Origin of the sequence: Borrelia turcica IST7 (assembly GCF_003606285.1) — a bacterium.
Taxonomy (GTDB): domain Bacteria; phylum Spirochaetota; class Spirochaetia; order Borreliales; family Borreliaceae; genus Borrelia; species Borrelia turcica.
The window spans coordinates 576714-692056 of the sequence record NZ_CP028884.1 but is presented as its reverse complement, the minus strand read 5'-3'; the positions used below and the strand labels follow the sequence as shown (position 1 = coordinate 692056).

The window sequence follows — 115343 nt, the reverse complement described above, 5'->3', positions numbered from 1 at the left end:
AATGCAACAAATACAATAGACCAAAAACATATAATACTAAACTTTAAAGCACACCTCGAATCTCCCGACAGAAACTTCTTAAATTCAATCAAAAGTAGATATAAAATAATCCTAATAGATGAGTCACAGGATCTAGACCTTATGCAAATAGAAATATTTGAAATTTTAAACTCCTGTGGCATAAAGTTAGTCTTTATAGCCGACCCTAAACAAATAATTTATGCATTCAGAAATGCTGATGTCTCATTTTACAACCAAGGAATAAAGCATAAAATAAAGGATGATGCAAAAATAACTTTGGGAATCAATTACAGATCAAATAAAAAGTTAGTAGAACCTTTAAATATTATGTTTAGTAATATCTACAATAAAAAATGGATATCAAAAATTGAACAAATCGAATTTAGCAACTCAAAAACAGACCCCAAAAATGACAACAATAACATTTTTATAAATGACATAGAAATAGAAGGAATAAACATAATAGAGACTGAAAAAGATGAGGATATTATACAAAAGACAGCCCTTACAATTAAATATTTGCTAACAAATGGAAAAATATACGATAATGACACACTTAGGAGAATTAAAGAATCCGATATTACAGTACTCTGTCGAACATCAAAAGAAATCAATTTAATAGATAAAGCACTTCAAAGCCAAGATATAAAAACAAATAAAACTGAAAAATCATTCTTTAAAACAAAAGAATTTAATGAAATATTTTATTTAATAAAATGTCTAGATAGGAAACAAGAATTTAAAACTTTAAGCTATGTATTAACAAGTAAGATAATAAATCTTCCATGGGAATTGTATCTAAGTTTTATTGAAAGAGATGAAATCCACTACATAGAAGAATTTATCAGTGACATAATATATTTACTTGAAAATAAAGAAATAACACTAACAAAGGCAATAGACACAATTATATCAAACAAAGATTTTTGGATAAAACTGGCAAAAAATTTCAATAGTCCTACATTTACCGAATTTGCAATCACAAAAAAAAGCTATAGAGAAATATTAATAAATGAGGAAAAATTTGAGGAACTTAATAACTATGAGACAAGCCTAGATTTTATTTCCAAAGTTTACTATCAAGAGAAAGACGTAGAATCATTAATATCTACTCTAGAAACCCTCATAATCAATAAAGATTTTGAAGAAGATGAAGATAACAGAGATATTAAAGACAGTAAATCCATAGAAATACTCACAATTCATAAATCAAAAGGACTAAGTCTTAACATTGTATTCTTAATAGGTGATCTTCAAGACAGCAAAAATAAATCCTTACTCAAATCATCTGAACCATTTTATAAGTTTTGTTCAGAAGACAAAATAGAATATGATTTTTTTAAATTAAAAGAAAATCAAGAATTTGCCCTACTTAAATTCTTAAATGAAGAGAAAAATCTTTTTTACGTAGGAACAACTAGGGCTCGATTTGCTCTCTTTATTATCAATAAAGGCAAAGTGACAAGCATAATGCTAACGCTAGCAGAAACAAAAATAATTGCAGGCATAAATTTAGACTTCAATGTATATAATCTACTTCAAACTCATCAATTTAATAAATTAGATACAAGTTGTAATGCAGATATAAAATTAATTCCTCCACCACCAATAAATAAGAATTTATTTAGAAAAGAATATACACACAGCTACACAAGCCTTGCATCAATGAATAAGTCTATACACTATACAAATAAAGAAATAAAAGATGATGCTGATTATGATAATGATGATTCTTCTATTAAAGAAACACTTCCAAAGGGTAAAGATATCGGCAATATTTTGCATGCTATTATGGAAGAAATAAATTTTAGAGATGCAAAAAGTACTTTTGCATCTTTTAAAGAAATGAACATTAGTCTCATACAAAAAAAAATAAGACATTTTAATTCAAATCTAAACACATCTGAGATACAAGAAGCACTCACTCAAATGATTTACAATATATTAAACACAAAAATTAAACTCATTAACGCAAGGCTATGCGATATCCAAGAATTACAAAAGGAAATGGAATTTTTAATCAGAATAGGCAACAAGACCAATGAACAAAAAAATCTCTTTATGAACTACAAAGAGCTTAACTTAAATTTAAACGACGGTTACATCAAAGGCATTATCGACCTTACATTTAAAATCAATAATAAAGTGTATATTCTAGACTATAAAACAAATTATCTTGGACAAAGCATAAAAGACTATAGTCCAGCAAACTTAAAGAAGATAATGAAACAAGAACAGTATGACTTACAATACAAAATTTATGCACTAGGTATAAAAAAAATACTCTTTAAGAATATGGAAAAGTATAATAAAAACTTCGGAGGAATAATATATCTTTTTACAAGAGCATTCAAGGAAAAGACAAAAAGCCAATCTAGCACTCAGTATGGAATCTATACAGCTCTACCTAAGTTTAAAGAATTAGATTTAGAACACATATTTACAACTTAAAGACTCAAAGGAAAATATGAGAAATTATTTAGTCTTAAAAGAATTCTTAAAAGATAATAAGAGAAATTATTTAAATCCCGAACTCAAAATTTATGAACAAATTGAAATATTAAATATAAATATAGAAAATTATTACAAATCACATCTACTTATAGGCAAAATCCAAGATGAAAGGCAGGAAGAGCTTACTATATTTTTAATATTTTTATTCAACTACCTCTCTAAAGGCCACCTGCGAGCTAATATCAATTTACTAATAGACAATATTAAAAACACAATAGAGAGTGCCTACTTTGAATTAGACGAAGATGACAAATTTTATAAAAAATCAATAAAAATACTAGAAGAACTTAAAGAATTTACAAGAATAACCAAAATCAACGAAATGATATTACATTTAAAACAAAAAAATATAATAAGAAATTTTAATCCATATGAAAAAATCACAACTCCCTTAATAATAGAAAATAATATTCATATCTACACTCAAAAAAATTTTAGAGAAGAAGAAGAATTAATTAAAAAAATAGATCTAAGACTTAAAAATAGCAAAAGTAAAATTAGCGAAGAGACAATACAAAATATCATGACCAATTTAAATACTAAAGGCTTAAGTGAAGAACAAGTAAGCTCAATTGAAAAATCTTTAAAAAGTAACTTTTTTATACTCAGTGGCGGTCCTGGTACAGGAAAAACAACAACTATCAATTATATTCTAAAAGCAATTGACATGAATTTAAACGCTAAGCAAAAAGTAGCTCTCATAGCACCAACAGGTAAAGCAAGTCAAAAGCTAAAATCAAGTTTAAAAGAAACATTTAAAAATCTTGAAACAGAATATGGTACGATACAAAAACTATTAAAAATTTCATTTATCAATAAAGATGACAAATACAACGAAGAAAATCCTCTAGAATTCGACATAATCATAATTGACGAAACATCTATGATAGATGCAAACATTTTTTTAAAATTACTAAAGGCAGTAAACATAAACACAAAACTTATAATAACAGGGGATCAAAATCAGCTTCCATCAATATCCGAAGGCAATGTATATGCGAGTCTTGTTAGAATAAAAGACATAAGTAATGAAAATGTAGAAATACTTAAAAAAAATTTCAGAAGCAATAATGAAATCAACTTACTAGCAGAAGCAATATACAAAGAAAATGAAGATTTGATTTTGAGTCAAATTAATAATAGTAAAAGCATAATTTTAAAGGAAATAAACAAAATAAACATAGAAAATGAATTACTCAATTACACAAAAAATCTATACAAAAATACCTTTAATTTTAATCTTAAATTACTAACAGATGAAAAAATAGAATCTACTCTTAATTTTCTACTTAGCAAAATCATTCTATGCTCAAGAAACTTTGGTAAAGTAGGATCAAAAAGAATAAATGAAAGCATAAAAATGCATTTAAAAAAAATTCAAGGTAATTTAATTGGACAAATCATTCTTATTACTCAAAATGACTATAAAAATGATCTATTTAATGGAGAGAGGGGTGTTCTTTTTAAAGAAAATTCCAAAATTTACGCTTTATTTAAAAGAGAAAACGAAAAATATAAAAAGATAAATTTTAATTTACTAAATAAATATGAACTTAGTTTTGCTACAACAATACATAAAAGCCAAGGCTCTGAATATGAAAATGTAATAATCATAATAGAAGACCATCCATTTTTAACAAAAGAACTACTCTACACCGCAATAACAAGAGCCAAGGAAAGTATAGAAATAATATCAAGCGAAGATATCATTAAAAATGTTAGTCGAAAAACAGTAGATAGAGATTCAAAAATAAGGGAATACATAAATGCATTAAAATAAATTGACAAAGAAAAGTAAAAACAATATACTTTTAAAGTATTGTGTTTGGGGGTGTAGTTCAGATGGTTAGAACGCCTGCCTGTCACGCAGGAGGTCGCGGGTTCGAGACCCGTCGCTCCCGATATTTGAAGAACATACTATTTGTTTTCTCTTAAATTAGAACTCTATGTAGATTTTCAGTAAAAAGAAATAGCAAAAGCATGATCACCAGATTACAACTTCTATAGTGTCCCTATTACACCAGAAATATTTAACTTAAGTCTAAAGAAATCTGTTCAAGTTTTACTCTATCAAGCATACCCTTAACATCATCAAGATTACAAAGTTGTCCCCTTAGTGCTGTTGCAGTACCTGATGCAACCCCAAATTTAAAAGAATCATGAAAAGAATTCCCATTGCAATAAGCATACACAAATCCAGCAACAACAGAATCTCCTGCCCCAATAGTGCTAAGTGAATCAATTTTTGGAACAGTAGCCACACAAGCGTCTCGTGTTCCTACAAAAACAGCTCCATCCCCTCCCATTGACACTATAATGTTTTGAACACCTTTGTCTATTAATTTATGTGCAACCCTAATTATATCCTCAACAGAACTTAACTTGATACCTAAAAGCTCCTCAAGTTCCTTAATATTTGGCTTTATTAAAAAAGGTTTAAGTTCTATAATTTCCTGCAAAGCCAAACCACTAGTATCAGCAATTAACTGAACCTTACCAGAAACATGCTTACCTAATTCGTTGTATGCCCGACCAAGTGAGCTTGGTATGCTACCAGACATTATTAATATATCATTTTCCAATTGCTTTAATTTTGTAATCAAAAGTTGAAAATCACTCTCAAGTATTACAGGCGAATTTCCATTAATCTCTGTCTCCTCGCCCCTAGACATCATTTTAATATTTATTCTAGTATGCTCTGCTATCCTCACAAAGTCATGCTTTATCTCTCTCAAATCAAGAGAATGTTCTATATAATCACCAGTAAAACCACCCACAAATCCAAAAGCTATGCTTTCTGTATCAAAATTCTTAAGCACACTGCTTACATTTATACCCTTCCCACCAGCAAAAAAGTTACTCATAAGAGCATGATTAAGACATCCTTTCTGAAATCCATCCACAACTATTTTATAATCAACAGCAGGATTAAGAGTTAGAGTATATATCAATCCAGCCTCCTCATAAATAAATAAAATTATTAAATAATTAGATAGTTCATATTTATGTATTATATACTATCTATGGTAAGGAGTCTTCTATGAAACATTTATTCTCTAAAAACCTAATATTATTGAACTACGAAGCTAAAAGCAAAGACGATGTAATTGAAAAAATGGCAACCATGCTTAATGAAAACGGATATCTAAAAGATAAAGAGACTTTTGTAAACAGTATAAAAATCAGAGAAGAAACAAATGGAACGGGACTTGAAGAACACATTGCAATGCCACATGCAAAGGGAAATTTCGTTAATAAACACGGAATAGCTATACTGAGAGTTACGGGCGATGGATTTGATTTTAATGCTTCTGATGCAAAACTCTCAAAATTATTCTTTATGATGGCTGTTCCCGAAGAGATTACAGGAAATACCCATATTAAAGTAATATCTTCCCTTAATAACATATTCAACAACGAAACCTTAAGAGAAGAAATTATGAACACAAATGATACAGATAGGTTTTTAGAAATTATTTTAAATAGTAACACAGATGAAATAACCAATAAATCTAATTCTACGAATTTTATCTTAGCCGTAACAGCTTGTCCTGTAGGAATTGCGCATACATACATGGCAGCCGATAGCCTAAGGCGCGCTGCTGCTGAACTAAATGTAGAGATAAAAGTAGAAACTAATGGCTCTAGTGGCATTGAGAATCTAATAACAGAAGATGAAATAAGAAGAGCAAAAGGTATAATCATTGCATCTGGAAAAACTGTCCAGAAGGAAAGGTTTAATGGAAAACCATTAATTGAAGTTGGTGTAAAAGATGGCATACACAAAGCAAAAGAGCTTATTCAAAATATTCTTGAAAACAAAGCACAAATTTACAAAAACAAAACTGTAAAGGTAGAAAACGAGCAGTCCACAAAAACAGGCGGAGCTTATAAACATTTAATGAACGGTGTCTCTTTTATGCTTCCATTTGTAGTCTCAGGAGGAATAATAATTGCAATATCATTCATGTTTGGAATTAAAGCATTTGATCCAAATGATCCAACCTACAATAAAATAGCAGACATTTTAATGCAAATTGGAGGTAATAATGCCTTCTTCTTAATGATTCCAATACTTGCTGGTTACATTTCATTCAGCATAGCAGAGCGTCCTGGACTTGCGCCCGGAATGATTACAGGACTCATGATGAGTAAAGGAAATGCTGGTTTCTTAGGTGGAATATTAGCAGGATTTATTGCAGGATACATAACTTTAGGTGTAAAATCAATAAGCCGTAAAACCATACCTCAAACTTTAAGTGGAATAAACCCTGTTTTAATTTACCCTTTTTTCTCAGTTCTCATATCAGGATTTTTAGTATATCTATTACTAGCACCAATTTCATTTATTAATATATCAATAACAAATATGCTAAACACACTTAGTGGCACAAATATGGCACTACTTGGTGCATTGCTAGGTGGAATGATGGCAGTAGACATGGGTGGACCTGTAAACAAAGCAGCATATGCATTTGGAATTGCAATGATAACCGCAAACAATTATATTCCCCATGCAAGCGTAATGGCAGGCGGAATGATACCTCCACTCGGAGTCGCACTTGCAACAAGCATTTTCAGTAATAAATTCTCAAAAGAAGAGAAAGAAACTGGTAAAGTTTGCTATTTCCTAGGTGCATGTTTTATTACAGAAGGAGTAATTCCCCTAGTAGCAGCAGACCCTTTAAAAGTAATACCTGCCTGTATACTGGGCTCTTCCATAGGAGGATTCTTATCTGCACTATTTGAAGTAAAACTTATGGCTCCACATGGCGGTATCTTTATTCTTCCAATAGTCACTAACCCCTTAATGTGGATTATATCAATCTTAATAGGAAGTGTAGTAACAGCCATAACCCTAGGATTTATAAAAAGAGATAGGAATTAATTCCTATCTCTTTTCTCAATATAAGTTAACATTAATAAACCAATCTCAATCTTATTGGATTCTCTAGGCTTAACCCCTTAATCATATCTAACTCAAATTCCAGAGTATTTAAATTAATTTGCTTAAATCCAAATTGTTCCTGAATTTTTCTTGAAGTCTTAATCTTAACTCTAATATTAGAATTATCAATAAGCTCACTTGCCTTACTAGTAAAATCTGATAAAAAATAAACTAAAACATCTTTATATTCTTTTCCAGTCATTGGAACCTCTTCTGAGGGTAACAGCGCTGCAAGAGCATCGTTTATAGATTCTTTATTCTCATTAACAATCTTTGTAACATTTTTTATATTAATATCAATATCAATAATATTTTTGCCATCTTTGTTCTCTACGCTTAACATTGGCATTTTTTCTTTTTCTAAATAATCTTTAAAAATTTCACCCAAATTATCAAATGCAATAACAAGTTTAAGAGAGTCCCCTTTTTCCTTAATCTCTAAAAGTTTTAGACCAGATTCTTGTCCTATTTCTTTAAAATATTTCCTTATCTCATCTACAGGGAAAAGAGGCATCTTAGCCACTTCTTCGCCTCCAAGAGTAGCTACAAGTTCTTTCCTTATTCTTTCAAATTCCGGTTTAACATTAAATATCACTGAAATTGTTCCGCTCATATTGTCCCTTAAATCAACTGTTGTACTTGCAGTACAAGCAATAAATATTAAAGACATGAACAACAATTTACAAAAATTCTTCATCTAATCTCCTTAATGATATATACACATATCAACTATTATAATAATATATAAGTTATAAAAACAATAAAACCAAAAACAATAGGAGAAAACTAATAATGAATGACCAAACCCTAGATATATCATATTTTCAGAACTTATTAGATAAAAGCTTAACTCCTTATCATTTAGTAAACTACATTGAGCAAAAATTAGTACATTACCTTAACGCTCGGGAATTAAGACTTGATGATAAATGGAAATTAGAAACAGGCTATTACTACATCAAAAAAGAAGGCACAACTCTTATTGCGTTTAGTATTAACACCGATAAAATACACGAACCATTCTTAATAGCAGGAGCACACTCTGATAGTCCTGGATTAAAACTTAAAATAGAATCTATAGAGAACAAAGGCAATGTATTTTCAAATCACATCGAAGTTTATGGAGGTCCTATTATTTCAACTTGGACTGACAGAGATTTAACCTTGGCAGGAATTGTATACTTTAATAAAGATGGACTGATTAATTCCGAACTTATAACAATCGAAAACATTGGGATTATTCCAAATGTTGCAATTCACTTAAACCGAAAAACTAATGAAGGATTTGCATATGACACCCATGAAAACATTGTAATTATTACAAGTCTTAAAAAAAGTATTAAAGAAATAATTCTGGACAAACTCAATATATTGGAAAAAGATTTCTTGTCTTGCGATTTAATCTTCACAGCATCTGAGGCTTCTAAAATCATAGGTAGCGAGGGTGAATTTTTAGCATCAAAAAATCTTGACAATAAATCTGGATGTCATGCTATCATGAATGCATTCGTTCATACACACAACAATCAAAATAAAGTAGCTGTGTTTTTCGATAATGAAGAGATTGGATCTTTAACTTCAAGAGGAGCTGATTCACAACTATTAACAGAAGTACTAGAAAGAATTGATTATGCTTTAAATTTGGGAAGAGAAGAACACTTGATTAAATTAAACAAATCATTCCACATTTCAATGGATGGTGCACATGGAATTCATCCAGGATATAAAGACAAACATGACCCAAAATATGCAGTAAGGTTAGGAAAAGGTGTAACTATTAAAAGCAATGCTAATTTTAAATATGCAACAACAGCAAATGGATGTGCAAAACTTAAATCATTAGCTATGAAAAATAATATTAAAGTTCAAGAAATAATATTAAAAGCAAATGTTAATGCTGGAACTACAATTGGCCCTATTGCAAACGCCCAAACAGGTATTGAAACCATAGATATTGGAACTCCAATGTGGGCAATGCACTCTTTAAGAGAAACAATTGCAATATCAGACCACATAGAGGCAATCAAATTAATCAGAGCATTTTTTGAAAATTGGAATTAAATTCTGAAAATAATAAAAGAAATAATTGTAGTTGAGGGAAAAGATGATGCTAAGAGAATAAAAGGACTATTTAAGTGTACTGTAGTTGAAACTGGTGGGCTCTATCTTAAATCAGATACTATCAACATGCTAAAGCGAGCAATAGAAACAAATGGAATAATTATTTTCACTGACAGCGATAAGGCTGGAGATTTAATTAGAAAACAAATACTTAAAAGAACAAAACATTTAAATAAAGACAATATTAAGCATGCACATCTTGAAAGTAAAAATAAAGAAGTTGAAGAATCCTCTATGCTTGAAATAACAAAAGTACTGACAAAGGTAGCTACTTTTTCTAATGAAACACTTAAAGAAGATTTAACCTTATATGATTTAATAGAACTTGGACTTACAGGAAGTCAATCTAGGAAAATAAGAGAAAAAATACAAAAACACTTTCAACTAGGAAATGGTAATAACAAAAAACTACTTGAAAGGATTAACTATTTTAAAATTAAACGCAAAGAAATAGAAGAAATAATCTATTCAATTAAAACTCCCCCAGAAGGATTTGAACCTCCGACCTAGTGGTTAACAGCCACCCGCTCTACCACTGAGCTATAGGGGAATAAACACTAGAAATATTATCCTAAATTGATTTTTTTTTGTCAATTAAATCTCAACTTTTTCTAGAAAATAATGAATTTATTTTAAGACAAGACCTTCAAAATAGCATCAGCAAGTATCCTGGAATCTTGATCTCTAAGCTTAGCAGACCTAATTGCCCAAGCTTCCTCATCAAATGCTAAATTCCTAACTTCAACCAAAAATCTAGTTTTAACAATATTATTTTTTAAGACATAAAGGTTTTGCCCCTTGATGTAAAAACTTCTCTTAAATCCCTGTGTTATTTTTTCAACAACAGTCTTAGAATGCGTATCTGTATTCTTCCCTTCTTCATGTTGATAATAAAAACCCATGCTCCGAGGTGCCCCAACACTATTATCGGCATGCAAGCTAATATAGAGGATATCTTTTTCCTGAATATCTTTATATTTATTTACAAATTTACGTACAACAGCTAGCCTTTTCTTTAAACCCTCTTGAGTTCCACTTATCCAAGAATCAACTGTATCATTCTTATTTAAATCATAATCATTATAAACTTCATTCTTAACATTAACAAATGTATTATTAGCAGACACACTATCTCTAATTAAATGATCGGGAGCTAAAATAGTAAGCTCAACATTAGCTCCATACTCTTTAAGATACACATAAAGCCTTAAGGCAATATCATAAACATATTCATCTTCAACAACAAAAATTTCATTACCAAGACCATCTTTAGCCTTAACAATAGCACCAGGGTCAAGTCCTCCATGACCAGGGTCAATAATTACTAGCTTTTTTTTAAGTTTATTATTCTTAACTGGTCTAGATTTTACAAGATTTTCAAAACTTTTAAAAAGCTGACTTGCTTTCTTATAAGCATTAAGAGGTGAGCGCCAATCCTCTGAATAAAATTCACTTGGTTGACTTATTTTTTTAGGTTTATACCAATAATAAAAATCTCCATTAACTTCAAATATAGGTATTTTAGGATCCAGAACAACTAAAGAGCTAATATCAAAAGAATCTCTCCTGCCCAAAACATTGGAAAAGTTTAAATCTAATTTTTTATTCTTAGCAGAAGGAATATTTGCAAGCGCTCTAACTTTACTCCCAGAATTACTATCTTTCTCCACAGATTCCCTTAAATCTTTACTAGCAATATTAGATTCTTTGCGATTGTCATAAATTTTAAGTTCTTGTTTGTGAGCAATTTTATTACCACTTAAATTATTCCATTCTTTAAGTTCTTCAAGCAAAACTCCATATTTACGGGCAATACTATACAATGTTTCTCCAACAGATACCTTATGTAACATACAATCTGCACTACCACTCTTTTCTATCTTTGGCCTCGCATCCTTAGCACCTAACAAACTTTCTTCAATAATCCTTGAAACCTCTAAAATTGAATCTGCCTTTAAATTTATTGCTTTCTCTCCATTAAGATTAACGAGATGCTTTGAGGTAACGCCATAAATATATGAAATCTTACCAAGAGTTTCACCCCTCTTTACATAATGAAAATTAACATCACCAGAAGCCTTCTTTAAATATAATTTCTGCCCTATTATTAAATTTTGATTCTCTAAGGAATTGAGTCTTATAATATTTTCAACACTAATATCAAAATCCAGAGCTAACTTGGAAAGCGAATCCCCCTTTTTAACCACATATGGCTTTAAAAAATCAGGTTCATCTACAATTAGTTTAGAGGCGACCTTAAGTTGTTTAAATCTCAAATTATTCCAAGCAAGTAATTCCTTTTCTTTAATTCCATATTTCTTTGCTATGCTCTCAATAGTATCATCTTCTTTAACAATATGAATTTTTGTACCAGAACTATTATTACTAACCTTATGTCTTTCAACTCGCTTCTCCTTAACAATTTTATGCTCATCGGAAGAACTTGGAATAATTAATACATGTCCCAATTTAATACTATCAGAACTAAGATTATTTATCCTTTTAAGGTCTTTTATTGGAATTTTATATTTAAGAGAAATAGAATATAAAGTATCCCCTTTAACCACTTCATGTTTAAAATTGGCATATAAACTTAAAGAACTTATTATCCAAAAAAAAATACTAAGTCCTTTAATTTCAAAAATTAAGTACTTAATATTTCTCCTTAATTCCAGTATTTTGAACGGCATAATCATAAATTATCCAATAATAATCATACTTTTTAAAGAAAAAGGTATAGCGTTTGGTTATATAGAAATGACCATCATCAAAATATAAATCAGAGATAACTTTTCCTGTAGAGTCTGTATAAGTTGTTTCAACAATAGAAAATTTACTAGGAATTTTCGAAATATCAGCACTATTTCCACTCCATAAATATTCCTTATACTCTTCTAACATATTACTAGAACCTGATTTTAATTCTCGCTCATAAAGATATGCTTTATTTTGATCATTTAAAATCAAACTCTCAATATCAATATATAAGAAAAATTTCTCTTTCTCTCCAAGACGCAATGCTTCAAATAAATATTCAACAATCTTATCAGGGGACAAATTTACTCTTTTTAAAACACCTTGTATCTCATGATTGGAAGCCAAATTAGAAAAATCCACCTTCTCAGCTACATCATCCATCTTAGGTTTTAAAAATAATGTAATAACATTAGATTCTATTCGTTTTTGCAAATCTGAAATATCTGGGAAAAATACACCTTTTACAAAATAAACTCCATCCTTATTAAATTGCACAAATTGATTTAAGCTCATTACTACAGAAAATTTCTCATTAGGTCTTAAAGTCAGAGTTCTAACAGGAATCGCAACATTCTTTGATCTATCCTTAACATACTCAATAGGTCTCTTAACTCTTATATTAGTAGTATCTGTAACATCAAAATCAAAACCAAAAGTATTAATGTCTCCCATCTCAAGAGTAATCAAATCATCAGATGCATTAGCAAGTGAAACCTCAACAGAAATATTACTATTAACACGATAAATAGACTGATTGAAAAACTTTACCTTAAAATCAAGACCCTTGTAATCTCTAGAAAAAAGAATAACAGGAACATACGCAAGAAACAAAAACAAAAATAACTTTCTAAATTCCATAAACTCCTCAAAACTTCTTACATTATATATAAAGAAACAGATAATAACTATAATATATAATATTATACTAAACTACAAAAACAAAAAGGTAAAAGATGAATATAGAAAAAGAATTAACTGCTAATCTAAAAGATAATAATGATTTTAAAAAAATAAAACAATTCATCGAACAAAAAATACCATTTACATTAATAGGGTATGAAGGATTTTTTAAGGCTTTCTTACTAAACAAAATAAAAGAATACAGCAAAAGCAAAAGTGCTATTCTAATAGTTAAAAATGAAAACATCTTAGACGAAATCAAAGCTGATTTAATGCAAATCACAGATAAAATATACGAACTAAACTACTTCAGTTCCCTTGTATACAAAGGGATCAGTTCACAAAGTAAAGTCTTTAGTGAACGAGTAAAATTCTTAATAAACTTTTATGAAAACAATCCTGGTATCTATGTTGTCTCAATAAAGTCTCTTCTTAGCAAAATTCCCAATAAAAAAAATTTACTTAAAAACATCTATAAACTTCAGAAAGAAAAGATAATAAACATAAAAACATTTGAAAAAAAACTTACAAAGCTAGGCTATGAACAAACAACAAGAGTTACACTACCTGGAGAATTTACAATAAAGGGAGAAGTAATAGATATATACTCATTTGACAAGACAGAACCAATAAGAATTTCTCTAAATTCTGACAAAATAGAAGAAATAAAAGCATTTAATCCTTTTACTCAACTAAAAGAAGGAAATGAACTTTCTGGATTTGAAATCATACCTAAGAAGGAAATTATATGGGACGATTTAAACATAAACAAATTAAGGCAACAAATAAAAGAAAATGAACATAAAGAATTATTTGAAGATATTAAAACAAAACATAATGCAAAGACAGAAGAAATTTTTTATTCATTAATAGGAGATACATACTTAAGTCAAGAAATAAAGAAAGATACTCCTATTATTAACTTCGAGCTCTCAAACTTTCAAGAAGAGATAAAAAAAATTCATAAAGAACATGAAAAGCTTTACAGTCAAGCAATAGAAGCGGGCAGGAAAACAATTGCACCAAAAGAAATTTTCATCAATCCAAAAGATTTAAAATTAGAAACCAATATTTTCTTCTCAAGCCCTGAAAATGTTCAAACAGAAGAATTCATAGAATTTCAAATTGAAAGCGAGCGTTGTTTTTTTTCAAACATTATACTTGCAAAAAACGAAATAAATAACTGGCTAAAAGACGGGTTTAGAGTAATCATTGCAGCAGAATCTAGGTCACAAAAAGAAAAACTAAAATATCTCTTCAAAGACCTTCCAAAAATAAAAATTGAGGTTCTAAAAATATCTAGTTCCCTTATAATTAACACAGAAAAAATAGCCATTATTCTTGAATCTGATATATTTAATAGAAAACAAAAAATAAATAAAGATTTTGAATCATCAAAAACAAAAATTATTGATTCATTTGTTGAAGTTGAAAAAAATAGTCATGTTGTACATATAAATCATGGAATTGGGATATTCAGGCAGGTAAAAAGAATAAAAACAAGTTTCCTTGAAAAAGACTACATTGAAATTGAATATGCCGATAATGAGAAATTATTTATCCCAATTGAACAAACACATCTTATTCAAAAATATATTGGAAATAATACTCAAAACATAAAATTAGATAAAATTAGTTCAAAAACATGGGAAAAGAAAAAAGCTTATACAAAAAAAAGAATTGATGAAATAGCAGATAAACTTGTCTCACTTTATTCCGAAAGAGAAAGCATTAAAGGATTTAAGTATCCTAAAGATAACGAATGGCAATTATTATTTGAGTCAGAATTTCCATATGATGAAACCCCAGATCAATTAACTGCAATAGAAGAAATCAAAAAAGACATGATGAGCTTTAAAGTAATGGATAGACTTTTATGCGGTGATGTTGGCTTTGGTAAAACTGAGGTAGCAATGAGAGCAGCATTTAAAGCTGTAATGAGTAAGAAACAAGTAGCAATACTTTCTCCAACAACAATTCTAACAGAACAACACTTTAATACATTTAAACGAAGATTTAAAAATTTTCCAATCAAAATTGCAATGATGAGCAGATTTATAAAAAAATCAAAAGAAAGAGAAATTATTAAGAAACTAGCTTTAGGAGAAATTGACATAATAATTGGAACACACAAAATACTATCTAAGAACTTAATATATAAAGACTTAGGACTCATCATAATTGATGAGGAGCAAAGATTTGGGGTTAGAGAAAAAGAAAAACTAAAAGAAATCAAGGTGTCTGTTGACTGCCTCTCGCTATCAGCAACTCCAATTCCAAGATCTCTTCATATGTCATTAATCAAACTAAGAGACATCTCTGTTTTAAAAATTCCACCCAAAAATAGAATTAAAATAGAAACTTATGTAGAAGAATTTAACGAAGCTTTAATTAAACATGCAATTGAAAATGAACTTTCCCGAGACGGGCAAGTCTTCTTTGTACATCATAATATTAAAGAACTAGACTCAATAAAAGTCATTTTAGAAAAAATAATCCCCTATGCAAGAATAGCAACCATTCATGCAAAGCTTACTGGTGACCAAATTGAAAATATTATGCATGATTTTATAAACAAATCATACCAAATACTCCTAGCAACAACAATAATTGAGAATGGAATCGACATTGAAAATGCAAATACAATAATAATTAACAATGCTAATAGATTCGGTCTCTCTCAACTATACCAACTAAAGGGAAGAGTAGGAAGAAGCTCACAAAAAGCTTTTGCTTATCTTTTATATAAAGAAAACTCAAGTTTAAATGAAAATGCTATTGAAAGATTACGGTCAATATCTGAATTTTCAGATCTAGGAGCCGGATTTAAAATCGCAATGAAAGACATGGAAATAAGAGGTGTTGGGAATTTACTTGGAAGAGAACAACATGGAGAAATTGAATCTATTGGACTAGATTATTATTCAACAATGCTAAACAAAGCAATTGAACAGAGAATGGGCAAGAGTTCTCAGGAAAACGAAATCACTATTGAAATTAACTATAATGGATTCATTCCCGATAGCTATGTAGATAACGAGCAAGATAAGATATTAATTTATAAAAAAATCTCAGGAATTCAGAGTGAGGAAGAAAATAAAAAAATAAGAGCTGAAATTTATGACCGATTTGGGTCCATTCCTAAAGAATTAAATACCCTACTTACACTAGCAGAAATAAAAACACTTGCAAAAAAGTTTAATATCTTAAGTCTTAAAGAAAGAAATGAATTACTAGAAATTGAATATTCAAACACAGAAAGCATTCCTATCAAAAAAGTGATGGAAATCATAAAAGACAATCCTACCACACTCAAAATAAATCCAAAATATCAAAACTCAATTTTTCTAAATCTTAATAATAATAAAGAATCAGATAAAATTAACTACATATACAAGAATCTAAACTTATTATTATAATAAGAGACAAAACATGAAAATATTAACACTTAACACAGGAAGTTCCTCATTAAAATTTACACTTTACGAGTATGAAAGCAAACAAATATTAGTATCTGGAACAATTGAAAAAATAAAAGAAAGAGAATCAATAACTAAAATTAAGACTAAAGACGGATTATCAGAAAAAACAGATACTGGGATTAAATCACATAGAGAAGCATTAAAACAATTGGTTAAGATTTTAACAAACAAGGAATTAAAAATTCTAGACAATTTAGATGAAATTCAAGCAATAGGACACAGAATTGTACACGGAGGTCCAAATTTTAAAAAATCAGCGATACTTAATGAAAATATCTTAGCAGAATTAAAAAAAATATCTGAACTTGCACCTCTTCACAATCCAACCGCAATCAAAGTAATAGAAGCAACACTTAAAATATTTCCAAGTGCAAAGCAGGCTCTATGTTTTGATACATCATGGCATCAAACTATGCATACAAGTGCATTTTTATATGCTATTCCGTATTCCTGGTATAAAGATTACAACATTAGAAAATACGGATTTCACGGATTATCATATTCATATATAACAAAAAGAGTTTCTACAATACTCAAAAAACCCGCTAGAGATTTAAATTTAATAATACTGCATTTAGGCAATGGATCAAGCATCAATGCCGTTAAAGGTGGCTTATCATATGATACAAGTATGGGACTTACTCCACTTGAAGGTCTTGTAATGGGAACAAGAAGTGGCGACATAGACCCTTCAATTATTCCTTTAATGAGTAAGCTACTAAACAGAACAACAAAAGAGATAGAAAAAGTTCTTAATAATGAAAGCGGCATGCTTGGAATATCCTGTAAGTCAAATGATTTAAGAGATATTTGGGAAGAAGTAGAAAATAATGATTACAATTCTAAACTTGCAGTTGAGACAATGGCATATAGAATAAAAAAATATATTGGCTCTTATCTAGCAATTCTGGACTTTAACATAGATGCAATAGTTTTTACAGCTGGTATTGGCGTCACAGACTATGGAATAAGAGAACTAGCATTAAAAGGATTTGAAAAAATAGGAATCGAAATAGACCCTAAAAAAAATAATCTAGCCAGAACAAAAAATGTAGAATCTGATATTTCAAGTGCAAAAAGTAAAACAAAAATACTCATAATCCCAACAAACGAAGAATTAACTATTCTTGAAGATACTTATAACTTAATCTTAAAAAACGAATAAATAATCAAAATTACATAACTTTCAATTTAAGAACAAATAAAACATATTGCAATAAATCTTAATCTACAGCAAGGCCTTCTGCCTAACATCCTCAACTACCCGATCTCCTTTAATAAGCTTAAGTAAAGCAAAAGCAAATTCAAAAGCCGTACCAACACCCTTAGAAGTAATGAAATTATTGCTAATAACAACATTCTCATCCACAAATTTACCATCTGTAACATGCTTTTCAAATCCTGGATAGCATGTAAATCTATTTACGCCCAAAAGCCCCTTTGCAGAAAGTACAACAGCCGGAGAAGCACAAATAGCTGCAATAAACTTACCCTTTAAATTCATATCTATTAAAATTTTATCTAAATCCTTAGACTCAAAAAGATTGCTAGAACCAGGCATTCCCCCAGGAAGTATGATTAAGTCAAAATCATCTGCACTACAATCCGATATTTTCTCATCTGTCCAAAAAGTAACTCCCCTAGACCCCACAACAACCCTATCATCATTTAAACTAATAAGCTTAACCCCAACGCCACCTCGCCTTAAAATATCAATAGGAACAACAGCTTCAATTTCCTCAAAACCATTTGCAAGTACAACAGCTACTCTCATAAACAAAAACTCCTTGATGCTGATGGAGGGACTTGAACCCACGACAACTCGGATATGAGCCGAGTGCTCTAACCAACTGAGCTACATCAGCTTGTAGCCCTTAAAGTTTATAAATTCAAATATATTTTGTCAATACAAAAATTATATACTTAAGGTGTAATTTTACTTTACCAAAAAGTTTAAAGCTAATAAATATAATAAGACTTAAATTATAAGAGTAAAAATGAAACTCATGTTAACTAAACTTAATCAAGTAAACATTTTTCATTTTTTAAAAATATAATAAAATTATAATTGATAATAAATTCAATATTTTAATGAAAATATATTGAGGCAATAAGTAAATAAAATTACAAACCCATTTTGTTTTATTCAAGTTGTTATTAAAGCAATAAAAAGCTTAGATGAAGCAACTTAAACAACATGATATACTTATGCATCAAAAATACAAATTATAAGATTAGTATGGTTTAGATGAAAAAAATTATTTATATCGCTATCTTTTTTATCAATAATAATTGCTTCTCGTATGATTTTTGGCATACAGAAGATAAAGAAAAATTAATAGACAAAATAGTTCATCAAATGAGTGATAAAGAACTACTCGGACAAATGTTTATGATAAGTTATCCAGGTGAGATAATAACAAACTTTGCTCTTGAATTTATCAGAGAGAAAAACTTGGGAGGAATAAAAATTTTTGGGTGGAATGCCAAAAGCTTAACCATGCTAATAGAGAGCATAAATAAAGCACAAGCAATGTCTCAAAAAAATAGATTTAAAATACCCCTATTCATTGCTACAGATCAGGAAGGCGGATGGACACAGCACATCAAACTAACAACATCAAAAACAATAGGAAACCTTGGCATCACGGCTACTCTCTCGCCAAACGATTCTTACCTTACAGGGTATTACATAGCAGATGAATTAAATCGCCTTGGAATCAATCTAAATTTCGCACCCATAGTAGATATCTACACTCATGAGGATAATTTCACAATAGGTCCAAGGGCATATTCCAATAATCCACAGATAGTTGCTTTATTTGCTCTTGCATTTTATAAGGGACAAAAACAAGCGGGGATAATTTCAACAGCAAAACACTTTCCAGGACATGGAAATACCGTTGTTGATTCTCACACAAAAATGCCAATTATAAATTCAAATTTAGGAGAGCTAAGAGAAAATGAACTATTGCCTTATAAAGTATTAATACAGGAAGACATCCCAGTAATTATGAGTGGTCACTTAGCATATCCAATGCTTACAAATGGCGAAGAAATACCCGCATCGTCTTCAATCAAAATTTTAAAAGGAATACTTAGAGAAAAATTAAAATATAACAATTTAATCATAACAGATGATTTATTAATGAGTGCCGTAAGGCATAAAAATGAAAGTATCTATGACACAATTGAAAGAATCATCAGAACAGAAACAGATATCTTATTAATATCATTAAACGAAAACATACAAAACAACGCTTATAATAAACTCTTAACTCTTATGCAAAAAGATAATGAGATAAAAGAAAATATTATTAAATCCAATAAAAGAATACTTAGAATCAAACTAGAATATCTAAAAGAGAGGAAAAATAAAGTAGAAATTTATCCAAACTATAAAAAGGCACAAGAAATACCAACTAAGGAAGCTACAAGATTTTTTGAGCAAAGCACATTAAGAGGAATAACAAAAATTAAGCTAGAAAAAAAAGTTTCAAGGCATAAAAAAACACTTTTAATATCACCTTACTATCAAATGATTTCAGAAGGAAGAAAATTATTTCAAAATAGCTCTGGATACTACTATGACTACTACCCTTTAAACAGCATTAATGCTAACAAACTTCAAGAAATTAAAAAATTAATTGAAAAGCATGAACAAGTTATTTTTAATCTTTCAACTCCCGGAAGTCTTAAATACATAAAAAATTTAAAAGAATATAAAGATAAAATAAGCATTATTGTATCTCTTACACCTCAACACATCAAAAATCTAGACTGGATAGAAAACATAGTAATAGTTTATGGAACAACAAAATTAGCATTTAAATCGGGATTCTTAACTCTAACAGAAGGATTTAATCCAAAAGGAACAGTTCCTTTAATAAACTTTAAGTCTTAATATATTCCTTTATATATGAGATTATTTGATTTTCTAAAAGGTTTAAAGAGCTCATTTTGATTTTAAATCCACTAGCATGCTTATGTCCACCTCCTCCAAATGCCTTAGCAAGCTTACCCACATCAAAATATTCCCTAGAGCGAAGACCTACTAAAATAGAGCCATCTTCCATTTCTTTCAAAATAACTAATATTTCATTATTTTCAACATTATTAAGAAGTGAATAAAAAAACTCATTAACGCCACTAATATTAGTGTCCTTCTTAGAATCAAAAGGCAAAACAGTCATCAACACTTTTCCATCAAAATAAGATTTAAGATTATTCAACATTAATCTAAGGATATCTATTGAAGCTAAGCTCTTAACAGCCTCAATATAGCCATAGACATCTTTAAGGCTTAAGCCCTTAGCAACAAGCCTAGCTATCATTTCAAAAGGTTCAGGGTCACTGTTTGATATAAATCTAAAAAATCCTGTATCTGTGCAAAATCCAACTAAAATATACCATGCTTCTTCCTTAGTAACATCATATCCAAACTTTCTAATTAATTTCTCAATCAAAAAAGTAGTTGAAGGAGCCAAAGGATCAATATAACTAGGTACATCTAACTTATCGCCAGATGAATGATGATCAATAACAAGCGTGGGCATTTCTTTTACATAAAAAACAAACTCATCTCCTATTCTATCAAAAATGGAACAATCTAAAATAATGACAGCATAATCTAAAGAGTTAATATCGGGCCATTCCGATAAAAATTTATCTTTAAAAGGAATTATTTCTCTTCTATTAAAGGGACCCTCATTAAGCATGATGGATTTCTTGCCTATTCTAGCCAAAAAAGAAGCTAAAGCTAATGATGAGCCAATACAATCAAAGTCAGGATCTTTATGTCCAATAATAATAAAATTATCATATTTTCTAATAAATTCAATAGCAACTATCATAAACAAATATTAACAAACTTTTGATATAATTGAAAATTTCACAGTATTTTGTTCAAAATCATAAGTAAATGTTATAATTAAATAACATCATATGCTAAGGATTTTATTTGGAAAATATTAATCAAATTTACATTAAACAAGCATTTCAAATGGCTGAAAATGCAAGGAACAATTCATATTCACCTTACTCAAACTTTAAAGTGGGAGCTTGCCTTAAAACTAAAGACAATTTATTTTTCCAAGGCTCAAATATTGAAAACGCAAGCTTTGGTGCTACTTGCTGTGCAGAGCGAGGTGCTATCATAAATATGATATCATCTGTTGGAATACAAAAAATAGATTTTATTCTACTTACAACAATTCCAGAAACTATTCCATGCGCAATATGCCTTCAGGTAATGTCAGAGTTCTTTGATGAGAATACTAAAATACTCATCACAAATCCTGTAACATTTAATCCTAATCAAACAATATCAAAAACTTATATACTTAAAGATTTACTTAAGATTCCATTTAATAAAGAAGAAATGTCAAGAATTTCTATTAAAGAATAAAAATATACACTTTAAGGTCATCTACACTAGAGACACTCAATTTAAAATACCAAGAGAAACAATGGCACTAGCAAGTTCATTTAATTTACTAGACTCTAAAGTTTCCGCAGAAGAATCAAAAACTTCCAATATAAGCTTTTTCTCCTGAAGATTAAATTCATAATCTAAACTCTCTAATGATAGGAAGCCAATAATTGGTAAAAATTTATCAATAAAAGCATATATTCCTTCATTAAAATCAAAAGTCTCATAATAATAACTAAATACATTCTCTAAAGATTTTTTATTAAAAATTTTAAAAAAATCATAAAAAACACTTTCAACTGCCTTTACATTATTGATTAAAATTTCATCTTGAGAAATAGCTCTTTTACATTTCTTAACAAAAAACTGAGCTTGTAACATAAATCTCCAAATTCAAAATACTAATAAATTCATTGAATATAAAAAAAAATATTGTTATACTCTCATATAAAATTATGCAATAAAAGCAAGGGAAGGTGCAAGTATGGTTAAGGTAATTAATAATAAAAATATTAACAAATATACAAATTTACATCTTAAAAGCTTAGAACAAGACGAGTTCTACATAGCTTATATAGAAAATAATTTTAAAGCAATTTCATATATTAAAGCAAAAATGAAAGGTAAGGAAATCGAAGTTAACGATTTTTATATCGATTCAAATTTTAAAGCAGAGGGAATAGAAAAAATAGTATTTAATAATTTAGTTTATTATGGTAAAAACAGCAAACTAGAAAAAATTTCATGCGAAATTCCTGAAGTAAAAGAAGAACTTATAAGTTTAGGATTTACAAATAACAATAATGTATATGAAAAAGACTTAACACCTGAAATCAGAAAAGATAAGTTCATAATGGGAATCGGACTTGTCTCCGTATTAGCAGAAGTGGTATCAATTGCATCTAAACTTACCGTGGGTATCCTTTTCAATTCATTTGCATTAATAGCAGATGCCTTCCACGTTCTGTCGGATTTTGTATTATCCGCAATTACCTACTTTAGCCTAAAAATTACAAATAAACCCGAAACAATTCATTATCCTTACGGATATAAAAAAATGGAAAATCTAATATCATTTATCATAGGAATAATCATAATAGGCGCAGGCTTTACAATATTTTTAAACTCAACAGGACTAAACAAAATAATTAGCCTTGGAGGCGAATCTGGATTCCACATTCATTACCATCCCAACCATACCCACGACAACCCTAACGATCACAGTCATGATCACGACCACTTTCATGACCATGACCACTTTCACGACCATGATCACGACCACTCTCATTCACACTCACACGATCATCACCAAGAGGATAAAAACAATATTCTTGAAATATTTTCAAATAAATCTTTCAAGAAAAGCATTTGGATACCATTAATACCATTTATATTTTTCATAGTAAAAATAGTTGAATATTTAGTAAAATTTCAAATTGGAAAAAGATACAACAACTACTTACTTCTAGCACTATCATCAGCTGATAAAAACTGTATTTTTTCCCATGGAGGTACTACACTAAGCTTATTACTTGCAAATTATGTATGGACAGGTTTTGACAAAATAATATCTATATTTATTAGTTTCATAATCATTAAAGAAGGGCTACATGTAATACTAAAAAACGCTAATAAACTTCTCTCAAAACAAGACATAGACTTAAAAAGAGAGATAAAAGATACACTAAAAAGTGTTAACATAAGCTTAAAAGAACTTAATTTATCTCACGAGGGAAATCATTTAAATCTTTATGCAAAATTAGATTTAAATCATGAAAGTGACTTAAAAAGTTTCATACAACAAATAGAAACAACAAAGGAAATCATCAAGAAACAACATAAAGAAATATCTGAAATGTATATTTTAATATAACAAAACAAAATCAATTGACACTCTCATTAAAGTTGTGTTAATATGCTTAACTGTAAGACGCAGGGTAGAGCAGTTGGTAGCTCGTCGGGCTCATAACCCGAAGGTCATAGGTTCGAGTCCTATCCCTGCTATGTTGTTTTAAGATATGGAGAATGAATGAATAGGAAAAATATAGCTAAAGGCAAAATGGTGAGAAGATTTGGTGTTAATATTTTTGAACAGCCAAAGTACGATAAACTACTCAAGAAGAAACCCCATCCACCTGGAATGCATGGAAGATCTAGGAAAGGTAAGGTCACAGAATATGGAAAGCAGCTAATAGAAAAACAAAAAGTAAAATTTACTTATGGTGTAAATGAAAGACAACTCACTAATATCTTCAAGGAAGCAAGAAGGCTTCATGGAGTTACTGGTCACAATCTTTTAGCTTTACTTGAGAGAAGAATTGATAATGTTGTTTATCGTGCTGGGTTTGCTATTTCAAGAGCTCATGCGCGTCAAATAGTTTCACACGGAATCATTATACTTAATGGAAGAAGAGTGACAATTCCATCTATTACTTTAAGAGCAAGTGACGAATTACAAGTCAAGGAAAAAGACAGCTTGAAAAAATTAGTTAGATCTAACATAGAAAAAACATCAACTCTTCGTAAACTTCCTACTTGGATAGAAGTAAATGCTGATGCTTTAAAAGTAAAGGTAAGTCGCCCTCCAGCTAGAGATGAAATACCTACTCTTGCTAATGAACAAATGATTGTTGAGTACTATTCCAAGAGAGCATAACGATAGTATGGTTTATATGTAAACCATACTTATTTTCCTTTCTTTTTTCCTTTAGCAAAATTCTTACCAAAATTACTCTTAGAAAAAGATGCAAAGTTACCCTTGGCTGAATTTTTAGCAAGACCTTGAGAATTAAAAGATGCTCTACTTCCTGAAGGTTTTCTGACTCCATCTTTCATACAAACCCCTCCTTAATAAATTTAATAATATCAACTTTTAAATAATATTCAAATAATCAAAAATTTCTTCCAAGTGAGAAACATACTTAACACACATATTATCTTTAATTTCCTCAGGAAGCCTACTGTAATCTTTCTTATTATCTTTTGGAATTATAACTTTAGTTATTCCATTTCTATAAGCTGCAAGCACTTTTTCCTTAATACCTCCTACAGGAAGAATGGATCCCTTAAGAGTAACCTCTCCTGTCATTGCAAGATCCAAAGGAACCTTTTTGTCAGATAATATAGAAGCTATAGCTGTTGCAATAGTAACCCCAGCAGAAGGTCCATCTTTTGGCGTAGCACCTTCTGGAAAATGTAAATGAATCTCAGGACTCTCATTTATATCAAAATTAAGCTTAGACGAATAAGTTTTTACCACAGAATATGCAAGCTGAGCACTCTCCTTCATAACAGCCCCAAGACTACCTGTTAAAATAACATCCCCCTTCTTTTCAAACTTAATAGCTTCAACAGGAAGAATAGTACCCCCATAATTTGTCCAAGCAAGGCCATAAACAAAACCAGAAGAATCAATCTTAATTAAATTAAAATTATACTCACAATCCATATAAGCATGAAAATTATTCATATTAATTATTTTATAAATGCCAGGGATATCGGGATCATGAGTAAAAATTGAATTATTTCCATGCATCAAGGAACTAGGAAAATAAAAATTACCCTCAATTATATCTTCTCTAGTATAAACATGAAGCAATTCCCTTACAATCATTCTAACCAAATTGGTTAAAACCCTTTTCAAATTTCTAACTCCAGATTCCATGGTGTATTTTTTGATTATATGTAAAATAACATCATCTTCTATTTTTATATAAACTTTACTCAAAAAACTTTCTCTAATTATACTAGGAATTAAAAAATTTTTTGCAATTTCTAATTTTTCAATATAAGAATACCCTTCTATTTTAATGATTTCCATTCTGTCAAGAAGAGGTTTAGAAATTCCATGCAGAGAATTAGCTGTTGCTATGAATAATACATTAGAAAGATCATAAGGAATTTCCAAATAATGATCAATAAATTTGGAATTCTGCTCGCTATCCAAAACTTCTAAAAGTGCTGACTCTGGGTTCCCTCTATAAGAATTATTAATCTTATCTATTTCATCAAGTAGAATTACAGGATTAGACTTGCCCGCCACTTTAATTGCATTAATAAAAACACCTGGAAGAGCCCCAACATAAGTTCTTCTATGTCCTCTAATTTCTGCTTCATCTCTAACTCCACCAAGAGAAATCTTTGCAAATTTCCTAGAAAGAGAAGTAGCAATAGACAAAGCAATAGAAGTCTTCCCAGTGCCAGGTGGACCTACAAGACATAAAACAGGAGCTTGAACTCTAGAATTAATGTGATATACAGCTAAAAAGTTCATTATCTTATCCTTAGCTTCATCCATCCCATAATGAGCATTTTTTAAAATCAATTCAATATCACCTAAAGAATTCTCCATAGCAGTATTTTCATTCCAAGGCAGTTCAAGTAATAATTCAACATAACTTCTAATAATATTAGCATCTGGCGAATTTGTGTTCATTAAAGACAATCTAGATATTTCCTTCTCAATTCTTGGTTTAATATCCTCAGGAATTTCCTTAGAATTTAATCTATCAAGATAATCGGACTCTTCTTTTCCTAATCTTTTCTGTATTTCTTTAATTTGCTCATTTAAAAAATATTCTCTTTGACCCTTATTGAGCTTATCCTTAACTTTAGATTTAATATCCTTCTTAAGACTTAAAAGATCAATCTCAATATTTAAATTTATAATTAATTTTTCTATTCTAATCTGAACATCCAATTCTTGTAGAAGCTCTAATTTTACTCCATATTCTAACTTAACATTAAATGTTATTACATCAACAAGCTTAGCAGGACTATCAAGAAAATTGATATTCTCATCATTATCCTCCAAGTCTTTGGCAGACAGATAGGATCTGTAAGTCTCATAAACTTCTCTTAAATATTTAGAATAAATAAAAAGCTTACTATTAAATTCATGCTCATCAGATATAAAATCAACCTTTGCCCTAAAATAAGTATTCTTCTTAAGAATACTTTTTATAATAACTCTATCCTGACATTCAACTAAAACTTTTATTAAACCTTTAGAAATCTTTAAAACCTGAACAACCTTTGTATAAGTACCAACAGAATACACATTTTTTAAACCAATTTTTCCAGAAGTATTAGACTTTGCATTATTAACATAAGCAAATAGAATCAACCTACTCTCTAGCATAGACTGATAAATAGCATCAATAGCAATACTATCATCAAAAGTAGTCCATAAAGTTACATTTGGGAAAAAAACATTTTGTCCTAAAAAAATAACAGGAATATCATCTTTTTTAACGTTAATTAGATTTAGAATTGATTTCATAAAGTTCTTTTGACCAAATCTTATCAACCTGTTTCCCCGTCAAAATTAAGGGTTCAACATTCTTATTTAAAACAGATTCTTTGGTAACAATAACCTTTTTTACTTGTTTAACTGAAGGTATTTCAAACATAGCATGTTTAAGCAACTCCTCTAATATAGAACGCAATCCTCTTGCACCCGTATTTTTAACCATTGCCTCTTCTGCAATTGCATCAATTGCATCCTTCTCAAACACTAACTCAACATTATCCATCTTAAACATATGATAATATTGCTTCAAAATAGAATTATCTGGTTCAATTAATATTTTAATTAAATCTTTCTTTTCTAGCTTCTCAAGATAAGAATGTACAGGTAGTCTACCCACGAATTCTGGAATGAGTCCAAATTTAATTAAATCTTCCATCTCCAAGTATTTTAAAAAATTATCCTCTCTCGTCTCTTTCCTATCATTAGATGAAAATCCAATAGAACTCTTGCTAATTCTTTTCTGAATAATCTTTTCAAGACCCACAAAAGCGCCACCACATATAAATAAAATATTTTGCGTATTAATTTCAATAGTGTCCTCATAAGGATGTTTCCTTCCTCCTCTTGGTGGCACATTAGCAACAGTACCCTCAATAATTTTCAGCAAAGCCTGCTGTACTCCTTCTCCAGATACATCTCTAGTAATTGAAACATTCTCTCCCTTCTTTGCAATTTTATCTATTTCATCTATATAAATAATACCTCTCTCCGCAAACCCTATATCTCCATGAGCCGCATGAATCAGTTTAAGTAAAATATTCTCAACATCTTCACCCACATAGCCAGCCTCAGTAAGTGCTGTGGCATCTGCTATTGCAAAAGGAACATTCATCTCAGTAGCCAACTTCTTAGCAAGTAAAGTCTTCCCGCTACCAGTAGGGCCCACAATTAATATGTTAGATTTTTCAAGCTCAACTCCCCCATCAACCACACTACCCCTAAAGATCCTCTTATAGTGATTATAAACAGCCACAGATAATACCTTTTTCGCATCTTCTTGTCCAATAATATACTTATCTAAATGACTTTTAAGCTGTCTAGGCGTTGGAAGCACTCTAGAAGATTTACTACTCACAGACTTTTCTGTCTCTTCTTGAAAAAGATTGTAACATATCTTAGAGCATTCAAAACAAATAGCAACAGACTTTGCTGTAATCATTTTCCCTTCAACTTCAGCTCTACTACGCCCACAAAAAGAGCATCCCTCTATCTTTTGACTCTTACTTCTTGCCATATAAAATATCCAAAACCAAATTAATTCCTCTCCAAAATATTATCAATAATCCCATAATTAAGAGCATCACCTGGTGTCATAAAGTAATCTCTTTCAATATCAAGAGATAATTTTTCCTTAGAAACTCCTAGTCTACTAGACATAATATCTATTATTAATCTCTTAAGTCTTATAATTTCATTTGCTTGTATACTAATATCACTAGCCTGTCCCCCTATTCCACCCCAAGGTTGATGAATCATTATTCTTGAATACAATAATGATTCCCTCTTACCCATAGTGCCTCCTGCTAGCAAGAATGCAGCCATTGAAGCTGCCTGTCCAATGCAAATCGTCCTCACATCTGGTTTGATATATTGCATAGTATCATAAATTGCAAGTCCTGAAGTAATGCTACCTCCTGGAGAATTTATATAAAGATATATATCCTTATTAGAATTCTCAGATTCTAAGAAAAGAAGTTGGGCAATAACTGTATCTGCCTTAATATCGTTAATTTCACCGCTCAAAAAAATTATTCTATCCCTTAATAATCTTGAATATATATCAAAGACTCGCTCATAATTTCCCGTATGCTCTACAACAGTAGGCACCAAATTATGCATGTACTCTCTTTTCATTATTTACCCATTTCATAATTAACAAAATCTCTAAAAGAAATTTTGTTAATTCTAATTTCCTTAACATTTTCTAAAATCTTATCTTTAACTTTTTGCCTCTTAATTTCATCTTTTAAAATTCTCAACAAATTCCTTTCCTCATAAAATTTTCGAATCTCAGCAAGTTCCATCTTTGTATCCTCAGCCTGTCTGGCAAGATACTGTTCCAAATCAATATCTGTAACTTCCTCTCCATCATTATCTACCATCTTTTGTAAAATCAACTTAGACTTCAAATTTTTAAGTACATTATCCTTAAAAATATAATCTTCACCTTCCAACTCATTCAAAGAACTTCTCAACTGGTCAATACTAATCTTATTTTGTTCTGAAAATTGGTTTAAAGCATTATTAAGTTCAGCTTCAAACATAGCAGGGGGAACTTCTATATTTAACTTTTCTGAAACATCAGATAATAACTTTGAAAGCTTAAGGTCTTTCTCCTTTTCCTTCACAAGCTTTAACATATTTGCTCTTATATGTTCTTTAAGCTCTTCTAAAGTATTTAAACTATCATTAATATCTTTTGCAAAATCATCATCAAGCTCAGGAACATCTCGTCTCTTAATATCTTCAACAGTAATCTTTAATTTTTTAACAGAACCAGCAAGTTCCCTAAATCTATAATCCTCCCCATAAGTCTTCTCGACTATCCTCTCCTCATCCTTCTTCATTCCAATAATATCTTCGTCAAATCCATAATAATTATTAGACTCACCTACAGTAAAGACAAAATCTTGTCTTCTAGTTGATAAAATTTCCGTCAAAGAATCATCAAGCTCAACAAAATTCACTCTAACAATGCTACCCTTCTTAACACCATCCTTATCCTCAACAACAATTGAGTTTTCTGTCTGCAATAATTTAAGCTCATTCTCAACATCAGAATCAGAAACAATAACTTCCGGTATTTCCACCAAAATATTAGAAATATCCGGTATTTCAAATTCAGGATAAGCCTCATATACAACAGTAAATTCAAAATCCTTCTCAAAATCTATATCCAACTTCTCGTCCAGTATTTTAGGAGTAGCATAACTTAACGGCTTATAAACAGCACTTTTAAAAAAATCCTCTAAAGATTTATGAATAACCTTTTCCACAGTAAGAGCTTTTAAATTACTAGAATATTTGCTCTCAATGATACTAAAAGGGACTTTCCCTGTCCTAAACCCCTGCACCTTAAGCCGAGAAGAATAATCTTTTAAAAATTCATTATATTTACCTTTAACAAACTCTTTGGAAATTCTAATAACAGCCTCTACCTTAGAATCTGGGAGTAATTTCACACTATTACTTAATATCACACTATTCCTCTAACAAAAATGAATTAATAACAACACTTATTTAACTTAAGCGAAAGACGGGATTTGAACCCGCGACTTTCACCTTGGCAAGGTGACACTCTACCCCTGAGTTACTTTCGCATTTCTTGCAGAAGGTGGGAGTCGAACCCACACGCCAAAGGCACTAGATCCTAAGTCTAGCGTGTCTGCCAGTTCCACCACTCCTGCATTCTTAGGTAGTATACAAAACTTAAAAAGCTTTTTCAAGCATAAAACCCTCAATATTTCGCACCCAGCAGGACTCGAACCTGCAACCTTCGGATTCGAAGTCCACTGCTCTATCCAATTGAGCTATGAGTGCAATAAACTAAAGGTGATTGACGGGGCTTGAACCCGCGACAGCCGGAACCACAATCCGGTGCTCTACCAACTGAGCTACAACCACCAATTACATTCAAATTAATATATAAGTTTATTTTATATACATTTAAAATGTAAGTCAACAAAATTACATACCCAAAATCAAGTAACATAAATACAAAGCTCACAAACTCGCTAAACTTGCTTTTAAGAAATTATAAACCCTAATAGTTGACTCAATATTAACTCTTTCTCTTGGTGTATGAGGAGCCTCAATCCAAGGTCCAATTGTAACTGAATCTATTCCCCCCAATTTTGAAGATATTATTCCAGTCTCAAGGCCAGCATGAATCACCATAGTCTTAGGCTCCTCCAAATATATATCTTTATATACACTCTTAAGATGATTTAAAAGCTTACTATCCTTAGATGGAATCCAAGAAGAATAATCATAAATTATTTTAAAATTAGCTCCTGCAAGTTTACTAATTGCCTTTAAATGACTAAAAATATATTCTTTCTCAATATATGATAATGACCTTATTGTAAAGACAAACTGATATTCATCATTTAATTTCAACAAACTAGCAAAATTTAGAGATGTTCTAATAAGTTTCTCATCATAACTTTCAACCTTTTGCACTCCATGCAAAAATGCCATACCCATATTTAAAATCTTATCTTGATCCACATTTTCTAAAACAATTCCAGAAGAATCTACCTTCTTTAGTACAATATCAAAATCACAATCAAGAGTATACATTCCCTGTGCTTTAAGCTTAAATGACTTCAATTCTTCTTCTAAGAAAGCATAATTCTCAGGGTCAATCAATATGAGAACCTTTGATTCTCTAGGAATTGCATTACTTTTATCCCCACCAGATATATATTCAACCTCAAATTCTATCTTTGACCTAAGTTCGCTTAAAGCAAAAAACATCAATTTTAAAGAATTTCCTAAATCAATATGAATATCTGCACCAGAATGCCCTCCTTTAAGACCTGTAAACAAAATCTCAACACCTACACTTTTCCTACTCTGTATATATTTAGGTGTAAAGTTAATATTAACAAGACGAGAACCAGCACATCCGACTAAGAAATAGCCTTCCTCTTCTCCATCAAGATTAATTAACATCTTTCCACTACATAAATTAGGATCAAGACCAATAGCACCTATTAATCCTATTTCTTCATCAACAGTAAAGAGAAGTTCTAATTCAGGATGTCGAAAACTATTAGACTCACTCATAATGGAAAGCATCATAGCAACTCCAATCCCATCATCAGCACCAAGAGTAGTACCTGATGCAGTAAAATATCCCTTATCTTCAATTATATGAATAGGATCTTTCTCAAAATCATGAATAACTGCTTCATTCTTTTCACAAACCATATCTGTGTGAGCTTGTAAAATAATAGGTCCTACATTTTCTATACCATTAGCCTTAATCTTGACTACGATATTACCTAGACTGTCTTCCTTGAAGGAATAACCAAATTTTTCAGCCTCATTTTTGATATAATTACTAATACCTTCTTTATTTTTCGAACATCTAGGTATTTGAGATATTCTCCTAAAATAATCAATTACAATATTTTCCATATTTACCCCTTACTAAAATTAAACAGAAACTTAAGATTAAACGTATTTATTTAATAAAATTATATAATATTTAAAAATCAATCTAAAATACAAAATCTAATTTATAAGCAACATTCCTGCTTACTAAAATCATCAACGCTTAACCTTAAAAACTCTTCTGGAATCTCTGAAATAAACCTTGAGGGAACTTGTGTTAATATTTGTTTATCTTGTTTCCTATTAGAGGCCATAGTAATTATAAGAGATTCTCTAGTTCTAGTAAGTGCAACATAAAAAACACGCCTCTCCTCCTCTAATTTATACTCATCTTCCTCAATTGTTCTTTGGTGGGGTATGATATTATCTTCAACAGCAGCAAAAAAAACATTGTCAAATTCAAGTCCCTTAGCCGCATGAATAGTCATCAAACTAACATTAATGTTTTTATCTCTCTCATTTTCCTCATTTGTCTGAAGAACTATATAATTTAAAAAATTGCTTAAATTTCGTCCTTCACCTTCTTGTTTAGTCTCCCAATTTTTAATTATTCCTAAAAAATTTTCTATATTCTGATACTTATACTCAGCTACTTTAACTGAATTTGGATTTTCACTCACTAAAAACCCCCAATATTCAATATTTTCTATCATCTCTTTAATAACACTAGAATATACGTTCTGGGTCAATTCAAATTTATATCTATACTCTTCAATAAAAGAAACAAAATCTTCTATACTCTCTATGACTTGTTTGCTTAAAGTCTTCTCATAATTTGCAACCTTTGTAAATGAAAACACAACTTCACAAAGAGCATCATAAATACTACATCTTTTCTTATCGGCAATAGATCTTATTTTTTTTAAATACTCTTTCCCAATTCCTCTTCTTGGAACATTAATTATTCTTAAAAGATCGTAATCGCTACTAGGATTTATTATTACATTTAAGTAAGAAATAATATCTTTTATCTCCTTTTTCTGGAAAAAAGAAGTTCCCCCTGATACTTTATACTTAATGCCTTGTCTTCTAAGAGCCATTTCAATATTTCTAAAAAGAGAATTTGTTCTAAGTAAAATTCCAATACTTCTAGTCTTAAACTCCTCAAGTCTAGAAAGTTTCACAATCTCACTAGCAATAAATTCGGCCTCTTGTACTTCATCTTCAAACAAAACAACATTTATTTTATTATTATTGCTTCTTGAGGACCATAAAGTCTTATCCTTTCTATTTTTATTATTTGAAATTACAAAATTAGCAGCACTTAAAATATTTTTTGTAGAGCGATAATTCTGTTCAAGCTTTATTTCACTAACATCATAATCTCTCTCAAAATTTAATATATTATGATAATTAGCACCACGCCAAGAATATATTGACTGATCATCATCCCCAACAAAACACAAATTATTATGGTTTATTAATAAACGAATAAAATCATATTGAATCAATGAAGTATCTTGAAATTCGTCAATTAAAACATACTTATATCTATTTGAATATTTTTCTCTAAGTTCTGTATTATCTCCTAATATCTCTTTGGGTTTTAAAATAAGATCGTCGAAATCAAAAGAATTGTAAAGTTTTAATCGCTCCTCATAAAATCTTAAGATTTTCTCATCATCACTTTTAAGATCACTTAAAGAAGCTAGCTCATTTTTAAAAAGCGATATAGAATTACTAATAGAATTTAAAGATGTACTCTTATTAAAGAGATTTTCATCGATCAAAATCTCTTTAATAAGTCCAATCTTATCATTTTCATCATAAATGCTAAAATTCCTCCTATAACCCAATCTTTTATAGTTCTCTTTTAAAAACATAAGCCCAAAAGCATGAAAAGTAGTAATTGTTAAATTACTAAGAGGTTTGCCCAATAAACCCCTTATCCTATCTTTCATTTCATTTGCCGCTTTATTTGTAAAGGTAAGAGCCAAAATTTCTTTCTGTGCAATACCATTCATGAGAAGATAAGCTATTCTATATGTAATAACTCTTGTCTTCCCACTTCCAGCACCAGCAATTATTAAAAGAGGTCCATCAATAGTAGTAACTGCTTTGTATTGAAACTCATTAAGCTCGCTTAAAAAATTAATCTTAAGCAAGATTAAAAAACCTTAGCACCATCTGGATATTCCACAACAACCTTAAAGTTTTCAGGATAAGCAAAAATCTTTCTAGATTTAGATTGATTAAAATCTTTACTCAAAATTGGAATGCCATACTTAGATAACATATTAACTGCAAAATCTGCATTCTCAGACCCTACTTTTATTGTTCCCTTTGCCATGAAGTTAGCACCCCCAAACAGCTTAGCCTTAAGATTATTTTTCAAAGACCCACTTTCTAACATAGCATCAATTAACATAGGAATAGCATAAACTCCATATCTACCCTTTTGTGAAGCATCTACTACTGAATCCGACTTCACTAAAACATAATGATTTACTCCAATAATATTATGTACATCATCATGAAGTACAACAGATACACAAGACCCAAGTATTGTAGAAATGACTCTATTATTTGACACAAAAGCCTCACCTGGAACTATTATTGTAACATCTCTCTTTAACTTAAAATTAAAATGATTCAACATAAATCTCACTTCTCTCTTTTAAAAAAATTTGCAAAAAACTTATATACGCTATTTAAAAATCCTAATTTCTCAACACATTGGCTGAACAAATTTAACTCACCTAATTTATTATTATCCAAAAAAAATTCAGCTCTTCCAACTATATCATCCTCACTAAGTGGCGCAACTAAATCTTTTATATCAGACTCTATTTTTACTCTATCAATTTCATCTCTTGTAAAAATATATTTAAAAGGTTCCCTAGAAGAGATATCGACCGTATCTTCTTTCCCATTATAGACCCTTTCTTTTGATTTTACCATGAAAGAAAATTTAGAATAACTATTAAACCCATATTCAAATAATTTCTCTGCAATTAAAGCACGCCTTTTCTCTCCAACATTGCCTACTCCCTTATCAACTCCTAAAACAACAGATATTAGTCTCATTCCATCCCTTTTAGCTGTAGCAACTAAATTTAAACCTGATTTTTTAATATAACCTGTCTTAAGCCCATCAGCATAAGGATAACTATATATTAAAAGATTTTTATTTTCCTGTTTTAAATTTAAAACCTTTGAAGTAGATGTATTACCTAAATTTTCAAGCCTTGGATAAGTAAAACTTTCAAGAGAATGTATATTAAGCATAAATTCAAATTTCTCTATATAAGCTCTTGCAAACAATGCCATTTCCAATGCCGTAATTTCATTATCATTACTATGTCCTGATGTATCAACAAAATGCATATTCAAAAGACCCAAATTTAAAACATTAATATTCATTAAATTAATAAAATTGCTTAAATCTCCTCCTCCTATAAATTCCGCAATTGCAACAGAAGCATCATTTCCTGATGCAATTATAAGCCCTTTAAGCAATTCCTCAAAATTTACTCTTTGTCCTTCTTCTAAAAACATTAAAGAAGAATTTAGTGGCGCATTGTAATACGACGCAGTTCCACTAATAGGAACGCTACTCTTAAAATCTATATTTTTTTTCCTTGCCTCAACTAAAGCAGTATAAATTGTGACAAGTTTAGTAAGAGATGCTGGTGGGAAAATTAAGTTAGGGTTTCTTGCATAAAGAATGCGCTTAGTATCATAATCAAGAAGAACAACTGACTTTGCGCCTTTTGCTACTCTTTCAATTTCAATCAAATCAATTGAAAAAAGCTTGCCAGATAAAATTAAAATCTGTAGCATAGTAGAGATAATTTTCATGCAGTAACATTATATATTATTGCATAAAAATTTATTATAAACTTAAAAGATAAATTATAAATGGTAAATTTATAAAGGAGTAGATCTTATTATGAACTCTTATGATTTCATGAAAGCCTTAGTGCCAATCATACTAATAATAATTGGACTTGGGATAATAAAAAAACCAGCTTATTATGTAATACCAATATGTTTAATGGTAACTATTGCATTAGTTCTCTTTGATAAAAACTTAGGAATAACTAATACAAGTCTTGCAATACTTGAGGGAACAATAATGGGAATATGGCCAATAGTTATTGTGATTATTGCTGCTATTTTCACATATAAAATGGCTGAAAGCCAAAATGACATGGAAATTATAAAATCCATGTTATCAAACGTATCTTCTGATAAGCGAGTAATCGTTTTACTTGTAGCATGGGGATTTGGTAACTTTTTAGAAGGAGTTGCAGGATACGGAACTGCTGTTGCAATTCCAGTCTCAATACTAATAGCAATGGGTTTTGAACCACTCTTTGCCTGTCTTATATGTCTAATCATGAATACATCTTCAACTGCATATGGTTCTGTAGGAATTCCTATTATATCGCTTGCTCAATCAACAGGACTAGATGTTAAAGTAGTATCATCTGATATTGCCTTACAACTATTGCTTCCAACTATTGTTATACCATTTATATTAGTAATGCTAGTGGGAGGAGGAATTTCTGGCCTTAAAGGAATCTTTACACTCACACTTCTTTCAGGATTATCAATAGCAATATCTCAAATTTATGTATCAAAAGCATTGGGTCCCGAACTTCCTGCAATACTTGGAAGCATGCTTTCAATGACCATAACAATAACTTATGTAAAATTTTTCGAAAAAAAAGATACAGCTAATCCGTCTGTCAAAGTATCTGCAAAGCAAGGTTTTCTTGCATGCCTCCCCTACATTTTAATAGTATCTTTCATCATAATTGTTTCACCGCTTTTTTATAGCATAAATAAATACTTATCAAGCTTTAAAACTATTCTTGAAGTTTATCCAGGTGCTACTCCTTTATATTTTAAATGGATAACATCACCAGGATTATTAATCTTTCTTGCAACAGTAATATCTTATTCAATAAGAAGTGTTCCTATGTCTGAACAATTTAAAATATTTATACTCACTTTAAAAAAAATGGCACTATCTTCATTCGTAATCATTTGCATAGTATCAATATCAAGGCTTATGACACATAGTGGAATGATAAAAGACCTTGCAGATGGTATTTCAATCCTGACAGGCACATTTTACCCTTTGTTTAGTCCATTAATAGGTGCTCTTGGAACCTTCTTAACAGGAAGTGATACTGTTTCAAATGTTTTATTTGGTCCCTTGCAAACACAAATTGCAGAGAATATTAATGCCAATCCTTATTGGCTTGCAGCTGCAAATACAACAGGAGCAACAGGAGGAAAAATGATTTCACCTCAAAACATAACAATAGCAACCACAACTGCAGGGCTTATTGGTCAAGAAGGAAAACTATTATCAAAAACTATCACATATGCTCTTTGCTATATTGTTATATCAGGAATCTTAGTTTATTTATTATAAAATAATTATGATAAATATTAAATTAAGCGTTTAAATAAATAAGACTAACAAAATATTTATGTTAGTCTTATTTAAGAATAAGCAACACAAACTAAAAATACTTGAATTTTTATTTAAATATTAATATCATAAATTTACTAATACTTGAATTTTTATTTAAATATTAATATCTCAAAATGCATGTTATTTAAAAGTTCTAATAAATGTAAGTCTTACAATAAAGGAGATATAAATGAATAAAAAATTAATATTATGCGTTTTTGGTCTGCTACTAGCCACTTCTATATCGGGTTTTGCACAAGACACAACAGCAGAAAAAGATGCATTTAATTTAAATCCATGGAAACCTAAATTCGAATTTGAGAACACAAGTGAGTTTAGGATAGATATGGATGAACAAATTCCTGGATTGGAAAACAAAAGTAAAATAGGAATTAAGTTCTTACCATTTGAAAAAAATGCAGAATTGGGTAAAGATGATCCTTTCTCAGCTTATATTAAAATAGAAGATTTAGCTCTAAAAGTTGAAGGTCAAAAGGATGCTACTTTTAAACTTGATGTAGGCGATATCATAACAAAAATAAACATATATGATTTTTACATTAAAATGAACACAATGACTGACTTTGATTTTAACCAAGAATCATTGTTTAGCTTTGCTCCTATGACTAGCATTAAAAGCGACTACTACGGGTTCCCAAGCAATGATAGAGCTTTAAGGAAAACAATCCTTGCAAGAGGTACAGATAAAAAGATAGGAACACTACAATTTGGATACACACTTCCACAATTAGAACTTATACTTGCTATTGGAGCAACAGGAACAGGTAACAGAAACCACGGTAAAATCGATGAAAAAGATTCAGAAGATGAAAAAAAGAAAAAGAAAGACAGACCTTATAACAATACTTATGCTGGTATACTTTATGGAACTCAAGTAAAATGGAAACCAATAAAAAATGAGTTAATAAAAGACAGCCCAACTGTTATAGCGGAAACTCCAATTGAATTAAACTTTGGAGTATCGGGAGCATTTGGAAATAAAACATTTAATAAGTCATCTATAACATACGGATTAAAAGACAAAGCTACTATTGGATCTGACCTAGTTGTCCCTACTTTATCAAATACATCTATTATGACCTCTCTTGGATTCCAATATAAACTTGGTCTTACAAAGATAAACAACAAGAATACTTATTTAATTTTACAAACAGGAGCTGATTTGGGAATAGATTTCTTTGCTAGTGATTTCTCCACATTTGGACACATTTCCAAAAAAGCAAATACTGGTGATAACGATGCATTTAATCCAGCAGAAAATAAGCTTAACTTTGGTCAAGGCACAAAGACTAATTTTGCATTCTCTGTGGGAGCTAATGTAGGTTTCGCTTGGAATAAAGATGAGGGTGAAAAAGAATCATGGTCAATTAAAGGCAAAGATTCTTATAACACAAGAGTATTTGGCGAGCAAGATAAAAAATCTGGAATTGGAATTGGCATTAATTATGGACAAAATTTATATAACCCCTCTTCTGGAAAGCAACTAGTAAAGGATATTGCAAAGAAAGCATTTAAAACCTTAAATGTCGAAGTTTCTACTTATGAAGACAACAAAAAAGGAATTCTTCCTGGACTTGGATGGATAATTTCAGGTGGAATTTATGACTTATTAAAAGAGAAACCTAATGCAGATGACATCATTGCTATTCTTAGTCAAGATGCTACTACTGCTGAGCAGGCTACTACTGATGTTTCATTTGTAAACGCTGCTAAGATTGGGGCTGCTTTGTATGTTGATTATGCAATACCTGTTGAATCTATATCATCAAAGACATATATAACTCCATATGTAGGTACTCATATTTTAGGCTCATTTAAAGGTTCAGATAAAAAATTATACCTAAAAGCTGGGCTTGAACTAGAGAAGATAATAAAGTTCACAACAATTACACTTGGATGGGACTCAAATAACATTCTTGCAAAAAAAGATAAAATAGGAAGTGCATTCTTAGCATTTAAAGTCGCTTTTGACGAATAAAAAATAAATTGTTTAAAGGATAAGAAGTTCTTTTCTTTAAACAAAAGATAAATCCTTCTGAGTTCACATCTTACTACTCAGAAGGATTGTGTAATTTTATTTTAAATTCCTTTCCCTGCATATCTTCTCATAAGCATCTCGAATCCTAATAAATTTTTCATTAGCCTCTTTTTGCTTAATGGGTTCATTTGTAAATCTATCTGGATGAAATTGAATAACCAACTTTTTATATGCTCTCTTTATATCATCATCGCTAGAATTGTACTTTAAACCCAATACTTCATAAGGATTAATAATCTCTATATTAAGATTTTTATAACTATTGTAACTCTCAAAATCAAGCTCAAGAAAAGAGCTAACATAAAGAATAAATTTATCTCCCTCTGCATTTTTATATCTAGCCAAATTATTAATTTCTTTAAGAGTTGAAACAAGCCATATAAAAAGATCTTTATGTTGAAAATACCCAAGCTTCAATGTATATAATATTTTGTCTGCATTCCTGTTCTTAGTAATTGAAAAATGAAATATATTATAAAGGTCTGTTTTATGTCTTTCAGACAAATTTAAAGAATTAATAATAAAATTAATATAGTTTAACTGCTCACCCGTCATTGATCCCAAAATAGAAATCAACTTAGCCATAAGCAAAAAAGACAACTTATAAAACTCGAATTCTCTTGTCTTAGAATAAGAGTAATCCCTTGTTGTATATATTCTAAAGCCACCTAAAAGGCTGGAGATTATTAAAAAAACAATAAACATGAAAAATATACTTAAAATGAAGGGATTAAAAATAAAAATAAACAATATAAGTAAAAAGAAAATTCGAAACAAATTAGATATCAAAACAAATAACCTGTAAATTAAAATTAAGGCATACTAAAACTACTAATAAATTCTATAACTTCTCTCTTTATGTTTCTAAGCTCACTCTCCGATTTAGTCTTTAAAGCTCTAATAATAAAACTAGCAACCCTAAGAGAATCATCCTTATTTAAACCTCTTGAAGTAATAGCTGCTGCTCCTATTCTAATACCAGAGGCCACAGAAGGACTCCTTGAATCAAAAGGAATAGTGTTTTTATTAAGCGTAATATTTACGCTCTCAAGAATTTTCTCAGCTTCAGCTCCTGTCATATCCAAAACACCAAGGTCAACTAAAAATAAATGATTATCCGTTCCCCCACTAACTATCCTAAAACCCTCTGCACTAAAATAGTCAGCCATAATTTTAGTATTCTTTATTACTCTAGCAATATAATCTCTAAAATCTTCCCTTAAAGCTTCCCCAAAAGCTACTGCTTTACCCGCAATAACATGCATTAAAGGTCCTCCCTGAGTTCCTGGGAAAACACAAGAATTAATAGAACTCTCAAGCGTTCTCTCCTTCTTGTTGGTACTAACCATTCTCTTAAATTCTTTACCAGAAAGCACTAATCCTCCTCTAGGCCCCCTTAAAGTCTTATGAGTAGTACTTGTAGTAAGATGTGCAACATCAATAGGAGAATTATGAAAACCTGTAGCAATAAGGCCTGCCGTATGAGCAATGTCACATAAAAGATAAGCGGAAACTTCATCTGCTATTTGGCGAAACTTTTTAAAATCAATTTCCCTTGAATAAGAAGAAGCACCCGCTATTATTAAATTGGGTCTACACTCCTTAGCTATTTCCATAACTTTATCATAATCAATAGTCTCAGTGTCCTTTGACACCCCATAAGAATACGCATTAAAAAATATTCCAGAAAAACTAACTTTACTTCCATGAGTTAAATGTCCTCCATGAGACAACTCCATTCCAAGAATTCTATCCCCAGGATTAATAAGAGCCATTATTGCAGCCATATTCGCCTGAGAACCACTATGTGGCTGTACATTAGCATAATTTGCACCGAAAAGCTCTCTTGCTCTTGATATAGCTAAATTTTCAATCTCATCAACAACAAAACAACCCCCATAGTATCTCTTTGAAGGATAACCCTCAGCATATTTATTAGTCAAAATACTCCCAACAGCTTCTCTTACATTTGACGATACAAAATTTTCTGAAGCAATAAGTTCAATATTCTCTCTCTCTCTCTTATATTCTCTTCCAATTAAATCAAATACAGCCTTATCTATCATTAATATCCTCCTCCAAAGTAAACCTATAATTCAAAGAATAATCGTGATCTGTTAAGTTTTTATATTTCAACAGCCCTAAGTCTATATATTCACTAGACGGCAAGTAATCATCAAAATCTTCCTTGTATCCATAATGGATATAATCCTCTGTCATATTCAAAAAATACTTAGAACTGTTTTTAAATAATACTGCATTTATTATATCAAAATAAATAAATCCAATATGCTCTAAAAAAAACTCACACCAAACATGTTTTTTAAGACTAGAAGATTCAGAATCAAAATACAATCCAATTGCTGTTCTTAAAGGTATACCTTTTCGTAAAAACAACAAATTAGTAAGAGTAATCAGATTATCTGTTGAAATTTCTCTCCTCTTAATAGACTCATCCAAGCTCAAGCTATTATCTGTAATGCTAAAATACAATATTAAAGCATCGATAATAGATTTAGCTAATTTATAAGCTGACTCGCTATCTATCTTGTTCATATTTAAAGTAATTGGAGTTAAATCAAGTGATTCATAAGATAAATAATTATTCATTTTGTTTGAAACATATGTCTTAAATTCATAGATATCATCATTTTTATTTACCTTAATATCATATAAAGACTGTTTATTCAAAATCTCTAAATTTAACCTATAAGTTTCAACTTCAAACTTTAAATAATGTTTATCAACTTTCAAACTTTCAAAAAATAAATTATTCAAATCCAGATCAGTACCTTCATTATTTGAAAACTTAATTTTCTGCCTTTCATTCTTAATTGGACCTAAATAAAAAACATTAAAATTAATATCATCCAATTTAAGTTTAGAATCTTTATCAGAATCTTGCATAAAATAAATTTCTTGAGATATCTTAAAGTTTTTACCTTTTCCTAAAGTCCACTTAAAAAAATTTGACCTAAAATTAAAAGGAATTTTATTACTCTTAACGCCGTCAACCAATAAAAAAACCTCACCTTTACTACGCAAAGTCTTTGGAGGAATAAATTCGATCTCACTTTTGGATACTCTTAATATATCTTGAGGAAGAATTTTATAAGATTGTTGCTTCGTTTGCACAAATATTTCAACAACAGAAAAATTTGATGCCAAATTTCTGCCTCTCAATACAACAGGAATATTAGTCATTAAACTTAAATCTTGGGGAACAAAAAGAAAAGGTTTGCTCTCTACTCCAAGTCTAACTGGAACTTGCCTACTAATTACAAGGAAAAGTTCATTACTAAATCCCTGCTCACTCTTTATAAAAATAAGACCCGAATTTATTTCATCTGTAATTCTAAAAACTATTTTTTCATCACTCCAACTAACAATGCTACTCTTCATTAAATAGTGGTCATTAATATTAATATCTCCTACCTTATTACCTAAATGATGACCTCTAATTACAATGACATTTTCATGTGATGCAGGAATTGGCGATATTTCATAAATCACAGGTTTTAAATAAAATAAAAATCCAGAAAAAATAAATAAACCCAAAAAAGCAAGAAAAAGCAAGATTAAAACAAAATATTTACCAATAAAAGATTTTGCCAATACTTAACCTCTTCTAACCTTAGTCCCCTCTTCTGTATCAATTAAGACAAACCCCTTAGAAATAAAATAATCCCTAATCTCATCAGCACGATTAAAATCTCTTCTTAATTTTGCAATTCGTCTCTCTTCCAGTAAAGAATTCATCCAATCATCCATATGTACATCATCCCTCTTAATAGCTTTCAGTACCTCTTCTCTTAAACTCAAAGACAAAACTTCATCAAACTTAAATGCAAGCCTAAGCTTTAAAAGAGCCTCTAAATTATCGTCCTTAACAACATCCCAAAGTAAAGCTAAAGCTTGAGGAATATTCAAATCAAAAGCTATCTTTTCTAAAAAATTATTATAATATTTATTCTCCAGAGAAGATTCAATATTATAATAAGTATTATTAAGTAGTGGTATATCAAATTGATTTAGTGAAGAATAAAGAGAAGTTAACTTATTAAGCATATTTTCCCTAGCTACTCTACAAGCTCTAAGGTTACTTAATGTAAATTTAAGTTGTGTTCTGTAATGTGCCGTTAAACAAAAATATCTAAAATCTAGAGGAGAAAACCCATCACTTTCTAAGTCTTTAATGGTAATAAAATTACCCTTTGATTTTGACATTTTTTCATCTTCCATAATCAAAAATTCACCATGCACAAATAAATCACACCACGATTTTTTTAAGTAACATTCCACTATAGCTATTTCATTTATATGATGAACTCCAATATGATCAACGCCTCCTAAATGGATACTAAGAGTGTCTTTAAAACAATCTAAGTTCATAGTAGCACATTCTAAATGCCAACTTGGATAACCAAAACCCCAAGGCGAATCCCATTTCATTTCCTGGTCTTTAAATTTTGAATTTGTAAACCACAAAACAAAGTCTGTTTTATTCTTCTTTGATGCATCTATCTCAACTCTAGAAACAGAGGCACAAGCATTATCTAGGCTAATTCCAGCCATTTGACCATAATTTTTAAAACGAGAAGTATCAAAATAAACATTTCCATTAACAAAATAAGTAAAATTATTCTTTTCAAGAACCTTGACAACTTCTATCATGCGAGCTATATATTTACTTGCAATAAGAACATTATCAGGACATACTATATTCAATTTTTCACAATCAAGAAAAAAAGCTTCCGTAAAAAATTTACTAATTTCATAAACTGTAAGTCCTCTCTCCCTTGCGGCCTTAACTACCTTATCCTCACCCTCATCAAATTCACCCGTTAAATGGCCAATGTCAGTAATATTCATTGCATAATTAACACTATAGCCTAAAAGCCTTAAGGACTTAATAAGTACGTCTTCAAAAATATATGTTCTAAGATTGCCGATGTGTGCATAATTATAAACAGTAGGGCCACAAGCGTAAATCTTAGTTTCACCACTCTTTTTTACCTCAGATAAACTTTTTGTCTTTGTATTATATAACTTAAGAATCATACATCCTGTGAAAAGCTAATTTTAGAAATAAACAAAACCAAAAATAAATTTTTGCTTAAAAATCTCAAATCAACTTACTATAGAAGTTTATTATAAAAAGACCAATTTGACAAACTTATAAATAATGAAATTTATACAGTTTTACAATCTACTTAACAGGATAATTCCTAAAAATTTCTAGCTCAAATTTGTAAAAAGTACTTATTTCATATAAAATTTAGAAAATATGTCCAAACATATCAATAATTTTCTCAACAAAATCAATACCACTCCTACTAAAGAAAATCTTGCAAACTACACTACCTACAAAATAGGAGGCATTGCTAAATTATTTTTAATACCCAAAACCATCAAAGAAGCAGAACACATATTTAAAACAGCAATAGAGGAAAAGATTAAAATATTTATCTTAGGAGGAGGTTCAAATTTATTAATAAATGACGAAGAAGACATTGATTTTCCCATAATATACACTGGTTATCTGAATAAAATCACACTTCAAGGTAATAAAATTACTGCTGAATGCGGAGCTAATTTTGAAAATTTATGTAATTTTGCTCTAGAAAACGAATTAAGTGGATTAGAATTTATATACGGAATTCCTGGCACACTTGGAGGTGCCGTTTGGATGAATGCTAGATGCTTTGGGAACGAAATTTCTGAAATATTAGATTTAGTCGTTTTTGTAGATGAGGATGGACAAACCATCTGTAAAAAATTTGAAAAAAATGAATTTTCATACAAAATTTCTCCATTTCAAAACAAAAATACTTTAATATTAAAAGTTACACTAAATTTATCTAAGGGAAATAAAAAACATATCTTAAATATTATGCAACATAATAAACAAAATAGGATAGACAAAGGTCATTATCTTTTTCCAAGTAGTGGAAGTACATTTAAAAATAATAAAAAATTTTTAAAACCTACCGGAAAAATAATTGAAGAATGCAATCTAAAAGGATTCAAAATAGGAGAAGCATCTGTTTCGAAATATCATGGAAACTTTATTATAAATAACAACAATGCCCGCGCCAAAGATATTAAAGAGTTAATTAAAAGAGTAAAAACTGAAGTAAAAGCAAAAACAGGATTCTCCCTTGAAGAAGAAGTCCTATACATTGGATTTAAAGACAAAATTTAAATCAAACATCTCTAAGTTCATTATTAATACTTTCAATAATATCTTTTATCCTAATAATTTTTTCTCTAGATTCATTAACTAAAGCAATATGCTCTCGTAAAGGCTCTAATGCATCCAAACTCATCTTAGAAACTTCAAATTCACCTAAATCGTTATTTAAATTATTAAACTTTCCGTTAATAAAAAAGTAACTATTAAATATCTCCTTATACATATTCTTAGTATCTTTAATCTTAATATCATTAGATAAATATTTATCTTCAAAAGCTCCTATTTCTTTTATGTGCTTAGCAAGTGTAGCATTTATCCTTTCATGTTGAACAGAATTATTATTAACATTATCCTGTATATCCATAAAATTTTTATAAACAGTATCTATCTCTGTGCTTATAAGTGAAATAATATTATTAACTATCTTAAGTTCATCTTTAATAGTTGTTGAGTATTTACCGGAATTTATAGCAAGCTTTCTAATCTCCTCTGCAACAACAGCAAAACTCTTACCAGCATCACCAGCCTTAGCAGCCTCAATAGCTGCATTCATTGCAAGCATATTTGTCTGACTTGATATTGATACTAAAAGTTTATTTGCACTCTGAAGATTATTCGTTTGAGACAAAAGCTCGGAGAAATTCATATTAATATTTTCAAAAATAGCATTTAATTCAAAAACTTTACTCTTCACGCTTTCAATATTTGTAGAATTTGCTACAACCACCTTGTTAAAAATCTCCAAGTTCTTATCTATCCCATAAAAAGCACTAGCATTTTCCTCAAATTTAGTAGCAATATCTGATATATTTTTACTATGCTCACTAATTGGCTCAGATATTGATTCAAAATCTTTCAAAATATTAATAATTGTTTTTTCAAATTTAGAAAAAGTATCCCCTATCCTCTCATAAGTAAAAAGACTATTCTTAACCCTCTCTATTCCTTCCTCAGGTATGTTTATCTCACTTAAGTAACTGTCCAACTCCTTTACATAAACTTTAATACTACTCACAGCATTAGTAGCTTTTAAAAAAAGGCTATCAAATTCAGAATTAATATAAGAAAAAATAAAAGACCTATATTGAACTTCAACAGGAGAGTCAATGCCTAAAACATCCTCTTTTACCTTTTTGTGATTAAGCATAACCCTAAAATCTTCCATAATGGGTAAAATTAGCTTATTACAAAGATAAAATAAAATGAAAAACGAGACAAACAAAAACCCTAAGAAAAATAATGCACTTGATTGAAACCCAAAGGGAAGAGAATTCATATTAAAAATAATACCTTGAATCACAGTTCCTTCAATCTGAGAAGAATTTAATAAATAGGAAGAATTTCTATGTTTAAAAATATATTTTGAAATATTAGAATCCGTCTTAATATAACTTACAGCTCTATGTAACACACTACTCTCATAAGCTTCCGAAAAATTCCCAATATTTACATCACTAAGGCTTAAAAACAAAGGACTAAAGTCTCTGTCAACAACAAAAAACTCATAATTTTTATTACTAGACTTAAGATAAGAATTAAACTGATTTGCTACACTATTTAACAAATCTTCAAAACAAACCATGAAACAGAGTACACCCAACACCATAGAGTTATTATTAACAACTGGAATACTTACAACAGAATAAAACTTATTCTTAATCCTTTTATAACTTGAATAATAAGCAACATTATTTCTTGCAGGAACAAAATAAATCGGATCTTCCATAATGTTATTTATACCCAAAGATGAAAAACTTCTATCTGAAAGTAGAACATTTTGTCCAATAGGAATATAAAAAATTCCCTCTAAAGAATTCTCCGCAAAAGGTACACCCTCAAAAACCTTACTTACCTCATTAAATTCTTTCGAATTTAAAAATAAAGTACTACTCGTATTCAAATCATACATAGATTTCAAATCAATATTTGAAATAAAACTATTTGAAGCATTATGCAAAATATTTAAAACATCATTATCTTTAACAAAATGATTAAGAACATCCTTAGCATACTCATATCTACTCTTAAACCGAAATTCTATATTACTTGAAAACAGCTCAAAATCAGACCTAACACGCTCTATATACTCATTTTTATAATTTAAATAGGCTTGTCCTATAAATAGCAAACTAAAGCAAATAAAAACAAAAAGTAGAAAATAGAGAAAAAACTTCATATTTTTTAATTTAACATTCACTAAATCATCATTCATAAATTCTCCAAAATTAAACCCATAAACCTATATAAACAAATCTTCCTACCGCATTACACATTATATGAATATACTAACAAGAATAATTATTTTATTATTCAGATATATGTATATAATTATATAATAAAACATATATAATACTAGTTGGTTATGATATTTTGTAAAAAGTTTTGTGAGGATTCAAGTGAAAAGAAAAAGTTCCAGTTCCACTCTTTTTTATAAGTTTAATATTGCTATTTTAATATACACAATAATTATTGCTGCTACTACTTTTTTGTTATTAAATTACGGATATAGGAAAGTAATAACTAAAGAGCTTAAAAATTTTACAAAATTTGTAAATCACATTATGACAAAAAGCTTCGTTGATGACACAAGAAACACTTTACAGGCTATTGATGAATTTATCATAAATTACAACAATGTATCTAGCGAACAAAAGAATCAGAAACTTAAAAGCATAATATCTGTTAGTAACTCTCATTTATTCCCTTCTTATATAACGATAATAGAATATGTAAACCAAAATGGAGAGGTATTGTATTCAAGCGATGAGAGAAGAATAAACTCCCAGATAAATTTAAAGGGAATTAAAGCGGATAATTTTATAAATAAAACTCAAATAATCGCATTACATAAAAACTTAATAAAAATAAATAACAAGCACTACATACCTATGATTTACAAGATAGCCACAAGAGATAACGGAAATGCAGACAACACTGGATATGTTATTTTATATTTAGACATACTAGAGCAAATAAAACAATTAAGAAAAAAGATATTTCTGTTTTTAGAGAGATCTGTACTGGAAAAGGGGAATCAACATCAAAGTTATCACTACTTCAAGATATATGCTATTAATAATCAAGGTGAAGTTTTTGGAGAACAAAATGAAGACACACTCGAACATATTAATTTATCAATAGACAACCTATTTGAAAATAATCCCAAGATAACGAATCAGTTATTAAATTCAATATCTAGGAAACAAAGCAATATTACTACTAACCATGACAATAACATAATCTCTTTAACAAGACTTACAACTTCATCTTGGTATTTAGCCATACAAATGAACTATGACAACATATTTTCAAATGAACTATACAAAATTAAATTGATGTCCTTGTCAATAATAGCAGCACTCGTAATAATATTCATTTTAATCATGATAAGCATCATCAAGAAATTAATAATAACAAAAATAGAATATTTAAATGAAGTCATTCCAAAAGTCAAAGATGGAGATTTAACGGTCAAGATTGAATCAAAGGGGAACGACTCAGTAAGTTCTACAATAAATCATTTCGGATATTTCATTGAAAATTTAAAGAATGTAATGAACTCACTACAAGACAGAGTCAAATTATTAAGAGATAATGGAGATCTTTTATTTAATGAAATAAATAAAGCCTATGATACGATAACAAATTCAAATCAGTATATAGAAAAAACACAGGGAGAAGTAGAAAAGCAAGTTGAATTTATTTCCAATACAACAAACACAATAGAGAGTTTATCTAAAAACATTGCATCACTTGACAACTCAATTGAAACTCAAGCTGCTAGCGTTGAAGAATCATCATCTGCTATTGAAGAAATGATAGGAAGTATACAATCAGTTACAGAAATAACACAAAAAGCTGCAAAAAGTACAGAAGAACTTAAAGTATTTTCAGATGACGGTCGAAAAAAGCAAGAAGAAGTTATTATGCAAATTAAAGAAATTTATAAAAACTCAACAAGACTTCAAGAAGCAAATGCTCTAATATCATCTATTGCTAGTCAGACAAACCTACTCTCAATGAATGCAGCTATTGAAGCATCTCATGCTGGTGAAGCTGGAAAGGGATTTGCAATTGTTGCAGAAGAAATTAAAGATCTTGCAGAACAGGTTACTTCACAATCAGAATCAGTTGCAGCATCAATAAATGAAATAATGGATTCTATCAATAAAACAGTAAAAACATCAGAACTCACAAATAAAGCTTTCAATCAAATATTTGATTCAATAAATCTTGTAGTTCAAGTTATAGAAGAAATAAATCATACTATGCAAGAACAGTCAATTGGTAGTCAGGAAATTTTAAAAGCTTTAAATACAATGAGAGAAATAACATATGAAGTAAAAATTGGTTCAAATGAAATGTTTAGAGGAAATAAAGAGATTATCAATACCGTTTCTCTTCTAGAAGAAATTAACATAACCGTTTCAAATTCAATGAAGAGTCTAAAAGAAGAAATCAAAAGACTAATAGGAGCAATTGAAAGTATTAAAACTTTTGGAAAAGTAAACTCAAATCATATTGTAGATATTAATACAGATACAAATCAATTTAAAACAAAATAAAATCGTTAAAGGTAAGATTTATGCAAAAAAAAACATTTTATGTTACAGATAGATATTTAAAAACTCATTTAATGCTCTTTCCAATTTTTGCTTATACAAAAACTTTTCTAGAGGGAAGTATAATATCAATTTGGATATCCATTTGCATCCTACTGCCTGCAATAATCATTAATCAAATAGAACTAAGGAATCAAATACTAGGAATTTACTTGTTTATGATAGGGATATTTGTTAGTTTAACTTATCTTTTCATGTATTATACAACCCCTATGCTTTATAACAATTTAAGATTTTCAATTCCTATTTTAATAGTTATCATAGTATCATTTCACAAAAATGAACCTTTTAAAAATCTAAAAGAGCCTTTAAGGATATTGCAATATTCCAAACTACCAATAATAACATTCGTATCATTAAGCTCAATAGTTTCACTCTTTAGAGAAATATTAAATACTGGAAATTTACAGTTTTTCAATACAAAAATATCAATAATTAAAGAGTTCAGCATAAGCAAAACACCAGCTTATAGCTCAAATGTTTTCTTAGTAGCATCTTTAATCTTTTTATTGATTAACACATTAATAAATATTAAAGGGAAAAAGAATGATTAGTAAAATAAAAAAAGATTTAGAAGATAAAATTAGTAAAACAATAAAGAAACTTGCCTTAACAAAAAATATTAAACTGGACAAAGTAACTACAATAATTCAAAAACCACCAAAGAGCGAGTTAGGAGATTTATCAATCTTAATATTTGAATTTAGCAAAATATTAGGACTTAGTCCATCTGTTATTATTGAAGAGATAGTAAAGGAGATTGGATCGGAATATGAAACCAAACCAATGGGGCCTTACTTAAACATTAAACTCAAGAGAAAGGAATTTATTCGAGATACAATTAATAAAGTCAATGAAGAAAAGGAAAAATATGGCACAAATAATTTCCTTAAGAATAAAAAAATAGTAATAGAATTTTCAGCCCCCAACACAAATAAACCACTGCACGTAGGACACCTTAGAAATGACATTATTGGAGAAAGTTTATCAAGAATATTAAAAGCTGCCGGTGGACAAATAATAAAGATAAATCTAATAAATGATAGAGGTGTACATATTTGCAAATCTATGCTTGCTTACAAAAAATTTGGGAACAATACGACCCCCGAGCTTTCTTGTAAAAAAGGAGACCATTTAATAGGTGATTTCTATGTAAAGTATAACGAATATGCAAAAGATAATGCCATAGCAGAAGAAGAAATACAAAAATTACTATGTAAATGGGAAGAAGGAGACCCAGAAACAGTTCAACTTTGGGAAAAGCTTAACAAATGGGCAATTGAAGGAATAAAAGAAACTTATAATCTTACAAACATTACATTTGATAAAATTTATCTTGAAAGTGAAATATTTGAAATCGGACGAGATGTTGTACTTAAAGGATTAGAAGACGGTTTATGTTACAGAAGAGAAGATGGAGCTATATGTATAAACATACCTACAGAAGAAAATGAAAATGCAGATAAAAAATTTAAAGAGAAAGTACTCTTACGAGCCAATGGAACGTCCATTTATCTTACTCAAGATTTGGGAAATATAGTAACCAGAAAAAATGAATATAATTTTGATGAAATGATATATGTTGTTGGAAGTGAGCAAATTCATCACTTTAAAATTTTATTTTTTGTTGCAGATAAATTAGGTATTATAAAAGAAAATAATTTAATACATCTATCTTATGGGATGGTAAATTTACCTGAAGGCAAAATGAAATCAAGAGAAGGCAATGTGGTTGATGCTGATAATTTGATTCATGATTTAGTAAATTCAACTATGCTAGAAATAAAAAAGAGAAATACAGATGAAAAAGATTTGCAAAAAATTGCTCTAGACATATCGCTAGGAGCTATTCACTACTATTTGCTAAAAACAGCCATACACAAAGATATTTTATTTAACAAAGAAGAAAGCTTATCTTTTATTGGTAATTCTGGCCCATACATTCAATATGTAGGAGCAAGAATTAATAGCATACTTGAAAAATACAACACATTAAACTTACCCAGAGAAGGTGCTAATCTAGACTTATTGGAACAGGAAAAAGAATGGGAACTAATTAAGATTATTTCTGAATTTGAAGAACATATAATTAAAGCGTCAAAAGACTTAAATCCTTCATTAATAACTCAATACTCTTACTCACTTGCAAAAAGCTTCAGCACATACTACCAAGAGACGAAAATAATAGACACAAATAACCTTGAACTCACAAATTCAAGAATAAGTTTATCCAAAGCCGTTCTACAAACAATAAAAAACTGCATGAATTTACTAAACATTCCTTACATGAAAAAGATGTAGAGTTCACCACTCTACATCACACTAATTCAAAATCATCCTTACTAAATATTGACATTATCTTTTTATGATACTTTTCCATTATATAATATCTTTTAAGCTTAAGAGTATTAGTAAGCTCCTCACCAATAACAAAAGAATCTTTTAATAAAATAAAGCCCACTATTCGCTCGAAATTCTTAAAACCAGACTTAGGATTAACTATATCTGAAATACATTTAGAATAAAGTTTGTTAACAACTTCACTAGATAATAAATCATCTCTGGAAGAAAAGATTGTTCCATTAGAATTTGACCACTTTTCAAGTGATTCAAAATTAGGTACAATAATAGCTCCCAAAAATTTCTGATCTTGTCCAACAATCATAACGTTTTCAATAAGTAAAGATTTTGATAAAGCTCTCTCAATGGGTTCAGGCTCAATATTTTCTCCACCCCTTAATACAATCGTATCTTTACTTCTACCAACAATTGAAATCTCATGCTTAATTGTTACACGAACCAAATCACCTGTCTTAAACCATCCTTCCTTCGTTAAAACATCTTTTGTAACTATTTCATTCTTAAAGTAGCCACTCATAACCTGAGGCGATCTTACCCAAAGCTCACCTTTCTCACCAGGTAATAAAGAATTGCCATTACTGTCAACTACTCTATACTCAATATCCGGAAGGAAAGGCCCAACGGTTCTAGCAATAGGACGATTTACGCGCCTCACACTTAAAACAGGTCCTGTTTCCGTAAGACCGTACCCCTCAAGAACTACAATACCTACTGCTTTAAAAAAATAATCTACATATTCTACCAAAGCTCCCCCACCAGATACACCAAATTCAAACCTTTTTCCAAGCGCTTTCCTGATTTTTCTAAAAACCAAAAGATCTCCTAAGAATTTAAAAGGAAATATCAAAATTAATCCTGAAAGAAAAATAAATTTCATAAAAAAGGAAACCAATAAATTTGATTTCCTATAAACAGGAACAAGGTTCAAAAATTTCTCCTTAAGCTTTACATAAAGAATTCCAATCTTCAGGAAAACGCTAAATAAAACTCTCTTTACAAGAGATTCCGACACCTTTTTAATAATACCAATCCTTATTCCTTCCCAAATTCTTGGAACAGAAATAATTGCATGAGGATTTAAAGCTGCAAAATCTTTAAGCAAAATAGGTCCAATAGGCTTTGAATAAGCAATTGACATTCCCTTAAGAGCAACTATATATTCACAAGCCCTCTCAAACGAATGCCAAAGCGGAAGTATAGATATCATTATTTTCCCCGGTTTAAGCAACGGAAGATAATCATAAATCCTATCTACTTGAAAAATAAAAGACTCATGGCGAAGCATAACACCCTTTGGAAATCCAGTTGTTCCTGAAGTGTATATTATAGTAGCCAAATCCTTACCAGACCCTTGCTCAAGCTCAGCATGAAATGCCTTAGGATTATTATTCAAATAATCACTCCCCACACTTAACAATTTCTTATAAGAAGTTACTGTAATAAATCCTAACTTTTCCTCATAAAGCTTATCATCATCGATAACAACAATATGCTTAACAGATCTAAGCTCTTGCTTTTTAGCAAGTACCTTTTGTAGTTGCTTCTCATTCTCAACAAAGACAAAACCAGATTCAGAATGATTAATAATATACAATAATTCATCCTCAGGCGAATCATTGCCCCGTGGAACATCAACACATCCTAAACTCATAACAGCAAGGTCAATAATGATCCATTCTCTTCTAGAATCAGAAATAAGTGCTACTTTTTCGCCTCTCTTAATTCCATAATGAAGAAGTCCAGATGCAATACTCTTAACCTCATTCCAAAAATCAGAATATATCTGCTTCTTAAACTCTTTAGATTCATTCTCCCTATATATAAAAATATCAAGATCACCATAAAGTTTTACAACTTCATTAAAACGTTTAGGTATAGTGTCCAGCATAAATCCTCCTCAACTAACTTAACATAAAGGCCACAATACTAACAGTAGTATTATAAAAACTATGAACCAAACTTACATAGTATACATTTTTATACCTTAAATAAATAAAAGCCAAAATAAAACCAAGAACAAATGTAACAAATGTACCAATAAAGCCATAATAAATATGTCCAGATGCAAAAATGATACTACTAAGAATCGCCGAAATAAACGAGTTAAATCCCATCTGTTTAAGTTTAGTAATAATAAAAGATCTATACAACAATTCCTCAACTGCTCCCGTAAAAAGAGAAGTAATAGCCATCAAATAAAGCGTTTCCTTACTGCCCATATTCCATCTAAAACTACCAATATCTGTCTCAACCCAAGACCTCCATGCATTTGAGAAAAAATACTCAACACATAAGTAAGCAATAAACAACAAAAAAATAATAAAAATAACAAGCTTAATAAAAATTAAAAATGCTTTCCAAATAAAAACTAACCTAAATTTAGGTATATAAAATTCATCTCTAAAATAAGTAGTGCTTGTTAATCTGGCAAAATGTAGGATAAAAAAAATTAAAAAAGTACTATATAACCAATAAACATAATGATTTCCACTAAAATTCCAAAGATCTTCATCAACACTTGTAAAAGGAGATATATGAGTACAAACAATATAAGCTAGAAAAAGTTCTAAAAGAGCATATCTGATAGGGTATTTATTATTTAATAATTTCATAATAAATTATTAAATATATATGTAATATTGTCAAATCTTATCTAATCAACTCAAAAACGATTTGAAATATAAACACAAATAATTTTAAAAAGAGATTTGTAGTGATTTTATTATTTATCATAATTGCATTAAACCTGTTAATACGATATTACTTGAACTTCAATCTCATATATTTGAATTTAACCTTAATGTTAATTTTTTTAATGAAAAAGGATTCTCATCTCTCACTCACATTTATGTTTAGCATAAGCTTCCTATTAATCTTTGAAATTAGTCTAGGCTTTAAAAGGTTTGATAATGATTCGTACAAAATAACAAATATTGTTTATCTTCCAAAATATTCAAAAACCAAGATTGAATCAATAAATGGATTTGGAGAACAGCATAAATTTGTATTTAAAAATATTAAAACTCAATACAAAATCGGAGACATAGTTAACATCAAAAACAACAAAATTCAACTTATTAAAAGACCGATACTCGTAAAGATCAGAGAACAATATGATAATCTATTAAACCCATTTTTCAATGCAATGAATCCCTATTATTCCCATTTTTCAAAAGCAATTCTAACAAACAACAGATCAGAGATAACAAAATATGAGAGTAATTTATTTCAAAAATCAGGATTATTTCACATACTAGCAGTATCTGGGCTACATTTTTATTTAATTTATATTATTTTCTATTATTTACTTTTCTTAATAATAAAAAATGAAATATTAAAATCATTAATTTTAAGTTCAATATTGCTTAATTATTTAATCCTAACAGGATGCTCACCATCTGCTCTAAGAGCGTTTATCATGATAGAAATACTCATGCTCTATAAATTAGTTTATGGAAAAATTCATTTATTAAGTACATTGTCTATTAGTTTCATAATAAATGCCATTATTTTACCACACACACTAAGTTCAACAGGATTTAAACTATCTTATCTTGCAGTATTTGGAATATCAATTTCTCTTTTCCTTAAAGACAGGTATAACTTAAATAAGTTTATATCTTCTATTCTTACAACCTTTTTGATTCAAGTTAGCACAGCTCCTGTTGCTTATGCTAACAATTTCAATCTTCCACCAATATCAATCTTGTCAAACCTAATAGTTACCCCTCTTATGCTATTATTCTTAACAATAAAAACATTAAGCTTAATATTTTATAAATTAAATACATATCTATTTTTATTATTTGACCTAATAAATACATATGTTTTTAAGGCAATAAAAGAAACAGCACTTATTTGTAGCAAATTTCCTACTATTAAAAATCATAACATAGGCATTTTTTTAGTCTTAAGCATTCTAATAATACTTTATATAATCTGTAAATTAGAAATCGGAAAGAGATATGAAGCAAAGAATAAGTAGTCTTAGAATACCTATATGCTATTATTAGTAACTATGGGCATAAATTATAACAGCATAAACAGCATAAAAACGGTACTTGAGAGAAAAAATATAGCTCCAAGAAAAATATGGGGACAAAATTACTTAATTAATGAACACATAAGAGAAAAAATAGTAGATGCACTTGAGATAAAAGAAAATGAACAAATTTGGGAAATAGGTCCGGGACTTGGTGCAATGACAGTTATTTTACTCAAAAAAACAAATTCCCTAACCGCTTTCGAAATTGACCCCAAGTACTCAGAAATTTTGAATGAGGAATTTGAAAAATTTGAAAACTTTAAGTTAATAGAAGGTGATTTCTTAAAGACATATAAAGGAGAAAAAACAACTTGCAACAAAATATTTTCAAATCTACCCTATAACATTGCATCAAAGGTAATATCTACGCTTATTGAAGATAAAATTTTAAATGAAATGGTATTTACAGTGCAAAAAGAACTAGCAGACAGAATGATTGCAAAGAAGGGCAACAAAAACTATTCTTCATTCACAGTTTTAGTTCAATCACACTTTAATGTAATTAAAATCATGGATATTGATAAGAAGAATTTTTATCCAATCCCTAAAGTAAAATCTAGCACTCTTAAGCTTATTCCTCAAAAGCAAGAAATTAAAGAATTTAAAGAATTTAATAAATTAGTTAGAACCGTATTTACAAGCCGCAGAAAAAAACTCAAAAATACAATCATTAATTTTGTTACAAGTGAAAAAATTCTTGAACAAGAATTTTTAAAAAATTTTTTAGATAAAAGACCAGAAGAGATTTCTGTTCAAGAATTTATTGAAATTTCAAACAAATTAACTACTTATCATCAAAGCACTTGCTAATACAATATCATCTACAGAACATCCCCTTGAAAGATCACTCACATACATTTCAAATCCTTGCAAAAAAGGTCCGTAAGCCTTAGCAAAAGCTAATCTTTCAACAAGCTTATACCCAATGTTCCCAGACTCCAAACTAGGAAAAATCAATATATTTGCAGTACCAGCAACTAAAGAATCACCACATTTTTTATCGGCAATATTTTTAATTAAGGCTGCATCAAGTTGGAATTCCCCATCAATAAGCAAGTCTTTACATCTATTTTTAACAATCTCTAAAGCACATTGAACCTTTTCAACTTCCATTGAATAGGCAGAGCCCTTTGTAGAAAAACTTAACAGCGCCACTTTTGGCTCTACATCAAAAATATTCTTAAAAGAATTTGCACTCTGAATTGCAATTTCTGCAAGTTCTACACAATTAGGATTAATCACTACAGCACAATCAGCAAAAAGTAAAATACCCTTATGTCCAAAACAAGTTTTATTCATATTACAGTTATCACCAGTATCCATAAGCATAAAAGAAGATATAAGCTTAGTTTTCTTAAACTTAGGAAGAACGGTTAAAGCACTTCTTAATACCCTACTCGAAGAGGACAAAGACCCGCAAACACAAGTCTTAACGTCACCTAACCTTACCATCATCATAGAAAAAACAATTTCATCCAAAATTTCCACTCTAGCTTTACTCAAAGCTAATCCCTTATTTTGTCTTAATTTAAAATATTCATCTAAATATCTATTTAAACCTTCAAAAGAATTAGGGTCTATTATTCTTATCATTTCTAAAAAATGATCCTCAAATCCTACAAGTTCTTTTAAATTTTTCAAAATCTTATCTCTTTGCCCAATCAGAACTACAAATCCTGCCAATCTCTCCCTTAATATTTCAATCGTTGCCTTTAAAATTCTCACATCACTACTCTCCGGAAAAACTATGCTAGCCTTATTCCCATTTTTTACAACACTTTCTCTTGCTCTACCAAATACATAATCTTTAAAATTAAAAGAACTCATTTTATTCCTCATATCATTTTCAATGAAAACATAACTATTTAGTAAAAATGTATAATATAATAAATTACATTAGCATTAAAATACTACAACAAAAAGGGAAAAACTTAAAAAACATGAAAAGTAAGAATTTAGTTACAGCCGCATTACCGTATGTTAACAACATACCTCACCTTGGTAATTTAGTACAAGTCTTATCAGCAGACGCCTTTGCAAGATATTCAAGAATGATGGGTATTGAAACACTTTATGTCTGTGGCACAGATGAATACGGAACAGCTACAGAAACTAAGGCTTTAATTGAAAAAACTACTCCTGAAAAACTTTGCAATAAATATTATGAAATACACAAATCAATTTATGAATGGTTTAACATACAATTTGACATTTTTGGACGCACAACTAATCAATATCACAAAGAAACTGTACAAAATTTATTCTTAAAACTAGAAGAAAATGGTTATATTACAGAAAAAGAAAGTGAACAATTTTTTTGCGAACATGATTTAATGTTTTTAGCAGATAGATATATAACTGGAGAATGCCCAAATTGCGGAAATAATGCAAAAGGAGATCAATGTGAGCACTGTTCTAAGCTATTAGCTCCTAATGACTTAATAAATCCAAAATGCATGATTTGCCAAAATATACCCATTTTAAAAAAAACTAAGCATTGTTATCTTGATCTACCAAAAATCAAAAATGAACTTGAAGCTTGGATGCAAACAAGTTCACAAAACGGAAATTGGAACACAAATGCTCTTAAAATGACAAATGCCTTTTTAAGAGATGGACTTAAAGAGAGAGCAATCACCCGAGACCTCAAATGGGGCATACCAGTACCTCGAAAGGGATATGAAGATAAAGTATTTTATGTTTGGTTTGATGCACCTATTGGATACATATCAATTACAAAAGAAATTACAAAGAATTGGGAATCTTGGTGGAAAGATAATACAGAAACAAATCTAGTACAATTTATTGGAAAAGATAATATTTTATTCCACACTGTTGTATTTCCCGCTGTAGAGCTTGGAAGCAAAGAAAATTGGACAATGCTCAATAAAATGTCCTCAAGCGAATACTTAAACTATGAAAACCTAAAATTTTCAAAATCTGCAGGAACGGGGATATTTGGCAATGACGCTATTACTACTGGAATACCCGCTGATGTTTGGAGATTTTACATATATTACAATAGACCTGAAAAATCCGACTTTCAATTTATGTGGGATGACCTCTTAGAGAGAACAAACACTGAACTTATTGGCAATTTTTCAAATCTCATTAATCGAGTATTAGCATTTTACAAAAAATTTTTTGGAGACAAAATAGATAAAATAGACATTAAAAAAGTTTTTTGGGAAGAAATAAATTACAAATATGAAAGAATTTTAGATTTTTTCAACAAAACAGAACTCAAAGCAGCACTAAAAGAAATTCTTGAACTTTCAAGCATGGGTAATAAAATATTTCAAGACAGAGAGCCATGGAAAACAAAGGACAGTAACCCCGATGCAACAAAAGAACTCTTGACAAACCTAATATACCTAATAAGAGATTTATCAATCTTAATCTCACCCTTTATACCCCAAACAAGCGATAAAATAAGACAATTTTTTGGAGAAAGTTACGAAATTTCTAATAGATTTCTAGGTACAAATTTGGGCTTGACCACAATTAAGACTACAGAGGTATTATTTACAAAGCTAGAAAAAGAATTAATTGATAGTTTAAAATTAAAATATTCAGGAGGCAAAAACATGCAAGATCAACAAACAGAAAATCCCGCAAAATTATTTAGCGAAAAAGTATTTTTAAAAGTTGTAAAAGTTAAAACAATAGAACGAAATCCAGATGCAGAAAAATTATTCATTTTAAAACTTGATGATGGGTCTCCTGATGGCAAACAAATTGTAAGTAGCCTCGCAGACTACTACAGGGAAGAAGAATTAATTGGAAAACATATAATAATAGTTGACAATTTAAAACCTGCCAAATTTAGAGGAATAAAATCTGAAGGAATGTTAATTTCAACTGAAGATAAGGATAAAAACTTTAAAGTAATCATCATGGAACATTTTAAAGACAATCCTATTCCTGGCGAGCGAATAATACTTGAAAGCGACATTGACAAGGAATTAAGCTACCCATCAAAGGTTAGCATAGATAAATTTATGCAAACTCAAATTGTAGCAGAAAATGGAGAGCTTAAAATAAATGGCATCAACTTAATCTTAGAGAAATCCAGAGAAAAAGTACTATCTAGAGAAATTCCAAATGGAATAGTGTGGTAGGTCTATTCCAGAGCAATAAATGAATGTTAAAAAAATTGAAATAGAAAGTCTAAATGAGAACTATCTTCAAAGTAAATTATGGGCACTTGTAAAAAAAGCGTCAAAAGAAAAAAGTCCATGGAAAGCAATAGCGATAAGCAGTGAAAATTTTAATAAAATTCTTGTGATGCAAAGAAAAATATTTGGAAATTTTTACTTAGGCTACATTGCTCATCCAGAGTTTTCAAATAAAAAAATTGAAGACATTAACCTAGATGAGATTAACTCTCAAATTAAACAATTTAGTGAAGTTATAAAGTCATATTTGCATAAAAACACCATCTTTTTAAGACTTGATTTAATGTACTACAACTCAAGAAGCTTAAAAGAAGACTATATTCCACTAAAGATTAAACTGAAAGGGCTTCAAAAATCATTTGACGACATACAACCCTTAAATACAACAATAATAAACCTAAAAGATTCATTAGATAATATTCAAGCTAAAATGAAAAAGAAAACAAGATATAATATTAAACTTAGTAGTAAGAAAAACCTCAAAATAATCATAGATGATGAATTTAAATATTTTGATGAATTTTACAGACTTCATGAAGAAACAGCCCAAAGAGACAAATTTGCCTTTCATTCAAAAGATTACATAAAAGATTTAATACAAGAATTTAAAAGAGATGAAAATTCAAATATCAAATTAATAATCGCCCTACACAACGAAAAACTCATATCCGGTATAATTGTTGGTATCTATAAAGACAGAGCCACATATCTTTATGGGGCCTCAAGTAGAGAAAATAGACACTTAATGCCCAATTACGCAGTGCAATTTGCTGCAATACAAATACTTAAAAATCACTCAATAAAAGAATACGATCTTTTAGGTATTCCTCCTACTGCTAATGAAAAACATCCTCTATTTGGTCTATTTCAATTTAAAACTGGGTTTGGAGGAGAACTTATCCACAGGATTGGATGCTATGATTTCGTTTACAACAAATTTTTATATAAAATTTATAGAATTCTTGAAATACTAAGATACTTCTACTACAAAGTCATAAAAAAAAGATTTTAAATCATATTATTTACTAATTTCTTAAATTGAAAGCCTCTATCAAACTCATTCTTAAAAAGCTCAAAAGATGCACTAGCCGGTGAAAATAAGACTATATCATTTTGAACAGCAATCTCCCTAGCATAACAAACACATTCCTCTAGTGAAGAAAAGATAAAATAATCAATTTCATTTTCTTCTAAAAACTTAATAATTTTTAAAGTGGCACTTCCCCTTAATAAAATCCAAGTTTTAACCATGTCTAAAACTTCACTAAAAATTAAAAAATCAAGTTCCTTGTCAGTCCCACCAACAATAAGATTAATAAAAACTCCATCTTTCTTTAAACTTTTAACAGAAAGGACTGTAGAATCAGGAATTGTTGATGCCGTATCGTTATAATATTTAACACCATCAATTTCTCTTACAAGTTCCAATCTATGTTCAATTCCATTAAAACCATTAACAACATCGGACATCAATTTCAAATCTAACTTTAAGTAATTTGCAACAAAAATAACCACCATCTTAGATATTAAGAGTACAAGTTTTGTTTCGTTAAGAGTAGTTATCACTTCCTTATTTAGATAAACTTTATCATTCAAAAAATAAAAAATATCATTTTCAAAGTTTAAAGGCACTGTTTCTGAAAATAAAACAACTTCCAAGTTTGTCTTAAACTTATAAAAGTAATCATAATAAGCTCTATCTTGAGATATGAAGATTCCTGACTTCTGATTTATAAAAATTTTTGATTTATCTTCTATGTAATCATCAAACCTTGCATAAAAATTTTGATGATCATGGTAAATATTTGTAATAATACTAATAATAGGATTTAAATTTTCAATATCATGCAGTTGCCAAGAAGAAAGCTCTAAAACAATAGGCGAAATAGAATCAAGCTCGTCTATGAAACTTAAAGGTGATATCCCAATATTGCCTCCAAGTTTAGCCTTTGGATACTTAGTGACTAAAACTTGATGCAAAAGAGATGCCAAAGTTGATTTTCCCTTAGTTCCTGTAATAGCAATTATTGGATTTTTATTAAACATTAAAAATAAACTAATATCCGTCTCAACTCTTTTTGCAAGCTTCAAATATTTATTGTCAAAGCTTACGCTAGGGTTTTTAATAACAATATCTGCATTCTTAAAATCATCTTCATCATGATAACCTAAAACAAATCGTATACTATCTCTAAATTCTCCTAAAGACTTTATGCTAGACGCCAATTCCAATTCACTCTTCAAATCAGTGATTATTAAATTAGCTCCATGTTTTAACAAGAACCTTGAAACAGCCAGCCCCCCTCCATTAAGACCCAAGCCCATAACCAAAAAATTTTTATCTTTTATTTCATCTAAACGCACAGTAAGCCCATTATAACAAAACAATTAACCCGTTTTAACAGATTTAATCCACTTAGTACTATAAAAATAAGGCAAAGAAATACCTAGTTTAATTACATCTTCAAGAGTTGGAATGAAAACAATAATCTCAAATGGAAGTTGAGTGTAATTTGCTAAGAAATATGCAATAGGTAATGTATAAATCAAAGTTACAGCACCCTCCATAATAGCTCCAAAGTTTGGAGCTGCACCTGCACGGAAAAATCCAAATAAATATTGAAACGCAAGGGATGTAAACAAAACCGAAATAGAATAGTATCTTAGCATAACTCCAGTAAGATTTGCATACTCTAGCTCATAAAAAATATACGGGGCAATAAACGACAAAGCTAATAATATGAAAGCGGTAAGAATAGCAAGAACAAGCCCTATTTTACCTAAATATACTGCAACAGCCATTATTTCTCTCTTATCATTATGCATTTCATGTCCCATTACAATATTGACAGAGAAACAAAACGCATTAACTACATTAAATCCCATAAAATAAGTAGAAAAAGTTATGCTATAAGCTGCATACTTAGCAGTATCAATTCTTGCAAAAATAGCAATTAAACCAAAATATCCCAAATACCAAATAAACTCATTTAAGAATATTGGAATAAAAAATTTAATTAATTGAGAAAATATCACAGGATTGATTTTTAAATTTTTAAGCTTAAGATAAAAGTGCGAATTTTTATTAAAAACAGTGTATAAGACATAAAAAATAAGCTCAACACCACGCACCAATGTAGTGGCAATAGCAGCTCCCACTACTCCCATAGAAAATGTAAAAATAAATAAATAATTAAAAACTACATTTAAAATAACTGAAATAACAGAAGTAATAACCTGAATTTTGGTTATCTTAACAACTTTTAATGAATTTGCAATAATTCCCTTAACAACTGCAAATACAAAAGAATAAACAGCAATATCAAGATAATCTATTCCATAAGAGATAGCCCTTGAATCATTAGAAAGTAAACCAAGAAAAAAGTATGGATAAAACAATGAAATAAAAATAAACACAAAGGAAAAAAACAGAAGAATTAATATACTAATAAAAAAAGTATTTTTAAAATCATCAATATCACCCTTAGCATATTGTCTTGTAGCCAATATATTATAAGCCCCCATTACAGCAAAGGCAATAGTAGCAAAGAGTTCGAAAAATTTATTAGCAAGAGATACCCCAGCAACAGGATAGTCTCCAAGATAAGATACCATAATATTATCTGTAAATGAAATAACATTAAATAAAAAGAATTCAATAACTGTTGGGACTGCGATATTTAAAAGGTCTCTATAAACCCTACTCTTCTTAGCTTCGCTTAACGAATACATAACCCCCTCCTCAGTACAAAAACAGCAAGCTTGAGATTTTCAAAAAAACAAAAGTATTCAATTAAAACAAAACCACTATAAAAAGGTAGAAGGAATTCCTTTATTAAATAAAATTAAAATGAATTTAAAATTCATAATACTCATAAAAAGTCCTAATAATACTTAATTATAATATATTTTCATAGACTAAGTCAGCTCTTCATACTGAATCTCCCTTATCCAATTATCTTTAAAAAACTCTATTAAAATAAATATGTTCTTAATAATTTCTTCAAGATTTACAATAAAAACTATTAATGGAAATCTAAATTCTGTAAAAAAAACTAAAAAATAAGCAACCGGTAATGTATAAAAAACTATTACTCCTACTTCAATATAAAAACAAATATTAGGAATTCCACTAGTTCTAAAAACACCAACAAGTACCTGAGATGTAAATCCTTTAAAAACAACAATGCTAGCAAAAACAGAAATAAAGACACCAACAAGTTCAGGAGAATCTAGATTACTAAAAATAACAGGAGCAACTCTAGATATTAAAAGAAGAATCAAGGCTACAAAAAATCCTAAAATAACTCCAATAACCGATAAAAATATTCCAATTGCCCTAACATGCTCCTTATCGTTTACCATCAAATGTCCAACAATAACACCAGTTGCAACTCCCATTCCATGCATTAAAACAAAACATAAATCCAAAATATTAGATGCAACTGCAAAAGATGCATATTCACTACTTCCAAGTCGAGCATAAAAAGCATGTAAAATAGTTATGCTTAAAACCCAACCAATCTCATGTAGTAGAACAGGAATAAGTATCTTTAAATTAGCTACTTTTACACTCTTTGTAACAAAAAAATCATCTAGCTTAAGATGATAATAAGACTTTACATTAAAAAGGTTGTAAAATAAATAAAAGGCAAATTCAATAACTCTAGCAAGCAAAGTAGCATAAGCTGCCCCGCTTATGCCCATACCAAGTACAAAAATAAATATGTAATTAAAAACAATATTAACTAATACAACAACTATAGTTACAATTAAAGGTATTTTTATATCCTTAGAACTCTTAAAGCCCATAGCAGATAGAAAAGAATAAGACATCAAAATATAGGAAAAAGAGATAACTTTTAAATACTCTATTCCAAAATTTAAAGAGTCTTTCTCTTTTATAAAAAGACTAATAATCTCTTTTGAGAAAATAAAGGACATACAAAAAAAAATAATTCCAATAGTTGTGCCAATCGTTAAAGCATAGGCAAATGCTTGCCTTACATGCTCAAACTTTCTCTTAGAAAATGCCTGAGAAGCATATGCACTAAGAGTAGTTCCAAGTCCAAATACAATAATAAAAAAAAGAAAATTGACTCTACTTGCAAGAGAAACTCCCGTCACTTGAGAAGACCCTAAATAAGCAATCATATAATTATCAAAAAATGTTACCAACTGGAACAAGAAAGACTCAAAAGCCGTAGGAATAGCTAATATGAACAGTTCTTTTAGTATAGAATTATAATTATTAAACTTCTTTAGCATATTCCACCTATTTTACCACTTTTATAAATAAAAAAATAATTTGAATTTTAAATTCAAACTCACAAAACATTTATCTTAATAGAATAATTAAAATAAAGTATATTATAATTACATTTGTATGAAGTCATTATATGTTTTTTTATCAATATTCTTAATTCACATCTTAACTTTACAAGCAAATGATATATCAAATCAAGACTTAAAAAGTTTACTTAAAATTATACAAGATATAGATTCATCTCTCCAAAAACGAATTAGAGAAAACCCCATTGCATTTTTAAAAGAGATAAAACCACTCCTTGAAGCAGAAAAGAATGGTCTTTTAATGCAAGTAAATAAAAAAATCCCAATTCCTATGGGATATAAACCACCTGACTTAGTTTATCTAAAAGACTTTAAAGAATTAAAAGACATTGGGAAAAAAAGCTTAAGGCTAAGGAAAATATTAATAGATGACTTAATTAGCTTTATCAAAGAAGCAAGGAAAAATGGGTTTACTATTAAAATAGTATCAGCATACAGAACAGAAGAATATCAAAAATTTTTATTTGAACATAATGTGAAAACCTACGGATTAAAGGTAGCAGAAAAACAATCGGCAATGCCTAATCATTCGCAACATCAATTAGGAACAGCTATAGATTTCATAAAAATAGACGATAACCTACTTGACACAAAAGCCGGCAAGTGGATTTATGAAAACTCATTAAAATACGGCTTTTCTTTATCATATCCAAAGACTTACGAAAAAGAAACCGGATACAAGTCAGAACCTTGGCACTACATGTACATTGGAAAACAAGCATGTATTATTCAAGAAAAATATTTTAATAATTTGCAATATAAATTCCTTAAATTTTGGAACGAACATAAAATAGAAATTTCAAATTTAATTCAAAAATATACAAATTAAGTAATTATTCTTTACCAACAGTTTTTAAATATGAAAACAAAAGCTCATCTAACAATTCAACATCTTTTTTATCATAAAAAGATTTATTTAAAAAAAATAAGTTAAGTTCCTCCCTCATTAAACTTATGATATCTTTATGCTCAGCAAAATCAGCCATTTTAAGTTTTAAATAACCAGTCTGCTCAAGCCCAAATAAATTACCAGGTCCTCTTAATTTAAGATCTTCCTCTGCTATTTTAAACCCATCTATATTCTCTTTTATAGTCTTGAGTCTAAATTTTCCCGCTTTTGTTAGAGGTTCTTTATAAAGTAAAAATAAAAAAGATTTCAAGCTACCTCTACCAACACGCCCCCTAATTTGATGTAAAGTAGAAAGCCCAAAACGCTCAGCATGCTCTATTACCATGCAAGTTGCATTTGGACAATCAATACCAACTTCAATAACGCTCGTTGCAACCAAAATATCTATTTTCCTTGAATAAAAATCATTCATAATTTCTTCTTTAACATGTGATTCTAGCTTGGAATGAATCATTTCAACAGAATATTCAACAAAAATATTTTTAAGTGTTAAACACATACTAGTAGCATCTTTTAAATCAAATTTTTCCGAGGATGATATCAAGGGATATACAAAATAGACTTGATGTCCTTTTGCAAGTTCATTTTTTAAAAAATCATATACCTTTCCTTCATTACCATGCTTGGCTAAATAAGTAGTAACAGGAACTCTACCTGCAGGCCCCCTCTTAATTAAAGACACTTCAAGGTCACCATATAGAGTTAAAGCTAAGCTTCTAGGAATAGGAGTTGCTGACATTAAAAGCACATCTACTTCTTTTCCTTTATTTTTAAGCTCTTCTCTCTGTTCAACACCAAATTTATGTTGTTCATCAATAATCACATAAGCTAATTTTTTAAATGTTGTTCCTTGAGAAAAAATAGCATGAGTCCCAACCACTAAGCTAGCAGTCCCACTTCTAATTTTCTCCAAAATATCTTCCCTTTCTTTTTTTCTCAACCCACCCGTTAAAAGAACTATGGAAACATTAAAATTATTTAATATATTTGCTAAATTATTATAATGCTGTCTTGCTAAAAGATCAGTAGGAACCATAAATGCCACTTGATACCCAGCCTCGATTAAAGGAATGCTTGAAAGAAAAGCAACAAGTGTTTTCCCACTTCCAACATCACCCTGTAGTAATCTACTCATTGGTTTACTGCTCTCAAGGTCACTAATTATCTCATCAATTGAAATCCTTTGATCCCTTGTAAGCTTAAACGGAAGAATTGCAACAATCTGATCAAGCAAATTTCTTGACAACTGTTTCCTTTCTCTCTCAAAAATTGCAGAACTCTTACCTCTTGAAAAAAACTGAAGCAAAAAAATTTCCCTATAAATTAAAGTTTTCTTTGCCTTATCAAGCATTTCCAAAGAACTTGGAAAATGAATCTCATTTAAAGCATCATGAAGTGGTAATAATGAATATTTCTTTATCAAAAAATCAGGAATATCGGAATGTCCAAACTTCACAAAATAAATAAGAGCTTCCTTTACATAAGAAGATATCTTTTTAGAAGTAAGACCTTCACTAAGAGAATAAATTGGCATAATCTTATTAAATCTCTCAGGATTGTAGCTAAAAGATTCACTATCAAAATTAGAACAACTCCACATTTGAGTATAGTCGCTGTAATTAAATTTAGAATAAATATAAAATTTTTGTCCTACCTTAAAAAGGCTTTCTAAAAATCCTCTATTAAACAGAAGGATTTCAAATATTTCATCATTTTCACTTTTAGCAATGAGTCTTAAATTTTTTCTTAAATTACCTCCAAGACTCCTATGTTCTAAAACAGTAAAAATTGTCATAAGTTCGCAGTTTCTAACTTCCAAGGGATCGGGAAAAGTTTGTATATTTTGACGATCTTCATATTTTTTAGGAAAATGTTCTATGAGTTCTTTAATATTTGTAATTTGAAGAGCGGATAACTTATCAATACCCTTCTTACCAAGACCACTTACACCATTCAAGTCATATTGAAAATCATGTAAAAACATCAAAATTCCTAAAAAGGCAAATAAGAGACTAGGATACTAATAGCAAATATAGCTTGTTCAAAAATAATTATAAATGCCATAAGCAATGCACATGCTAACATAAGATTGAAAACATAAGACATATGCTTATCTGTAACTATATTATTTATTTTAACAGATAAGGGAATTAGCAATGAATCAACACTTCTCATGAAATCAGTACCATCAAACAGATGTAAAAGTAAAAAGATTAATCTTAAAAAAAAGAAAAAAATAAGAGCAAAAAAAATGCTTCTAACTATCCCCCAAATTTCAATAATAAACAAAATAATAAATGTAGAAAGTTTATAATCACCATAAGATAACATTCTCTCAATTATTGTAAGAGTAATCAGAGCCGCAATTGGTGAAAAATCATGCATACCAAGCCTGAAAAATCTAACCCTTCTAAAGATAGATAAAAACGGTTCTGTGGCATTATATATAAACCTAAAAAATGCATTAGTATTAATTCCTGAAGATACAAGCCAACTAAGAATAATTCTAATTAAAATTAAAATTCTATAAATGCTCAAAAAGATAATCAAAGTTTCTACTATCAAAATCAATCCTCCTAATCAAACCAAACATCCTCTACTATCTCATGACGCTTCAACTCATTAATCTTGAATTCATCCGGCTTAAAATTTAAGACTGAACCCATTTTGAGCTTCAAATCTTTATCATTATTGCCTAAATAAAGATAAACCTGTGAAAATCCAGTATTATCTTCAAACTTAAAGATTCTATCCTTTAGAGAATAAAGAAGATTAGAATTACTTAATCTTTCATTAAAAAATTTAATATGAAGATTATTAATCTTATTAACAGACAGTTCTTCAATACTTAACACTTTCTCAACAACTATTGAAAATTTATCTCTACCAAAAGTAAGTTTACCTATAACCCCAATTACACTATCTTCAATAAGTAAATGCTTAGATTTTTCATAATTTTCAGTAAAAATCACAATTTCCATTACACCTTTAAAATCTTCAATAACTCCAAAAGCCATTCTAGAATTATTTCTCTTGGTATGTATAATCTTTATTGAATTTAAAGCACCGGCAAATTGAACGATACTATTCTTTTTACTAGCAAGCTCTTCTAATACATTTAAGGTTGCAAAGCTTTCTATTGCTACTTTATATGGGTCAAGAGGATGTCCAGATACATAAAAACCTAAAAGTTCCTTTTCAAATCTTAAAAGCTCAGAATAAGAATATTCCTCAAATAAATCATAATGAAAACTCTCCTCGACAGCATCATGAACTCCAAAAGATCCAAATAAACTATTCTGACCAAGTTTCTTATCGCTCTTATCTTTAGATACAACTTCTATCAATCTATCAAGATTTTCAACAAGTGTTTTCCTGTTTTGGTCAAGACTATCAAAAAGTCCAGACTTTATTCCAGACTCAAGAAATTTCCTATTTATAACTCTATCATCTACTCTTCTAATAAAATCTTCAAAAGATTTATACTTCCCATTCGCTTCTCTCTCAGCAATAACAAGGTCAACTATACTCCCCCCAATATTCTTAATTCCATTAAGCCCGTAAGAGATACTTGACTCCATTACACGAAACTCTCTAAAAGATTGATTTACATCAGGTTTTAAAACATTTATCCCCATTGACTTTGCTTCTTCAATATAATAAGAAAGCTTTTCACTATTATTAATCTCATTTGTTAAGTTGGCGGCCATAAAGTTTTCAGGATAATTAGCCTTAAGATATGCTGTTTGATAAGCTATTAAAGAATATGCAGCTGCATGAGACTTATTGAAACCATACCCCGCAAAAGGTTTTAAAAGTTCAAATATATCACTAGCAAGATCCTCGTCATAACCCTTAAGAAGTGCCCCTTTTAAAAAGTCAACTTTCATTTTATTCATTTCATCTTCTTTCTTCTTTCCCATTGCACGTCTTAAGATATCCGCTTTTCCAAGAGAAAAACCCCCAATAATTCTTGCAACCTCCATTACCTGCTCTTGATATACAATAACCCCATAAGTTGGCCTTAAAACTTCCTTTAAGTCTGGATGAGGATATTTAATTTTTTTAGTTCCTGTCTTAGCCGCAATAAATTGAGGTATAAATTGCATAGGCCCTGGACGATAAAGCGCATTTAAAGCAATTAAATCCTCAATACTATCTGGTTTTGCTTCCCGTAAAACCTGTTGCATACCCTCCGATTCAAATTGAAAAACAGAAGTACTACGCCCTTCAGACAGCATCTTAAAAGTTTTATCATCATTATCAGAAATAGTATCTATTCTAAAATCAGGATTAACAATTCTAATTAAATTTTCTGCATTTTTTATCAAAGTTAATGTTTTAAGACCAAGAAAGTCCATCTTCACAAGTCCACAATCTTCCAACAAGTCCATTGTATACTGCGTAGAAATAGTATTTTGTTTATAGTCCTTGTAAAGTGGTACATACTCCGTTAAAGGTGCTCTAGAAATAACAATACCTGCCGCATGAGTTGAAGCATGTCTATTCATACCCTCAAGCACAAGAGCCGCATCTATCATCTCCTTATATACAGGACCTTTATTAAAATATCCTTTTAAAGTCTCATCTGCCAAGACTTCTTTTAAAGAAACCTTTGGACCATCGGGTATAAGCTTGGTAAGCTCATTGGACTCCGCAAAAGGAATATCTAACACTCTTCCAACATCCTTAAATACAGCCTTAGGCTTTAAGGTTCCAAATGTAATTATCTGAGCAACTCTATCCTCACCATATTTTCTTGTAACATACTTTATGACCTCGTCTCTACGCTCAAAGCAAAAGTCAATGTCAAAATCAGGCATAGATACACGCTCAGGATTTAAGAATCTCTCAAAGAGAAGATTATATTTTAAAGGATCAATATCCGTAATTCTTAAAGCATATGCAACAATTGAACCTGCCCCAGAACCACGGCCAGGACCAACGGGAATATCATTATCATGAGCAAATTTAATAAAATCCCAAACAATTAAAAAATAAGCCTCAAATCCCATCTTAATTATTGTTGATAGTTCATACAAAGCACGCTCTTTAATGCTCTTAGTTATATTGCCATACCTAAATTCTAAGCCCTCAATTGTTAAGTGCTCTAGATATTGACCAAGAGTATTAAATTCACTAGGAACCCTATACTCAGGGAAAATAGGCCCTGGAAATGTTATCTTAAAATCATTACATTTCTCAGCAATTTTGACAGTATTCTCTAAAGCTTCTGGCAAATCTTTAAAAAGTTCACACATTTCTTCTTGAGATTTAAGGTAAAACTCATTGGTCTCCATCCTAAGCCTATTAGAATCGCTTCTCTTAGCATTTGTTCCAATACAGACAATAATATCCTGAGCTGTTGCTTCCTCTTTATTAACATAATGAGAATCATTAGATACAGTTAACGCGACATTAAGTTCCCTAGAAAAAGCAATTAATTTCTCATTAACAATATCTTGTTGCCTAATTCCATGTCGTTGAAGTTCAAGATAAAAATCATCTCCAAAAATACTTTTAAACCAAAGAATTTCATTCTTTGCATCATCAAACCTATTGGCCATAATTAACTGAGGAATAATCCCACCAATACACGCAGACGTACAAATAAGACCTTCAGAATACTTTTCAATATCACTCTTATCTATTCTCGGACGATAATAAAATCCCTCAAGGTAAGAAATGCTTGTAAGTTTTAATAAATTCTTATAGCCCATTTCATTCTTAGCAAGAAGAATTAAATGATAAGAAGGCTTTCCTAAATCATCATTCTTCTTTATGTGCTTTGATGTACTTGACATATAAGCCTCAATACCAATTATAGGTTTTATCCCAACCCTTCTTGCTTCTTTATAAAACCTAATAGCACCAAAAAGATTCCCATGATCTGTTAATGCAATATGGGACATATTATGTTCTTTTGCCTTTGCAACAATATCTGTAATCTTGGCGGCACCGTCTAGCAGAGAATAATCTGAATGAACATGCAAATGAATAAATTTAACTTTTAAATTCATACTTCACTTATTTTATCAAAATAAAATCTGATTTTTAATAGATATATACTCTAACTTAACCAAATGTCAATAGTAAACATTAACTAAATTACTCAAAATGTTAGCATAAAAGCATTAAGAAAATGAAATTTATGCAAAAATATTAATACCTTGGTTCTCTAATTCACATACTTTATTCTTAATATACTCAAGCTTTTTAATAATTTCCTCTGAAATACCCTCAGCTTGAGCTAAAAAATCATTTGCCCTCTTTATATCCGCATCATCAAAATCATCTTTTGTAAATACCTTCAATATATCAATAGCAAGTTTATGTATGCTTAAGTAATAAGAATAAATCTCTTCCCATATCACCTTGATTTCAGTATGCTTTGGTACAAGACCTTTATAAAATAACCCAAACCCATGCTTCATAGGCTCCGTTTGAACAGCCATACACTTTTGATTTTCTACAATTAACCTTAAAATATTAATCCAAGACATCTGTTCGGAAATAATAAATTCCAATTCCTTTAAAAATTCATCATTAGAATACATAAAAGTTTCAGAACAAGATAAAGAATCACAACTTCTTGTTAAATAACAAACACTAGCTTCAATGCTTTCAAGATTATTAATTAACATTGAAAATTCATCTTTCTGTTCAATAAAATGTTTAAATAAACCCTCAAGAGAATCAAGTTCCTCAAGAAAACTTGAAAAAAATTTATCGATATCTAACTGCAAATCCCTAATATTCTTAGAAATTAAATCTTTAGAAACTTCCTCAATTTCCTTAACAGAAATCATATTCATAACACTCTTTGCCTGATCGGAGAGACGCTTAATCTCATCAGCAACAACAGAAAAGCCCTTTCCATACTCTTTCGCTCTAGCTGCTTCAAGTTTAGCATTAAGAGAAATCATATTAGTTGCACCTAAAAAGCTATTGATTGTCTCCAAACTTCCCTGAACACCAACAATAACATCAGTAATTTTTTTCAATTTCTCCTCGTTGTTATTCTCAATGGTATCAAAAATAAAACTCACCTGACTGCGTGCTTCATTAGTCATCTTAATAAGCATCTCAAGTATTTTGTCAAGATTATCAAAATTAGAAAAGAGATTTTTATATAAAAATTCAATACCAAGTACCAAATTGCTAACAGAAGTCTTAGTATGATAAAATCCCTTTACCAACTCTTTAACCGGAGCTTTGTACTCATATACATGTAAATCTTTCTTTTTATCTTCAATATTCTCTAAAGACTCAGATTCTTTAACTAAATTAGTTTTTGTTTTATTAAAAAATGAAAATTTTTGCATAAAAGGAATTTTACCACAAAAAAAATTTTTTCCTAAAAGTGCTAATACAACTTAATTCAATGATTTTTTAAAATACAGAGAACCCACAAGCAATCACTTATACAGTACTCCCAATTAACTTATGAAATCTCATTTCATCTAAAATAGTTGAATCATATGTCTCCAATTTTCCATAAAACTTAATCCTAATTAAGGATAAATATCTTAATTGTTCTTAATTAAAGAATATTTACCCTTTACTTTATTAAACTCAAATAAAACATCTTCATAAGAAAAAAACTGCATAAATACGTTAATAAAATCTTCTAGTTTCGATTTCACTTCTGGTAAATAAAAATCATTATCAAATCTAAAAATATCATCTGATTCTAATGTAATTAATTCTTCATTTTGCTTCAAGAGAACTCTCTTTGGCTGCCAAAAAAGAACATTAACTTTATTACCTTGAAGAAAAAATCTCTCAAGTTCATAATCAAGATCACTCTGATCCGTTTTTGCTTCAATAACACCAATAATAACACATCTCTCATAATCTAATCTCTTAATAAGAACTGCATCCGTCTGTACTACTTTTCCTGAAATATCAAGAGGAAATTGCTCTTCAATTTCATATTTCTTATTAAAAGGAAGATTTGCTATCTTTCTAAAAAGATTAAGAAGTATATACTTTGTACTCATATCTTTATTACTTGGCCTCAAGCAGGGTATTTTCATTCTATATTTAAGCTCATCAAAGAAGTATTTAACTAATCTTTTCATTGCTATTGCCTTCTTAATATCTTCTTCTTTCATATTCCCCCCTAAAAACATATCCTATAGATTATATTATAATCTCTGCAATATATTAAAGAAACAAATAAAATTAATCCTTTATCCTAAAATGCAAGAATTTTATAATAAATTTTAATCACAATCATTAAAGACAAGCTTTGACTAATCCTAAAAAGAGTTTTGACGGGTTCTCTAGTCTTGTAATAAGCTCAGGATGAAATTGACAGGCCACAAAAAATTTATTCTTTGGGATTTCTATTATTTTTACTATTTTAAAATCCTCAGAAAATCCAGAGACAACAAGGCCATTTTTTTTAAACAAATCAAGATAATCATTATTAACTTCATATCTATGTCTAAATCTTTCAACAATTTTATCTTTTCCATAAAGCTTAAAAACCATTGTATCCTTTTCCAAAACCACAGGATAACCTCCAAGTCGCATTGTAGCGCCCTTGTTTTTTAATTCCTTCTGTTCCGGCAATAAGTGAATAACAGAACTACCTGTAAAATTACCCTGAATATTTTCTTCAGTATCAGCATCAAGTATTCCACAAACATTCCGAGCAAATTCAATCACTGCAAGTTGCATGCCAAGACAAATACCAAGAAAAGGAATATTATGTTCTCTTGCATATTTAATTGCAAGAATTTTACCCTCATACCCTCTACCACCAAATCCACCAGGAATCACAAGACCATCTACCCTTTTTAAAACTTCTTCATCAAAATTGGTACTATCAATTATAGTTGTCTTAATCAAAATATCTAAATTAGCAGATACATGAGTTAAAGACTCAAATATTGATGCATAAGAATCACTAAGTTCGGCATATTTACCACAAATAGCAATATTTATTATCCTCTTAGGAGATATAAGATTTCCCTTTATTACACCTACCAATCTATCAAGCTCTTCTATTTTGGGTTTAATATTGATTTTCAACTTTAAACCTAAAATTTCATGTAATCCCTGTTTATAAAAAGATATAGGAATTTCATAAATAGTTGCAACATCTATATTATCAATAATAGAGGTAGCATCAACATTACAAAACATCGCTATTTTTTGTCTTATTTGTTTTGTCAAAAGCTGAGAACTTCTTGCAATAATTAAATCTGGAAAAATTCCAGCTTTATTTAGAGTCTTGACACTCTGTTGAGTAGGTTTAGATTTTTGCTCATTGATTCCTACAGGACTTGGTACATAAGTTAAATGAATAAAAGCAATATTATCACTCCCAAGCTCATATCTTATTTGTCTCATAGCCTCAATAAACAAAATATTTTCCATATCTCCTACAGTACCACCTATTTCAATCACTAAAAGTTCACTACACTCCTCTTTAGCAATTTTAAAAATTGTCTCCTTTATCTCATCAGTAACATGAGGGATAAGCTGTACAGTTCGTCCCAAATATTTGCCATGTCTCTCATTATCAATAATATTTTTATATATTCTCCCCATAGTAATGTTCCAACTAGACTTAGCATTTAAATTCAAAAATCTCTCATAATGACCAAAATCCATGTCAACTTCTCCACCATCATCAAGAACAAAAACTTCCCCATGCTCAACAGGATTAATAGTGCCAGGATCTGTATTTAAATACCCATCACATTTAATTGGCGTTATCTTTAAATTATCCTTAAATAACCTTGCAATACTTGCCGATGTAACTCCTTTCCCTATCCCAGAGATTACGCCTCCTGTTACTACTAAAATCTTTAGATTATTTTTCATTAACACCCCCTAAAAACAAAATACAATACTAAATTTTCATAAAATACTTCAATACTCTACATTTTTATATGATATATATAATGACTAAAGATTATATATCTTCAAGAATTACATTCTTTATTTTAATAGAATCAAGGAATATGGTTTACACACTTTAAGTGTAGCAAAAATTGTCTTAAATATTTATTTAAATAAAAAGAACTAAATATTAAAAATAACATTAAAAAGCATTAATATAGTAAAGCTAAAGATACTACTAATAAAAAGAATAGCACAGAGAAGAAAGAAATTAATCCTAATAAAATTACTAAATTAGTTCTGCTGTTTAAGTTTCCCAAGTTTCTAAGAACGAAATATGCAAAAAAATACAACAAAAATGAAAAACACATAGAACTAGCATGAAACAAAAACAAATAATGGCCTTTATCTTTAACGCTAAAATTATATATAACTTTAAATAAATTATTATCCGTAAAAAATATAACAAAACTAAAAAAAGCTTCCAACAAGATATAAAACAAGACACTTATAATCACAGCCTTTAAAAAAGGATAACTTTTAAATAAAAGCCTAGATATTAAAAAGATAGGAAAGGCCATTAAATAATTGATATAAGTCATTTTAAAAAATTTAAAAAGAAGCCCTACAGAAAAATAATCCGTCATATTTTCTTTTAAAAAAATACTATCTAATAACACAGTAAAATTTAGGCTTAGATAGTAACAAAGAATTAAAAACAAAGGTAGACTAAATAAAAATTTAAACAAAACAAAAAAATATCTCTCTAATGTCGACACAGGAAGAGATAAATAAAACACACTTGTGAGTGAATCATGAATCGACTTATAATGTTCAAACATCATATATATTGATACAATATAAGACGAAGTAAAAAATAAAAACATAATTCCATCAATAACAGGAATATCAATTAAACTAAAATCATAATAAAACCTTAAAAAAAGATGCATTAAATTCATAACACCAAAGATTGAAACAAAACAATAAAGATATAACCTCTTATTATAAATAAAATCCATATTTAAAAGCCTATAAAACCTTTTCAAACTAAACATCTGCAAAATCCCTTACTTTACCACTAGTCACATACAAAAAGAAAAACTCAAGGTCAACATCGTTATCACTAAACCCACTTTCCAAATAAAGCGCCCTAAACCCATCTCTTACTTCCTCATAATAAAGTTCTTCTCCAGTCAACTTATCTACGATTTTAACTTTATAGTTCTCATTAATATAAGAAATTGAATTTGAAAAAAGAACATTTTTATTATCAATAATAGTTAAATGATCTACGATATCTACTAAATCTCTAACATTATGTCCTGTAACAAAAACCATCCTGTTTTTTAAGCTACTTATGACACTTCTAAAAACATTCTTTGAAGCAATGTCAAGACCATTTGTAGGTTCATCAAATATTAAAACAGGAGTATTTGTAGCGATAGCTACAGCAATAATACTCTTTTTTTTCTGTCCATATGAAGAAGATGCAAATTTGAGACTAATATCTAGCTCAAATTTAAATAAGTATTCCTTAAAATTTTCTTCTTGAAAATTTGGATAAAATATAGACAAAGACTTATAATAATCATTTAAAGAAAGGTTAGGTAACTTAAATTCTTCAGGAACAAAAAATAACTTCTCTAAATTTAAAGGATTTCTTGGGAAAACACTTAAAGAATTAAATAAAATTTTTCCATCTGATGAACTTAAAAGTCCACTAATAAGCTTCAACAGAGTAGTCTTCCCCACTCCATTTTTGCCAAGAATTAAGTAGGTCTGTGGCCTTGAAAAAACTAAATTTAAATCTGAGTAAATTTCATGCCCACCATAAGAAAAGGACACATCTAAACACTCTATGCTCACCTATACTCTCCCTGATATATAATAACTATCAAACAAGTCAATACTAATTACAAAAATCATTAATTCTTTAAAAAAACTCTATAAATAAATATAGAAAAATTAACATAGAATGCTGAACTAACATTCCACACCTTTAACATAACTCTTGGCAAGATTTGAATCTGGTTAAATCCGGAAGAATCCTGAAGACTTGTATAATACTCCCTAAACTTTTCACAACCTTTAATTTCATTAAGAACAGAAATAAGCTTTGCTTTATAAGCCTTATAAACAAGGCGATCTTTAATGCTCCAACCTACAATATAAATCTGCTTAAAAGAAATAAAATAATAAAGCTGTAAATAAAATTTCTTATAAAGTTCAAAATATTTTTCAAAAATTCTCTCATCTCTCAGTAAATTTTCTATTACTTTAAGAGTCTCACTAGTTCTACTTATTACACTAATTGAAGAACTGGCACTTCCTATTCGCTGAAAATTAGTATAAAAATAATTATTAACAAAAGAAACTCTACCCGCTTTCAAAAAAACATGAACTAAAAAACCTATATCTTCTAATATTACATTATGTAGACTAATATTATGATTTAAAATTAAATCTCTCCTAATAAGCTTATCCCAAAGCATGCCTACAACAAAATTTTTCTTAGAAAAACTAGCAAAAACAGTTGATAATAAATTTTCAAAAGCTTCTTTTCCAGTTATTGGATAATTGGGAAAAGGAAGTAAAGATTTTCTTTTAACATTTCTTGCAAGAAAATAAATATAAAACTGAGAACAAACAACATCTGAATTATCCGCCTTCGCCCTATTATACAATACCTCAAGCATAGTACTCTCAACCGTATCATCACTATCCCAATAAATTATATATTCCCCTTGAGCCTCCTCAAGCCCATTATTCCTAGAAGCAGCTATTCCCATATTTTTCTGATTAACAATTTTTATAAAGTCATACTTATCTGCATACTTTTGAGCTATTTGTAAACTATTATCGTAAGAACCATCATTCACCAATATAATTTCTTTATCTCTTAATGTTTGATTAACGGCATCCTTGATTATCAATTCAAGAGTCTTATCTGAATTAAAAAAGCAAATAATCACAGAGACTTTGTATTTATGCATAACATCCTCCCAAATAAATACTACCCTACAAAAGTCTGCACAGAATAATTTACCATTATTAAATAACATCTCATATCATAACATCCAAGCAAATATTGTACAGTATTAGTTAATGAATTTACATTATTTTAAACCTATTTTCAAATAAACTCCAATTATAATATATAATACAAGTTAAAATTGAAAAGTGTAATCTTTATTAAAGAACAAGGAGTTTCTGTGCTTAAAATAATTAGCCTTGGTGGCGGTGTGATTAATCCTGATAAAATCAATATAGAATACATTAAAAATTTCAGAAATCTCATTTTTAAATGGATTAAAGAAGATAATAGAAGAAAAATAATATTAATCACAGGTGGAGGCAAAACAGCAAGAGAATATCAAGATTCTTACAAACAAATCAACCCTGCATTTGAAAATGATGACCTTGATGAAATTGGAATTGAGGCAACCAAATTAAATGCCCAGCTTATTAGCAAATCAATGAAGCCACTCTGCATTGATGAGGTTGTTAGTGATCCCTCTCAAGACTTTAATTTTAAAGGAAATATACTAGTTGCATCGGGATGGAAACCAGGTTTTTCAACAGATTACATTACGGTAAAGTTTGCTGAGAAGTTTAAATCAAATGAAATAATTAATTTAACAAACGTAAATCAAATTTATGACAAAGATCCAAAAAAATTTAATGATGCAAAAGGGTTGAGCAATATTACTTGGAAGAAACTACAAGATATTGTTGGAAAAAATTGGGAACCTGGCTCAAATTTACCATTTGACCCAATAGCAACCAAATTAGCTTTAAAACTTGATCTTAAGGCTTATGTTCTAAATGGTCTTGATATTAAAAACTTAGAAAAAGTTTTTAATAAAAATGATGATTTTTTAGGTACTATTATAGTAAAATAAAATTTATTGCCGGTATGGCGGAATTGGTAGACGCGTCAGACTCAAAATCTGATGAGGGCAACTTCGTGTCGGTTCGACTCCGACTACCGGTATTTATAAGTAATACACATGTTAAATACAAATAATTTCTTAAGTAATACTCTAAATAAGATGCTATTTAGAAATATCAACTAATTAAAATACAAAAAGTAAGTATCTAAATTCTCAAAACATGAAAACCTAGATCTCTAACCATTAAGCTTTTTAATAGCTTCTTTATAAATTGAAACAAGCCTTAAAAGATCACTTTCTTTCATATATTCATTAGTTTGATGAGCTGTGCTTTCTGCTCCCTTAAACAAAGGACCAAATGCAACACAATTCTTTAAAGCCCTAGCATAAGTTGCACCACCAATAGCAATAGGCTTAGCATCACTTTCTCCTGTAAAGTCCTTATAAACTTCAATCAAAGTCCTAACAAAATTGGAATCAGAATCAACATAAATAGGGTCAAGATAAGAGACTTCATTATAATTTAAAGAATATGGCTTTAAAGCATCCTTTATTAAGCTTACTAAATCTTCTCTTCTAAAATCCACAGGATATCTCATATCAAAAGACAAAACTTGATTAGAAGTTTTAGATAAACTAATTTTTGTCAAACAAAGAGTAAGCTTTCCGGATTTTATATCTTCTAAGACTTTACCAAACAATTTTTCACCATTAATAGTAAACCCAATTTTATCTTCAAAGAATTTAATAAAATTAGCCTCTACCCCTAAAGTTTTAATGATGCTTAATGCATAAGGAGCAACATTAACGCCAAGCTCTGGCAATGAAGCATGCGCCGAAACACCATGAATCACAACATTATGTTCAGAAAATTTATACCTAATCTTATCTCCAAAACTATCAAGTAAAATTCTAAAGTCATCTCTATTAGAATCCCCAAGTTCAAAAGAGCATTCTTCAGGAATCACATTATATCCAGTGCCAAGATTAAAATCCATAAAAAACTTTTCATTACTAATAATATCAAACTGTAATAACCCCTTCTCTGCATTAACAACTGGAAAATCCGCATCAGGAGTAAAAGAAAAATCAGGCAGTACTTCCCTCTTCTTATACTGCTCAATACAACGCCATAAAGTTTCCTCATCTGTCCCAAAAATCATCCTAAATCTTTTCTTAAAAGAAAATCCCTCCATAGCTAACAATTTAAAAGCATAAAGAACAGCCACCAAAGGACCCTTATCATCTAAAATACCTCTAGCATATACATTCCCATCTCTAAAATTCAAGGTAAAAGGATCTGACTGCCACTGAGATACATTTCCAACATCAACAATATCAATGTGACCTAAAATACCTATAAGTTCATCTCCCTTCCCTATCTCAGCAAACCCATAATATCCATCCTTAGCTTTGTGAACCTCAAAACCAATACCTCGAGCCATTTCTAATACCTTATCTAAACATAAATCAATTTGTTCACCAAAAGGCTTATTTTCTAAAGGAGAACCTGTTACACTATTAAACTTAATTAATTCTCCTAAGTCAAAATAAAATTGTTCCTTTAACTTAAAATTCATAAGAGCACTCCTATAAAATTAAATCCTTATATTTTATATTTCAAAAATATAAAATATAAACAACCAATTATACGTAAAGCAAAACCAAAATCTTAAATGTAATTTTAGAAACAAAATCTAGAATATTTTTGATATCGTTTGCATAAGAGTATCCGGATTAAAAGGTTTAACAAGCCAACCAGTAGCCCCCGCCTTACGACCCTCATCAACTTTTGATTGCTCAGACTCAGTTGTAAGAACAAGTATTGGAACAAAACTTCCAAATTCTCTTATCTGTTTAATTACCCCTATTCCATCCAAATTAGGCATATTTATATCCGTAATAATAAGATCAAAGTCCTTGTCACTCTGCCCAACAGCTTCCTTAAACTTAGTTACACCATCCAAACCATCTTCTGCCTCAGAAACTCCAAAACCATTCTGTTCTAAAATATAAGCAACACTTTGTCTAATAGCCCTATTGTCATCTATGACTAAAATTCTTTTTTTCATGTGACACTCCTAAAACCTCTCCATAAGTATATAAAAATTAAAATAAAATTACACTACCTTCATCCAATGATTGAACATCTTTTTCATCCTCAATAAGAGATAATAAATGCTTTTTGTGTATAAATAAAGTAAATCTATTAGCAATTCTTCGAACAAATTCCTTATCATCAATCTCAACAGAGTCAACACCACTCTTAGCCAACTCTAAGTTAAGCTCATAATTAATATCTTTCTCCATATTAATTATGAGCTCTTCAATATCTAAAAGGCCACTTTTCAAATTTTTAATATTGTAAACTTCTGTTTTTATTTCTTCAAATATTTCTAAAAAATCAACCGAAAATATTTCATAAGATAAAATATTATCAATAGCAATATTTTTTATCTCAATAATATTACTCTTTATCTCCATAAATAACTTTTTAAATTTATTAAAATAATTCTTTTCAAGATAAAATCTATTGTCATAATCCTTTACAACTTTTTCAAAGAAAAATATTATTTGATCTAAAAATTCTCGTCCTTTATTAATATTTAAATCAATATTGCCTATAATCTTTGACATCTCAGAAATATTACCTTCCATATCTTCAAGTTCAATTCTCTTTACAACCTCTATTTTAGAAGCTATATTGATATTTTGAAATCTAGCAGAAATAGCTGCAATATTTGAAAACATAAACTCTAAAGACTTAACAAACTTAATCTGTTCATAATAAAGACTTAAAAAATTGGAATTATTTTTTTCAACATCATCTATTCTTTTAAGTAAATTCAACAAAATAACTGAAAAAGATTCTACTGTTCTTGCTATGTCAATATGCAAAGAGTTCTCTGATTTCAAATCATTAATAGTCTGAATAGACGAAATAGATGCATCTACAAATTCCTCAAAGACAACCAAATTTTCATCTAACTTACTAATAACATCCCTAACTATCATCTTGGATGTATCTGTAAAAATAGACAAAAATTTCAATTTCTGAAGTTCACTAATATCTCTAAATTTAAAAACATCAATATTCGAATACATAATATTTAAATGATACAAAGATTGAGTAAGTCTATCTTGAAACTGAAGATAAGAGACAGCATTTACAAATTTGAATTTAAACTCATTAAGTATATCCAATATGCTGTCATAAAAAGCAATAACCTCTCCAATCTGTCCTGAAAATTCATCTATATTCTTCATCAAATTATCTTTAAATTCTTCAAGAATCTTATTCTCAGCCATATTATTTTCACGTACCTGCTCCTTAGCACGATCAAGTCCAACCTTAATATCCCGCCCTCTACTAGTAAGCTGGTCTGCTTGCTTGATCATAGACTGAGTCAAAATTTTAATTTCATTTGTAATGTAAGAAAAAGCCCCCCCTGCTCTCCCAGCTCTCAATGCAACCGTTAATGTATTAATAGACATTATCTCCATATCAAGAGAACTTTTTTTCATCTTTTCAATAACATCTTCAAGTATTTCTATGTCCTTAACCTTATCTTTTATAACGCTAAACTGAGTTTCAAGTGAATCAGTTGAAGAATTAAAATAAGACACAAAATCATTCAACACTCTTATTACTTTATAAATAAAATTATTTAAAGAATAATCATTGTCAATATCAAGATCGGAAATAAAACCAACATTAAAAGATAAATCTTTAATATCTTTTGAAAGCTTCTCTATTAATTTAGGAATTGATTTACTTAAATTTGAATAAACTTGCCTTGACCTAGCATCAAAACTTTCAAGTTCAGAAAATAATTTACTAATGTAAAGGTCAACATCCAAACGCTTATCTTCACTCATTAAGATCTCCTCAAAATATATTCTGATATTTTATTTAAAGGAAGAATCTTGTCTACAGCACCTATTTTTATTGCCTCCATAGGCATTCCAAATACCACAGATGTTGTTTGATCTTGAGCAATATTATATGCACCACTATTCTTCATCTCAAGCATACAACTAGCTCCATCATCTCCCATTCCCGTAAGCATAACCCCAATAGCATTCTCTCCAACATACATAGCAGCAGAACGAAACAATACATTAACAGACGGCTTGTGTCTACTAACTAAAGGACCATCCAATAAATTAACAAAATAGTTCCCATTACCATATTTTACAATTAAATGATAATTACCATTTGCAATTATTACAAGACCCGGCTTTAAAATATCTCCATCCTCAGCCTCTTTTACCTCAACTTCAAATTCATTATTCAAGCTTCTTGCAAAAGATGTTGTAAATCCTCCTGGCATATGTTGAACAACAACAATAGGAGGAGAATCTTTTCTAAAAGACTTTAAAAACACTCTCAAAGCTTCAGTGCCTCCTGTTGAAGATCCAACAAAAATCACTTTTCCCGTTCTTTGTCTATTAATAACACCTTGATACTTTAAAATAACATCTGGATCATTCTTGGGAGAAACATTAATAACATCCGAAACTTTATAACTCTTTGTTACACTAGAAATATCTGTATTAGATTTTTTAATCTCAGGCTTAATAGAAAAATCAGGAGCTTTAATCCTCTTAACATCAAAAGAAGTAATAAGTTTTTTATTTCCAAGCTTTTTAACCTCAGATTTTACTAAATCTAAATAATTACTTCTAAATAAGTTGACGGTAAGCTTAAAATTAAGTTTATTTATTATTAACTTGACTTTATCTTTCTTAGTCTCAAGCAATCCAAATTTTGGGCAAACTTCATCTTCTGCTATAAATACAACAGGAAGTGAAATATTATTAAGCACATTATTAAGAGCACTTCCAAAATTAGACCTAGCACTATTCTCATCAATAATAACTAAATCGGGAAATTTTTGTAAAAAAACATTAATAAGGTTTAAAGAATTAGAACCCGGATTTAATACTTCAACATCCAAATCTTTATTAAAAGCTCTAACAAAAACTTGTCTTATTAGACCCTGATTATCAACTATCAATATTTTCATTATTATCTCTTAGTATACTCTACATTCACAAAACCCAAAATACACAATAAGCATACTATTTTATAATTTTAGTTATCGTATCAATATCTATTACCAACGCTAAACTACCGTCTCCAAGTATTGTAGCTCCAGAAACTCCTTCTACCCTAGAATAAACTTTACCTAAAGCTTTTATAACAGTCTGATGTTGACCCAACACTTGATCAACTACAATTCCTATCTTGCCACTATTAGTATTAACAACAACAACATGTTCACTATAACTTTTTTCATTAGATATCTCAAAAAACTCTCTCAGACGTATATAGCTAATCATACTGCCTCTATAATTCATAACATTATTATTACTCTCAAGGCCACATTTCTTAGACATCAATTTATCAGCTTCAAGACAAGATTCAACACTAGAAAGAGGAACAATAAAATGCTCTTCTTTTACTCTCACCAACCAACCCTCAATAATTGCCAAGGTTAAAGGAAAGACCAATTTCGTCCTAGTATATTTTCCAAGCTCACTTTCAAGAATAACATTGCCTCTTAAAGACTCCACCTGCTTCCTAACAACATCCATCCCAACACCACGTCCAGATATACTTGTCACAACACTAGCAGTTGAAAATCCAGGTTCAAAAATTAAATTATAAACATCAATTTCCGATAAAGTTTTTGAAACAGCTTCAGATATTATATTTTTTTCTATAGCTTTTTTAATTATTTTACGCCTATCAAGGCCCCTACCATCATCCTCAATAACCACAATAACAGAATCTCCCGATTGATGTGCAGAAAGCTTAATTACACCTTTAGGGTCCTTACCAGCCTCTACTCTCTCATTAGTTGACTCAATTCCATGGTCAATTGAGTTTCTTATTAAATGCACCAAAGGCTCATTCAACTTTTCAATAATACTTTTATCAAGAACAGTATCACCGCCCTGAGTTTGATAAAGAATTGATTTTCCAAGCTGAGCAGATAAATCTTTAACTATTCTTTGAAATTTTACAAATAAAATTTCAATAGGAACTGTTCTAAGCCCTGTAGTATAATCTCTAAGCTCATTAATAAGCAAAGAAAATTCAGCTGAAATTGAATTTAAAACATTACTATTTCTATTCTCAGATTCCTTTGCAAGCTTAGATTGAATTGTCACAAGTTCACCAACAAGATTTACTAAATGATCTAATTTTTTTGAATCAACCTTAATACTTGCAATATTTACCTTACTCTTAGCAGTAGCATCATTAAAATTAAAACTGCCTCCATCCCCCCTAGGTGCTGTTTTATGCTCAATTCCTCTTGGTTTTGATACCACCTTTTGCTTTACAGAAGATATTTCATTGAGCATCTTTTCTTCTTTAATTTCATCTGTATTATCTAACAATAAATCAAGTTCATCTTCAGGTATTTCATAAAATTCATCAACTTCCTCAACAATAACCTTTGATTGCTCATTTAAAAAAACAAAAACATCTTCTATAGCACTTTTACTCTCTTCTGTCTCTAATTTTATTTCCCATTTAACATAAACATTATCAGGAGATATTAACTCTAAATCAGGAATATCCCTTACTCTAGCCTTAATTTGTCCATTACCCAAATCCAATATCTTTTTTAGTAAATTGATTGGCTTGTGTCCATGAAACAAAACTCCCCTTGCAGGCAAGAAAAGAATTTTATAAATCTTAGTTGCAATATTTAAAGCTTCATCTTCAAATCCATCTTCTAAAGATGAATCAGACACAGCCTCACCCAGCTCTAAACTACTAGATGAATCTATTCGAGCTTCTCCATTAGAATTAGATTCCAATCCATTACTAAGTTCAAAATCAACAGAAAGCCCCATTCCCTTCTTAATTGTCTCTATTAATTCCTTTTCTCGAGTCTTAAATTCAACCTCATCAATATCCTCATCGCCTTCAATCAACTCGCGAATAAAATCAACTGCCATTAAAGTAGAATCAACAGTAACTTGACTAAATTCATCAGATCCTTCCTTAATAGGATCAAGTACAGTCTCTATCTCATGAACAAGAGAAGCAGTAAAATTAAACCCGAACATTCCAGCACTACCCTTTATTGTATGAAAATTCCTAAAAATAGAATTAATAACTTCTTGCCCTGATTCAAACTCAATATTAAGAAGTGCTTGTTCAATATCTGAGATGTTCTCTATAGACTCTTCTTTAAAAGAATCTTTAAATTTATCAATCATATCTCTACTATTCATAAGTTTCCCTTTAAATACATAAAACTAAAATTCAATCAAACTAAGTCCTAAATCCAAATTATCAACATCTTCAATATCATTTAAAAACCCACCATACAATAATGAACTTAAAACTTCATCAGATGGATATTCTATCTTTACAAATAAATTTCTATTCTTAGCATATTTATTGGAAGCATACAAAATTTGTATAAAAGTAATATCAATTTTTTCTACATTTGAAAGATTGATAGTAAGAGTATCCCCTTCTTGCATCTCTTTAAAAATATTTAAAAGATCCTCTTTAACTTTAAAAATGCTATTGATTACAAGTTCTCCCTCTGGCTTATAAAGCATAATGTTTAAAACTCCTATCTCTCATTATTAGGATCATATATTGTAGTATTTTTAAACTTGGAAAGTTCCTTAACATCGAATAAATTTTCTATATCAAGAATAATGATAAATCTATTTTTACTCTTGCCAATCCCTGAAATAAACCTTGCATTAAACCCCGTACCAACCTTCGGAGTATCATCAATATTAGCCGGATCTAATTCAAGAACTTCATTAACATAATCTACCAAAATCCCAAGATTAAATTCATCTCCCTCATATGTTAAGGTTAATATAATGATATTTGAAACATCAGCCTCTTTATTTTTCTTAATCTCCTCCTCACTAATCTTACGCTCTTCCATTCCAAATTGCTTTCTAATGTCGATTATTGGTACTATTTTTCCCCGATTATTAATTATTCCTGCCATATAATCAGGAGTTCTTGGTATTTTTGATATTTTAGTATACTCTAGTACTTCAACAACATATTTAATCTCAATAGCATAAAGTTCATCCAAACTAAACAAAAGATACTGACTTAACATACTTTGCAAATCTGTTTCTAATTCCATAAGTGCCTCTTAATGATAGAACTAATAAATAAGTAGAATGTCATAATGCTAATTACTGTAATCTCACATTATTTCACACACTGCTAATTACCAATTATAAATCAAAAATTTAAATACTAAATAAATGTGAAATAATGTTAAAACATTATTTATAATAAGCATATAAGCTAATATTTAATTAGCTTATTCAATAAAAAAAATGTTGAATAAAAAATTACTATTCATATTGTTTTTCTTAGAAGTACTTGTTTATTATGAACACATATTTTCAAAAGAAATTTTAGAAAATAATTCTACCAAAACTACAATAGAAGCTCCTTTTAGTCTTAATTCAAGAGAAAAGTTTGGTTTTGGATTTTTCTTCCCCTTTCCAACAGGTATAGAATTTAGCGTAAAAACTTTTGACATTGGTATAGGAATAATACATACAAGTATTACAAATCTTTTCTCAAAAGAATTTATGTTTTATACACATGCTCATTACATATTCTCAGACTTACACATTGTAAATACTTTCTTTTTCTTTATGGGTGTTGGTTTATTTTTAGAAATTGGCAAAATAACAGAAATATATGAACAAAGATCTTATTCAGGAATTAGCTATAAAATTGGATTATCTATTCCTTTTGGACTAAAATATAAAATATTAAGTGATAACTTTGAAATTAATATAAAAACCGCGCCCTCGCTTTTTATCGGCCAAACTCCTAATAAACAATTTATTTTTCCAATAAGAGGAGATCTATCTGTAGGAATAAAAGGATGGATTAAAAATTAAATTATTAAAACGGTCACACTAACACAAATCTGTTGAATTTCTCTAATCTAGGATTACATATTCTATAAAGGAGGAACAACTATGAAAAAAAAGATTATAGTCATTTTAATGCTAATGTTGTGTTTAAATTCTATTTTTGCAAATTCAACATCAACAGCAAGAAGTAAATTTGGGGTAGGTTTTTTATTACCGTTTCCTATTGTATTAGAATTAAACATTGGAAATGTCGATATAGATTTTGGTCTTTATAGTGGCGCAAACAATTTATTTAAGGATTGGAAAACTTTATTTCTTGCAGTAGATTACATTTTCTACACATATACCTTCCCAGGAGCAGCTAACATTCTAGATTTTGCTGTTGGAGGTGGGGCTTATGGTACTATATGGTTCTCAAGATGGAGTGATAATCAAGCAAACAGTGGGCCAATGAGTATAGGAGCAAGATTACCTTTACTTTTAAACCTCGCAGTGTCTAGGCAAAGATTCGATTTATTTTTAAAAGTAGCACCTGGCCTTGGATTAAACATTTGGAGCCAAGGAGTGGGATTTAGATGGGAAGTATTTGCAGGGATTGGATTTAGATTCTGGATCGTATAAAATCACGGATATGTACTAAGAAAAGATATTCTTGCTATTTCTCTTAGTACATATCCAAAATATCAAATAAAACTACTTATTTTCGTTTTAAAGTGTTTAAAGTATATACTTAACAATTAGAGGTTATAAGGATAAAGAGAAGTATGAAAAAAACAATGTTAATTTTAATCTTATTATTAGTATTTGTTCTTAATGCTTCAGCTAACGATTTATATACAAATCGAGGTTCTTTTGGTTTTGGAGTTGTGGGCCCTTTACCGAGCACATTTCAGCTCACTTTGGGGCCAAACATTGAAATAGAGATTGGAATTTACAATGGACTGAAAAATTTATTTAAAAATATTGATATAATATTTTCTTCTTTGGAATTTATTACTCCCACATATAATTTATTAGAGGATTCTAACATCATAGATATTGCACTAGGAATTGGTGTTTATGGGCTATGGTGGATATCAGAATGGAAGAATACTCAAACAATTTATAATTCTTTAAATATTGGAGGACGATTGTCTTTTATACTAAATATCTCAGCTAGTAAAAGACTATTTGATATCTTTTTAAAAGCAGGACCTGGCATCAATATTTGGGGAGGAGGAGGCAATTCAACTCAAAAATGGGAAATATTTGCAACGCTAGGGTTTAGGTTTTGGATTATATAAAATCTTATAACAACACCCCAACAAACCTAGTATTATATAATCACAACATTAAAATTTTTAAAATATTTCATTTAATTTTTAACTTAAACCTGAATAACAACCTTAGCATACTTTACAAAAACTTTATTTAATTTTTAAAACTAATATAATATAATAACAATTATTAACTATTGGAGGTTTAATGCAAAAATCAATACTAATAATATTTCTATTATTAATTACATGGACTAGTGCACTTGGAAGAAGTTCATTCTTAAATAGAGGAATAGGATTTGGAGGAAGTGTTGGAAATCCTATCTTAAATTATGTTATGTCCTTACCATTCATTGATATTGAAATAGGATATGGGGGTAGTAACGGAATAAATTTATCAGGACGCAAAATTAACTCAAAAAAATACGATTTAAACCTATTTGCACTCGCAGCTCTAGATTTAATATTCACAATACCCTTAATAGAAAGGTTATCTATCGGATTGGGTATTGGGGGGAGTCTACACATAGCATCTCACAAGTCAGATTTAATAAACATACAATTAGGATTTGGGTTTAGAACACCACTGGCCATTTTTTATGATTTAACAGAACAAGTAGAAATAGGATTTAAAATAGCACCTTCAATAGAATTTATATCAAATACAAGATCTCTTGCATATCATCATCTTTACGCAGGACTTAAAGCAAACATAATGGGAGGAATATTTGCCAAATATTATATTTAAAATATCCAACTTAAATTATTGCCAAGTACTATGAAAAAACTCACCTAGCTTTGAATCCAGTCTTTCAAATTTATGCGCACCAAAAAAATCTCGCTGAGCTTGAATTAAATTGGCTGGCAGGTAATTAGTAGAATAAGAATCTAGGAATGAAAGACTTGCATAAAATACTGGTAAAGGTATTCCAATTTCGCTAGCCTTTGATACTATTCGTCTTAAAGATTTATGATGCTTCTTAATTATTTCCAAGAAGTACTCATCAAAAAGCAAATTGATAAGATGGGGGTTTTTATCATAAGCTAATTTAATCTTTTCTAAGAAAACACTCCTAATTATACAACCCTCTCTCCAAACCAAAGAAATTTTTCCCAAGTTTAAATCCCAACCATAATTAATAGATGCCATCTTAAGCATCATAAAGCCCTGAGCATAAGCTAATATCTTTGAAACCAAAAGAGCATAATAAAGATCTAAAATCCAATCACTAAGGTCAAATTCAAAAGAACCCACATCCATTTTAAGGATATCACTAGCAATTACTCTCTCATGTTTTAGTGTGGATAAAACCCGTGCAAACACAGACTCAAAAATCAAATTTGCTGGCACACCCATCTCAAAAGCCTCAATTGAAGCCCACTTTCCAGTCCCCTTTTGACTTGCAACATCTAAAATCTTATCAAGTAAATATTCATTATTCTCCTTATATTTTAAAATGCTAGATGTTATTTCCACTAAATAACTAGAAAGCTCCCCCTCACTCCATTTCTCAAATACTTCTGCAATCCTTAAATTATCCAAATTAAAAGCTTTCTTCATAAAAAAATATGCCTCGCTAATAAGTTGCATATCCGCATATTCAATTCCATTATGAATCATCTTCACATAATGTCCAGCTCCATTATCACCAATATAAGCAGAACAAATATCTCCCGCTCGTGTCTTGGCTGCTATCTTATTTAAAATAGGTTCAACTAACTCATAAGCCTTTTTGCTACCACCATACATCAACGAAGGTCCAGACCGAGCTCCCTCTTCACCTCCTGAAATTCCAAGTCCAACAAAATAAATATCCTTAGAAAATAACTCTCTCTCCCTTCTCATTGTATTCTTATAATGAGAATTTCCACCATCAACAATAATATCAAATTTTTCAACTAAAGGTAGCATTTGTTCAATTACTTTATCCACAGCTGAGCTTGCTATCATTAAAATAATTTTTCTAGGTTTTTTTAAACTTTTAATAAAACTCTCAATATCTTTAAATCCATTAATCTTTTTATGAGCATTGTTTACAAGAAAAACTTCAGTCCTCTCATTATCTCTATTATAAACAGAAACATTAAACCCACTATCAGCTATATTTAAAGCCAAGCTACTACCCATAATACCTAATCCATAAATGCCAACATCCATCGCATTATCCCCTATTTTAACTTTCATTCAAAACAAAGCTACTTTATTCATTATTTTTAGATTATGTTATATTATAAAAAAAGTAAAGATAAACCATACGAAAGAGGAGAGAATTTCATGAAAAAACAATTTGACACAGAAGTTAATGATTTACTTTATTTAATCATACACTCGCTTTATTCCCATAAAGAAATATTTTTACGAGAATTAATATCAAACGCTTCTGATGCAATTGACAAACTTAAATTTTTAAATTTAACAAATGAAAAATTTAAGAGTATTAACTTAGACCCAAGGATAGAAATAAGCTTCGATGATAAAATCATTAAGATTAAAGACAACGGTATTGGAATGAATGAAGAAGATCTCATTAATCATCTTGGAGTAATTGCAAAATCAGGAACAAAAGAATTTATAAATAACTTAAAAAAAGATGAAAAAAACGCCTCAAGTTTAATTGGGCAATTTGGAGTTGGATTTTACAGTGCTTTTATTGTATCGGAAAAAATTGAAGTTAGAACAAAAAAAGCCCTAGAAGAGAATGCCTATATTTGGTCTAGTGATGGAAAAACAGGGTATGAAATAGAGAAGACAGAAAAAGATGATATGGGTACCGAAATAACTCTTTATCTTAATGAAGAAGGTACTGAATACGCCAACAAATGGAAAATTCAAGAAATAATAAAAAAATATTCAAATCATATCAACTATCCTATCTTCATTAAATATAGAGAACCTTTAATGAAAGATGGAAAGCAAGAGGGGTTTGAAGACAGAGAAGATAAAGTAAATGAAACTACGGCAATTTGGGTAAAAAACAAAAACGAAATTACCGATGAAGAGTACAATGAATTTTATAAAAATATAAGTTTTGACTATGAGAACCCACTTACCTATATTCATACAAAAGCTGAGGGAAGCATTGAATATATTAATCTTTTCTATGTTCCAAGCAAAGCTCCTTATGATCTATATTATCCAAATCCTAAATCCGGTGTAAAGTTATTTATAAACAGAGTTTTCATCACAGATTCTGAAGGTAGTTTACTTCCAAATTACTTAAGATTTATAAAAGGAATAATAGATTGTCAAGACTTACCGCTCAATGTAAGCAGAGAGATTTTACAACAAAATAAAATATTATCCAAAATAAAATCATCTTCTGTGAAAAAAATACTAAGCGAACTTGAGAAACTAAGTGAAACAGATTCTTCCAAGTTTACTGAATTTTCAAAAGAATTCGGAAGATGCTTGAAAGAGGGAGTTTATTCTGATTTTGATAACAGAGAAAAACTTATATCTTTAATTAGATTTAAATCTTCTCATGTAGATGGACTTGTGTCCTTAAAAGAATATAGAAACAGAATGATTGAGGGCCAAAAAAGCATATATTACATAACTGGGGGAAAAGAAAATATACTAAAAGCCAATCCGATTGTAAATGCCTATAAAGAAAGAGGATATGAAACTCTTATTATGGATGATGAACTTGATGAGGCTATTTTAAATTTCATTACAGAATATGACGGAATAAAGCTAAAAGCAATAAATAAAAACGAAACAAGTGACGAATTGAAAGATGAAAACTTCAAAAAAACCGAAGAAGAATTCAAAGACATCTTATTAAAAGTAAAAGAAATACTTAAAAATCATGTCAAAGATGTTTTGCTATCAGCAACACTAATAAAAGAACCATCCGCAATCATTATTGACAGTACTGACCCTACATATCAAATGCAAAGAATTATGCTATCAATGGGACAAGAAGTAAAGGAAACAAAACCTATTCTTGAACTCAATCCAAACAACAAAATCATTCAAAATTTAAAAAATTTAGATAGCGAAAATTTAGAAAAGATAAGTATTATACTTCTTGAAGAGGCAATGATAACTTCAGGCTTACCTAGCAAAAATCCAAGTCAATTTATCAATATTCTAAATGAAATTTTAGAGAAAAATATATAATATAAATAGGATCGGGATATAAAAACCCCTATCCTATTTTTTAACTCTAAGAACTAAATCCTTGCCAGCTTCAACAGGCTTAGTTTGAGATATCTTATTTCTAATGTCTTCTGTTAAAGAAGTAGAAGAAGGCAAAATATATTCAGACCCATCATCAAACTTTCCAAATACATACTCAATACTTGAAACTTCATCAGAATTTGCAATAACAACGGGAGTAACCACGGATTCCGCATGTGCCTTTAAGTAGTCAAGATCAAGTCTAATAACAACATCTCCCTGCTTTACACTAACACCTTCCTCAGCAACCCTTGTAAAACCCTTTCCATTTAAATTAAGAGTATTAATACCAAAGTGAACAAAAATTTCAACACCTTCTTTAGTTTCAAGACTAAAAGCATGATTTGTCTTAAAAATCTTACCAATAGTTCCATCACAAGGTGCAACTAACTCACTACCCGTAGGAACAATAGCAACTCCATCACCAACTATCTTCTCCGCAAATGCCTCATCCGGTACCTTATCAATTGAAACAACCTTTCCACTAACAGGTGCTATTAAATCCAAAGTAGCAACCTTTTTAAAAAAATCTAAAAACCCCATAACTAATCTCCTATAAATTTATCTAAATATTTTAAAGTCTCTGACTCTAATTTACTATTCAATACCTTGTTAGCTAACTTACTTAACTCAGATATTGTATATTTCTTTAGTAAATACTTAATCCTAAGTGAAGCACTAGGAACCATACTCAAAGATCTAAACCCAAGACCAACAAGAACTAAAGCTCCAGCTTCATCTCCCCCAAGTTCACCACAAACAGACACATCAATTCCAGAACTATTCCCAGCATCAAGGACATTCTTAATTAGTCTTAAAACAGCAGGATTATATTTATCATATAAATTTGATATTTTCTGATTACCACGATCTACAGCTAAAGTATATTGAGTCAAATCATTAGTTCCAATACTAAAGAACTTTAATTTACTAGAAAGTTCAGTAGCAATTAAAGCTGCAGAAGGTATTTCTATCATGCAACCTATTTCCAAATTCTCATCAAAAGGCAAATTCCTAGATTTTAAATTTTCCTTAGCCCTACCGACAAAATGCTCAATGATATCAATGTCCTCATACCTAGTAAGCATAGGCACCATTATTCTTACCTTTCCATAATGACTAGCCCTAAAAATTGCATTGAATTGAATTTGCACTAAATCTTCATAGTCCATATACATCCTAAGAGCACGATATCCCAGAAAAGGATTATCTTCTTTTGGAAAATGCAGATAAGGTATCTCCTTATCTCCCCCAATATCAAGAGTACGAATAGTAACAACACCCTTCTTCTCAATAGTCTCTACAACTTTCCTATAAGCTTCAAACTGTTCATCCTCCGTAGGTGGTTTTACAGATTCCATATATAAAAACTCTGTCCTAAAAAGCCCTATCCCCTCAAGTCCATATTTATTAACATAAGAAATATCCGAAGGAGTTCCAATGTTAGCCTTTAAAGCTATTGTAACACCATCTTTTGTCTCTGCTTGCTTATTTTTCAAAGAAAAAAGCTCTTTTTCAACTTCATTATGCTTCAATATTTTATTCATATACTTGTTAAGTTCACTAGATGATGGATTATTAATAACCATAGAAGAAAGCCCATCAATTATTAACTTATCACCATCCTTAATATTATTAATATCTAAGGAAGACATAACAAGAGCTGGAAGCCCCATTGTCCTTGCCAAAATAGCAGCATGAGAAGTTTCACCACCAACTGTAGTCAAAAATCCTTTAACATAACTTAAGTCAACTTGCATTGTATCAGAAGGAGTCAATTCCTCAGTAATCAAAATTACATCTCGCTTAATCTCAGAAAAATCTGTTACTTGCCCTAAAATATTTGAAATAAGCCTATTCCTAATGTCTCTAAAATCAGAAGCCCTCTCCTTTAAGTAAACATCCGTGTACTCTTCCATACCCTTAATCAATTCCTCAAAAGATAAATAAACAGCCCAAGCAGCACCACAATTTTCATACTTAATAAAATTTAAAACAGAATCTGCAAGCTCATCATCTTCAATAATCAACATCTGTCCTTCAAAAATACCTTCTTTATCAGCACCAAATTGATCTACCGCCTTCTTTGTAAGATTTTCAAGAACAGAAATAGCCCTAACCTTAGCGTCATTAAACTTTTTTATCTCATCATTAATTTGGGAAGAATTAATTTTTGATTTATCAATCAAATTATCAAAGTCTTTTCTAATAAAAAGAGCTTCGCCTATTCCTATCCCCTTAGATATTCTTTTTCCCGATAAAGTCATACAAAACCTTCCAAGCCTATTCTTTAAAAGATTCAATGAGTTCAGCAAGCTCAGTAGCAGCTCTCTCCTCATCATCGCCATCAGCACAAACCAAAATTTTCTTACCAGAAGATAATTCTAAGGTTTGCAAACGAAATAAGCTCTTCCCACTAACAGATTTTCCATCAGCTTCCACAGTTATATCGCTAGCATATTCCTTAGCCTTCTTTACAAATGTTGATGCTGGTCTTACATGTAAGCCATTAATAGCTTTAATAGTAGCTTCTTTTTTTACCATAAACTTAAGAACCCCTTTTTTTAATAATTATTTTTTATAAAACATTAATAAATTAACATTATAATACATAAAAGCGATTTGATAAATTAATTCTATTGGTTTTATATAAAACTACACCAAAAATTAATGATTATTTAATATTTCTAATTTTTTAAGATCAAAAATTAACTAATGTATCAAAATAAAAATTTTTTATAAGCTTCAAGTTTCTCTCCCCAAAGCTAAAATTTTTCACATCTCGAATATTCTTATCCAGCATTTTAAGAGAATCTTCAATTTCAAAGATAGACAAAGGCAAAGATTTATTAAGAAGCAAAACTTGAGAGTCTCTTAAAGTAATAACCTTATCATCGTAAAATATTTTCATCAAAAAATCAGTTATAATGTCTCTTTTAACATTTAAAAGCACACAAATAAAAATAATATTTGCATCGGCTAGCATTTCAAATGAAAAAGTATCAACAAATACTTTACCATAAAAGCTCTTGTTCCACAGATTTGTAATTGGAAATTTTAATTTAGTCAAAAACAAAGTATTGCGATTCTGTATGTAATCATCCCTGTTAATATTATAAGCATTATAAGTATAAGTCTTTTTAGTTAAAACATTCTTAAATTCAAGCTGAGCATCCAGACTTAAAAACAAAGGATACAAATCAAAAACGGTATTTTTATAATAAAATCCATTAGAAATGTTAATACTATTTAGATATATTTTATCACTTAATTTTGAAATAAACTCATAAAACAACCTTGGAATATTTCTCTCTCCAAATTGCAATATTTCATTATAAGTAACACATGGTCCTATTTCTAAAAAATTACTTTTAAGTGATACTTTTTTAAATCTTTCAAAATTATTAATTAAAAAGAAATTATTAACATTATCCCTTTCCTTAAAAATTTCAATATTTTTATGAAAATCAATTTCGTTATACACGATATAATTATTTAATTCTTTATTAAACAAACTAACAAGTGCATTAAAATTTTCTGGATAATATACTTTTGCTCCACTCATTTTCTCTCTAGTTCTTCCAACTGCAAATAAATATCTAAAAAAGTATTAACATCAATGCAATAACACCTTAAAGTATTATAATACCCTAAAATATCTGTCCTAATTATTATTTTACTCTTCAAAAAATAATAAAATAATAGTGCATTGGATGAAAAACAGTTTTCACAAAACCCAAAATCATTTTCTAATAAAACCTTAACTAAATTATTATAAAAAGATGTATTCTTTAAACCTTCAATAGTCATAACACTACTTCCATTTAACATAAAAGCTGGAACTAAAGATGCATATACTGGTTTCAAATTTAAAAGCACTAATGAAAAGTTATTATTAATATTCTTAATTAAATTTTTTTCACCCGAATAAAAAACATCTACCAAAAGATCCCTAGCACTCAAAGAAAGATCAACACTTTTTGAAAGATTTTCTCCATTCAAATTAAAACTAATTAGTATCAATTCTCACACTCCAGCTATTTAAAACATCTTCAATCTCAATAGGAATCCTAGACAAATTGAAATCAAAGGCTTGAATTAAAGCTGTCCTTATTGCAGAAACAGATGCAATAAACAATGCTCTCCAAGAAAAAAAATGCTCTCCATCCTCAATAAACTCAAATGTTAAAGAATCATCAATGCCATAATTAATTTTTCCAAAAACATAGTTGACTGCCAAACTAAAAACCGAAAATGCCCGCTTATTATTTAGCCTAATCTTATCAAAATTACCATATTCAACAAAAAAAGTTACATTACTAAATGTAACTTTAAAAGAATACATTTCTATATCAATTTCAAGAGAGCATGCAACTTTAAACTTAGTATCTGTGTTTAGACTAAAATCTTGTTCAATTACAACAGGATATTCACCTTTAAAATTTTCACCAATCATTAAAGAAAGATTATCCTTAACAGTTAAAACTTCTCTTTCAATAAAATAAGATTCTTTAATCAATGCACCATAATCAATATCATCTGTAAAAGCATCACTAACAACAAAACATACACTATCATACGACAGTCCAAAATCCCTAGCTAAAGTATTCCTTAAATAATTTATTAAGTTGTCATCCAACACTTTATAAGGAATAAATACATCTAACTTATTCTTATGCAAACTCATAGAAATAGTTTGCCTACTTCCCACAAAAATAGAGTCTAGATCCAGAAAACTAAATCCTATTCCTTTTCTCCTTACATCCAAAATGCCATAGGTATTATTTAAACTTATAGAAGATGATTTTCTCATGATAGAATTTTTAAAATTCATCTGTTCAAAAAACTTTAAAAACACATCGTATTCCTCTTTAACATGAGATAGCAAATAATTAATAGGTTCAACTGAAAAATTAACCGCAAGATTATAAAGATTTGAATAAATAAAGTTATAAACAGATGTCTCAAATAAAAAATGATTATCATAAAAAAATACAACATCACTTTTGGATTCTATAAAATTAATATGCACACTTAAATCAAAAAACAAATTATTAAAAATATGTTTGAGATAGTTAAAATAAAATTTATACAAAAAATTCAACGGCCTGTTGATTTCAACATCTAAAATAATCTTTGAAAGTTTATTTTCTGCTGACAAACAATTAACAGCTGAAAATTTTAACCTCAAATCCTGTGACATTAAAAAATGTCTTTTATAATAAACAATATTAACTCTTCTCTTAAGTCTAGTAGCAATTAATACACCTTGCAAAACTGCATTAAAAGAAATTGGAAAAAGGGAGGCAATACAATAATCATTAAAAGAATTAATAATTATCTTATCTTTACTAATACAAAAATTATCACTAATAATCTTCTTTAAAAGAGCAATTTTATCAACATCTGCATCAATAACTAAGCTATCATCTTTAAAGGAAACTCTAACCATAAGAGATTCATTACAATAATTCACATAATCTGAAAATTCATAATAAGACTTGTATGTTTTTAATTCATCAAACTCCTTCAATATTGGTTCAGAATAACTTTCATTCTGTTCAATAGTCTTGAGTTCAAAAGCAATACTTTCCTCTGCTTCCAATAAAGAATCTAAGTTACTAGAATATAAAACTAAAGGAACTTGACCTTCAAAGTCTATTTTGTTATCAAAAAGTTTTAAATTAAAATCATCAGAACCAACAATATCATTAAGTTTTAGAACAATATTATCCTTATAACTAATACTGGAAATCTGATCTTTATATTTATCTGAAAGCGTAAAATTTTCAATGATAGAATTCTTACTCTTACAACAAACTGGCAAACCCCAAATTTCGTCCATATTTTCTAAATTAATATACACCAAGAAAACCTAAGAAATAAAAATACACAATTATCTTTTAACTAAATTATTATGTCATAATACCAACAAAATTACTATGTAAATAAAAACATACTAATACCATAAGCTTAGCCTACTTTATCCTAAAATTACTCCTACATAAGCTAGAACACTTTTTTGATAAATTTAAAAAATTATGGTAATATCAAGTTATAAAATGGACATCAAAGGCTTTTAATAGGGTATTTTATGAGTAAAGGTAACAAGAAATTTTTCATCCTTCTTACAATTTTTGTGCTATTTTCATGCCCATTACTCTTTGGTGAAGATGAACCTGAGGTAAGTGATACTATAATAAATCCTTCTGAAGTTTACATTCCCAAAGAAGACTTAAGCGAAGATTTCCAAAATGAAAATTCAGAAACTTTGGAAGATGATGTCTCAAATAAACCTAATCTTCATAGTGAAAAATCAAATAAACTTGAATTTAGAGATTTGGAACAACTTCAAAGATTAGATAAAAGTAGTTCAACAGATAATAGTCTATATGGTAAAGAATTACAACTTCCACAATACTTAAAATCAAAAAAATCTTCCTTTGAACACCCAAATATGAATGATTCAAGACCGAAAACAAATGTAGATGAATTAAAACTTAGAATTGAAAGCTATGAGAATAAAATAGACAACATAGAAAGGCTTTTAAACAACAAAAATACAGAAACTATTCAAAGAAAGGATGAAGAATATGAAGCTCTAGCAAAAAGCTTAAAACGAGAAATTGAAGAGATAAAAAATTTAATCAATAAAAAAGAACATTTACTAAGCAATAACTCCAAGCCACAAAAAGATACTTATGAAGAAAATGAACAAGAATATGGTCACAAGAATGAAGAAACATATGATTACAATCAAGACAATTACATACCAAACACAAATTATAATTATCAAACAGAAGAGGATGAATATTATAACAGAGAGCCGCAACATTTTCATTCAGAAGCACAAGTAATAAAGGAACTTGACGACAGGATTATCAATAACGAAGATGCTATTAACAACAATTCTCACATGATTAAGGAACTTGACAACAAAATTACTCATAACGCAAATACTATTAACAACAATTCTCACATGATTAAGGAACTTGACGACAGGATTATCAATAACGAAGATACTATTAACAACAATTCTCACATGATTAAAGAACTTGACGACAGGATTATCAATAACGAAGATACTATTAACAACAATTCTCACATGATTAAAGAACTTGACGACAGGATTATCAATAGCGAAGATGCTATTAACAATAATTCTCACATGATTAAAGAACTTGACGACAGGATTATCAATAGCGAAGATGCTATTAACAATAATTCTCACATGATTAAAGAACTTGACGACAAAATTACTCACAATGAAGATACTATTTTAGCTCTTCAAAAAGACTTAATAAATTTACAAAAAAATAACAATGAAAATAACAGTTTAGAAGAGATTGAACTTAATTTATCTTCTATAGAAAAAATAATAAATGAACTGAAAGAAAAGATTGAACAAACTGAAAACTCATACAAGGAAAATGAAGATAAAATTAACAACAAACAAGATAAAATAAATGCATTAGAGAAAAGATTAGAAGAGAATGAAAATGCTATCTCAACACTTCAAAAAGAATTGTCCGAGTCTCAAAAGAGAGACCTTTTAACAAAAGAGCATAAAGAAATAAAAAATCAACAAGAAGATGAAAGTCCAGAAATACACTATGCCAACAAGCTCCCAGAACAAAGCAAAGAAAATACAATAACAAAAATAGAACCACTTCCTAAAGAAGAAATAACAGTTAAAGACATACCTCATAAAAATACCAAAAAAATAACAGGAATAAAACCTGCATCTTTTCAAATATATCCAGATACATATTCAAATAACTATAATTTTAAAGAAAAAGGAGATAAATTTGCTTTCAGAAAACCCGATAAATATTATGTTGAAATAGAACCAACAAAAAATCTATATAGAGCCGAAGAAATTTATAAATTAATTTCAAAACATCATATCAAGAATTGCTTCATTAACCCATCATTAAAGCATAAAGAGACTTTCTTTAGAAACCTAATAGAAATAGAAAATACAAATGAAATAGATTCTTTATATAAAAATCTAGAATCTGAATTTAAAGATATAAGAATAATAAAATAAATCTAATCATTTAATTCTATTAAACTTCTAATATCAGAAAAACTAATTATTTTAATACCCAAATCCATAGCTTTTCTCACTTTCAAGCCAGGCCTCTCTCCAACAAGTAAAAAATCTAAATTCTTAGTAACTGAATTGTTAAAAATGGCACCTTTCTTATTTATTTTTTCAATAAGAATATGTCTTGAATATCCTTCAAAAGAACCTGTAATACAAAACTTTTTCCCAAGTAAAGACGCAGTATTTAAATCATAATTTGTATTGTCCTCTTCCATCTTAAATCCTAATTCTTTAAAAAAGTTGAATTTGCTCAAAATATTCTCATCATTAAACGATTCAATAATATTTAAAGCTATTCTTTCCCCTATACCCTTAATCTTTAAAAGCTCTACAAGGGCATTCTCTTTATCTTTACAAAGAGTACTAATCACATCAAATGAATTTAAATTATTAGCAATTAGCAATTCTATTGTATTCTCCCCTACTTCTCTAATGCTCATACTAAGAAATAGCTTTCTGAATGGCCTGTTTTTGCTGTTTTCGATTGAATTTTTAAATTTATCTATTTTCTTTAACTTAAACCCCTTCACGTTAATAAGCTTATCAAAATTAAAAGTATAAAGATCAATTTCTGAATATATAAAATTCATTTTAAAAAGAAACTCAATTGTTTTATTTGAAAGTCCTACAATATCCATACATTTCTTACTACAAAAATACTTTATCTGCTCAATTATCCTAAAAGGACAACTTTTATTTTCACAAAAAAGGTGAGCACCCTCCCTTATTAAAGAGATTCCACATGAAGGACAACTACCTGGAATTTTAAAACTACCAACTGAAAGCTTTTCAATAACTGACTCAACAGCCGGAATTACATCTCCACGCCTTGAAATTGAAACAATATCTCCAATATTTAAATCAATAGAATCTATATAATCTTGATTATGCAAAGTTGCATTTTCAATAAAAGCTCCAGAAACAAGAACTCTTTCAATATGCGCAACAGGAGTAATTTTACCACTACGCCCAACCTGAACAAAGATATCAATCACCTTGCTAACACTCGTAAGAGATTCAAATTTATAAGCTATAGACCACTTCGGATGATGAGAAGTATGTCCTAAAGCTTCTCTTAAACTAAAACTATCAACTTTAAGAACAACCCCATCAATTTCATATTCAAGAGTATTTCTTTTATTCTCTATTTCTCTAACATAACCAATAATATCTTCTTCTAAATTTTTATCATCAAAAAGCTTAAAAAAAGGATTAACTTTAAATCCTAACTTTTCAAGTTCATCCAAAGTATCATGATTTGTGTTAAAACCTAAACTAGAATACAAAACATCATAAACAAAAATATCTAAAGGAAAATTAGCAACTTCCCGACTATTTATTCTTCTAAGTATACCTGAAGCTAAATTCCTAGCATTAATATAAGAGTTTTCTAATGTTTGATTTATTTTAAAAAAATTTTCCTTACCTATATAAATCTCACCCCGTAATACTAAATCAACCCTTTTATCAATACATAAAGGAACATTTTTGATTGTTCTAACATTCTCAGTAACATCATTACCAACCCTTCCATCCCCTCTAGTTAGCGCTCTCTCAAGTATGCCATCCTTATAATAAAGAACAATTGAACACCCGTCAATTTTTGGCTCAACCGAAATACCATTTAAAACTCCCAAACTAGAACTAGAGTCCCCTAATCCTACTTTATAAATCCACAACAACAATTCCTGTTCATCATAAGCCTTATCTAAACTCAATATAGGAAAAGAATGTTCAATTTCTTTAAAATCATTTAAAAGATCACTCCCAAATTTAAGAGTGGGAGAATCTAAAGTCTTATATTCAGGATACTTATTCTCCAAATCTTGCAGTCGCAAAAGAGATTTATCATAATGTAAGTCATCTACACTTGGTGAAGAATCGATATAATACTCTTTATTCCATTTCTTGATTAAATTTTTTAAATATAAAATTTCATCTTCTATTTTTTTGTTCATACATTCAGCATCAAAATTACTCAAAAATTCAAAATATATTTTAACAAAATAATGCAAATAATGTATGTTATCTTCAAAGAGTGAAATAAAAATACAAGCAATTTTATTTCAAACACAAAAGCAATCAATCTTTTAAATATTTTAAAAGTTGAGAATTGAATAGCTTCAAGTATTTATTTCAATAACTAAAACATATTTTAAAGCTAAATACCTTAAGTAATAAATAAATTAATTTTAAAAAAATAAACAAAAATGAACAAAATCGACAATTATGGATTATATCTTTAATTGATACTAAAATCACTTTTAATGCTCTTATTATGCTAAAATTAAACAAGGAGTAAAACTTGAAAGAAAATAGGAAGGCCTTAGTTGTTGATGATTCTATTTTTATGAGAAAAAATCTAATCAAAATATTAACAAAATTAGGCTTTAGTGAATTTTTTGAAGCAGAAGATGGAATTCAAGCGGTTAAGGAATTTGAACAACAAGAAGAAATTGACCTAATAACTCTTGATATAACAATGATGGGAATGGATGGTATTACAGCTCTTGAAAGAATGAATGAAATTAACAATAAATCTTCTAAAAAAATTAATGTATTGATGGTTACAGCACTTGGAAAGCAAGAACTCATTAAAAAAGCTTTGGAACTTGGTGCTAAAGGATACATTATAAAACCCTTCAGAGAAGATCAAATAGCAGATCAAATAAAGGCATTGGAATAGGAGAAAATTCTTGATAGCAAAAGAAGATATATATAAGAAAACACAAATCAATACATCAAGCCCTCTCTCAATATTGGTAATGCTTTATGAGAGGGCAATACAAGATTTAGAAATTGCTAAAGAATTTTACAAAAAAGAAGATTTAGAGAGTACAGTAAAAGCTGATGAAAAAATTTACCATGCACAAGATATAATTATCGAATTGATGTCTACACTAAATTTTGAAGATGGTGGGGATATTTCTAAAAATCTATTTTCAATATACTCATTTTTAAATAAAGAATTAGAAAGAGTTATATTAGAAAAAAATAGAGAAAATATTCAAGAAGTATTAAAGCATCTTAAAAATCTGCACATAGCTTGGAAAGAAATACTTAAAAACAATCATACTACTAACAACAAGAAATTAGGAATTAATATTGTCAGTTAACCAAATATTAAAAAAATATTTACAATATTTAATACTTGAACTTAAAAAATTAAAAGCGATTTTAGAATTTGAAAATGAAACCGTCAATAAAGGAATAATAGATATATTAAATTTTACAAACCCTAGAAAAGATTTAATCTTAAACTCCATCAATAATTATTACATCACCATAAATTCATGGCTAGAGATACAAGATCAAACGAAGACAGAAGTTGAAGTATTAATCGAGAATATTAATTCACTAAAAGAAGAAATATGTATAATGTATCAAAATTCATGCAAAACTATGAAAGAACTTTATGAAGAAAAATCAACAATACCAAAGGTAAGATTTTCTAAATATCTTTTTAAGTACAATAATCCAATTTTAGTAGATGTTAAAATATGAAAACAATTTATCTCATCGATGCCCTAAATATAATATTTAGAAGTTACCACGTAATGAAAAATAAACCTCTATTCAACAGAAAAGGAGAAAACGTTAACGCATTCATTGGATTTTTTAAAACTCTTTTTTTCATAATGAAAGAGAAAAATCCAGAAAGCTTAATTGTAACTTTTGATTCAGAAACGCAAACTTTTAGGAAAGAAAATTATCCAAGCTACAAATCAACAAGAGATGTGCCTCCTGATGATTTAATACCTCAAATATACTGGATAAAAGAAGGATTAATAAAAGCAAATATTCCGATGTTTGAGATACAAGGATATGAAGCTGATGATCTTATTGCTAGTTTTGTAAGAAAAGCAGAGGCAAATAATTATTTAACTTATATCATCTCTCCAGACAAAGATTTATTACAAATGATGTCTGCTCAAACCAAAATACTTAAACTAGAGAACGGCAACTTTGTCGAGATGAATAATGATTATGTAAGGAAAAAATTTGAAATAAATAGTTCTCAAATAAAAGATTACCTGTCCATTGTCGGAGATAGATCCGACAATATACCGGGTGTTAAAGGGATTGGAGAAAAAGGAGCTGCTAAGCTCTTAAGTGAATTTAAAACATTAAATGAAATTTATGAGAATATAGATTCTATTAATAAGAAATACAAAGAAATTTTAATAAAAGAAAAAGAAAATGCTTTCTTAAGTTATGAACTTGTTAGTCTTATAGAAGATCTAGAATTACCTGATCTTGAAGAATTTAAATTGGGCAATTTCAAAGAAGATATTATTGAACTGTTTGAAGAACACTCTGCAACAAAATTAATTAAGTCTTATAAAAAAGATATCTTAAAGAAGACTCCTATAAATCAAGCACAAAAGTCAATATTCCAAGAGAAGATTCCTACTATCAATCAAGCAGACAAAGATATTTTAAAAACAATAATGCCATATTCAAGCACTTTAAAAACAATACAAGAAGAAAATACTAAATATGAAACAATATTAACAAAGGAACAGCTTGACTCACTAATAGAAAACTTAAAAACAGCAGATTATGTAGCAATAGATACAGAAGCAACTTCTTTTAATGCTTATGAAGCTAAAATAATTGGGATTTCTGTTTCATTTAAAGAATTTGAAGGTTATTACATTCCAGTAGACAATAAAGAAAAAAAATTTATTGAAAAAGAATATATAATACAAAAATTCAATGAATTTTTTAAAACAGAACCCAAACTAATTGGGCAAAATTATAAGTTCGATTATAAAATACTTAAACATAATGGATTTAATGTAATTCCTCCTTATTTTGATACAATGTTAGCAGCTTATATTATCGACTCAAACACAAAAGTATCTCTTGATTTTTTAGCAGAAAAGTATTTAATGCATAAGAACATAACATACGAAGAAATAGTTACAAAAAATGGCACCTTAAAAGATGTACCACTTGAAGTAGCATCCAATTATTCTGCTGAGGATGCCGATATCACTTTTAGACTATTTAAAATCTTTATAAAAAAGCTTAAAGAAGATAATCTTGAAAAATTGATGATGGAAGTAGAAATGCCATTTAGTAATGTCATTACAGACATGGAAGAAAATGGCATTTACATTGACAGAGATTATTTAAGACAATATAGTCATGAACTTGATAAAGAATTAAACTTAATTGAAAATGAAATAATCAAAAGCATAGGTATTGAATTTAACCTAAATTCAACGCAACAACTACATGAAGTCTTATTTGAAAAATTAAATCTGAGTATACCAGAAGATGCTAAGCAAAACTCAACAGAAAGTAGGCTACTAGAGGCAATAAAACCTCAACATGATGTTATAGAAAAGATTATACAACACAGGCAACTTGCAAAGTTAAAAAACACATACACAGACATTTTAATAGATTCTGTTAATAAAAAAACAAATAAAATACACACAAATTTTTTACAAATAAGAACGGCAACAGGAAGAATTTCAAGCACATCACCTAACTTACAAAATATTCCAATTAAAGATGAAAAAGGGCGTAAGATAAGAGCAGCATTCAAACCAGACAAAGGAAATATTTTCATTTCAGGTGACTACTCACAAATTGAACTTGTAATCTTAGCACATCTTTCGGAAGATGAAAATTTAATTACAGCCTTTAAAAGCAAAAAAGACATACACACAGAAACAGCATCACAGCTTTTTAAAGTAGAGAAGGATAAAGTAACACCTATTATGAGAAGAATGGCAAAATCAATTAATTTTGGAATAATTTATAAAATGTCAGATTTTAGACTTGCAAAAGATTTATCAATTTCACGAGAAGAGGCCAAAAAATTTATTAATTCTTATTTCGCTCTTTATTCTAAAATAGAAACTTTTATGACAAACCAAATAAATTTTGTAAGACAAAATGGGTATAGTGAAACTCTTTTAAAGAGAAGACGATATATTAAAGAAATTAATAGTCAAAATTATACAGAAAGGTCAAGTGCTGAGCGGATTGCTATAAACAGCACAATTCAAGGAAGTGCAGCTGATATAATGAAAATTGCAATGATTAAAGTTTATGATGAATTTAAGCTTAGAAAGCTTAAATCAAAGATACTCTTACAAGTACATGATGAGATGCTAATTGAATCTCCCGAGCAAGAATGTGAAGAAGCAAAGAAAATAATCAAAGAAATGATGGAAAACGCTTATCCTTTAAGACTTCCTTTAAACGCAAATATTGAGACTGGAAATTCATGGGGAGAAATACATCCATAATTGGCATAACAGGCAGAATAGCAACTGGAAAAGATACTGTTTCAAAAATAATTATAAGTGAATATGGATATCATGAAATAAATGTAGATAAAATTGGACATGTAGCACTACATAAAAAACAAGACCAAATAGTCAAGGTATTTGGTACGCAAATACTCAATAATCAAAATGAAATAGAAAGATTGAAACTTAGAAAAATTGTTTTCAATGATAAAGAAAAGCTAGAAAAGCTAGAAGCGATAACACATCCCTTTATACAGAAAGAAGTAGAAAGAAAAATACTAAAAAACACATTTGATAAAATAATCATAAATGCTGCATTACTTTTTAAGTTAAACCTTGAACAATTCTGTAGGTACATATTTGTAATAAAAGCAAGTGATACTGTAATAAAGACAAGACTAAAATTAAATCGCAACCTTGACGATAATTTAATTATGAACATCCTTAAGTGGCAAAAATGTATTTTTTTTAATAAAAATACTCTAAATTTAAAAATAATAAATATAATTAACAATAAGAGTTATGATTATCTAAAAAAAAAGATTAATACAAAAATGAAAGAGGTAATAGATGAAAGATTTGAATGAAAATAATAACAAAGGCTTTTTAGTAGCACTTACTTCAATTATAGCCGTTTGTACAATAATATTTCTTGGAATAATTATTTTCTTCCCAAACAAAAATCTAGCCTCTGATATTGCAAGTAAAAATATTGTTTTACAAGAAACAGAAGAAAAAAAAGCTACAGACAATGAGAATACTGAAGAAACATTAAAAATAACTGACAATGCAAATGAAATTATAATTGACCTTACAAAAGATCTTAAAAAAAATAAAAATTTAAGTAGTAGCATCGATAATAAAAAATCTACTAGTAAAAAAGAATTACAAGTCATAAAACAACGCGAAACAACAAAAAAACATAAAAAGGAAACATCTCAAAAACCAAAAACTATTGCAAAGAAAAAAAAGAGCATAAAAGAGCAAGCTTACAATAAACTTGAAAATAAATATGACTCTAACAAAGAATATTACATACAATTTGTGTCACTATCAGATCCAATTTCCGCTGATAATAATATTCAAGAATTAATGAAATATAAAATAAATGCAAAAATCTATTCAGCAACAGTAAATGAAAAAGATATCTACAGAGTTAGATCTGGACCTTATAAAACTATATCCGACGCAAAATCTGATCTAAGGAAAATATCAACATCAAATGTATTTAAAGATGCATACATCTTAACTATCAATAAATAAATCAAAATTCGAAACATACTTTTGATACTTCTCTACGTAAATATCATGAACGCTAGCATTGAATGGTATAACCTTCTTAAATTTAGCAATCTTGTCAAACGCCTTTTCTAGGGTTTCAAACTCTTTTAAACAACAAAAAGCTAAAATTGAATTACCGATAATCTCTGAATGCTTAAATTCAAAAATCTTTAAATCCCTACCAATAATATTAGCTTTTAGCTCATTTAAGAATGAATTATCCGAATTAGAACCACTCACAAAAATATCTAACACTTCCTTTCCAAAAGATTTAAACTGTAACAGTCTATTATAAAAAGCAAAATAAGAAGACTCAAGTATTGCAATTCCTATTTGTAAAGGATTATCTAATTTTCCAAAAATACCTTTACTTAAATCCTTCTTTATTTGAGAATCTACTAAAATATGATCAGAAAAAATCTCCCCTTTGCTTCTATAAAAATAAATATCACCTATAGAATTTACCCTAGATACTTCTTCAAAAAACTCTTCAAAAGATTTTTTCTTCTCAAAAAATCTATCCTTAAGTAACTGCAATAAATATCCAGAAGGAACTATTCTTCCAATAACAAACAAATCATCTAAAAAATAAGGATACTGTAAAGAAAGTCCTGCTAAGTAGTCATCTGAGACTAAATTAAAACCTTCACTTGTTCCTGTTCTATTTGATAAAATGCCAGAAAAAAACGCACCACTCCCAACAAGAACACTTAAATAATCCATTCCAGCATTAACTACTTCTATTCCACTCTTAATACCAAATTCAATACTAGCACTATTAGTAACCCTGCCAGCACTCTCTCCCATCCTTAAAAAGGGAGGAAATTTATTTTTATCAAGATTATATTCTCTTATCTCAATATCACTCCAGATAAAAGGGATATAAGCTGAACTTGGATAGCTTGTGATAAGATTATCTGTAAGTAAATAAATAAAATATTCAAAACAAGATACAAAATACCTCACCTTGTCATAAATTCCTCTTTCAAATGTGCTAAGAACAAAGGGTAAAAAAGCTGATTTACCCCTAAACCCACCAACCACCTTAGAAGAATTCCAGTGTAAAACCTCCAAAGGAACAAGATTTGAATCAAGAGCTATTAAACATGGAGAGATGCCACTAATAGAAATACAATCTATATTTTTATCTCTAAAATTAGAAATTACCCTTTTTAAAGCAAAAACCCATATTTTGTAATCAAAATTTTCAAAATCAACAACAAAATAATCAAAGTAATTTACATCAAAACTTTCTAAAACTCCATAGTGAGAATTAAGTAAAGCAGATTTTAAAGTACTCGTGCCAATATCAATACTTAGCACATTCATAAAATTATCTCTTCGAAATTAAATTTTGAATATCATCACTTCTATCAAGAATTTTTTGTAAACTAATTCTATTGTGAATTGCAAAAATTGCACCCGCAAAAATATGTGCAACATTAGCTTCGTAATACCAAGGTTTATTTATAAGTTCAGCATCATGGTAAACCGCATTTGTTCCAATGATTTTGTAAAAATATCCCTCTTCATAAGCTTTATCAAAATATCTAATTGCATCTCCATTGAAAAATGGTAAACTTATTGCACATATAATCTTTTTAGCTCCCATGCTCTTGAGTAATTTCATAGCCTTAATAAAAGTTCCACCAGTAGCTAGCATGTCATCACTCATAAAAACATTCTTACCCTCAACATCTCCTAAAAGCTTAGTTACAGATATATTAGAATCACTAACACTATGAACTACCCTTGAGTAATCTCTCTCTTTATAAAGCAAAGCTAAAGGTCTCTTAAGATTAGATGCAAAAAACTTGTTCCTATTAACAGCCCCTGTATCAGGAGAAACAACAACTAAATTTAAATCCTTAATGTCTATCAGCTCGGCTAAGGCTTCAAAAATTTCATAAGATACATTTAAATTTTCAAAATATGCCCTTCTAAAAACATTTTCAATAGCTTTTGAATGAATATCTAATGTTAAAATATGTTTAACTCCCAATTCTTCTAAAAATCTACCAAAAAGACTTGCCGTTAACCCTTCTCTTGAATGTTTTTTATCCTGTCTTGAATAAGGATAAGAAGGAACAATTACACTTACAGAGTTAGCCTTAGCTTGAATACATGCATCCACTGTAGTCATTAAATTCATCATATGATCATTAATCGTCATTACTACTTTTTCATTACCATTTACATCAACTGGAGAAGTATTAGAAACATCTTGAACAATAAAAATATCTTTATCTCTTATGGTCTTTAAAATTTCCGACTTAAATTCACCATTAGCAAATTTAACAAACTTTACAGGAATTACCATATCCTCATCAACCCGTACACTAGAAAACTCAAGTCCTTCCAAAAAGGGAGGTAAAATTCCTTCAAGTTTTAAAATATCTTCTTTCAAACAACTAGAAGTCTGAGAGATTTTTTCAATAACCTGACTTTCAGCACATAGAAATATTTTTTTAAGTTCTTCAATTATTTTACTAGCAAATACTTTTCCACCAGGACAAGCAATAATTCCTATTGATTTTTTAATAAGCAAACTCAACTTTACAAACTCCCTACGTAAATAAAAATCCTTCTTTAATTCTATATTATACTTAAGCAAAATTTACACAAGACTAAAGAAGACTCTTAAAGTCAAGACAATAAAAGCCTTCTTATTAATAAATTACATTAATCAATGCAATTGTCCTAAATCAATATTAAAATTTATTTAAGTACCCGATAATGCTCTATATAACTCCAAATTCAAATCCTAACCCAACCTTTAAGTCAGAAAACACATTATTCTTAATATTCCAACTATAAAACGCCTCAAGCATTAAGAAAGAAAATACAACTCTTCCCCCTAAATCCCATGAAAAAACACCAAATTCATCCAAAATAGAATTCTTAACCCCAGTAGCCATATTTAATCTAGGCCCAGTAAAAAGCGCAACAGCACCAATAAAAAAATCTAATCTTGTATAAAATCGAGGCTCTAATGATCCAATAAATGAAACACTATCATTTAGTTGTCCAGAACGATTTATTGCCTGAAATACACTCAGATCAAATCCAAGTTCAAACCCAAGTGAGAAAAGATCATCAAATCTCGCTCCCATTTGCGCATGACCTCCATAATTTAAACCAGTCTTAGCAACGTTAACCATATCTGAAAAATCTTGTACTATTTGTTCCCTTTCAACTGAACCTATATCATTCTTCAATTTATCTCCCAAATCTACAGCTGTATTATAAAAGTTCGAAATAATGCTAACCGGTATGTCTACTCCAATTCCAAGATTAAGTTCAAAAGTAGTGGCTGAAAAAGCATTAACTGAAATAAACATAAGCAGACTTATAAATAAAATCTTTACTCTCATGTTAGTTGACCCTCCAAAAAGATTTAAATTATTTATTGTATCAAGTTTGATACAATAAATAATGGCTCATTATATCACAAAAATCATTTTTAAACTCAATTCTCTAAGATAGAAGAAACTATGTCATTTGCATTAGAGGGTATCGAATAATTTAATTCCCTATACTTCAATATATATTTTTTTGCATTTTCCTTATCATTTTTTACATGATAAATGTAGAAAACATTAAACAATGCTTCCTTATTAGCAGGAGCAACTTCTAAAGTCTTTAAATATAGTTTTAAAGCCTCTTCCAAATTCTCCTTTTTAAAAAACAAATAAGCTTTTAAATTAATCAATAAAATATTGCTAGGATCACTCTCCAATAAAGACTCAATTCTAAGTTCAGCTTCATCATATTTTTTTAAATTTATGTAAGCTAAAACAAAATTATAACTAGATGCATTATTTAC

89 protein-coding genes, 9 tRNA genes and 2 pseudogenes (2 of these 100 cut by a window edge) are annotated in these 115343 nt (G+C 29.3%); 38 read left to right on the top strand and 62 right to left on the bottom strand.

Annotation, left to right across the window (positions count from 1 at the left end; translation table 11 throughout):
• The 3 genes from recB to DB313_RS03305 form a co-directional block, all read left to right on the top strand.
• Positions 1 to 2472 carry the 3' portion of an exodeoxyribonuclease V subunit beta gene (recB, locus tag DB313_RS03315; protein ID WP_120104406.1) on the top strand. The gene continues 990 nt to the left of window position 1, outside the view, so 2472 of the gene's 3462 nt are visible here — the last part of the coding sequence; the start codon falls outside the window, past its left edge; the stop codon is at positions 2470 to 2472.
• 16 nt (positions 2473 to 2488) lie between these two features.
• Positions 2489 to 4315, top strand: coding sequence for an exodeoxyribonuclease V subunit alpha (gene recD / locus DB313_RS03310; RefSeq protein WP_120104405.1), 1827 nt, complete (start codon positions 2489 to 2491; stop codon positions 4313 to 4315).
• A 47-nt stretch (positions 4316 to 4362) separates the two neighbouring features.
• Positions 4363 to 4436, top strand: a tRNA-Asp gene (locus DB313_RS03305).
• Positions 4437 to 4565: 129 nt separating this feature from the next.
• Here the strand turns inward: DB313_RS03305 and pfkB are convergent.
• Complete coding sequence (gene pfkB / locus DB313_RS03300; protein WP_120104404.1) at positions 4566 to 5486, bottom strand: 1-phosphofructokinase; 921 nt, start codon at positions 5484 to 5486, stop codon at positions 4566 to 4568.
• 89 nt (positions 5487 to 5575) lie between these two features.
• Between pfkB and DB313_RS03295 the strand changes: the two genes are divergently transcribed.
• Entirely contained in the window at positions 5576 to 7423 is a 1848-nt protein-coding gene (locus DB313_RS03295) for a fructose-specific PTS transporter subunit EIIC (protein ID WP_120104403.1), read from the top strand.
• A 31-nt stretch (positions 7424 to 7454) separates the two neighbouring features.
• Here DB313_RS03295 and DB313_RS03290 read toward each other — a convergent pair whose 3' ends face one another.
• Entirely contained in the window at positions 7455 to 8180 is a 726-nt protein-coding gene (locus tag DB313_RS03290) for a hypothetical protein (RefSeq protein WP_120104402.1), read from the bottom strand.
• 92 nt (positions 8181 to 8272) lie between these two features.
• Between DB313_RS03290 and DB313_RS03285 the strand changes: the two genes are divergently transcribed.
• Both DB313_RS03285 and rnmV read left to right on the top strand, forming a co-directional pair.
• Positions 8273 to 9544 (top strand): M18 family aminopeptidase, encoded by a 1272-nt coding sequence (locus DB313_RS03285; protein ID WP_174220862.1) that lies wholly within the window; start codon positions 8273 to 8275, stop codon positions 9542 to 9544.
• The gene (rnmV, locus tag DB313_RS03280; protein WP_338022284.1) at positions 9545 to 10114 is read left to right on the top strand and encodes a ribonuclease M5; all 570 of its coding nucleotides are present in this window, start codon (positions 9545 to 9547) and stop codon (positions 10112 to 10114) included.
• On the opposite strand, the gene DB313_RS03275 is transcribed toward rnmV, so the two are convergent.
• The 3 genes from DB313_RS03275 to DB313_RS03265 all read right to left on the bottom strand — a co-directional run bounded on the left by DB313_RS03275 (position 10083) and on the right by DB313_RS03265 (position 13219).
• Positions 10083 to 10154: transfer RNA gene (locus tag DB313_RS03275), tRNA-Asn, on the bottom strand. The two genes, rnmV and DB313_RS03275, sit on opposite strands and share 32 nt — an antisense overlap.
• An 82-nt stretch (positions 10155 to 10236) precedes the next feature.
• Positions 10237 to 12300 carry a LysM peptidoglycan-binding domain-containing protein gene (locus DB313_RS03270; RefSeq protein WP_120104399.1) on the bottom strand — a complete coding sequence of 688 codons (2064 nt, stop codon included), beginning with the start codon at positions 12298 to 12300 and terminating at the stop codon, positions 10237 to 10239.
• On the bottom strand, positions 12257 to 13219 hold the full coding sequence (locus DB313_RS03265; RefSeq protein WP_120104398.1) for a hypothetical protein: 963 nt from the start codon (positions 13217 to 13219) through the stop codon (positions 12257 to 12259). The genes DB313_RS03270 and DB313_RS03265 overlap by 44 nt, the downstream gene beginning before the upstream one ends.
• Before the next feature lie 95 nt (positions 13220 to 13314).
• Between DB313_RS03265 and mfd the strand changes: the two genes are divergently transcribed.
• Both mfd and DB313_RS03255 read left to right on the top strand, forming a co-directional pair.
• Positions 13315 to 16680, top strand: a complete 3366-nt coding sequence (gene mfd / locus DB313_RS03260; protein WP_120104397.1) for a transcription-repair coupling factor — start codon at positions 13315 to 13317, stop codon at positions 16678 to 16680.
• 13 nt (positions 16681 to 16693) lie between these two features.
• Positions 16694 to 17908 (top strand): acetate kinase, encoded by a 1215-nt coding sequence (locus tag DB313_RS03255; RefSeq protein WP_120104396.1) that lies wholly within the window; start codon positions 16694 to 16696, stop codon positions 17906 to 17908.
• Positions 17909 to 17971: 63 nt separating this feature from the next.
• Here DB313_RS03255 and DB313_RS03250 read toward each other — a convergent pair whose 3' ends face one another.
• The gene (locus DB313_RS03250; RefSeq protein WP_120104395.1) at positions 17972 to 18517 is read right to left on the bottom strand and encodes a DJ-1 family glyoxalase III; all 546 of its coding nucleotides are present in this window, start codon (positions 18515 to 18517) and stop codon (positions 17972 to 17974) included.
• A 17-nt stretch (positions 18518 to 18534) separates the two neighbouring features.
• Positions 18535 to 18608, bottom strand: a tRNA-Met gene (locus DB313_RS03245).
• 494 nt (positions 18609 to 19102) lie between these two features.
• Between DB313_RS03245 and DB313_RS03240 the strand changes: the two genes are divergently transcribed.
• The gene (locus DB313_RS03240) at positions 19103 to 20647 is read left to right on the top strand and encodes a glycoside hydrolase family 3 N-terminal domain-containing protein (protein WP_238614532.1); all 1545 of its coding nucleotides are present in this window, start codon (positions 19103 to 19105) and stop codon (positions 20645 to 20647) included.
• Here DB313_RS03240 and DB313_RS03235 read toward each other — a convergent pair.
• On the bottom strand, positions 20637 to 21596 hold the full coding sequence (locus DB313_RS03235) for a DHH family phosphoesterase (RefSeq protein WP_120104393.1): 960 nt from the start codon (positions 21594 to 21596) through the stop codon (positions 20637 to 20639). The two genes, DB313_RS03240 and DB313_RS03235, sit on opposite strands and share 11 nt — an antisense overlap.
• Before the next feature lie 107 nt (positions 21597 to 21703).
• Here DB313_RS03235 and cdd point away from each other — a divergent pair, with 107 nt between their 5' ends.
• The gene (gene cdd / locus DB313_RS03230) at positions 21704 to 22150 is read left to right on the top strand and encodes a cytidine deaminase (protein ID WP_120104392.1); all 447 of its coding nucleotides are present in this window, start codon (positions 21704 to 21706) and stop codon (positions 22148 to 22150) included.
• Positions 22151 to 22186: 36 nt separating this feature from the next.
• On the opposite strand, the gene DB313_RS03225 is transcribed toward cdd, so the two are convergent.
• The gene (locus DB313_RS03225; protein WP_120104391.1) at positions 22187 to 22555 is read right to left on the bottom strand and encodes a hypothetical protein; all 369 of its coding nucleotides are present in this window, start codon (positions 22553 to 22555) and stop codon (positions 22187 to 22189) included.
• Between the two features lie 103 nt (positions 22556 to 22658).
• Between DB313_RS03225 and DB313_RS03220 the strand changes: the two genes are divergently transcribed.
• The 3 genes from DB313_RS03220 to rpsD all read left to right on the top strand — a co-directional run bounded on the left by DB313_RS03220 (position 22659) and on the right by rpsD (position 24830).
• Positions 22659 to 24047: a cation diffusion facilitator family transporter gene (locus DB313_RS03220; protein ID WP_120104390.1), complete on the top strand. Its 1389-nt coding sequence runs from the start codon at positions 22659 to 22661 to the stop codon at positions 24045 to 24047.
• A gap of 58 nt (positions 24048 to 24105) precedes the next feature.
• Positions 24106 to 24178, top strand: a tRNA-Met gene (locus DB313_RS03215).
• 25 nt (positions 24179 to 24203) lie between these two features.
• Positions 24204 to 24830, top strand: a complete 627-nt coding sequence (gene rpsD, locus DB313_RS03210; protein WP_120104389.1) for a 30S ribosomal protein S4 — start codon at positions 24204 to 24206, stop codon at positions 24828 to 24830.
• Between the two features lie 29 nt (positions 24831 to 24859).
• Here the strand turns inward: rpsD and DB313_RS06515 are convergent, their stop codons facing one another.
• From DB313_RS06515 to DB313_RS03150, 13 genes are all read right to left on the bottom strand, one after another.
• On the bottom strand, positions 24860 to 25009 hold the full coding sequence (locus tag DB313_RS06515; protein WP_174220849.1) for a hypothetical protein: 150 nt from the start codon (positions 25007 to 25009) through the stop codon (positions 24860 to 24862).
• 37 nt (positions 25010 to 25046) lie between these two features.
• Positions 25047 to 27455: an endopeptidase La gene (lon, locus tag DB313_RS03205; RefSeq protein ID WP_120104388.1), complete on the bottom strand. Its 2409-nt coding sequence runs from the start codon at positions 27453 to 27455 to the stop codon at positions 25047 to 25049.
• Complete coding sequence (gene clpX, locus DB313_RS03200) at positions 27430 to 28719, bottom strand: ATP-dependent protease ATP-binding subunit ClpX (protein WP_120104387.1); 1290 nt, start codon at positions 28717 to 28719, stop codon at positions 27430 to 27432. The genes lon and clpX overlap by 26 nt, the downstream gene beginning before the upstream one ends.
• Positions 28720 to 28739: 20 nt before the next feature.
• A complete protein-coding gene (clpP, locus tag DB313_RS03195; RefSeq protein WP_120104676.1) occupies positions 28740 to 29324 on the bottom strand; it encodes an ATP-dependent Clp endopeptidase proteolytic subunit ClpP in 585 nt (194 codons plus the stop codon).
• A 14-nt stretch (positions 29325 to 29338) separates the two neighbouring features.
• Positions 29339 to 30685 carry a trigger factor gene (gene tig, locus DB313_RS03190; RefSeq protein ID WP_120104386.1) on the bottom strand — a complete coding sequence of 449 codons (1347 nt, stop codon included), beginning with the start codon at positions 30683 to 30685 and terminating at the stop codon, positions 29339 to 29341.
• Between the two features lie 48 nt (positions 30686 to 30733).
• Positions 30734 to 30805, bottom strand: a tRNA-Gly gene (locus tag DB313_RS03185).
• Positions 30806 to 30811: 6 nt separating this feature from the next.
• Positions 30812 to 30892 (bottom strand) — tRNA-Leu (locus DB313_RS03180).
• A gap of 59 nt (positions 30893 to 30951) precedes the next feature.
• Positions 30952 to 31025, bottom strand: a tRNA-Arg gene (locus DB313_RS03175).
• 10 nt (positions 31026 to 31035) lie between these two features.
• Positions 31036 to 31110: transfer RNA gene (locus DB313_RS03170), tRNA-His, on the bottom strand.
• Between the two features lie 98 nt (positions 31111 to 31208).
• Positions 31209 to 32630 carry a beta-Ala-His dipeptidase gene (pepD, locus tag DB313_RS03165; RefSeq protein ID WP_120104385.1) on the bottom strand — a complete coding sequence of 474 codons (1422 nt, stop codon included), beginning with the start codon at positions 32628 to 32630 and terminating at the stop codon, positions 31209 to 31211.
• A gap of 101 nt (positions 32631 to 32731) precedes the next feature.
• A complete protein-coding gene (locus DB313_RS03160; protein WP_120104384.1) occupies positions 32732 to 34711 on the bottom strand; it encodes an ATP-dependent helicase in 1980 nt (659 codons plus the stop codon).
• 2 nt (positions 34712 to 34713) lie between these two features.
• Positions 34714 to 35205 (bottom strand): chemotaxis protein CheD, encoded by a 492-nt coding sequence (locus tag DB313_RS03155; RefSeq protein WP_120104383.1) that lies wholly within the window; start codon positions 35203 to 35205, stop codon positions 34714 to 34716.
• 5 nt (positions 35206 to 35210) lie between these two features.
• Positions 35211 to 36389, bottom strand: coding sequence for a D-alanyl-D-alanine carboxypeptidase family protein (locus DB313_RS03150; protein ID WP_120104675.1), 1179 nt, complete (start codon positions 36387 to 36389; stop codon positions 35211 to 35213).
• A gap of 109 nt (positions 36390 to 36498) precedes the next feature.
• Here DB313_RS03150 and DB313_RS03145 point away from each other — a divergent pair, with 109 nt between their 5' ends.
• Both DB313_RS03145 and DB313_RS03140 read left to right on the top strand, forming a co-directional pair.
• Positions 36499 to 37995 (top strand): lactate permease LctP family transporter, encoded by a 1497-nt coding sequence (locus DB313_RS03145; protein ID WP_120104382.1) that lies wholly within the window; start codon positions 36499 to 36501, stop codon positions 37993 to 37995.
• Between the two features lie 232 nt (positions 37996 to 38227).
• Positions 38228 to 40036 carry an integrin-binding adhesin P66 family protein gene (locus DB313_RS03140; protein ID WP_120104381.1) on the top strand — a complete coding sequence of 603 codons (1809 nt, stop codon included), beginning with the start codon at positions 38228 to 38230 and terminating at the stop codon, positions 40034 to 40036.
• 96 nt (positions 40037 to 40132) lie between these two features.
• Here DB313_RS03140 and DB313_RS03135 read toward each other — a convergent pair whose 3' ends face one another.
• Genes DB313_RS03135 through DB313_RS03120 form a run of 4 tightly spaced genes read right to left on the bottom strand, consistent with a single transcriptional unit; the run spans position 40133 to position 45157 of the window.
• Positions 40133 to 40882: a J domain-containing protein gene (locus DB313_RS03135; RefSeq protein ID WP_120104674.1), complete on the bottom strand. Its 750-nt coding sequence runs from the start codon at positions 40880 to 40882 to the stop codon at positions 40133 to 40135.
• Between the two features lie 26 nt (positions 40883 to 40908).
• Entirely contained in the window at positions 40909 to 42162 is a 1254-nt protein-coding gene (gene glyA, locus DB313_RS03130) for a serine hydroxymethyltransferase (RefSeq protein ID WP_120104380.1), read from the bottom strand.
• Positions 42152 to 43711 carry an IPT/TIG domain-containing protein gene (locus DB313_RS03125; protein WP_120104379.1) on the bottom strand — a complete coding sequence of 520 codons (1560 nt, stop codon included), beginning with the start codon at positions 43709 to 43711 and terminating at the stop codon, positions 42152 to 42154. The genes glyA and DB313_RS03125 overlap by 11 nt, the downstream gene beginning before the upstream one ends.
• Positions 43712 to 43714: 3 nt before the next feature.
• Positions 43715 to 45157 carry a cysteine--tRNA ligase gene (locus DB313_RS03120; protein WP_120104378.1) on the bottom strand — a complete coding sequence of 481 codons (1443 nt, stop codon included), beginning with the start codon at positions 45155 to 45157 and terminating at the stop codon, positions 43715 to 43717.
• Between the two features lie 226 nt (positions 45158 to 45383).
• Between DB313_RS03120 and murB the strand changes: the two genes are divergently transcribed.
• The gene (gene murB, locus DB313_RS03115) at positions 45384 to 46301 is read left to right on the top strand and encodes a UDP-N-acetylmuramate dehydrogenase (RefSeq protein ID WP_120104377.1); all 918 of its coding nucleotides are present in this window, start codon (positions 45384 to 45386) and stop codon (positions 46299 to 46301) included.
• Between the two features lies 1 nt (position 46302).
• Here the strand turns inward: murB and DB313_RS03110 are convergent, their stop codons facing one another.
• A complete protein-coding gene (locus DB313_RS03110; protein ID WP_120104376.1) occupies positions 46303 to 48504 on the bottom strand; it encodes a methyl-accepting chemotaxis protein in 2202 nt (733 codons plus the stop codon).
• Positions 48505 to 48688: 184 nt separating this feature from the next.
• Between DB313_RS03110 and DB313_RS03105 the strand changes: the two genes are divergently transcribed.
• Genes DB313_RS03105 through argS form a run of 3 tightly spaced genes read left to right on the top strand, consistent with a single transcriptional unit; the run spans position 48689 to position 53215 of the window.
• Positions 48689 to 50857: a methyl-accepting chemotaxis protein gene (locus DB313_RS03105; RefSeq protein WP_174220847.1), complete on the top strand. Its 2169-nt coding sequence runs from the start codon at positions 48689 to 48691 to the stop codon at positions 50855 to 50857.
• A 20-nt stretch (positions 50858 to 50877) separates the two neighbouring features.
• On the top strand, positions 50878 to 51468 hold the full coding sequence (locus DB313_RS03100; RefSeq protein ID WP_120104374.1) for a hypothetical protein: 591 nt from the start codon (positions 50878 to 50880) through the stop codon (positions 51466 to 51468).
• Entirely contained in the window at positions 51461 to 53215 is a 1755-nt protein-coding gene (gene argS, locus DB313_RS03095; RefSeq protein ID WP_120104373.1) for an arginine--tRNA ligase, read from the top strand. The genes DB313_RS03100 and argS overlap by 8 nt, the downstream gene beginning before the upstream one ends.
• Positions 53216 to 53231: 16 nt before the next feature.
• Here the strand turns inward: argS and DB313_RS03090 are convergent, their stop codons facing one another.
• Entirely contained in the window at positions 53232 to 55163 is a 1932-nt protein-coding gene (locus DB313_RS03090; RefSeq protein ID WP_120104372.1) for an AMP-binding protein, read from the bottom strand.
• Between the two features lie 13 nt (positions 55164 to 55176).
• Positions 55177 to 55887, bottom strand: a complete 711-nt coding sequence (locus tag DB313_RS03085; RefSeq protein ID WP_120104371.1) for a CPBP family intramembrane glutamic endopeptidase — start codon at positions 55885 to 55887, stop codon at positions 55177 to 55179.
• Positions 55888 to 55988: 101 nt separating this feature from the next.
• On the opposite strand from DB313_RS03085, the gene DB313_RS03080 reads away from it, so the two are divergent.
• Together DB313_RS03080 and rsmA are read left to right on the top strand one after the other, a co-directional pair.
• On the top strand, positions 55989 to 57260 hold the full coding sequence (locus DB313_RS03080; RefSeq protein WP_120104370.1) for a ComEC/Rec2 family competence protein: 1272 nt from the start codon (positions 55989 to 55991) through the stop codon (positions 57258 to 57260).
• A gap of 33 nt (positions 57261 to 57293) precedes the next feature.
• Positions 57294 to 58130 (top strand): 16S rRNA (adenine(1518)-N(6)/adenine(1519)-N(6))-dimethyltransferase RsmA, encoded by an 837-nt coding sequence (rsmA, locus tag DB313_RS03075; protein ID WP_120104673.1) that lies wholly within the window; start codon positions 57294 to 57296, stop codon positions 58128 to 58130.
• On the opposite strand, the gene pta is transcribed toward rsmA, so the two are convergent.
• Positions 58101 to 59147, bottom strand: a complete 1047-nt coding sequence (pta, locus tag DB313_RS03070) for a phosphate acetyltransferase (protein WP_120104369.1) — start codon at positions 59145 to 59147, stop codon at positions 58101 to 58103. The two genes, rsmA and pta, sit on opposite strands and share 30 nt — an antisense overlap.
• 47 nt (positions 59148 to 59194) lie before the next feature.
• Between pta and metG the strand changes: the two genes are divergently transcribed.
• Together metG and DB313_RS03060 are read left to right on the top strand one after the other, a co-directional pair.
• A complete protein-coding gene (gene metG, locus DB313_RS03065; RefSeq protein WP_274542538.1) occupies positions 59195 to 61441 on the top strand; it encodes a methionine--tRNA ligase in 2247 nt (748 codons plus the stop codon).
• 19 nt (positions 61442 to 61460) lie between these two features.
• Positions 61461 to 62510 carry a lipid II:glycine glycyltransferase FemX gene (locus DB313_RS03060; protein WP_120104367.1) on the top strand — a complete coding sequence of 350 codons (1050 nt, stop codon included), beginning with the start codon at positions 61461 to 61463 and terminating at the stop codon, positions 62508 to 62510.
• Here the strand turns inward: DB313_RS03060 and murD are convergent.
• From murD to DB313_RS03045, 3 genes are all read right to left on the bottom strand, one after another.
• Positions 62507 to 63862: a UDP-N-acetylmuramoyl-L-alanine--D-glutamate ligase gene (murD, locus tag DB313_RS03055; protein WP_120104672.1), complete on the bottom strand. Its 1356-nt coding sequence runs from the start codon at positions 63860 to 63862 to the stop codon at positions 62507 to 62509. The two genes, DB313_RS03060 and murD, sit on opposite strands and share 4 nt — an antisense overlap.
• A gap of 24 nt (positions 63863 to 63886) precedes the next feature.
• A complete protein-coding gene (locus DB313_RS03050; protein ID WP_120104366.1) occupies positions 63887 to 65230 on the bottom strand; it encodes an MATE family efflux transporter in 1344 nt (447 codons plus the stop codon).
• Between the two features lie 186 nt (positions 65231 to 65416).
• Positions 65417 to 66766: an MATE family efflux transporter gene (locus DB313_RS03045; protein ID WP_120104365.1), complete on the bottom strand. Its 1350-nt coding sequence runs from the start codon at positions 66764 to 66766 to the stop codon at positions 65417 to 65419.
• A 118-nt stretch (positions 66767 to 66884) separates the two neighbouring features.
• Between DB313_RS03045 and DB313_RS03040 the strand changes: the two genes are divergently transcribed.
• Positions 66885 to 67679: a M15 family metallopeptidase gene (locus DB313_RS03040; protein ID WP_120104364.1), complete on the top strand. Its 795-nt coding sequence runs from the start codon at positions 66885 to 66887 to the stop codon at positions 67677 to 67679.
• A 4-nt stretch (positions 67680 to 67683) separates the two neighbouring features.
• On the opposite strand, the gene recG is transcribed toward DB313_RS03040, so the two are convergent.
• The 9 genes from recG to DB313_RS02995 all read right to left on the bottom strand — a co-directional run bounded on the left by recG (position 67684) and on the right by DB313_RS02995 (position 80614).
• Positions 67684 to 69744 carry an ATP-dependent DNA helicase RecG gene (recG, locus tag DB313_RS03035; protein WP_120104363.1) on the bottom strand — a complete coding sequence of 687 codons (2061 nt, stop codon included), beginning with the start codon at positions 69742 to 69744 and terminating at the stop codon, positions 67684 to 67686.
• Between the two features lie 8 nt (positions 69745 to 69752).
• Positions 69753 to 70331 (bottom strand): YggT family protein, encoded by a 579-nt coding sequence (locus DB313_RS03030; RefSeq protein WP_174220846.1) that lies wholly within the window; start codon positions 70329 to 70331, stop codon positions 69753 to 69755.
• A 5-nt stretch (positions 70332 to 70336) separates the two neighbouring features.
• Positions 70337 to 73780, bottom strand: coding sequence for a DNA polymerase III subunit alpha (gene dnaE / locus DB313_RS03025; protein ID WP_120104361.1), 3444 nt, complete (start codon positions 73778 to 73780; stop codon positions 70337 to 70339).
• 129 nt (positions 73781 to 73909) lie between these two features.
• Positions 73910 to 75085 carry a methyl-accepting chemotaxis protein gene (locus tag DB313_RS03020; RefSeq protein WP_120104360.1) on the bottom strand — a complete coding sequence of 392 codons (1176 nt, stop codon included), beginning with the start codon at positions 75083 to 75085 and terminating at the stop codon, positions 73910 to 73912.
• 204 nt (positions 75086 to 75289) lie between these two features.
• On the bottom strand, positions 75290 to 75877 hold the full coding sequence (locus tag DB313_RS03015; RefSeq protein WP_120104359.1) for a hypothetical protein: 588 nt from the start codon (positions 75875 to 75877) through the stop codon (positions 75290 to 75292).
• Positions 75878 to 76001: 124 nt separating this feature from the next.
• Positions 76002 to 77600, bottom strand: a complete 1599-nt coding sequence (gene pyrG, locus DB313_RS03010) for a glutamine hydrolyzing CTP synthase (protein ID WP_120104358.1) — start codon at positions 77598 to 77600, stop codon at positions 76002 to 76004.
• 230 nt (positions 77601 to 77830) lie between these two features.
• The gene (locus DB313_RS03005) at positions 77831 to 78676 is read right to left on the bottom strand and encodes an ABC transporter permease (protein WP_120104357.1); all 846 of its coding nucleotides are present in this window, start codon (positions 78674 to 78676) and stop codon (positions 77831 to 77833) included.
• Positions 78669 to 79487 (bottom strand): ATP-binding cassette domain-containing protein, encoded by an 819-nt coding sequence (locus DB313_RS03000; RefSeq protein WP_120104356.1) that lies wholly within the window; start codon positions 79485 to 79487, stop codon positions 78669 to 78671. The genes DB313_RS03005 and DB313_RS03000 overlap by 8 nt, the downstream gene beginning before the upstream one ends.
• Before the next feature lie 59 nt (positions 79488 to 79546).
• Positions 79547 to 80614 carry a glycosyltransferase family 2 protein gene (locus tag DB313_RS02995; protein ID WP_120104355.1) on the bottom strand — a complete coding sequence of 356 codons (1068 nt, stop codon included), beginning with the start codon at positions 80612 to 80614 and terminating at the stop codon, positions 79547 to 79549.
• A 219-nt stretch (positions 80615 to 80833) separates the two neighbouring features.
• Here DB313_RS02995 and pyrH point away from each other — a divergent pair, with 219 nt between their 5' ends.
• Together pyrH and DB313_RS02985 are read left to right on the top strand one after the other, a co-directional pair.
• The gene (pyrH, locus tag DB313_RS02990; protein WP_120104354.1) at positions 80834 to 81523 is read left to right on the top strand and encodes a UMP kinase; all 690 of its coding nucleotides are present in this window, start codon (positions 80834 to 80836) and stop codon (positions 81521 to 81523) included.
• Between the two features lie 8 nt (positions 81524 to 81531).
• A tRNA-Leu gene (locus DB313_RS02985) sits at positions 81532 to 81615 on the top strand.
• Between the two features lie 135 nt (positions 81616 to 81750).
• Here DB313_RS02985 and DB313_RS02980 read toward each other — a convergent pair.
• From DB313_RS02980 to DB313_RS02950, 8 genes and pseudogenes are all read right to left on the bottom strand, one after another.
• Positions 81751 to 83094: a Sapep family Mn(2+)-dependent dipeptidase gene (locus DB313_RS02980; protein WP_120104353.1), complete on the bottom strand. Its 1344-nt coding sequence runs from the start codon at positions 83092 to 83094 to the stop codon at positions 81751 to 81753.
• A gap of 117 nt (positions 83095 to 83211) precedes the next feature.
• On the bottom strand, positions 83212 to 83586 hold the full coding sequence (locus DB313_RS02975) for a response regulator (protein WP_120104352.1): 375 nt from the start codon (positions 83584 to 83586) through the stop codon (positions 83212 to 83214).
• Positions 83587 to 83623: 37 nt separating this feature from the next.
• The gene (locus DB313_RS02970; RefSeq protein WP_120104351.1) at positions 83624 to 85393 is read right to left on the bottom strand and encodes a BB0569 family chemotaxis protein; all 1770 of its coding nucleotides are present in this window, start codon (positions 85391 to 85393) and stop codon (positions 83624 to 83626) included.
• The gene (locus DB313_RS02965) at positions 85393 to 86544 is read right to left on the bottom strand and encodes a chemotaxis protein CheB (RefSeq protein WP_120104350.1); all 1152 of its coding nucleotides are present in this window, start codon (positions 86542 to 86544) and stop codon (positions 85393 to 85395) included. The genes DB313_RS02970 and DB313_RS02965 overlap by 1 nt, the downstream gene beginning before the upstream one ends.
• A gap of 55 nt (positions 86545 to 86599) precedes the next feature.
• Positions 86600 to 87796, bottom strand: a pseudogene (locus DB313_RS06600) (chemotaxis protein CheA); the annotation flags it as partial.
• 179 nt (positions 87797 to 87975) lie between these two features.
• Positions 87976 to 88771: pseudogene (locus DB313_RS06595) on the bottom strand (Hpt domain-containing protein); the annotation flags it as partial.
• 24 nt (positions 88772 to 88795) lie between these two features.
• Entirely contained in the window at positions 88796 to 89107 is a 312-nt protein-coding gene (locus DB313_RS02955) for an STAS domain-containing protein (RefSeq protein WP_120104348.1), read from the bottom strand.
• Positions 89108 to 89121: 14 nt separating this feature from the next.
• Positions 89122 to 89661 carry a chemotaxis protein CheW gene (locus DB313_RS02950; RefSeq protein ID WP_120104347.1) on the bottom strand — a complete coding sequence of 180 codons (540 nt, stop codon included), beginning with the start codon at positions 89659 to 89661 and terminating at the stop codon, positions 89122 to 89124.
• A gap of 199 nt (positions 89662 to 89860) precedes the next feature.
• On the opposite strand from DB313_RS02950, the gene DB313_RS02945 reads away from it, so the two are divergent.
• The 4 genes from DB313_RS02945 (at position 89861) to DB313_RS02930 (ending at position 92419) form a co-directional block, all read left to right on the top strand.
• Positions 89861 to 90439, top strand: coding sequence for a BAPKO_0422 family outer member beta-barrel protein (locus DB313_RS02945; protein ID WP_120104346.1), 579 nt, complete (start codon positions 89861 to 89863; stop codon positions 90437 to 90439).
• Positions 90440 to 90520: 81 nt separating this feature from the next.
• Positions 90521 to 91036 (top strand): DUF3996 domain-containing protein, encoded by a 516-nt coding sequence (locus DB313_RS02940; protein ID WP_120104345.1) that lies wholly within the window; start codon positions 90521 to 90523, stop codon positions 91034 to 91036.
• A gap of 143 nt (positions 91037 to 91179) precedes the next feature.
• On the top strand, positions 91180 to 91698 hold the full coding sequence (locus DB313_RS02935; RefSeq protein ID WP_120104344.1) for a BAPKO_0422 family outer member beta-barrel protein: 519 nt from the start codon (positions 91180 to 91182) through the stop codon (positions 91696 to 91698).
• 181 nt (positions 91699 to 91879) lie between these two features.
• A complete protein-coding gene (locus DB313_RS02930) occupies positions 91880 to 92419 on the top strand; it encodes a BAPKO_0422 family outer member beta-barrel protein (protein ID WP_120104343.1) in 540 nt (179 codons plus the stop codon).
• 15 nt (positions 92420 to 92434) lie between these two features.
• On the opposite strand, the gene gnd is transcribed toward DB313_RS02930, so the two are convergent.
• Positions 92435 to 93829: a decarboxylating NADP(+)-dependent phosphogluconate dehydrogenase gene (gene gnd / locus DB313_RS02925; RefSeq protein WP_120104342.1), complete on the bottom strand. Its 1395-nt coding sequence runs from the start codon at positions 93827 to 93829 to the stop codon at positions 92435 to 92437.
• Between the two features lie 117 nt (positions 93830 to 93946).
• Between gnd and htpG the strand changes: the two genes are divergently transcribed.
• A complete protein-coding gene (gene htpG / locus DB313_RS02920) occupies positions 93947 to 95794 on the top strand; it encodes a molecular chaperone HtpG (protein ID WP_120104341.1) in 1848 nt (615 codons plus the stop codon).
• Positions 95795 to 95827: 33 nt separating this feature from the next.
• Here htpG and crr read toward each other — a convergent pair whose 3' ends face one another.
• From crr to DB313_RS02890, 6 genes are all read right to left on the bottom strand, one after another.
• The gene (gene crr, locus DB313_RS02915; RefSeq protein ID WP_120104340.1) at positions 95828 to 96397 is read right to left on the bottom strand and encodes a PTS glucose transporter subunit IIA; all 570 of its coding nucleotides are present in this window, start codon (positions 96395 to 96397) and stop codon (positions 95828 to 95830) included.
• Between the two features lie 2 nt (positions 96398 to 96399).
• Entirely contained in the window at positions 96400 to 98121 is a 1722-nt protein-coding gene (ptsP, locus tag DB313_RS02910) for a phosphoenolpyruvate--protein phosphotransferase (protein WP_120104671.1), read from the bottom strand.
• Between the two features lie 16 nt (positions 98122 to 98137).
• Positions 98138 to 98398 carry an HPr family phosphocarrier protein gene (locus tag DB313_RS02905; RefSeq protein WP_120104339.1) on the bottom strand — a complete coding sequence of 87 codons (261 nt, stop codon included), beginning with the start codon at positions 98396 to 98398 and terminating at the stop codon, positions 98138 to 98140.
• A 157-nt stretch (positions 98399 to 98555) separates the two neighbouring features.
• Entirely contained in the window at positions 98556 to 99419 is an 864-nt protein-coding gene (locus tag DB313_RS02900) for an FAD binding domain-containing protein (protein WP_120104338.1), read from the bottom strand.
• A complete protein-coding gene (locus DB313_RS02895; RefSeq protein ID WP_120104337.1) occupies positions 99416 to 99877 on the bottom strand; it encodes a hypothetical protein in 462 nt (153 codons plus the stop codon). The genes DB313_RS02900 and DB313_RS02895 overlap by 4 nt, the downstream gene beginning before the upstream one ends.
• Positions 99864 to 101699, bottom strand: coding sequence for a hypothetical protein (locus tag DB313_RS02890; protein ID WP_174220861.1), 1836 nt, complete (start codon positions 101697 to 101699; stop codon positions 99864 to 99866). The genes DB313_RS02895 and DB313_RS02890 overlap by 14 nt, the downstream gene beginning before the upstream one ends.
• Positions 101700 to 101948: 249 nt before the next feature.
• On the opposite strand from DB313_RS02890, the gene DB313_RS02885 reads away from it, so the two are divergent.
• Complete coding sequence (locus DB313_RS02885; RefSeq protein WP_120104336.1) at positions 101949 to 103904, top strand: coiled-coil domain-containing protein; 1956 nt, start codon at positions 101949 to 101951, stop codon at positions 103902 to 103904.
• A 2-nt stretch (positions 103905 to 103906) separates the two neighbouring features.
• Here the strand turns inward: DB313_RS02885 and ligA are convergent, their stop codons facing one another.
• Positions 103907 to 105922 carry an NAD-dependent DNA ligase LigA gene (gene ligA, locus DB313_RS02880; protein ID WP_120104669.1) on the bottom strand — a complete coding sequence of 672 codons (2016 nt, stop codon included), beginning with the start codon at positions 105920 to 105922 and terminating at the stop codon, positions 103907 to 103909.
• Positions 105923 to 106269: 347 nt separating this feature from the next.
• Here ligA and DB313_RS02875 point away from each other — a divergent pair, with 347 nt between their 5' ends.
• Genes DB313_RS02875 through DB313_RS02850 form a run of 6 tightly spaced genes read left to right on the top strand, consistent with a single transcriptional unit; the run spans position 106270 to position 111499 of the window.
• Positions 106270 to 106650 carry a response regulator gene (locus DB313_RS02875; RefSeq protein WP_120104335.1) on the top strand — a complete coding sequence of 127 codons (381 nt, stop codon included), beginning with the start codon at positions 106270 to 106272 and terminating at the stop codon, positions 106648 to 106650.
• 10 nt (positions 106651 to 106660) lie between these two features.
• Complete coding sequence (gene fliS, locus DB313_RS02870; RefSeq protein ID WP_120104334.1) at positions 106661 to 107080, top strand: flagellar export chaperone FliS; 420 nt, start codon at positions 106661 to 106663, stop codon at positions 107078 to 107080.
• Positions 107070 to 107468, top strand: coding sequence for a hypothetical protein (locus DB313_RS02865; protein WP_120104333.1), 399 nt, complete (start codon positions 107070 to 107072; stop codon positions 107466 to 107468). Before fliS ends, DB313_RS02865 begins: the two co-directional genes overlap by 11 nt.
• Positions 107465 to 110233, top strand: coding sequence for a DNA polymerase I (polA, locus tag DB313_RS02860; protein WP_120104332.1), 2769 nt, complete (start codon positions 107465 to 107467; stop codon positions 110231 to 110233). The genes DB313_RS02865 and polA overlap by 4 nt, the downstream gene beginning before the upstream one ends.
• On the top strand, positions 110212 to 110823 hold the full coding sequence (coaE, locus tag DB313_RS02855) for a dephospho-CoA kinase (RefSeq protein WP_120104331.1): 612 nt from the start codon (positions 110212 to 110214) through the stop codon (positions 110821 to 110823). The genes polA and coaE overlap by 22 nt, the downstream gene beginning before the upstream one ends.
• Positions 110807 to 111499 carry an SPOR domain-containing protein gene (locus DB313_RS02850; RefSeq protein WP_120104330.1) on the top strand — a complete coding sequence of 231 codons (693 nt, stop codon included), beginning with the start codon at positions 110807 to 110809 and terminating at the stop codon, positions 111497 to 111499. The genes coaE and DB313_RS02850 overlap by 17 nt, the downstream gene beginning before the upstream one ends.
• Here DB313_RS02850 and DB313_RS02845 read toward each other — a convergent pair.
• The 4 genes from DB313_RS02845 to DB313_RS02830 form a co-directional block, all read right to left on the bottom strand.
• Positions 111482 to 112846, bottom strand: coding sequence for a xylulokinase (locus DB313_RS02845; RefSeq protein WP_120104329.1), 1365 nt, complete (start codon positions 112844 to 112846; stop codon positions 111482 to 111484). The two genes, DB313_RS02850 and DB313_RS02845, sit on opposite strands and share 18 nt — an antisense overlap.
• 4 nt (positions 112847 to 112850) lie before the next feature.
• Positions 112851 to 114071, bottom strand: coding sequence for a ribose-phosphate pyrophosphokinase (locus DB313_RS02840; protein WP_120104668.1), 1221 nt, complete (start codon positions 114069 to 114071; stop codon positions 112851 to 112853).
• A gap of 187 nt (positions 114072 to 114258) precedes the next feature.
• On the bottom strand, positions 114259 to 114891 hold the full coding sequence (locus tag DB313_RS02835) for a hypothetical protein (RefSeq protein ID WP_120104328.1): 633 nt from the start codon (positions 114889 to 114891) through the stop codon (positions 114259 to 114261).
• Between the two features lie 95 nt (positions 114892 to 114986).
• Positions 114987 to 115343 carry the 3' portion of a tetratricopeptide repeat protein gene (locus tag DB313_RS02830; RefSeq protein WP_120104667.1) on the bottom strand. Its footprint extends 177 nt past the window's final position, so 357 of the gene's 534 nt are visible here — the last part of the coding sequence; its start codon lies off the right edge, out of view — the gene reads right to left on this strand; the stop codon is at positions 114987 to 114989.

Bases quoted from the DNA above. Each gene is read 5' to 3' on its own strand.
- ptsP (WP_120104671.1), bottom strand. From the start codon at position 98,121: ATGACTTTATCGGGAAAAAGAATATCTAAGGGGATAGGAATAGGCGAA.
- DB313_RS02900 (WP_120104338.1), bottom strand. From the start codon at position 99,419: ATGAGTGGAGCAAAAGTATATTATCCAGAAAATTTTAATGCACTTGTT.
- DB313_RS03020 (WP_120104360.1), bottom strand. From the start codon at position 75,085: ATGCAAAAATTTTCATTTTTTAATAAAACAAAAACTAATTTAGTTAAA.
- DB313_RS03235 (WP_120104393.1), bottom strand. From the start codon at position 21,596: ATGATAGTTGCTATTGAATTTATTAGAAAATATGATAATTTTATTATT.
- dnaE (WP_120104361.1), bottom strand. From the start codon at position 73,780: ATGAATTTAAAAGTTAAATTTATTCATTTGCATGTTCATTCAGATTAT.
- argS (WP_120104373.1), top strand. From the start codon at position 51,461: ATGATTAGTAAAATAAAAAAAGATTTAGAAGATAAAATTAGTAAAACA.
- DB313_RS03155 (WP_120104383.1), bottom strand. From the start codon at position 35,205: ATGTTGAATCATTTTAATTTTAAGTTAAAGAGAGATGTTACAATAATA.
- DB313_RS03270 (WP_120104399.1), bottom strand. From the start codon at position 12,300: ATGATTATGCCGTTCAAAATACTGGAATTAAGGAGAAATATTAAGTAC.
- clpX (WP_120104387.1), bottom strand. From the start codon at position 28,719: ATGGCAAGAAGTAAGAGTCAAAAGATAGAGGGATGCTCTTTTTGTGGG.
- glyA (WP_120104380.1), bottom strand. From the start codon at position 42,162: ATGATAGATAAGGCTGTATTTGATTTAATTGGAAGAGAATATAAGAGA.
- DB313_RS02930 (WP_120104343.1), top strand. From the start codon at position 91,880: ATGCAAAAATCAATACTAATAATATTTCTATTATTAATTACATGGACT.
- DB313_RS02850 (WP_120104330.1), top strand. From the start codon at position 110,807: ATGAAAGATTTGAATGAAAATAATAACAAAGGCTTTTTAGTAGCACTT.
- DB313_RS02885 (WP_120104336.1), top strand. From the start codon at position 101,949: ATGAGTAAAGGTAACAAGAAATTTTTCATCCTTCTTACAATTTTTGTG.
- DB313_RS03060 (WP_120104367.1), top strand. From the start codon at position 61,461: ATGAATGTTAAAAAAATTGAAATAGAAAGTCTAAATGAGAACTATCTT.
- DB313_RS03225 (WP_120104391.1), bottom strand. From the start codon at position 22,555: ATGTTACAAGCTCAGTTTTTTGTTAAGAAATGTAAAAGAGCTATTTCT.
- DB313_RS03085 (WP_120104371.1), bottom strand. From the start codon at position 55,887: ATGAAATTATTAAATAATAAATACCCTATCAGATATGCTCTTTTAGAA.
- recD (WP_120104405.1), top strand. From the start codon at position 2,489: ATGAGAAATTATTTAGTCTTAAAAGAATTCTTAAAAGATAATAAGAGA.
- DB313_RS03100 (WP_120104374.1), top strand. From the start codon at position 50,878: ATGCAAAAAAAAACATTTTATGTTACAGATAGATATTTAAAAACTCAT.
- DB313_RS02905 (WP_120104339.1), bottom strand. From the start codon at position 98,398: ATGGTAAAAAAAGAAGCTACTATTAAAGCTATTAATGGCTTACATGTA.
- DB313_RS03265 (WP_120104398.1), bottom strand. From the start codon at position 13,219: ATGGAATTTAGAAAGTTATTTTTGTTTTTGTTTCTTGCGTATGTTCCT.
- DB313_RS03240 (WP_238614532.1), top strand. From the start codon at position 19,103: ATGAGTGATAAAGAACTACTCGGACAAATGTTTATGATAAGTTATCCA.
- DB313_RS02955 (WP_120104348.1), bottom strand. From the start codon at position 89,107: ATGCTTTATAAGCCAGAGGGAGAACTTGTAATCAATAGCATTTTTAAA.
- rsmA (WP_120104673.1), top strand. From the start codon at position 57,294: ATGGGCATAAATTATAACAGCATAAACAGCATAAAAACGGTACTTGAG.
- DB313_RS03120 (WP_120104378.1), bottom strand. From the start codon at position 45,157: ATGATTCTTAAGTTATATAATACAAAGACAAAAAGTTTATCTGAGGTA.
- htpG (WP_120104341.1), top strand. From the start codon at position 93,947: ATGAAAAAACAATTTGACACAGAAGTTAATGATTTACTTTATTTAATC.
- lon (WP_120104388.1), bottom strand. From the start codon at position 27,455: ATGAAATCAATTCTAAATCTAATTAACGTTAAAAAAGATGATATTCCT.
- gnd (WP_120104342.1), bottom strand. From the start codon at position 93,829: ATGGATGTTGGCATTTATGGATTAGGTATTATGGGTAGTAGCTTGGCT.
- DB313_RS06515 (WP_174220849.1), bottom strand. From the start codon at position 25,009: ATGAAAGATGGAGTCAGAAAACCTTCAGGAAGTAGAGCATCTTTTAAT.
- DB313_RS02970 (WP_120104351.1), bottom strand. From the start codon at position 85,393: ATGAGTGAAGATAAGCGTTTGGATGTTGACCTTTACATTAGTAAATTA.
- DB313_RS03220 (WP_120104390.1), top strand. From the start codon at position 22,659: ATGGTTAAGGTAATTAATAATAAAAATATTAACAAATATACAAATTTA.
- DB313_RS03295 (WP_120104403.1), top strand. From the start codon at position 5,576: ATGAAACATTTATTCTCTAAAAACCTAATATTATTGAACTACGAAGCT.
- pyrG (WP_120104358.1), bottom strand. From the start codon at position 77,600: ATGAAAAATAATCTAAAGATTTTAGTAGTAACAGGAGGCGTAATCTCT.
- DB313_RS02890 (WP_174220861.1), bottom strand. From the start codon at position 101,699: ATGGACGAAATTTGGGGTTTGCCAGTTTGTTGTAAGAGTAAGAATTCT.
- DB313_RS02845 (WP_120104329.1), bottom strand. From the start codon at position 112,846: ATGAATGTGCTAAGTATTGATATTGGCACGAGTACTTTAAAATCTGCT.
- DB313_RS03050 (WP_120104366.1), bottom strand. From the start codon at position 65,230: ATGTATTCGTTAAGCGAAGCTAAGAAGAGTAGGGTTTATAGAGACCTT.
- crr (WP_120104340.1), bottom strand. From the start codon at position 96,397: ATGGGGTTTTTAGATTTTTTTAAAAAGGTTGCTACTTTGGATTTAATA.
- DB313_RS03145 (WP_120104382.1), top strand. From the start codon at position 36,499: ATGAACTCTTATGATTTCATGAAAGCCTTAGTGCCAATCATACTAATA.
- DB313_RS02980 (WP_120104353.1), bottom strand. From the start codon at position 83,094: ATGAATTTTAAGTTAAAGGAACAATTTTATTTTGACTTAGGAGAATTA.
- ligA (WP_120104669.1), bottom strand. From the start codon at position 105,922: ATGAACAAAAAAATAGAAGATGAAATTTTATATTTAAAAAATTTAATC.
- DB313_RS02935 (WP_120104344.1), top strand. From the start codon at position 91,180: ATGAAAAAAACAATGTTAATTTTAATCTTATTATTAGTATTTGTTCTT.
- DB313_RS02835 (WP_120104328.1), bottom strand. From the start codon at position 114,891: ATGAGAGTAAAGATTTTATTTATAAGTCTGCTTATGTTTATTTCAGTT.
- DB313_RS02965 (WP_120104350.1), bottom strand. From the start codon at position 86,544: ATGAAAATATTGATAGTTGATAATCAGGGTCTAATAAGACAAGTTTTT.
- DB313_RS03255 (WP_120104396.1), top strand. From the start codon at position 16,694: ATGAAAATATTAACACTTAACACAGGAAGTTCCTCATTAAAATTTACA.
- DB313_RS03005 (WP_120104357.1), bottom strand. From the start codon at position 78,676: ATGTTTAGTTTGAAAAGGTTTTATAGGCTTTTAAATATGGATTTTATT.
- coaE (WP_120104331.1), top strand. From the start codon at position 110,212: ATGGGGAGAAATACATCCATAATTGGCATAACAGGCAGAATAGCAACT.
- metG (WP_274542538.1), top strand. From the start codon at position 59,195: ATGTATAATATAATAAATTACATTAGCATTAAAATACTACAACAAAAA.
- pta (WP_120104369.1), bottom strand. From the start codon at position 59,147: ATGAGTTCTTTTAATTTTAAAGATTATGTATTTGGTAGAGCAAGAGAA.
- DB313_RS03110 (WP_120104376.1), bottom strand. From the start codon at position 48,504: ATGAATGATGATTTAGTGAATGTTAAATTAAAAAATATGAAGTTTTTT.
- DB313_RS03140 (WP_120104381.1), top strand. From the start codon at position 38,228: ATGAATAAAAAATTAATATTATGCGTTTTTGGTCTGCTACTAGCCACT.
- clpP (WP_120104676.1), bottom strand. From the start codon at position 29,324: ATGCATAATTTGGTGCCTACTGTTGTAGAGCATACGGGAAATTATGAG.
- DB313_RS02950 (WP_120104347.1), bottom strand. From the start codon at position 89,661: ATGGAATTAGAAACAGATTTGCAAAGTATGTTAAGTCAGTATCTTTTG.
- DB313_RS03250 (WP_120104395.1), bottom strand. From the start codon at position 18,517: ATGAGAGTAGCTGTTGTACTTGCAAATGGTTTTGAGGAAATTGAAGCT.
- DB313_RS02975 (WP_120104352.1), bottom strand. From the start codon at position 83,586: ATGAAAAAAAGAATTTTAGTCATAGATGACAATAGGGCTATTAGACAA.
- DB313_RS03090 (WP_120104372.1), bottom strand. From the start codon at position 55,163: ATGCTGGACACTATACCTAAACGTTTTAATGAAGTTGTAAAACTTTAT.
- recG (WP_120104363.1), bottom strand. From the start codon at position 69,744: ATGTTTTTACATGATTTTCAATATGACTTGAATGGTGTAAGTGGTCTT.
- murB (WP_120104377.1), top strand. From the start codon at position 45,384: ATGTCCAAACATATCAATAATTTTCTCAACAAAATCAATACCACTCCT.
- DB313_RS03290 (WP_120104402.1), bottom strand. From the start codon at position 8,180: ATGAAGAATTTTTGTAAATTGTTGTTCATGTCTTTAATATTTATTGCT.
- DB313_RS03015 (WP_120104359.1), bottom strand. From the start codon at position 75,877: ATGAAAGAAGAAGATATTAAGAAGGCAATAGCAATGAAAAGATTAGTT.
- DB313_RS03045 (WP_120104365.1), bottom strand. From the start codon at position 66,766: ATGCTAAAGAAGTTTAATAATTATAATTCTATACTAAAAGAACTGTTC.
- DB313_RS02940 (WP_120104345.1), top strand. From the start codon at position 90,521: ATGAAAAAAAAGATTATAGTCATTTTAATGCTAATGTTGTGTTTAAAT.
- mfd (WP_120104397.1), top strand. From the start codon at position 13,315: ATGAATATAGAAAAAGAATTAACTGCTAATCTAAAAGATAATAATGAT.
- DB313_RS02945 (WP_120104346.1), top strand. From the start codon at position 89,861: ATGTTGAATAAAAAATTACTATTCATATTGTTTTTCTTAGAAGTACTT.
- DB313_RS03150 (WP_120104675.1), bottom strand. From the start codon at position 36,389: ATGCTACAGATTTTAATTTTATCTGGCAAGCTTTTTTCAATTGATTTG.
- DB313_RS03040 (WP_120104364.1), top strand. From the start codon at position 66,885: ATGAAGTCATTATATGTTTTTTTATCAATATTCTTAATTCACATCTTA.
- DB313_RS02995 (WP_120104355.1), bottom strand. From the start codon at position 80,614: ATGCATAAATACAAAGTCTCTGTGATTATTTGCTTTTTTAATTCAGAT.
- polA (WP_120104332.1), top strand. From the start codon at position 107,465: ATGAAAACAATTTATCTCATCGATGCCCTAAATATAATATTTAGAAGT.
- pepD (WP_120104385.1), bottom strand. From the start codon at position 32,630: ATGGAAAATATTGTAATTGATTATTTTAGGAGAATATCTCAAATACCT.
- rpsD (WP_120104389.1), top strand. From the start codon at position 24,204: ATGAATAGGAAAAATATAGCTAAAGGCAAAATGGTGAGAAGATTTGGT.